Source organism: Roseateles sp. P5_D6 (assembly GCF_054049415.1).
Window position 1 is genome coordinate 55,097 of the sequence record NZ_JBFUMK010000003.1, and the last position, 111,741, is coordinate 166,837.

111 protein-coding genes (2 of these 111 only partly in view) are annotated in these 111,741 nt (G+C 68.2%); 42 read left to right on the plus strand and 69 right to left on the minus strand.

What is annotated here, in order from left to right; genetic code table 11:
* Positions 1 to 1,017, plus strand: the 3' portion of a protein-coding gene (locus tag ACXJKM_RS04315) for an ATP-binding protein (RefSeq protein ID WP_457350497.1). The gene continues 300 nt to the left of window position 1, outside the view; only the last 1,017 of its 1,317 coding nucleotides appear in the window; its start codon lies off the left edge, out of view; it ends in the stop codon at positions 1,015 to 1,017.
* Here the strand turns inward: ACXJKM_RS04315 and ACXJKM_RS04320 are convergent.
* A complete protein-coding gene (locus tag ACXJKM_RS04320; protein ID WP_457350499.1) occupies positions 1,012 to 2,007 on the minus strand; it encodes an SLAC1 anion channel family protein in 996 nt (331 codons plus the stop codon). The genes ACXJKM_RS04315 and ACXJKM_RS04320 overlap by 6 nt on opposite strands.
* A 117-nt stretch (positions 2,008 to 2,124) precedes the next feature.
* Between ACXJKM_RS04320 and ACXJKM_RS04325 the strand changes: the two genes are divergently transcribed.
* Positions 2,125 to 3,081, plus strand: a complete 957-nt coding sequence (locus ACXJKM_RS04325; RefSeq protein WP_457350501.1) for a GlxA family transcriptional regulator — start codon at positions 2,125 to 2,127, stop codon at positions 3,079 to 3,081.
* Positions 3,082 to 3,353: 272 nt separating this feature from the next.
* Here ACXJKM_RS04325 and ACXJKM_RS04330 read toward each other — a convergent pair whose 3' ends face one another.
* Positions 3,354 to 4,271 (minus strand): LysR family transcriptional regulator, encoded by a 918-nt coding sequence (locus tag ACXJKM_RS04330; RefSeq protein ID WP_057295916.1) that lies wholly within the window; start codon positions 4,269 to 4,271, stop codon positions 3,354 to 3,356.
* Between the two features lie 181 nt (positions 4,272 to 4,452).
* On the opposite strand from ACXJKM_RS04330, the gene ACXJKM_RS04335 reads away from it, so the two are divergent.
* From ACXJKM_RS04335 to ACXJKM_RS04350, 4 genes are read left to right on the plus strand one after another with little or no spacing between them, the layout of a single operon-like run.
* Positions 4,453 to 5,031, plus strand: a complete 579-nt coding sequence (locus ACXJKM_RS04335) for a YceI family protein (RefSeq protein WP_457350503.1) — start codon at positions 4,453 to 4,455, stop codon at positions 5,029 to 5,031.
* Between the two features lie 39 nt (positions 5,032 to 5,070).
* The gene (locus tag ACXJKM_RS04340; RefSeq protein ID WP_056205446.1) at positions 5,071 to 5,679 is read left to right on the plus strand and encodes an FMN-dependent NADH-azoreductase; all 609 of its coding nucleotides are present in this window, start codon (positions 5,071 to 5,073) and stop codon (positions 5,677 to 5,679) included.
* A gap of 46 nt (positions 5,680 to 5,725) precedes the next feature.
* Entirely contained in the window at positions 5,726 to 6,316 is a 591-nt protein-coding gene (locus tag ACXJKM_RS04345) for an NADPH-dependent F420 reductase (protein ID WP_056205448.1), read from the plus strand.
* Positions 6,317 to 6,361: 45 nt separating this feature from the next.
* Positions 6,362 to 7,336, plus strand: coding sequence for a pirin family protein (locus tag ACXJKM_RS04350; protein ID WP_457350505.1), 975 nt, complete (start codon positions 6,362 to 6,364; stop codon positions 7,334 to 7,336).
* A 451-nt stretch (positions 7,337 to 7,787) separates the two neighbouring features.
* On the opposite strand, the gene ACXJKM_RS04355 is transcribed toward ACXJKM_RS04350, so the two are convergent.
* The 8 genes from ACXJKM_RS04355 to ACXJKM_RS04390 all read right to left on the minus strand — a co-directional run bounded on the left by ACXJKM_RS04355 (position 7,788) and on the right by ACXJKM_RS04390 (position 14,103).
* A complete protein-coding gene (locus ACXJKM_RS04355) occupies positions 7,788 to 8,153 on the minus strand; it encodes a nuclear transport factor 2 family protein (protein ID WP_457350507.1) in 366 nt (121 codons plus the stop codon).
* A gap of 374 nt (positions 8,154 to 8,527) precedes the next feature.
* On the minus strand, positions 8,528 to 9,133 hold the full coding sequence (gene wrbA, locus ACXJKM_RS04360; protein WP_457350509.1) for an NAD(P)H:quinone oxidoreductase: 606 nt from the start codon (positions 9,131 to 9,133) through the stop codon (positions 8,528 to 8,530).
* Positions 9,134 to 9,424: 291 nt separating this feature from the next.
* Entirely contained in the window at positions 9,425 to 10,720 is a 1,296-nt protein-coding gene (locus ACXJKM_RS04365; protein ID WP_457350511.1) for an alpha/beta fold hydrolase, read from the minus strand.
* 9 nt (positions 10,721 to 10,729) lie between these two features.
* Positions 10,730 to 11,110, minus strand: coding sequence for a nuclear transport factor 2 family protein (locus ACXJKM_RS04370; RefSeq protein ID WP_457350512.1), 381 nt, complete (start codon positions 11,108 to 11,110; stop codon positions 10,730 to 10,732).
* A 72-nt stretch (positions 11,111 to 11,182) separates the two neighbouring features.
* Positions 11,183 to 12,220 (minus strand): SDR family oxidoreductase, encoded by a 1,038-nt coding sequence (locus ACXJKM_RS04375; RefSeq protein ID WP_457350514.1) that lies wholly within the window; start codon positions 12,218 to 12,220, stop codon positions 11,183 to 11,185.
* 14 nt (positions 12,221 to 12,234) lie between these two features.
* Positions 12,235 to 12,831 carry a TetR/AcrR family transcriptional regulator gene (locus ACXJKM_RS04380; protein ID WP_457350516.1) on the minus strand — a complete coding sequence of 199 codons (597 nt, stop codon included), beginning with the start codon at positions 12,829 to 12,831 and terminating at the stop codon, positions 12,235 to 12,237.
* Positions 12,832 to 12,916: 85 nt separating this feature from the next.
* Entirely contained in the window at positions 12,917 to 13,297 is a 381-nt protein-coding gene (locus ACXJKM_RS04385; RefSeq protein WP_457350518.1) for a nuclear transport factor 2 family protein, read from the minus strand.
* A 41-nt stretch (positions 13,298 to 13,338) separates the two neighbouring features.
* Entirely contained in the window at positions 13,339 to 14,103 is a 765-nt protein-coding gene (locus ACXJKM_RS04390) for an SDR family NAD(P)-dependent oxidoreductase (RefSeq protein ID WP_457350520.1), read from the minus strand.
* A 128-nt stretch (positions 14,104 to 14,231) separates the two neighbouring features.
* On the opposite strand from ACXJKM_RS04390, the gene ACXJKM_RS04395 reads away from it, so the two are divergent.
* The 4 genes from ACXJKM_RS04395 to ACXJKM_RS04410 all read left to right on the plus strand — a co-directional run bounded on the left by ACXJKM_RS04395 (position 14,232) and on the right by ACXJKM_RS04410 (position 18,685).
* Positions 14,232 to 15,173 (plus strand): LysR substrate-binding domain-containing protein, encoded by a 942-nt coding sequence (locus tag ACXJKM_RS04395; protein WP_457350522.1) that lies wholly within the window; start codon positions 14,232 to 14,234, stop codon positions 15,171 to 15,173.
* 555 nt (positions 15,174 to 15,728) lie between these two features.
* Positions 15,729 to 17,255, plus strand: coding sequence for a Do family serine endopeptidase (locus tag ACXJKM_RS04400; RefSeq protein ID WP_457350524.1), 1,527 nt, complete (start codon positions 15,729 to 15,731; stop codon positions 17,253 to 17,255).
* A 176-nt stretch (positions 17,256 to 17,431) separates the two neighbouring features.
* Entirely contained in the window at positions 17,432 to 17,800 is a 369-nt protein-coding gene (locus tag ACXJKM_RS04405; RefSeq protein ID WP_056205453.1) for a hypothetical protein, read from the plus strand.
* A 126-nt stretch (positions 17,801 to 17,926) separates the two neighbouring features.
* Positions 17,927 to 18,685, plus strand: coding sequence for a hypothetical protein (locus ACXJKM_RS04410; protein ID WP_457350526.1), 759 nt, complete (start codon positions 17,927 to 17,929; stop codon positions 18,683 to 18,685).
* Between the two features lie 6 nt (positions 18,686 to 18,691).
* Here the strand turns inward: ACXJKM_RS04410 and ACXJKM_RS04415 are convergent, their stop codons facing one another.
* The 6 genes from ACXJKM_RS04415 to ACXJKM_RS04440 form a co-directional block, all read right to left on the minus strand.
* Positions 18,692 to 19,315: a glutathione S-transferase family protein gene (locus ACXJKM_RS04415; RefSeq protein WP_056205458.1), complete on the minus strand. Its 624-nt coding sequence runs from the start codon at positions 19,313 to 19,315 to the stop codon at positions 18,692 to 18,694.
* 39 nt (positions 19,316 to 19,354) lie between these two features.
* Complete coding sequence (locus ACXJKM_RS04420) at positions 19,355 to 21,106, minus strand: methyl-accepting chemotaxis protein (RefSeq protein WP_457350528.1); 1,752 nt, start codon at positions 21,104 to 21,106, stop codon at positions 19,355 to 19,357.
* A complete protein-coding gene (locus ACXJKM_RS04425) occupies positions 21,103 to 21,261 on the minus strand; it encodes a hypothetical protein (protein ID WP_457320817.1) in 159 nt (52 codons plus the stop codon). The genes ACXJKM_RS04420 and ACXJKM_RS04425 overlap by 4 nt, the downstream gene beginning before the upstream one ends.
* 89 nt (positions 21,262 to 21,350) lie before the next feature.
* Positions 21,351 to 21,599 carry a hypothetical protein gene (locus ACXJKM_RS04430; RefSeq protein WP_457320816.1) on the minus strand — a complete coding sequence of 83 codons (249 nt, stop codon included), beginning with the start codon at positions 21,597 to 21,599 and terminating at the stop codon, positions 21,351 to 21,353.
* On the minus strand, positions 21,583 to 23,895 hold the full coding sequence (locus ACXJKM_RS04435) for an FdhF/YdeP family oxidoreductase (RefSeq protein ID WP_457350529.1): 2,313 nt from the start codon (positions 23,893 to 23,895) through the stop codon (positions 21,583 to 21,585). The genes ACXJKM_RS04430 and ACXJKM_RS04435 overlap by 17 nt, the downstream gene beginning before the upstream one ends.
* A gap of 149 nt (positions 23,896 to 24,044) precedes the next feature.
* Positions 24,045 to 25,715 carry an OFA family MFS transporter gene (locus ACXJKM_RS04440; protein ID WP_457350531.1) on the minus strand — a complete coding sequence of 557 codons (1,671 nt, stop codon included), beginning with the start codon at positions 25,713 to 25,715 and terminating at the stop codon, positions 24,045 to 24,047.
* A 187-nt stretch (positions 25,716 to 25,902) separates the two neighbouring features.
* Here ACXJKM_RS04440 and ACXJKM_RS04445 point away from each other — a divergent pair, with 187 nt between their 5' ends.
* The 3 genes from ACXJKM_RS04445 to ACXJKM_RS04455 all read left to right on the plus strand — a co-directional run bounded on the left by ACXJKM_RS04445 (position 25,903) and on the right by ACXJKM_RS04455 (position 29,728).
* The gene (locus ACXJKM_RS04445) at positions 25,903 to 27,246 is read left to right on the plus strand and encodes a sigma-54-dependent transcriptional regulator (RefSeq protein WP_457350533.1); all 1,344 of its coding nucleotides are present in this window, start codon (positions 25,903 to 25,905) and stop codon (positions 27,244 to 27,246) included.
* Positions 27,246 to 28,607, plus strand: coding sequence for a sensor histidine kinase (locus ACXJKM_RS04450; RefSeq protein ID WP_457350535.1), 1,362 nt, complete (start codon positions 27,246 to 27,248; stop codon positions 28,605 to 28,607). Before ACXJKM_RS04445 ends, ACXJKM_RS04450 begins: the two co-directional genes overlap by 1 nt.
* 62 nt (positions 28,608 to 28,669) lie before the next feature.
* A complete protein-coding gene (locus tag ACXJKM_RS04455) occupies positions 28,670 to 29,728 on the plus strand; it encodes a PEP-CTERM sorting domain-containing protein (RefSeq protein ID WP_457320808.1) in 1,059 nt (352 codons plus the stop codon).
* 210 nt (positions 29,729 to 29,938) lie between these two features.
* Here ACXJKM_RS04455 and ACXJKM_RS04460 read toward each other — a convergent pair whose 3' ends face one another.
* Positions 29,939 to 30,898, minus strand: coding sequence for an AEC family transporter (locus ACXJKM_RS04460; RefSeq protein WP_057298490.1), 960 nt, complete (start codon positions 30,896 to 30,898; stop codon positions 29,939 to 29,941).
* Between the two features lie 105 nt (positions 30,899 to 31,003).
* Between ACXJKM_RS04460 and ACXJKM_RS04465 the strand changes: the two genes are divergently transcribed.
* The 6 genes from ACXJKM_RS04465 (at position 31,004) to ACXJKM_RS04490 (ending at position 39,488) form a co-directional block, all read left to right on the plus strand.
* Positions 31,004 to 32,047 (plus strand): hypothetical protein, encoded by a 1,044-nt coding sequence (locus ACXJKM_RS04465; protein ID WP_457350538.1) that lies wholly within the window; start codon positions 31,004 to 31,006, stop codon positions 32,045 to 32,047.
* A gap of 81 nt (positions 32,048 to 32,128) precedes the next feature.
* A complete protein-coding gene (locus ACXJKM_RS04470; protein ID WP_457320802.1) occupies positions 32,129 to 32,716 on the plus strand; it encodes a PEP-CTERM sorting domain-containing protein in 588 nt (195 codons plus the stop codon).
* A gap of 153 nt (positions 32,717 to 32,869) precedes the next feature.
* Positions 32,870 to 35,515: a hypothetical protein gene (locus ACXJKM_RS04475; RefSeq protein ID WP_457350540.1), complete on the plus strand. Its 2,646-nt coding sequence runs from the start codon at positions 32,870 to 32,872 to the stop codon at positions 35,513 to 35,515.
* Positions 35,516 to 35,662: 147 nt separating this feature from the next.
* Positions 35,663 to 37,714 carry an ATP-dependent helicase gene (locus ACXJKM_RS04480; protein ID WP_457350541.1) on the plus strand — a complete coding sequence of 684 codons (2,052 nt, stop codon included), beginning with the start codon at positions 35,663 to 35,665 and terminating at the stop codon, positions 37,712 to 37,714.
* 267 nt (positions 37,715 to 37,981) lie between these two features.
* Complete coding sequence (locus tag ACXJKM_RS04485) at positions 37,982 to 38,347, plus strand: hypothetical protein (protein ID WP_056205481.1); 366 nt, start codon at positions 37,982 to 37,984, stop codon at positions 38,345 to 38,347.
* 451 nt (positions 38,348 to 38,798) lie between these two features.
* Positions 38,799 to 39,488 (plus strand): hypothetical protein, encoded by a 690-nt coding sequence (locus ACXJKM_RS04490; protein WP_457350543.1) that lies wholly within the window; start codon positions 38,799 to 38,801, stop codon positions 39,486 to 39,488.
* A 10-nt stretch (positions 39,489 to 39,498) separates the two neighbouring features.
* Here ACXJKM_RS04490 and ACXJKM_RS04495 read toward each other — a convergent pair whose 3' ends face one another.
* From ACXJKM_RS04495 to hemE, 3 genes are all read right to left on the minus strand, one after another.
* Positions 39,499 to 41,007: an alkaline phosphatase D family protein gene (locus ACXJKM_RS04495; RefSeq protein WP_457350545.1), complete on the minus strand. Its 1,509-nt coding sequence runs from the start codon at positions 41,005 to 41,007 to the stop codon at positions 39,499 to 39,501.
* Between the two features lie 17 nt (positions 41,008 to 41,024).
* Entirely contained in the window at positions 41,025 to 43,091 is a 2,067-nt protein-coding gene (locus ACXJKM_RS04500) for a primosomal protein N' (protein WP_457350547.1), read from the minus strand.
* Positions 43,092 to 43,410: 319 nt separating this feature from the next.
* Complete coding sequence (gene hemE / locus ACXJKM_RS04505; protein WP_457350549.1) at positions 43,411 to 44,490, minus strand: uroporphyrinogen decarboxylase; 1,080 nt, start codon at positions 44,488 to 44,490, stop codon at positions 43,411 to 43,413.
* Positions 44,491 to 44,585: 95 nt separating this feature from the next.
* Here hemE and ACXJKM_RS04510 point away from each other — a divergent pair, with 95 nt between their 5' ends.
* Genes ACXJKM_RS04510 through ACXJKM_RS04520 form a run of 3 tightly spaced genes read left to right on the plus strand, consistent with a single transcriptional unit; the run spans position 44,586 to position 46,637 of the window.
* A complete protein-coding gene (locus ACXJKM_RS04510; RefSeq protein ID WP_457350551.1) occupies positions 44,586 to 45,203 on the plus strand; it encodes a LemA family protein in 618 nt (205 codons plus the stop codon).
* A 7-nt stretch (positions 45,204 to 45,210) separates the two neighbouring features.
* Positions 45,211 to 46,119: a TPM domain-containing protein gene (locus tag ACXJKM_RS04515; RefSeq protein WP_457321161.1), complete on the plus strand. Its 909-nt coding sequence runs from the start codon at positions 45,211 to 45,213 to the stop codon at positions 46,117 to 46,119.
* Complete coding sequence (locus ACXJKM_RS04520; protein ID WP_457350553.1) at positions 46,119 to 46,637, plus strand: TPM domain-containing protein; 519 nt, start codon at positions 46,119 to 46,121, stop codon at positions 46,635 to 46,637. The genes ACXJKM_RS04515 and ACXJKM_RS04520 overlap by 1 nt, the downstream gene beginning before the upstream one ends.
* A gap of 15 nt (positions 46,638 to 46,652) precedes the next feature.
* Here ACXJKM_RS04520 and ACXJKM_RS04525 read toward each other — a convergent pair whose 3' ends face one another.
* Positions 46,653 to 47,489: a D-hexose-6-phosphate mutarotase gene (locus ACXJKM_RS04525; RefSeq protein WP_457350555.1), complete on the minus strand. Its 837-nt coding sequence runs from the start codon at positions 47,487 to 47,489 to the stop codon at positions 46,653 to 46,655.
* Positions 47,490 to 47,553: 64 nt separating this feature from the next.
* Between ACXJKM_RS04525 and ACXJKM_RS04530 the strand changes: the two genes are divergently transcribed.
* The gene (locus ACXJKM_RS04530) at positions 47,554 to 48,270 is read left to right on the plus strand and encodes a class I SAM-dependent methyltransferase (RefSeq protein WP_457321166.1); all 717 of its coding nucleotides are present in this window, start codon (positions 47,554 to 47,556) and stop codon (positions 48,268 to 48,270) included.
* Here ACXJKM_RS04530 and ACXJKM_RS04535 read toward each other — a convergent pair whose 3' ends face one another.
* The 41 genes from ACXJKM_RS04535 to ACXJKM_RS04735 form a co-directional block, all read right to left on the minus strand.
* Positions 48,271 to 49,176, minus strand: a complete 906-nt coding sequence (locus ACXJKM_RS04535) for a polysaccharide deacetylase family protein (protein WP_056205499.1) — start codon at positions 49,174 to 49,176, stop codon at positions 48,271 to 48,273.
* 34 nt (positions 49,177 to 49,210) lie between these two features.
* Positions 49,211 to 49,873 (minus strand): 4'-phosphopantetheinyl transferase family protein, encoded by a 663-nt coding sequence (locus tag ACXJKM_RS04540; RefSeq protein ID WP_457350557.1) that lies wholly within the window; start codon positions 49,871 to 49,873, stop codon positions 49,211 to 49,213.
* Between the two features lie 16 nt (positions 49,874 to 49,889).
* The gene (locus ACXJKM_RS04545; protein ID WP_056205503.1) at positions 49,890 to 50,324 is read right to left on the minus strand and encodes a hypothetical protein; all 435 of its coding nucleotides are present in this window, start codon (positions 50,322 to 50,324) and stop codon (positions 49,890 to 49,892) included.
* A gap of 94 nt (positions 50,325 to 50,418) precedes the next feature.
* Positions 50,419 to 50,931 (minus strand): hypothetical protein, encoded by a 513-nt coding sequence (locus ACXJKM_RS04550; RefSeq protein ID WP_056205505.1) that lies wholly within the window; start codon positions 50,929 to 50,931, stop codon positions 50,419 to 50,421.
* 27 nt (positions 50,932 to 50,958) lie between these two features.
* Entirely contained in the window at positions 50,959 to 52,194 is a 1,236-nt protein-coding gene (locus tag ACXJKM_RS04555; protein WP_056205506.1) for a beta-ketoacyl-ACP synthase, read from the minus strand.
* On the minus strand, positions 52,191 to 52,925 hold the full coding sequence (gene fabG / locus ACXJKM_RS04560) for a 3-oxoacyl-ACP reductase FabG (protein WP_457350560.1): 735 nt from the start codon (positions 52,923 to 52,925) through the stop codon (positions 52,191 to 52,193). The genes ACXJKM_RS04555 and fabG overlap by 4 nt, the downstream gene beginning before the upstream one ends.
* Positions 52,922 to 53,386, minus strand: a complete 465-nt coding sequence (locus tag ACXJKM_RS04565) for an ApeP family dehydratase (protein WP_457350562.1) — start codon at positions 53,384 to 53,386, stop codon at positions 52,922 to 52,924. The genes fabG and ACXJKM_RS04565 overlap by 4 nt, the downstream gene beginning before the upstream one ends.
* Positions 53,376 to 54,548, minus strand: coding sequence for a beta-ketoacyl-ACP synthase (locus ACXJKM_RS04570; RefSeq protein ID WP_457350564.1), 1,173 nt, complete (start codon positions 54,546 to 54,548; stop codon positions 53,376 to 53,378). The genes ACXJKM_RS04565 and ACXJKM_RS04570 overlap by 11 nt, the downstream gene beginning before the upstream one ends.
* Positions 54,548 to 55,111, minus strand: coding sequence for a DUF3261 domain-containing protein (locus ACXJKM_RS04575; RefSeq protein WP_457350566.1), 564 nt, complete (start codon positions 55,109 to 55,111; stop codon positions 54,548 to 54,550). Before ACXJKM_RS04575 ends, ACXJKM_RS04570 begins: the two co-directional genes overlap by 1 nt.
* Positions 55,099 to 56,331, minus strand: coding sequence for an NAD(P)/FAD-dependent oxidoreductase (locus ACXJKM_RS04580; RefSeq protein ID WP_457350568.1), 1,233 nt, complete (start codon positions 56,329 to 56,331; stop codon positions 55,099 to 55,101). Before ACXJKM_RS04580 ends, ACXJKM_RS04575 begins: the two co-directional genes overlap by 13 nt.
* Positions 56,312 to 58,609 (minus strand): MMPL family transporter, encoded by a 2,298-nt coding sequence (locus tag ACXJKM_RS04585; protein WP_457350570.1) that lies wholly within the window; start codon positions 58,607 to 58,609, stop codon positions 56,312 to 56,314. The genes ACXJKM_RS04580 and ACXJKM_RS04585 overlap by 20 nt, the downstream gene beginning before the upstream one ends.
* The gene (locus tag ACXJKM_RS04590) at positions 58,602 to 59,189 is read right to left on the minus strand and encodes an outer membrane lipoprotein carrier protein LolA (protein WP_457350572.1); all 588 of its coding nucleotides are present in this window, start codon (positions 59,187 to 59,189) and stop codon (positions 58,602 to 58,604) included. The genes ACXJKM_RS04585 and ACXJKM_RS04590 overlap by 8 nt, the downstream gene beginning before the upstream one ends.
* Positions 59,186 to 59,617 (minus strand): acyl-CoA thioesterase, encoded by a 432-nt coding sequence (locus ACXJKM_RS04595; RefSeq protein WP_457350574.1) that lies wholly within the window; start codon positions 59,615 to 59,617, stop codon positions 59,186 to 59,188. The genes ACXJKM_RS04590 and ACXJKM_RS04595 overlap by 4 nt, the downstream gene beginning before the upstream one ends.
* Positions 59,604 to 61,142: an HAL/PAL/TAL family ammonia-lyase gene (locus ACXJKM_RS04600; protein ID WP_457350576.1), complete on the minus strand. Its 1,539-nt coding sequence runs from the start codon at positions 61,140 to 61,142 to the stop codon at positions 59,604 to 59,606. Before ACXJKM_RS04600 ends, ACXJKM_RS04595 begins: the two co-directional genes overlap by 14 nt.
* Positions 61,129 to 62,070: an LpxL/LpxP family acyltransferase gene (locus ACXJKM_RS04605; protein WP_457350578.1), complete on the minus strand. Its 942-nt coding sequence runs from the start codon at positions 62,068 to 62,070 to the stop codon at positions 61,129 to 61,131. Before ACXJKM_RS04605 ends, ACXJKM_RS04600 begins: the two co-directional genes overlap by 14 nt.
* Complete coding sequence (locus tag ACXJKM_RS04610; RefSeq protein WP_457350580.1) at positions 62,067 to 62,804, minus strand: glycosyltransferase family 2 protein; 738 nt, start codon at positions 62,802 to 62,804, stop codon at positions 62,067 to 62,069. The genes ACXJKM_RS04605 and ACXJKM_RS04610 overlap by 4 nt, the downstream gene beginning before the upstream one ends.
* Entirely contained in the window at positions 62,801 to 64,492 is a 1,692-nt protein-coding gene (locus tag ACXJKM_RS04615; RefSeq protein ID WP_457350582.1) for an AMP-binding protein, read from the minus strand. The genes ACXJKM_RS04610 and ACXJKM_RS04615 overlap by 4 nt, the downstream gene beginning before the upstream one ends.
* A complete protein-coding gene (locus tag ACXJKM_RS04620; protein WP_157282223.1) occupies positions 64,482 to 65,024 on the minus strand; it encodes a COG4648 family protein in 543 nt (180 codons plus the stop codon). The genes ACXJKM_RS04615 and ACXJKM_RS04620 overlap by 11 nt, the downstream gene beginning before the upstream one ends.
* Positions 65,025 to 65,043: 19 nt before the next feature.
* Complete coding sequence (locus ACXJKM_RS04625; RefSeq protein ID WP_056205534.1) at positions 65,044 to 65,337, minus strand: acyl carrier protein; 294 nt, start codon at positions 65,335 to 65,337, stop codon at positions 65,044 to 65,046.
* Between the two features lie 20 nt (positions 65,338 to 65,357).
* Positions 65,358 to 65,621 (minus strand): phosphopantetheine-binding protein, encoded by a 264-nt coding sequence (locus tag ACXJKM_RS04630; protein WP_056205536.1) that lies wholly within the window; start codon positions 65,619 to 65,621, stop codon positions 65,358 to 65,360.
* Positions 65,599 to 66,417 carry a lysophospholipid acyltransferase family protein gene (locus ACXJKM_RS04635; protein WP_457350584.1) on the minus strand — a complete coding sequence of 273 codons (819 nt, stop codon included), beginning with the start codon at positions 66,415 to 66,417 and terminating at the stop codon, positions 65,599 to 65,601. Before ACXJKM_RS04635 ends, ACXJKM_RS04630 begins: the two co-directional genes overlap by 23 nt.
* Positions 66,401 to 67,201, minus strand: coding sequence for a beta-ketoacyl synthase chain length factor (locus ACXJKM_RS04640; RefSeq protein WP_457350586.1), 801 nt, complete (start codon positions 67,199 to 67,201; stop codon positions 66,401 to 66,403). Before ACXJKM_RS04640 ends, ACXJKM_RS04635 begins: the two co-directional genes overlap by 17 nt.
* A 63-nt stretch (positions 67,202 to 67,264) precedes the next feature.
* Positions 67,265 to 67,681 (minus strand): F0F1 ATP synthase subunit epsilon, encoded by a 417-nt coding sequence (locus ACXJKM_RS04645; protein ID WP_056205540.1) that lies wholly within the window; start codon positions 67,679 to 67,681, stop codon positions 67,265 to 67,267.
* 98 nt (positions 67,682 to 67,779) lie between these two features.
* Positions 67,780 to 69,195, minus strand: a complete 1,416-nt coding sequence (gene atpD, locus ACXJKM_RS04650) for a F0F1 ATP synthase subunit beta (protein ID WP_457350588.1) — start codon at positions 69,193 to 69,195, stop codon at positions 67,780 to 67,782.
* Between the two features lie 41 nt (positions 69,196 to 69,236).
* Positions 69,237 to 70,109 carry a F0F1 ATP synthase subunit gamma gene (atpG, locus tag ACXJKM_RS04655; protein WP_056205545.1) on the minus strand — a complete coding sequence of 291 codons (873 nt, stop codon included), beginning with the start codon at positions 70,107 to 70,109 and terminating at the stop codon, positions 69,237 to 69,239.
* A gap of 57 nt (positions 70,110 to 70,166) precedes the next feature.
* Positions 70,167 to 71,720 carry a F0F1 ATP synthase subunit alpha gene (gene atpA / locus ACXJKM_RS04660; protein ID WP_457322012.1) on the minus strand — a complete coding sequence of 518 codons (1,554 nt, stop codon included), beginning with the start codon at positions 71,718 to 71,720 and terminating at the stop codon, positions 70,167 to 70,169.
* Positions 71,721 to 71,814: 94 nt separating this feature from the next.
* Positions 71,815 to 72,348: a F0F1 ATP synthase subunit delta gene (locus ACXJKM_RS04665; RefSeq protein WP_056205549.1), complete on the minus strand. Its 534-nt coding sequence runs from the start codon at positions 72,346 to 72,348 to the stop codon at positions 71,815 to 71,817.
* Positions 72,349 to 72,819 (minus strand): F0F1 ATP synthase subunit B, encoded by a 471-nt coding sequence (locus ACXJKM_RS04670; protein WP_056205551.1) that lies wholly within the window; start codon positions 72,817 to 72,819, stop codon positions 72,349 to 72,351.
* 74 nt (positions 72,820 to 72,893) lie between these two features.
* Positions 72,894 to 73,169 carry a F0F1 ATP synthase subunit C gene (gene atpE, locus ACXJKM_RS04675; protein WP_056205553.1) on the minus strand — a complete coding sequence of 92 codons (276 nt, stop codon included), beginning with the start codon at positions 73,167 to 73,169 and terminating at the stop codon, positions 72,894 to 72,896.
* 80 nt (positions 73,170 to 73,249) lie between these two features.
* A complete protein-coding gene (atpB, locus tag ACXJKM_RS04680; RefSeq protein WP_056205556.1) occupies positions 73,250 to 74,104 on the minus strand; it encodes a F0F1 ATP synthase subunit A in 855 nt (284 codons plus the stop codon).
* A 16-nt stretch (positions 74,105 to 74,120) separates the two neighbouring features.
* Positions 74,121 to 74,618, minus strand: a complete 498-nt coding sequence (locus ACXJKM_RS04685; RefSeq protein ID WP_056205558.1) for an ATP synthase subunit I — start codon at positions 74,616 to 74,618, stop codon at positions 74,121 to 74,123.
* A 150-nt stretch (positions 74,619 to 74,768) separates the two neighbouring features.
* Entirely contained in the window at positions 74,769 to 75,662 is an 894-nt protein-coding gene (locus tag ACXJKM_RS04690; protein ID WP_457350591.1) for an SMP-30/gluconolactonase/LRE family protein, read from the minus strand.
* A gap of 17 nt (positions 75,663 to 75,679) precedes the next feature.
* Positions 75,680 to 76,195, minus strand: a complete 516-nt coding sequence (locus tag ACXJKM_RS04695; protein ID WP_056205562.1) for a GNAT family N-acetyltransferase — start codon at positions 76,193 to 76,195, stop codon at positions 75,680 to 75,682.
* A gap of 123 nt (positions 76,196 to 76,318) precedes the next feature.
* The gene (locus tag ACXJKM_RS04700) at positions 76,319 to 77,041 is read right to left on the minus strand and encodes an alanyl-tRNA editing protein (protein ID WP_457350593.1); all 723 of its coding nucleotides are present in this window, start codon (positions 77,039 to 77,041) and stop codon (positions 76,319 to 76,321) included.
* Positions 77,041 to 77,619 (minus strand): VOC family protein, encoded by a 579-nt coding sequence (locus ACXJKM_RS04705; protein WP_457350594.1) that lies wholly within the window; start codon positions 77,617 to 77,619, stop codon positions 77,041 to 77,043. Before ACXJKM_RS04705 ends, ACXJKM_RS04700 begins: the two co-directional genes overlap by 1 nt.
* Positions 77,620 to 77,621: 2 nt before the next feature.
* Positions 77,622 to 78,461 carry a PhzF family phenazine biosynthesis protein gene (locus tag ACXJKM_RS04710; protein ID WP_457350596.1) on the minus strand — a complete coding sequence of 280 codons (840 nt, stop codon included), beginning with the start codon at positions 78,459 to 78,461 and terminating at the stop codon, positions 77,622 to 77,624.
* Between the two features lie 7 nt (positions 78,462 to 78,468).
* Positions 78,469 to 78,903, minus strand: coding sequence for a GNAT family N-acetyltransferase (locus ACXJKM_RS04715; RefSeq protein ID WP_457350598.1), 435 nt, complete (start codon positions 78,901 to 78,903; stop codon positions 78,469 to 78,471).
* Positions 78,903 to 80,111, minus strand: a complete 1,209-nt coding sequence (locus ACXJKM_RS04720) for an aminotransferase-like domain-containing protein (protein WP_457350600.1) — start codon at positions 80,109 to 80,111, stop codon at positions 78,903 to 78,905. The genes ACXJKM_RS04715 and ACXJKM_RS04720 overlap by 1 nt, the downstream gene beginning before the upstream one ends.
* 138 nt (positions 80,112 to 80,249) lie before the next feature.
* On the minus strand, positions 80,250 to 80,945 hold the full coding sequence (locus ACXJKM_RS04725; RefSeq protein ID WP_457350602.1) for an aspartate/glutamate racemase family protein: 696 nt from the start codon (positions 80,943 to 80,945) through the stop codon (positions 80,250 to 80,252).
* Entirely contained in the window at positions 80,942 to 81,235 is a 294-nt protein-coding gene (locus tag ACXJKM_RS04730) for a DUF2917 domain-containing protein (protein WP_056205574.1), read from the minus strand. Before ACXJKM_RS04730 ends, ACXJKM_RS04725 begins: the two co-directional genes overlap by 4 nt.
* Before the next feature lie 12 nt (positions 81,236 to 81,247).
* Complete coding sequence (locus ACXJKM_RS04735; RefSeq protein ID WP_457350604.1) at positions 81,248 to 82,165, minus strand: DMT family transporter; 918 nt, start codon at positions 82,163 to 82,165, stop codon at positions 81,248 to 81,250.
* A gap of 73 nt (positions 82,166 to 82,238) precedes the next feature.
* On the opposite strand from ACXJKM_RS04735, the gene ACXJKM_RS04740 reads away from it, so the two are divergent.
* A complete protein-coding gene (locus ACXJKM_RS04740) occupies positions 82,239 to 83,681 on the plus strand; it encodes an aminotransferase-like domain-containing protein (RefSeq protein WP_056205578.1) in 1,443 nt (480 codons plus the stop codon).
* A gap of 279 nt (positions 83,682 to 83,960) precedes the next feature.
* Positions 83,961 to 84,581, plus strand: coding sequence for a response regulator (locus ACXJKM_RS04745; protein ID WP_457322890.1), 621 nt, complete (start codon positions 83,961 to 83,963; stop codon positions 84,579 to 84,581).
* 167 nt (positions 84,582 to 84,748) lie between these two features.
* Here the strand turns inward: ACXJKM_RS04745 and ACXJKM_RS04750 are convergent, their stop codons facing one another.
* The 6 genes from ACXJKM_RS04750 to fghA all read right to left on the minus strand — a co-directional run bounded on the left by ACXJKM_RS04750 (position 84,749) and on the right by fghA (position 90,909).
* Positions 84,749 to 85,129, minus strand: a complete 381-nt coding sequence (locus ACXJKM_RS04750) for a hypothetical protein (RefSeq protein WP_056205581.1) — start codon at positions 85,127 to 85,129, stop codon at positions 84,749 to 84,751.
* Positions 85,126 to 87,003, minus strand: a complete 1,878-nt coding sequence (locus tag ACXJKM_RS04755; protein ID WP_457350606.1) for an ATP-binding cassette domain-containing protein — start codon at positions 87,001 to 87,003, stop codon at positions 85,126 to 85,128. Before ACXJKM_RS04755 ends, ACXJKM_RS04750 begins: the two co-directional genes overlap by 4 nt.
* Positions 87,004 to 87,025: 22 nt before the next feature.
* Positions 87,026 to 87,928, minus strand: a complete 903-nt coding sequence (locus ACXJKM_RS04760) for an alpha/beta fold hydrolase (RefSeq protein ID WP_056205586.1) — start codon at positions 87,926 to 87,928, stop codon at positions 87,026 to 87,028.
* A 74-nt stretch (positions 87,929 to 88,002) separates the two neighbouring features.
* Entirely contained in the window at positions 88,003 to 88,605 is a 603-nt protein-coding gene (locus ACXJKM_RS04765; protein WP_457322887.1) for a TetR/AcrR family transcriptional regulator, read from the minus strand.
* A 33-nt stretch (positions 88,606 to 88,638) separates the two neighbouring features.
* Positions 88,639 to 89,970, minus strand: coding sequence for a dicarboxylate/amino acid:cation symporter (locus ACXJKM_RS04770; protein ID WP_457322886.1), 1,332 nt, complete (start codon positions 89,968 to 89,970; stop codon positions 88,639 to 88,641).
* Positions 89,971 to 90,084: 114 nt separating this feature from the next.
* The gene (gene fghA / locus ACXJKM_RS04775; protein ID WP_457350608.1) at positions 90,085 to 90,909 is read right to left on the minus strand and encodes an S-formylglutathione hydrolase; all 825 of its coding nucleotides are present in this window, start codon (positions 90,907 to 90,909) and stop codon (positions 90,085 to 90,087) included.
* Between the two features lie 106 nt (positions 90,910 to 91,015).
* Here fghA and ACXJKM_RS04780 point away from each other — a divergent pair, with 106 nt between their 5' ends.
* The 9 genes from ACXJKM_RS04780 to ACXJKM_RS04820 all read left to right on the plus strand — a co-directional run bounded on the left by ACXJKM_RS04780 (position 91,016) and on the right by ACXJKM_RS04820 (position 102,751).
* On the plus strand, positions 91,016 to 92,248 hold the full coding sequence (locus ACXJKM_RS04780) for a multifunctional CCA addition/repair protein (RefSeq protein ID WP_457350610.1): 1,233 nt from the start codon (positions 91,016 to 91,018) through the stop codon (positions 92,246 to 92,248).
* Between the two features lie 146 nt (positions 92,249 to 92,394).
* A complete protein-coding gene (locus ACXJKM_RS04785) occupies positions 92,395 to 93,597 on the plus strand; it encodes an efflux RND transporter periplasmic adaptor subunit (protein WP_457350612.1) in 1,203 nt (400 codons plus the stop codon).
* A 6-nt stretch (positions 93,598 to 93,603) separates the two neighbouring features.
* Positions 93,604 to 96,759, plus strand: a complete 3,156-nt coding sequence (locus ACXJKM_RS04790) for an efflux RND transporter permease subunit (RefSeq protein ID WP_457350614.1) — start codon at positions 93,604 to 93,606, stop codon at positions 96,757 to 96,759.
* Entirely contained in the window at positions 96,756 to 98,132 is a 1,377-nt protein-coding gene (locus tag ACXJKM_RS04795; RefSeq protein WP_457350616.1) for an efflux transporter outer membrane subunit, read from the plus strand. Before ACXJKM_RS04790 ends, ACXJKM_RS04795 begins: the two co-directional genes overlap by 4 nt.
* Positions 98,133 to 98,136: 4 nt before the next feature.
* On the plus strand, positions 98,137 to 99,099 hold the full coding sequence (locus tag ACXJKM_RS04800) for an extracellular catalytic domain type 1 short-chain-length polyhydroxyalkanoate depolymerase (RefSeq protein WP_457322515.1): 963 nt from the start codon (positions 98,137 to 98,139) through the stop codon (positions 99,097 to 99,099).
* Between the two features lie 70 nt (positions 99,100 to 99,169).
* Positions 99,170 to 99,631, plus strand: coding sequence for a thioredoxin family protein (locus ACXJKM_RS04805; protein WP_457350618.1), 462 nt, complete (start codon positions 99,170 to 99,172; stop codon positions 99,629 to 99,631).
* Positions 99,628 to 100,767 carry an MFS transporter gene (locus tag ACXJKM_RS04810; RefSeq protein WP_056205607.1) on the plus strand — a complete coding sequence of 380 codons (1,140 nt, stop codon included), beginning with the start codon at positions 99,628 to 99,630 and terminating at the stop codon, positions 100,765 to 100,767. Before ACXJKM_RS04805 ends, ACXJKM_RS04810 begins: the two co-directional genes overlap by 4 nt.
* 281 nt (positions 100,768 to 101,048) lie before the next feature.
* The gene (locus tag ACXJKM_RS04815; RefSeq protein ID WP_457350620.1) at positions 101,049 to 101,351 is read left to right on the plus strand and encodes a helix-turn-helix domain-containing protein; all 303 of its coding nucleotides are present in this window, start codon (positions 101,049 to 101,051) and stop codon (positions 101,349 to 101,351) included.
* Entirely contained in the window at positions 101,348 to 102,751 is a 1,404-nt protein-coding gene (locus tag ACXJKM_RS04820; RefSeq protein WP_457350622.1) for a HipA domain-containing protein, read from the plus strand. Before ACXJKM_RS04815 ends, ACXJKM_RS04820 begins: the two co-directional genes overlap by 4 nt.
* A 97-nt stretch (positions 102,752 to 102,848) precedes the next feature.
* On the opposite strand, the gene ACXJKM_RS04825 is transcribed toward ACXJKM_RS04820, so the two are convergent.
* Positions 102,849 to 103,613, minus strand: coding sequence for a DeoR/GlpR family DNA-binding transcription regulator (locus ACXJKM_RS04825; protein WP_457350624.1), 765 nt, complete (start codon positions 103,611 to 103,613; stop codon positions 102,849 to 102,851).
* 187 nt (positions 103,614 to 103,800) lie between these two features.
* Between ACXJKM_RS04825 and glpD the strand changes: the two genes are divergently transcribed.
* The 8 genes from glpD to ACXJKM_RS04865 all read left to right on the plus strand — a co-directional run.
* A complete protein-coding gene (gene glpD / locus ACXJKM_RS04830; RefSeq protein ID WP_457350626.1) occupies positions 103,801 to 105,429 on the plus strand; it encodes a glycerol-3-phosphate dehydrogenase in 1,629 nt (542 codons plus the stop codon).
* On the plus strand, positions 105,420 to 106,490 hold the full coding sequence (locus ACXJKM_RS04835; RefSeq protein ID WP_056205615.1) for an ABC transporter ATP-binding protein: 1,071 nt from the start codon (positions 105,420 to 105,422) through the stop codon (positions 106,488 to 106,490). The genes glpD and ACXJKM_RS04835 overlap by 10 nt, the downstream gene beginning before the upstream one ends.
* Positions 106,490 to 107,518 carry an ABC transporter ATP-binding protein gene (locus ACXJKM_RS04840; protein WP_457350628.1) on the plus strand — a complete coding sequence of 343 codons (1,029 nt, stop codon included), beginning with the start codon at positions 106,490 to 106,492 and terminating at the stop codon, positions 107,516 to 107,518. The genes ACXJKM_RS04835 and ACXJKM_RS04840 overlap by 1 nt, the downstream gene beginning before the upstream one ends.
* Entirely contained in the window at positions 107,515 to 108,396 is an 882-nt protein-coding gene (locus ACXJKM_RS04845) for a carbohydrate ABC transporter permease (RefSeq protein ID WP_457350630.1), read from the plus strand. The genes ACXJKM_RS04840 and ACXJKM_RS04845 overlap by 4 nt, the downstream gene beginning before the upstream one ends.
* The gene (locus ACXJKM_RS04850; protein ID WP_457322533.1) at positions 108,389 to 109,201 is read left to right on the plus strand and encodes a carbohydrate ABC transporter permease; all 813 of its coding nucleotides are present in this window, start codon (positions 108,389 to 108,391) and stop codon (positions 109,199 to 109,201) included. The genes ACXJKM_RS04845 and ACXJKM_RS04850 overlap by 8 nt, the downstream gene beginning before the upstream one ends.
* Positions 109,202 to 109,231: 30 nt before the next feature.
* Positions 109,232 to 109,540: a DUF2160 domain-containing protein gene (locus tag ACXJKM_RS04855; RefSeq protein ID WP_457322535.1), complete on the plus strand. Its 309-nt coding sequence runs from the start codon at positions 109,232 to 109,234 to the stop codon at positions 109,538 to 109,540.
* A gap of 90 nt (positions 109,541 to 109,630) precedes the next feature.
* Positions 109,631 to 111,364, plus strand: coding sequence for an ABC transporter substrate-binding protein (locus tag ACXJKM_RS04860; protein WP_457350632.1), 1,734 nt, complete (start codon positions 109,631 to 109,633; stop codon positions 111,362 to 111,364).
* 27 nt (positions 111,365 to 111,391) lie between these two features.
* Positions 111,392 to 111,741, plus strand: partial view of a tyrosine-type recombinase/integrase gene (locus ACXJKM_RS04865; RefSeq protein WP_457350634.1) — the 5' portion only. It continues 103 nt past the right edge of the window; 350 of the gene's 453 nt are visible here — the first part of the coding sequence; it begins with the start codon at positions 111,392 to 111,394; its stop codon lies beyond the right edge, outside the window.

Genomic DNA, 111,741 nt, shown 5'->3' on the forward strand with positions numbered 1-111,741 from the left:
CGCGCGGTGCTGGGCTTTTCAAACCTGCACCTCGCCGGGCAGGACTGGCGCGTGTTCAGCGCGGCCACGCCGCAGCGCGTCGTGCAGGTCGCCCAGCCGCTGGCCGTGCGCCAGAAGCTCGCCGCACTGGCGGCCCTGCGCAGTGTCGTACCGCTGGCCGTGGCCCTGCCGCTGGTGGCGGCGGCCGTCTGGTGGCTGCTCGGCGTGTCACTCGCGCCACTGGCGCGCGTCACCCGCGCGGCCCAGGCCGGCGGTGCCAACGCGTTGCACCCGCTGCCCACCGCCGGCCTGCCCGGTGAAGTGGCGCCGCTGGTCGACGCCTTCAACGACCTGCTCGGGCGGCTCTCGTCCGCCTTCGACGCCCAGCGCAGCTTTGTCGCCGATGCGGCTCACGAACTGCGCTCGCCGCTGACCGCGCTGAAGCTGCAACTCGGCCTGCTGCGCGATGCGGCACCGGGCGAAGAGCAGGACGCTTCGATTGCTCGCCTGCGCGGTGGCATCGACCGCGCGGTGCACCTCGTCGAGCAGCTGCTGGCCCTGGCCCGCGCCGAGCCCGGTGCCGCGGCGGCCGAGTTGCCGCTGGACCTCGCCGACCTGGCCCGCCAGGCCGTGGCCGATGTGCAGCCGCTGGCCGACAAGGCCGACGTGACGCTGGCCCTGACCGCCCCCGACCCGCTGCTGCTGACCGGCGACCCCCAGGCCCTGCGCGGCGCCCTGCGCAACCTCATCGACAACGCCGTGAAGTACGGCGCCCGAACGGTGCAGGTGAGCGCGCTGCGCGGCTCGCGTGGCGCACCGCTGCTGCGTGTGGACGACGACGGCCCCGGCATCCCGGCCGACCAGCGCGAGCGCGTCTTCGATCGCTTCCAGCGCGGCGAAGGCGCGACGGTTGAAGGCAGCGGGCTGGGTTTGGCCATCGTGCAGGCGGCGGCGCGGCAGCAGGGCGCCAGCATCAGCCTGGACGCATCACCACTCGGCGGGCTGCGTGCGGAGCTGGCCTGGCCGGCCACGTCATGACAACAGCCTGCCGCTGAGCGCCAGCCACACGGTGCGCACCGTGAGGACCGCGAGCGCCATGCTCAGCAGGCCCAGCAGCACGATGGCGATGACCCAGAGCGGCGCGCTGTCGCGGAACTGCGCGTACTTCAACGCTGCGTTGACCAGCGCGGCCAACGGGAAGCCGATCACCCACCAGCCCAGCGAGAAGCTGGCGCCGCGGCGGAACACCTTGGGCACGATGACAACGAACATGAACAGCGCGAAGTAGAAGAGCAGCGCGGCGAAACGGTCGACGCCGCCCACGAGGTTGACGTACGCCAGAAAGCCCACGGCAAAAGGCGCCATCAGGATCATCAGCGACGGCGTCATGGCGGGCGCCAGCGGGTCGCGGTGCACGAGGCGGCTGAAGATCAGCAGGTAGAGCAGCACCGCCAGCACGGCGCCCACGGCACCGGCCATCAGGTTGACCTCCGGCGCCCAGGCCATGGGCATGTGGCTGCCGGTCAGGGGGATGTCCAGCGTGGCCACGCCCGGCATCAGCGAGGCCGGCAGCGCGTGAGACGCGTCCACGCTGCCCTTGAGCAGGCGGGAGGTCGACACCCCTGCGAGGGCGAGCGTTGCCAGCACTCCGACCGTCCAGATAACGCTGGCGGCAGGCGTGCTGTACGGCTCGACAACCGCCGCCACCAGCAGCACCGCGATGACGACGGTGCCGAAGAAGTTGCCGGACACGGGGTGATGGAACTCCGCGTGCACGGCTTGGCGGTGCCAGGCCAGCTTGGCCAGATAGCCCAGCGACAACAACACGAACACGCCCACGGCAAAGGCCGCTATGGCCTCACCCACCCACGCCGGCACGCCCAGGCTGATGTGCGCCAGCCGCCATGCAAGTGCCAGCCCCGACAGGCCCATGACCGAACCGAACAGGCTGACGGGCAGGTCGCGCACGGAGCTTGCCGGGCGCGTTTCAAAAGTGGGTGAGGCTGGGCCGATGGGTTGGGTTTGCATGATGAGCCTTCTGGCGCAATTTGCCGGTGTCGACATTTTCTGCCAGACTCGTTTGGCCGCCTTCGCCAACGTGCGACGTTTTCTGCCAGTCATCGGACCTTCTCTGCCATCCCCGCCATGCGCGTCGCCATCCTTGCCTTCCCCCGCTTCCAGCTGCTCGACGTCGCCGGGCCTGCCGACGTCTTCGTCGAAGCCTCGCGCCAGCTCAAGGACCCCAGGGCCTACCAGGTACAGCTGATCTCCAGCGAGGCCGGCCTGCTCACCAGCAGCAGCGGCCTGCGCCTGGCCGTGGATGCGACGGTGGCGACGCATCGCGGGCGCATCGACACCCTGCTCGTGGCTGGCAGCCCCACCATCGAAGACATGGCGAGCGACGGGCCATTGCAGGACTGGCTGCGGCGCCAGTCGCGCACGGTGCGGCGCTACGGCTCAGTCTGCACCGGCGCCTTCGTGCTGGCGGCCACGGGTCTGCTCGACGGCAAGCGCGTCGCGACCCACTGGAACGCCGCGGCACGCCTGGCGGCCGCCTACCCCGAGGCCTGCGTCGAGGCGGACGCCATCTACGTGAAGGACGGCAAGCTGTTCACTTCCGCCGGCGTGACCGCGGGCATGGACCTCGCGCTCGCGATGGTGGAGGAAGACCACGGCCGCGACCTCGCGCTGCGCGTGGCGCGCGAGCTGGTGATGTTCCTCAAGCGGCCCGGCGGCCAGAGCCAGTTCAGCGCCCACCTGGCCGCGCAGACGTCCGAGCGATCCAGCGTGCGCGACGTGCAGGACTATGTGCTGGCCCACCTGAAGGCCGACCTTTCAGTGCCCGCGCTGGCCGCGCGCGCCGGCATGAGCGAGCGCAGCTTTGCACGCACCTTCCGCAGCGAGGCCGGCACCACACCCGCGGCCTTTGTCGACCATGCCCGCATCGACGCCGCCCGCCGCCTGGCCGAGGAGTCGGACCTGCCGGCCAAGCGGCTGGCGGATGCGGTGGGGTATGCGAATGCGGACGGCTTCAGGCGGGCGTTTGCGCGGCGGTTGGGGGTCAGCCTGGCGGAGTACCGCAGGCGGTTTGCGAAGTCCTGACCGACGCCAAGGGCGTGCGGCTCAGGACTAAGGAGCTGGCGCCCGCTTTGCAGCGAGTGCCGTCATCCGCGGCAGGTCGCCGGGTTCACGGTCTTGGACAGGAAGCAGTCGTCGAGTCACCTGTCGACATGGCAGCAACGACTGCTTTCGCAGCGGCGAGGGTGCGCCACACGCACCTCACCCCGACATCTCTGCAGCGGAAGCTGCAAGCAACCGTCCGATCGCTCAAGCGTCATCTGGGTATCCCTGAAAGAGCCTTCCTGCCGAAGGCATCAGGGCAGTTCCCGCAAGGACTCCCAGGACTGTTTCAAGTGGTCAATGAACCACCTGCCCGCGGGCCCGGGCGGTTCGGAAGCCGGGTGATACGCGGACATGGTCAACATGAAGCCCGTCCGCGGCATGTCGTCCACATCGAGGACAACCAGGGTGCCGTCAGCGATGTCCTTCTCGACCATGTGCAGTGGCATGCCGCCCCAGCCGACGCAGTCCTTCAGGAAGGCGTACTTGGTCGACAGATCGGCTAGGCGCCAGGTCGACGGCGACACCACGCCGTAGTCGCGTCCTGCCATCAGGTCTGATCGGTCGGTGAGCACCAGCTGGACGTGCTTCGCCAGCTCGCTTCGGGGAATCCGATCTGCCCATGCCGCGAGCGGATGGTTCGCCGCGGCGACCGATACCAGGGGCAATTCGCCCAAGCGCTCGCTCACCAGCGACGGGAACGTCACAGCCGGCAAGGTCGAGAGAATGCCCAAACTGCACCGCCCATCCAGCACGGGCTGGTAAGCCGCTCCCAGGCCCTCCACGAACAGGCGCAACGGCGTAAGAGGGAATTGGCTCGCAAATGCCTTTGCGGCAGCGCTGACGAGCGCAGTGGGGAAGAACACGTCAACCACCACCGAGAGCTCGGTCTCCTGGCCTGCCGCCATCAGCTTGGCTCGGGCCTTCAGCGTGTCCACACCAGACACGATGTTGCGGGCGTCGGCCAGCAGAAGCACACCCTCCGCGGTGAGCTTCGGAAACCGGCCTGAGCGGTCGAAGAGCACCACGCCGATTTGCTGCTCCAACCCGCTGACCCAGCCGCTCACCGCTGACTGCACGCGGTTGAGCTTGCGTGCGGCGGCGGAAAAGCTGCCCTCGTCCACCGCGGCGATGAACGTCCTGAGCTGGTCCAAGGAAACGCCGTCGAGCAATTGAGACTCCTTCCATCTCTTAAACAGATGGATCGAATCTCAATATACCGGCTTCTCAGAATGGAAGCCGGTCTCCATCATTCGTTCCCATGCAGCCATCGCTGCAAAGGATAGGAGGCAGCAGGGACCCATCTCTGTTTTAGCCCCAGTTTCTGCAAGCCACCCTCAAAGGACCCGTCCCATGCGCAAGACCCTCATCGCGGCCGCACTGGCCGCCGCCACCGCACTCGTCGGCACTGCTCACGCGGAAGTCGCCACCTACAGCATCGACCCCACGCACACCTTCGTGACCTTCGAGGTCACCCACTTCGGAACGTCGACCAACCGCGGTCGGTTCGACAAGAAGGAAGGAACCGTTCAACTCGACAAGTCAGCCAGGACCGGCAAAGTCGAACTGACGCTCGAGACCGGCTCCATCGACACCGGCACCGCCGCGTTCGACCAGCACCTGCAAAGCGACAACTTCCTCAACACCGCCGCGTTCCCGACGGCCAAGTTCGCCGCCAGCACGTTCAGCTTCAACGGCGACAAGGTCAGCGAAGTCGCGGGGCAACTCACGCTGCTGGGCAAGACCCTCCCCGTCGTGCTGAAGGCCTCCAACTTCAACTGCTACACGAACCCCATCCTCAAGCGCGAGGTGTGCGGCGGCGACTTCGAGACCACGATTCAGCGCAGCCAATGGGGCATGGGCTGGGGCATCAACTTCGGCATCCCCGACACCGTGAAGCTCGCCGTGCAGGTCGAAGCCGTCAAGCAGTAAGCCCGCTGCGAACCACCCCCACCCACTTCGAGACCCAACATGCAACTCCTTCATCTTGACTCCAGCGCCCTCGGCGCCGCGTCCGTCAGCCGCCAGCTGACTGCTGAAATCGTCGCCCGCCAAAAGGCGCTTCACCTGGACATCCGGGTGACCTATCGGGACCTTGCAGCCGACCCCGCCTTGCACCTCACCGGCGCTCATATGGCCGCGCGCATGGGTGCTACCAGCGACGACGCCACCATCAACGCCGACCTGGTCAAGGGCAACGCCTACATGGACGAACTGCTCGCCGCAGACGTCCTCGTCATCGGCGCACCCATGTACAACCTGTCGATTCCGACGCCGCTCAAGGCCTGGATCGACCGCGTCGCCGTGGCCGGCAAGACCTTCCAGTACACCGCGACCGGGCCGCAAGGGCTGCTCAAGGGCAAGAAGGCCTTCATCGCATCGGCGCGGGGCGGCGTCTACTCGGCCGGCAGCCCGGCTGCTGCGCTCGAGCACCAGGAAAGCTACCTCATTGGCCTGCTGGCCTTCCTCGGTGTGACCGACGTGAAGGTCGTGCGCGCCGAAGGCATCGCGTTCGGGCCGCAAGCCAAGGACGCCGCTATTGCCAAGGCCTTGCAAGACATCGAGGCGATTGCGGCCTAAAGGGCACGCGCTTCGCAAATCTCAAACCCCCATCGAAAGAATCATCATGACCTCCTACTCCATCATCGGTTCCGGCAACGTCGGCACCGCCCTGGCCCGTCACTTCGCCCGCAGCGGCATTTCCGTTCGGATCGCCAACACGCGCGGCCCCGAGTCCATTGCATCGCTTGCCGCTGAACTTGGCGACAAGGTGGTTCCCGTCGCGTTGCAGGACGCTCTTGCGGCCGACGTCGTCATCCTGGCTGTTCCATTCCGTGCTCACGCAGCGGTCGGCGGAGCCCTCTCGAACTGGTCTGGCAAGGTCGTTGTAGACGCGATGAACACCTACGGCATCTCGCCGGAAGAGTTGAAGGGGCAGGCTTCCACGGACGTGGTGGCTGCCGCTTTCCCAGGCGCGAAGGTGGTCAAGACGCTGAACCAGCTGCCGGCCAAGCTGCTCGCGCAAGACCCTGCGGTCAACGGTGGTCGGCGTGTCATGTTCGTGTCGAGCAACGACGCCGGCGCTGAGGCGGCGATGGCCAAGCTGGTCGCGGACCTGGGCTTCGCGCCGGTCCCTCTGGGCAAGGCGAACGAGGGCGGGCTGCTGATCGGTATGGGCGGGCCGCTGATCCTGCAGAACCTCATCAAGCTGAGCTGACTGCCGCCCACGAGTGGCTCACCCACTGCTCTCTTCGGATTGTTCATGCCCCGTTCCATCATCAGCGTCGCCCGGCTCGGCACCCCCTGGGAAACCATCGACCCGTTTCTCGTCTGCGCCTATCACCTCGACCACTATCCACCTGGGAACGCCGACTTGGGACCGGTTGAGCCACCACCTGCCGATACAGGTGCCGGAAAGCCCTGGCGCATGTACTTCGGGCAGACGGTGCCAGGCTTCCCTGCCCACCCGCATCGCGGCTTCGAGACCATCACCATCGTCCGCCAGGGCGTGGTCGACCACTCGGACTCACTGGGCGCCACAGCCCGGTATGGCGCGGGCGATGTGCAGTGGCTGACTGCGGGGCGTGGTGTCGTGCATGCGGAGATGTTCCCTTTGCTGGACCCCCTCGAGCCGAACACGCTGGAGCTGTTTCAGATATGGCTGAACCTGCCGGCGCGCGACAAGATGGCTGAGCCCAGCTTCAAGATGTTCTGGTCCGAGGACATCCCGAGGCATGTTGAAGCCGGCGTCGACGTCACATGCATCGTCGGCGCCTTGCACGGAGTGCACATGCAACAGCCGCCGTCACCGCCTTCAAGGTCATGGGCGTCAGACCCTAGTTCGGACTTGGCCGTGTGGACGTTGAAGATGGCGCCGGGTGCGAGGTGGCAGCTACCGCCTGCCTTGGGTAGTGGCACGCGCAGGCAGCTCCTCTTCTTCAAGGGCTCCACGCTGACCATCGACGGTGAGTGCGTCGACGCGCGTTCTGCTATCGAGGTCGACTGCTCCGCCGTGGTCGAGCTTGTAAATGGGTCCAAGGAGGCCGAGGTACTGCTGCTCCAAGGCCGCTCGATTGAAGAACCCGTCGTGCAGCACGGGCCGTTCGTGATGACCACGCTAGACGAAATCCGACGTGCCTACGAAGACTACCGAGACACCCGGTTTGGAGATTGGGCTTGGGGCGTCTACGACCCGAACCATGGCTCGAAGCGGGGAAGGTTCGCTTCAACCGATTGACTTTCGAGGGCCGTGGTCAAGCGACTGCTCCCATGGGCGAAGCTGCCGGTCGGTGCCAGCAGCGCTCAACGACCGGTCCGGACGGCTGCTGTCGCTGCTGCATTGGCATGTGAATGACTCAGCTCAGCCTGATGCCGAAGTTCGGCGGACTACTGCTTCGCAGCGATTGCCGACGCTCGCGGCCGGCGTGCGTAGGGCAGCAATGTGCCCAAAGCGGAAGCCCGCCGAACCTAAGCAACAGGCTGGCTGCAGTCGCTCGATTTCCGCAGTCCTGCGACCGCCGCCTGGAGCAGCTGTCATTCGACCAATTGATCGTGGAATGACCGCTGCACTTCCAGGACCAGCCTCTCAGCGGAACTGGCGACCGGGGCCACCAAGGCAAGGCCGGCGACGATGTTCGGGTCAGTGTCAGATTCGAAGGCCGTGAACTGGCGGTCGCGGAGGGCCGCTTTCAGGTAGGCATCGAATCCAGGAAGACGTAGAGCGCGGCAATCTTCCCATCGCGAACGATGATGACATCCAGGCCCGTGTAGTCCGGCTCCTCACCCTTCACGCCGGAACTCCAATCAATGCGGCCGGCGTTGTGGAGAGCCTGAGGTTCACCGACCGGCGTATAGGAAAAGTGCGGGTGCGTCGCGCGAAGGTCTCCGGCGAACTTGTCGAGGGCGTCGTGCCCGATGAATATTCCCGGGGGAACGTAGAGCGCACAGTCTTCGGTATAGAGGTCCTTGATCGCTGCGCGACGGCGCATCGCATCGCCTTCACCGAAGACCTCCTGAAGGTTGCGGTGCAGGAGTTCGTGGATACGATCTGACATGGCATTCTTCCTTGGTGATTGACTACCGATCGATCCCCGCCGCGGTCTTGTAGATGTCTGGGGATCGGGATGGATCGTTGCCGTACGCCACCCATATCGGCGTTGGCTTCAACGCGAAGTCCTTGAGAAGCACTTCTCTTTAACGGTTGTCCTCGGCGAGACCGGGTTGATTGCGGCGGCGATTCAAATCACACCCAAGCCAGGCAACCTGCAGAACGCCTGACGCGCAGAGTGTTACGAGCATGCGAAGGACCAGGCAACGCTCCGATTCGGGTCTGGCACAAATCTCGCTCCTTGCCAACGGGCAAGCGACGTTCGAGTCAACGTCGCCTACTCCAATGACCTCGCTGGTCCTTCCTTGATCGCTCGGCCGTTCAGGCGATCCGTGTCAGGCGCTGTGTGATCTCGGCGACGTGCCGACCCTGGAATTGCGCCAACTCCAACTCGTTCGCGCTGGGTTGTCTCGAGCCGTCACCGCCGGCGATGGTCGACGCGCCGTAAGGGCTGCCACCGGTGATCTCGTCCAGGCGCATCTGGCCTTTGGCGGTATATGGAAGGCCGACGATGATCATGCCGTGATGCAGCATGACGGTGTGTGTGGACAAGATCGTCGACTCTTGGCCGCCGTGCTGAGTGGCCGTAGATGCAAAGACCGAACCTACCTTGCCGATCAACTTGCCGGCGAACCAAAGTCCGCCGGTCTGATCGAGGAAGTTCTTCATCTGGGCTGCCATGTTGCCGAATCGGGTGGGAGTGCCCACGATGATCGCGTCATAGTCCGCGAGCTCGTTCGGACTCGCAATCGGAGCCGTTTGGTTCAGCTTGAAGTGGCTGGCCGTCGCGACTTCGTCCGGAACAAGTTCGGGAACGCGCTTGACAGTTGCGGTCGCGCCTGCGCTGCGGACGCCTTCAGCGACTGAGTGTGCCAGGGCCTCGACGTGGCCGTAGCTCGAGTAGTAGAGAACCAGTACTTTTGCCATTTCTTGTCCTCGTGATGAGTTGTGGATCAGTTGTGGTGGAACTGTCCCTCTCGGAGAGCCGTCCGCTTGACGGGCGACATCGAGAGGGTTGGGCGCTAGCGGAATTGGCGCAGTGCGCTTCGCGTCTCCGCGACGAACAGCGTGGGCTGCTACGTCGCGGGGAAGTGGCCTCCCTTGGGAACTTTGTTCCAGTAGGAGAGATTCGAATAGGTCTCAGCATTCACTGGCCAAGCGCGGCCTCCTCTTCGCGTGGATAGACGTCGGCGCGTGCCGCCCCCGCGACCGCCCGCATCACGCGCGAACCGTCCGGAACGCCTTGCGGAGCTCATCGGTGAAGATCGCCGGCTGCTCGAAGGCTGCAAAGTGACCGCCGCGGTCCACCTTGTTCCAGTAGATGAGGTGGGGCCAGTGCGCCTCCGCCCACGATTTCGGCGTCGTGAAGATCTCCTTGGGAAACATGGTGGCCGCCATCGGCAGGTCGATCACTCCGGCATTGAAATTGGCGGAGCCCTTGCGCGTGTTTTCCCAGTAAAAGCGTGCGGACGAGGCCGCCGTGTCGGTGAACCAGTAGACGGAGATGTCATCGAGCATCTCGTCCATCGTGAGCACCTTGTCGACGCTGCCGGGGTTGTCCGTCCACGCCTGAAACTTCTCGTAGATCCAGAGGGCCAAGCCGCCCGGCGAGTCTGCCAGCGGATAGCCGATGGTTTGCGGGCGGGTCGCCTGCTCCTTGAAGTAGCCGGCCCAGTCGCCCGTGAACTGCGCGGCGCGATCCATGGCGTATCGCTCTTCCGCTGTCGGGTCCACCGGCAGCTTGTCGGGGAAGACGAAGGCCCAGTTCACATGCGCGGCCACCAGGCCTTCGGGCTTGACATGGCCGAGCGCGTGGGTCACACCGGATCCCCAGTCGCCGCCTTGGGCAACCCAGCGGGCATAGCCCAGGCGCTTCATCAGGACACCCCAGGCCTTGGCCGTGCGGACGACGTCCCAGCCCGTATCGGTGGGCTTGCCCGACCATCCGAACCCCGGCAAGGAGGGAATGACGACGTCGAACGCCTCTTCAGCGCGGCCGCCGTACGCAGTCGGGTCCGTCAGCGGGCCAATCACCTTGAGGAATTCGACCACCGAGCCCGGCCAGCCGTGGCTCATGAGGACGGGCAGCGCGCCCGGATGCTTCGACTTCACATGGATGAAGTGGATGTCGAGGCCGTCAATGCGCGTCCTGAACTGCGGATAGCCATTGATCTGACGCTCGAACCTTCGCCAGTCGTACTTGTCGTGCCAGTATTTGATCACCTGCTTCGCGATGTCCAGGGGCACGCCTTGCGACCAATCGGAAACCGTTTCACGCTCGGGCCAACGCATCATCGCCAAGCGGCGCTTCAGGTCGTCAATCTCGGTTTGTGGCACGGCGACCCGAAAGGGCACGATCGCTTCTGGCGCACCGGCACCCTGGCCGGCGAACGCGGTCGCCTGGGTCAGCAGGCTCGTCGTGAACGCAGCAGCCGAGGCACCGCGCGCGATGCCGAGAACCGCATCGCGGCGTGAAATTCTTTCGGCGGACAGCCGTTTCAAGAGGTCGGACATGATTGGCCCTCAATCCTTCTTGAATGCGGCGGCAGCCGCTGCCGTGTCGAGTGCTTCGCGCAGCAGCTTGATCTTGCCGTTCTCTGCGATCAACACGCCGGCATAGGTCTGGCGGTACACCTTGCCGGTGTCGGGCACCAACGCTTCGACCGAATACTCGGCGAATGCCTTGTCAGGCGTGTCGATGAACGCCCTGAATTCCTTGAACCTGAAATCGGGCACACGCTTCAGCAGGCCGGTCAGGAGTCCTTCGACTCCCACAGGTCCGGTGACATGCACCTTGATCGTCGGAAGTTCCAGCACGCCATCGTCTGCGAAGAGCGCACCGGCGGCAGCGGGGTTCCGTGCGTTGTCGGTATAGGCCTTGAGGAGGTCGAGTGCAGTTTTCATGGTGAGGTCAGGTTCGGGTGGGTCGAAGGTCGTGGACGGAGTCCGGTGGTTGGGTTTGCAGAGCACGGAGGCTCAGGGCGGTGGGCTGCTGGCCACGAGCCCCCTGGACAGCAGGCTTTGCGCTGCAGAGGCCACGGCGTCTTCACTGCTGCGTGGCGCCCAGTCCAGCAGTTGGCGAGCCTTCCGGTTCGAGATGTGCTTGTCCTTGCCCAGCTCGGGCAGCACCTGCCTGAGCTCCGGCTTGAAGAGCGCGGCAACACGCACCAACCAGTCGGGAAGCTCCCTGGTCGGCGCCTTGGCCGCGACGTCGCCGAAGCGCTCGCGGAGCATGGCGGCGACCTGGAGCATCGACACGCAGTCGCCGGCCGAAGCGAGAAAGCGCTCGCCGGACGCCTTCGGGTGAGTCATGGCCCGGATGTGGAGGTCCGCGACGTCGCGCACGTCCACCACGCCGAAATACACCTTGGGACAAGCGCTGACCCGGCCCTCGAGCATGTGCTTGATCAAGGCGATCGACGACGAGCAGTCGGCGCCGAGAACGGGGCCGAAGATCCCCACTGGATTGATCACCGTCAACTCCATGCCTTGTCCTTCGGTGGCGACAAAGTTCCAGGCTGCCTTTTCGGCCAAGGTCTTGGACTTGACGTAGGCGCTGGAGCGTGCATCGAGGTGAGTCCAGGACGTCTCGTCGAGGACCTGGTCGGGACGCCTGTGGCCGTAGCCAATCGCGGCGAAGGACGACGTGAGGACGACGCGCTTCACTCCGGCGTTTCGTGCGGCGGTCAGCACGCGCAGAGTGCCCTCGCGGGCGGGGACGATAAGGTCGTCTTCATGCTTCGGCGCGGCGGGCGGGAAGGGGGACGCGACGTGGAGGACGATCTCGCAGTCCTTGACCGCATCGGCCCAGCCTTCGTCCCGTTGCAGGTCGGCCATCGCGAAGCCCAGTCGGTCATCAGCATGGGGCCTGCCTTGACCCACCATGGAGCGAACGTGTGCCTGCCGGCTTTCCGAGCGCACGGTCGTGCGCACTTCGTGCCCGCTTTGGAGGAGTTGCTCGATGCAGTGGCCACCGAGGAAGCCGGAGCCGCCAGTGACGAGAATCTTGCCCATGCCCATCAAATCCCTCACTCTTTTTTCACGTGACAGCAGACGCAAACACAGAGCCGAAGGCGCTCCGAGAATTCGCGCGGCGAGGGCGAACCCTCCTTCCAGGTGAGGCCGCAGAGGAACAGCACCTGCGCCACCTCCTTTGCTGAGCGGTTCGCACCGGACGCCATGAATTCAGGCGACGCGGCCAGCGCCCAGGCGATGCGCTTCATGAACTCGCCCTTGAACTCCTCGATGGCCGCAGGAAACAGCTGATCGCCCGTCACGATGACGTCGAACGATGCGGGACTGAACGTGGCCAGGTGCCTCCCGAACCAGGCATTCAGCGCCGCCGTCAGGCGGTCGACCAGAGACAGGTCGGCCCGGCCGAGCGCCTTGTCCACCAGCGCCATGCAGTCGACGAGGTACTTCTGCATCGAGGCCTGGAAGACCTCGTTTTTTCCCGCGAAGTGCAGGTAGAGACCCTGCTTGGAGATGCCGGCGGCAGCGGCCAGATCCTCGATCGAGGTCTTCCGGTATCCGTGCCGTCCGAACTCCTTGACGGCGGCGTCGAGGATCGAGTTCCTCCGCGCTTCCGCCGCCGATGGAGGCGCTTCACTTGATTTGCTTGCCATGTACCGAGTGTACTAATTTGGTCCATCTGGTCAACTGCCGGGTGTATCGCGGGCGCCAATCTTTGGCGCCGGCCTGGCAGCAAGTTCAACCCTTGCTGAACGCGCGCGCAGCGGCCGCGGTGTCAAGTGCCTCGCGCAGCAGCTTGATCTTGCCGTTCTCGGCGATCAACACGCCGGCATAGGTCTGGCGGTACATCTTGCCGGTGTCGACCACCATCGCCTCGACCGAGTATTCGCCGAAGACCTTGTCGGGCGTGTCGATCCAGACCTTGAAGTCTTTGAAGCGGAAATCGGGTACCTTGGCCAGCAGGCCGGAGAGCAGGGCCTCGACGGCCGAGGGGCCGCGGGCATGCGCCTGGACCGTCGGCAGCTCGAGGACGCCGTCGTCCGCGAAGAGCGCCGCGGCGGCGGCTGGAGTGCGAACATTGTCTTGATAGGCCTGAAGCAGTTCGAGTGCGGTTGTCATGAGACTTTCCTTGACAGGTGAGGGGCTCGTCGATGGGCAGTTCAGACCTGCGCCATGCCACCATCGGCGAACAGTTCGATGCCGGTGATGAACGACGAATCGTCGGAAGCGAGGAACAGCGCCGCTCTGGCGACGTCGTCGGGCTGTCCGATGCGGCCGATCGGCACCTGTGCGGTCAGGTAGTCGAGCAGTCCTTGCTGCTGCGCGGCCTCGGGCCCCGCGAGCTCGACCAAGCCGGGCGTGTGGATCGGCCCTGGCGACAGCGTGTTGATGCGAATTGCACGGCCCTTCAAGTCCAGAACCCAGCTGCGGGCGAGGTTGCGCACCGCGGCCTTGGTCGCGCTGTAAATGCTGAAGTTGGCAGTGCCCTTCACGCTGGTCGTCGAGCCCGCCAAGATGACGGAGGCGCCGCGTGTTGCCTTCTCCAGCAAAGGCAACGCCTTCTGCACCGTGAACACGACGCCCTTCACATTGCGTTCGAAGGTCTGGTCGAAATGCGCTTCGGTGATTGCGCCCAGCGGCAGCATCTCGCCCCCGCCTGCGTTCGCGTACAGCACGTCGACCCGGTCATGCTGTGTCCGCACCTGGTCGTAGAGCTTGTCCAGTTCGTCCAGCTTCGTCGAGTCGGCTCGCACACCTTGGGCGTTCTGCCCGATGGCGGCGACGGCCGCATCCAGCTCGGCCTGACGCCGTCCCGTGATGTAGACGAACGCGCCTTCGGACGCGAAGGTCTTGGCGGCTGCCAGACCGATGCCGGTGGTGCCGCCGGTGATGACGGCAACCTTGCCGGTGAGTTTGTTTCCCATGCCGTGCTCCTGTGTTGAGAGGGTGAGCGAAGCTTACGAATGTCATGGGCAGGAATAAAGATGAGGATTTGCACTTCTTATTTCATGTGCTTGAATAATGGGGACGAAACAACCCTACAGCCCACGCCATGGACCAACTGCTGGCGCTGCGCGTCTTCGTGCGGATCGCCGAATCCGGCGCCTTCTCGCGCGCCGCCGACACCATGAACATTCCACGACCCACGGTGACCAAGCTTGTCCAGGATCTGGAGCGCCACCTGGGAACAAAGCTTCTGCATCGCACCACGCGACGCGTTAGCGTGACGCCCGAGGGCGCGGCCTACTACGAGCGGGCCGCTCGACTGATCGGCGAACTCGAAGAGATGGACGAAAGCGCTTCGCGCTCGCGCGCCCAACCCCGTGGGCGCATCCGGGTCGACGTCGGCTCGGTCGTTGCCAACATGATCCTCATTCCCGCGCTGCCGGGTTTCCGCGCGCGCTACCCGGATCTGCATGTCGATCTCGGCGTCAGCGATCGTCCGATCGACCTCGTTGGCGAAGGCGTGGACTGCGCGATTCGGGGCGGGCCGTTGCCGGACACGTCGCTTGTGGCGCGACGCATCGCCGACATGGATTGGGTGACCTGTGCAAGCCCGGTCTACCTGAAGGCGCGCGGCGTTCCGAAGCACCCTTCCGAACTGATGCCCCGGCCCGCGCAGGACGCCGACAAGCGTCGCGTTCCCGGCCACGCCATCGCCGGATATTTCTCGTCGCTCACCGGGCGGGCGTTCCCGCTCGAATTCCACTGCGCGGGCGAGGAGATATTGGTGCACGGCCAAGTGGAGGTGGCCGTCAACGAGAGCACCGCGCATTTGAGCGCTCTACTGGCTGGCGTAGGAATCGGACAGGCATTCAAGTTCATGGCCGCGCCGCACCTCGAGAACGGACGGTTGACCCGCCTGCTCGACGACTGGATGCGCCCGCGCCAGCCCTTCCACGTGCTGTACGCGAGCAACCGGCACCTGAGTGCCAAGATCCGGCTGTTCGTGGACTGGGTGGCCGAAGTGTTCGCGCCATTCGACGATCGGTAGGCCTCGAAGGACAGGGCTCGAGGAAGCGGCGGCACCTGTTCGACCATCTGCGGCCCGGCTTGCCTGGGGTGTTCGCAGACCCGTGCCCGCCTTTCAGCGGCTTGTTCGAATCCGCGGCCAGCTGCCATGGGTCGAGAGCGCCTGTTCGCCGGCACGGACAGCCGACATTCGATCGACGCTGTGCCGGGGACTTCCTGAAGTACGGCTTGAATGGCCGCTGCGCGCTCCGCACCGGACGTTGGTGTCGCCGGCATGGGCTCAACTCAGTGGCTGGTTTGTGGCCGGCAGCGTGACCCCGATCCCTGGCAGCCAATGACAGCGCCCGCTGCGGAATTGACCCTTCCCCCTGGTCTCGAAGTTCGGCTTCGGGCACATTGCTGCCCCACGACTGATGAATCCGAGCGGCAGCAGCCAGCCTGAAGCCGCCACCGCAGACTCCACGTCCCACGTCGCCTTAACTTTCACCTCACCTTCCCCTCATCGAGCCCTCACCTCCCCTCCCTAGAGTCCACGGCAACGGCTGCGCCGCAGCCCGCCCCTAGAGGAGAGTTCTCGATGACCCAGACCGCCAAGATGACGGTGACTGCCGCGGCCGCTGCGCTGCTGGCTGCCGGTGTGACGCTGACCACCACGGCTTCGGGGTGGACCTTGCCCGGGTTTCACAAGGCGCCCGCCGCAGCGGCCGCCGACGCGACGCCCGGCGGCGGCGCCCCGACCACCGTGGCCCTCGCTGCGGCCACCACACCGGCACCCGCCGTGGCCCTTCCCCCCGCCCAGTTGCCCAACTACCGCGCCATCGTGCAGACCCAGGGCCCGGCCGTGGTCGGCATCACCGTGGCCGGCCTGCACAAGGTGGGCAATGACGACGGCGACGAAGGCCCCGTCGCGCGGGGTGACGATGACCCCTTCTTCCGCTTCTTCCGCGGCATCCCCGGGCTGCGCATGCCGCAGCAGGGGCCGCAGCCCTTCCGCGGCCAGGGCTCCGGTTTCATCATCAGCAGCGACGGTGTCGTGCTGACCAACGCCCACGTCGTGCGCGACGCCAAGCAGGTCACCGTCAAGCTCAGCGACCGCCGGGAGTTCTCGGCCAAGGTGCTGGGCAGCGACCCGGCCACCGACATCGCCGTGCTCAAGCTCGACGCCAAGGGCCTGCCCACCGTGCAGCTGGGCGACCCCAAGCAGGTGCAGGTCGGCGACTATGTGCTGGCCATCGGCGCGCCCTATGGCTTCGAGCAGACGGCCACGCAGGGCATCGTCAGCGCCAAGGGTCGCTCGCTGCCCGGCGACAGCGTCGTGCCCTTCATCCAGACCGACGCGGCCGTGAACCCGGGCAACTCGGGCGGCCCGCTGTTCGACGCGGCCGGCCGTGTCGTCGGCGTCAACGCGCAGATCTTCTCGCAGAGCGGCGGCTTCCAGGGCCTGGCCTTCTCCATCCCGGTGGACGTGGCGCTGAAGGTCAAGGACCAGATCGTTGCCCACGGCAAGGTCGAGCATGCGCGACTGGGCGTCACGCTGCAGGACCTGTCGGCGCCGCTGGCCTCGTCCTTCGGCCTGGGCGCACCCGATGGCGCCCTGGTGTCCAGCGTGCAGCCTGAAAGCGCCGCCGCCAAGGCCGGGCTGAAGGCGGGTGACGTCATCACGGCCATCGACGGCGAGCCGGTGCGCGTGGCGGGCGACGTTTCCAGCCGCGTCGGCCTGGCCCGCCCCGGCGACAAGCTCAAGCTGGAGCTGTGGCGCGACAAGTCCCGCGTCAGCGAGACCGTCAGCCTGGGCCGCGCCGACAAGGACACGCAGGAAGCCAATGCCACGCCCCAGGGCGGCTCGCTGGGCCTGGCGCTGCGTCCGCTGGAGCGCCAGGAGCTGCGCGGCTCGGGGCTGGACCATGGCCTGCTGATCGAAGGCGTGACCGGCCCGGCCCAGCTGGCAGGCGTGCAGCCCGGCGACGTGCTGCTGGCGCTGAACGGCAAGCCGGTGCAGAGCGTGGAGCAGGTGCGCGACGCGCTGAAGGGCAAGCCGGCCTCGGTGGCCTTGCTGGTGGCGCGTGACGGCCAGCAGATCTTTGTGCCGGTACGGCTCGGCTGACACATCTCGACGGCAGGGTGGCAGGCGCCACTCCGCACCTGGCCCGCGGCTCATCTGCCGCGGGCTTTTTTTCATCAGCGCTCCAGCCGGTGAAAACTCACGCGGCCGCCTGCCGGCCGGCCGGTTGCGCTAGGCTGCGTGTCATCTCACCGACTGCGGAGACCGCCCTGGAGATCTTGCTTGAACTGCTGCTCGAACTGATCTTCCAGGTCTTCGGCGAACTGCTCGTCGAACTCGGCCTGCATGCCGTGGCCGAGCCTTTTCGCAAGCAGCCCAGCGTCTGGGTGGCCGTGCTCGGCTATGTGCTGCTGGGCGGCATCGTCGGCGCGCTGAGCCTGTGGCTGATGCCCCAGCACCTGACGCGCGATGGCTGGCCCCGCCTGGCCAACCTCGTCGTCACGCCCGTGATCGCCGGTTTCGCAATGACGCTGATGGGCCTCTGGCGCGCGCGCCGCGGCGACCCGGTGCTGCGCATCGACCGCTTCGCCTACGGCTATCTGTTCGCACTGACGGTCGCCGTCGTGCGCTACAACTTCGCAAGCTGAGCCGCCATGGACGCCATTCGCTGGGTTCTCATCCTCATCGCGATTGGCGCTGCAGCTGCCGCCGCCCTGTGGCTGGGGCTGAGCGCGCCGCCCGCAGGCCCGGCCTTGCCCTCCCAGCCCACAACCGTGGCCGCCCTGCCCGCCACGCCGCCCCTGGCGGCTTCAGCAGCCTCGACAACCATCCGCGCGGTGGCGCGCGCCGCCTCCGCAACGGCTTCGCCGACACCCACCTCCGCAAGGCCGGCCGCACCGCGCATCGGCTCGGAAGGGTACGGCCCGCACATCGATCGTGCGATGGCCGGCGACGATGCGGCGGCCGCCTGGGAGGCGGTGCGCTGGCTGCGGCTTTGCGCGTCGAACGAGACGCGGCGCAACAGCTTCGAGACCGTCCGCAACCAGGGGATATCGCCGGAAATGATGACCCAGATGATGGTGGAGGCCGATGCCGAGTCGAGGCGCTGCCAGACCGTGACCGCCCAGCACCGCGTGATGCTGCCGGAACTGGCCTCACGGGCGGTGCGGGCCGGCGTGGCCGAGGCGGCCTCGGCCTTTGCCGCCGCGACCTTCCCCGGCGACCTGACCGCCGCGCAGTGCCAGCAGGTGGCCGAAGCGATGCGGCGTGACGCGCTCGCCGGTGACGGGCTCAGCCTCATCAATGCGGCGACGTCCAACCCCGCGTGGGGACTGAGCGACGCCGAGCGTTTGAGCTTTCTGATGGCCTACGCCGAACTGCCCGATCACCCTGAGGCCAAGGGCATGGCCAAGTCGCTGCTGGAGCGGGGTGCGCTTCACCTGGCCGCGCCGCCCACACCGCAGCAGATGGCCGCGGCCAGGGAGGCGGCGCAGCAGATCCTGGCGCGCCGGCCTGCTGGCGGCAAGCCCTGAGGTCGCTCAAGGCATGCCGTTGTCCACGTAGTCGGCAAACCCCGGCCGCGCGCTCAAGCGCTGCAGCCAGGCCTCCACCGCCGGCAGTTCCACGCGCTCGATCGGCGCGTTCTTCCAGCGCTGGGCCGACAGGCCGAGCACGACGTCGGCCAGCGTGAACTCAGGCCCGGTCACGAAGGCGCCCGTCTTGGCGAGCTGCACTTCCAGCATGCCCATGTGCTTGTTCCAGTTCGCCACGCCTGCAGTGATGGCCTCGGGCGTGGCCGGCTGGCCGCGCACCAGCGCCATGAAGGCGACGCGCCAGCTGTTGTTCAGCTCGCCGGCCTGCCAGTCCATCCATTGCTCGACCCTGGCGCGCGCCTGCGGCTCGGTCGGCAGCAGCGTGGTTGCGTAGAGCTTGGTGGCGAGATAGCGGCAGATGGCATTGCTCTCCCACAGCACGAAGTCACCATCGATGAGCACGGGTATCAGGCCGTTGGGGTTCATCGCCAGATAGCCCGGCTCCTGCGGCGAGCGAAAACCCGCCCCCCAGTCCTCGCGGTCGAGCTCGAGATCGAGCTGCGCGGCGGTCCACATGACCTTGCGGACGTTGATGGAGGTGAGGCGGCCGAGGAGACGGAGAGCAGGCATGGGAGATGCGGGCGAGTCAACGGAGCCTGCAGTGTCGGTTCAGAAGTCGGCCCATTCACCATCGGCCGCCGCCGGGGGCTTGACGACGGCCGGGCTGGCGGCAGGCCTGGAGGGCACGCGCGGCTCGACGGGTGCCGGTCTGCGCACGACGGCCTTGACCGCCGGTCGCGTCGACGGCCGGCTCACGGGTGGCGAGGGCTTGCGTGGCCGGGGCGCCGGCACGGCCGCATGAGCCTCGTGCGCGAGCCGGAAGACCGCCACCGCCGCCACGAGCTGGCGGGCCTGCTCCTTGAGGCTCTCGGCGGCGGCGGCGCCTTGCTCGACGAGTGCGGCGTTCTGCTGCGTGGTCTGGTCCATCTGCATGACCGCTTCGCCGACCTGCGCCACGCCGCTGCTCTGCTCGCCGCTGGCGCTGCTGATCTCGCCCATCAGGTCTGTGACGCGGCGGATCGCGTCGACCACTTCGGTCATGGTCGAGCCGGCCTGATCCACCAGCACGGTGCCGCGCTCGACACGCTCGACGCTGGCCATGATCAGCGACTTGATCTCCTTGGCCGCCTGGGCGCTGCGCTGGGCCAGCAGGCGCACCTCGCCGGCCACGACCGCGAAGCCGCGGCCCTGCTCGCCGGCTCGCGCGGCCTCCACCGCCGCATTCAGCGCAAGGATGTTGGTCTGGAAGGCGATGCCGTCGATGGTGCCGATGATGTCGGAGATGCGCTGCGAGCTCTGCTGGATGTCTCTCATCGTCGCCACCACTTCGTTGACGACGGCGCCACCCCGCACGGCCACCTCGCTGGCGCCTTGTGCCAGCTGGTTGGCCTGACGGGCGTTGTCGGCGTTCTGCTGCACGGCCGAGCCCAGCTGCTCCATCGACGCCGCCGTCTGCTCCAGGGCGCTGGCCTGCTCTTCGGTGCGGCTGGACAGGTCCTGGTTGCCCTGCGCGATCTGGGCGCTGGCGATGGCCACGCTGTCGGAGTTGGCGCGTACGGTGCTCACGATGAGGGCCAGCGCCTCCTGCATGCGCGCCACAGCAGCCACGGTACTCGTCGTGTCTCCTGACCGCACCGGTACCGGCTGGGCCAGGTCTCCATCGGCCACGCGCTGCACGGCCTCGCTGAGTTCGCCCGGCTCGGCACCAAGTGCGCGGCTCAGGCTGCGCGACAGTGCCCAGCCCACGAGACCGCCCAGCAAGGCCATCGCGACCGCGCCGCCGAGCATCTCCATGCCGCTGCTGGCGGCGACTTGGCCGGCATCCTTGGCGAGCTGGTTGGCGACTTGGCTCTGCAACTCGATGGAGTCATCGACGGCCTTGAAGATCGTGCTCTGCCGGGCACGCACCTCGCCGGTCAGCATCGCAGCGCCCTCGGCTGTCTTGCCCTCGCTCGCCAGCGCCAACACCTGGTCCAGCCCGTGCCGGTAGGCGGGCGTGTTGTCGGTGATGAGCTTGAGCAGCGCCCGGCTCTTGGGCTGTGCGAGCGCCTTGTCCAGCATGGCGATCGACTGGTCGGTGGCCGCACGCATCTCGCCGATGCGCTTCACCTCGGCAGCACGGACGGTCGCATCGGTCGTCAGTAGCACATTGCGCACCGCGCGAGCGCTCGTGTTGAGGTTGTCCTTGATGTCGGCGAACTTGTCCATCTTGGGCATGCGATCAAGGGCCAGCTCGTCGACCTTGGCGGCCAGCGAGCCCATCCGCAGCATGCCGAAGACGGCGATCACAAGGCCGAGCAGCACCGCCGAGCCGAAACCCAGGGCCAATCGGGTGGAAACCTTGAAAGCATTGAAGTTCATGGCTTGACCTCGTCGAAGGAGTCGAGCGGCTGGCGACATCGTCGACTCAGCCGGAAGTCGGTCGGCAGGACGCCGTTGTCCGCCTGCACCGCGCTGCGCCTGGGGCGGCGCTTGCTGAAGGGCGCCGCTACTGGGCTGCCCTGAAGAGCCAGCATGACAGGGAACTTGAGACGCCGCAAGCTGCCCTCCGTGCCTCGGCCGTGCCTCCGGACAGGCACGGGATCTGCCTGCGGCTACACGGCGGCTAGCCCTGTGTCGCCGACTGCTGCGCGCGGCCCGCCTCGGTCAGGGTCACCGTCCAGCGGCCCGTGTCGTCGCAATGCAGGCTGACCCAGCCCGGCCCGGCCACGCCACCGAGCCGGGCGTCACTCAGGGCCGTGAACTCGCGCAGCAACTCGCTGACGCGGGCGTCCAGGCGCTTGGCCAGGCGCGTCAGCGGCACGGCCCGGGCGCCATCGCCCAGCTCATGCAGCAGCTCAGCCGGCGTGCGCACTCAGCACGACCGGGATGGACTTGGACGTCGGCGTGCGCGCGGTGACGGAGAAGCTCTGCAGCGGCACCAGCGGGTTGGTCTCGGGGTAGTAGCTGGCCAGGCAGCCGCGCGGGATGTCGTAGGCGACGAGCAGGAAACGCTCGGCGTGGCGCTGCTCGACGTCGCCGCCGGCCTCGTCGATGTAGAGGCTGGTGATGTCCACCCAGTCGCCGGCCTTGAGCCCCAGGTCCTTGAGGTCCTCGGCATGGATGAAGACGACGCGGCGGTGACCATAGACGCCGCGGTAGCGGTCATCGTGGCCGTAGATGGTGGTGTTGTACTGGTCGTGGGAGCGCAGCGTCGTCAGCGTGAAGACGCGAACGTCGCGCTGGCGCTCGGCAATGCGCTGCACAGCCAGATCGGTGGGCATGGCGTGCGTGCTGAACTCGGCCTTGCCGCTTGCCGTGGCCCAGACGCGTTCGCTGGCGGTGTTGCGCAGGCGAAAGCCGCCGGGCGCCTTGATCTTCTCGTTGAAGCCGGCGAAGTCGGGCAGCACGGCCTCGATCTTGTCGCGGATGGTGGCGTAGTTGCTGGCCAGCGCCAGCCACGGCGTGCGGCTCTTCGTCAGCGTGGCAGCGGCCATGCGCGCGACCAGCATGGGCTCGGAGATCAGGTGCTCGGAAGCCGGCGCATTCATGCCGGCCGACAGGTGCACCATGCTCATCGAGTCTTCCACCGTGACGCCCTGCGGGCCGCTGGCCTGCACGTCGATCTCGGTGCGGCCGAGCACTGGCAGCACCAACGCCTTGCGGCCGTGCACGACATGGCTGCGGTTGAACTTGGTGGTGATGTGCACCGTCAGCTCGCATTGGCGCAGCGCGCGCCAGGTGGCGGCCGTGTCGGGCGTGGCAGCGGCGAAGTTGCCACCCATGGCGATGAAGACCTTGCCCTGGCCATCGAGCATGGCCTGGATGGCGCCCACGGTGTCATGACCGTGCTCGCGCGGCGGCTCGAAGCCGAACACCTGGCCCAGTTTGTCCAGGAAGGCCGGTGCGGGCTTCTCGTAGATGCCCATGGTGCGGTCGCCCTGCACATTGCTGTGGCCGCGCACCGGGCAGGCGCCCGCGCCCGGGCGGCCCAGGTTGCCGCGCAGCAGCAGCAGGTTGACGATCATCTGGATGGTCTTGACCGAGTGCCGGTGCTGGGTGATGCCCATGCCCCAGCAGGCGATGACGCGCTCGCTGGTCGCGTAGATGTCCGCGGCCTGCACGATCTGCTCGCGTGTCAGGCCCGAGGCCGCGACCAGCGGCTCCCAGGGCTGCTCGCGCAGCTCGGCGATGAAGGTCTCGAAGCCTTGGGTGTGCTCGGCGATGAAGGCGACGTCCAGCACGCGCGGCTTACCGGCCGCCAGCGCGGCATCGTCCAGTTCGACGACGCGCTTGCACATACCCTTGAGCAGCGCGAAGTCGCCGCCGACCTGGAGCTGGAAGTAGTGGCTGCTGATCGGCGAATCGCCCAGCGTCGCCATCTCGATGGCGTTCTGCGGGTCGGCAAAGCGCTCCAGGCCGCGCTCGCGCAGCGGGTTGAAGCTGACGATGCGCGCGCCGCGCTTGCGGGCCGCGCGCAGCTCGCCCAGCATGCGCGGGTGGTTGGTGCCCGGGTTCTGGCCGAACACGAAGATGGTGTCGGCCTGCTCGAAGTCGTGCAGCGTGACCGTGCCCTTGCCGACGCCGATGGTCGGCCGCATGCCGGAGCCGCTGGGCTCGTGGCACATATTGGAGCAGTCGGGGAAATTGTTGGTGCCGTACTCGCGCACGAACAGCTGGTAGAGGAAGGCGGCCTCGTTGCTGGTGCGGCCCGACGTGTAGAAGATGGCTTCGTTGGGATCAGGCAGCGCCTGCAGCTCGCGGGCGATCAGCGCGAAGGCCGCGTCCCAGCTGGTGCGCTGGTAGCGATCGGTCTGGGCGTCGTAGACCATGGGCTCGGTCAGGCGGCCGGTGGCTTCCAGGTCGTAGTCCGACGCCTCGGCCCATTCCTTCAGCGTCTTCGCGGCTATGACCTCGGGCGTTGCGCGCCGCGCAGTGGCTTCGGCGGCGACGGCCTTGGCGCCGTTCTCGCAGAACTCGAAGGTGGAGCGGTGGTCACGGTCGGGCCAGGCGCAGCCGGGGCAGTCGAAGCCGTCGGTCTGGTTGGCATGCAGCAGCGTCTTGGCGCCCTTCACGGCCACGCCCTGCTCGTTCAGGTGCTTGGCCACGCTCTTCAGCGCGCCCCAACCGCCGGCGGGGCCGTCGTACAGCTCGATCTTTTGTTCACTCATGTCAGTGGTGCCCGGCCGCCCGAAGCCGCTGACGCACCCCCTCGGGGGGCAGTGAGCAGCGCGAACGTGGGGGCTGTAAGGTCATACACCAAGAAAAAGGCCCCGCGCCTTGCACAGGCAGCGGGGCTTGTCAGCCTAGCAGGACCGGATCAGTTGAAGAACTTGCCCACGTTGATGAGGGTCTTGTACACACCCCAGGCCAGTGGGATGCCCACCGCGGCCCAGGCCAGCGCCACCACCGCGGGCGAAGTCGCGGCACTGGCGCCCGACCCCGAACCCACCTCGGCGGCCGCAGCGCGCTCGTGCGCCAGGCGCTTTTCCTCGGCCAGCTCGGCCTCGGTCATGAAGTGCTTGTCGGCCACCGGACGGATCATCAGATTGGCGATCAGGCCGACGACCAGCATGCCCACGAGGATGTACATGGTCTGGTTGTAGACCTGCTCGCGCGGCAGGCCCAGCTCCAGCTGGTAGTCGCGCATGTAGTTCACGACGACGGGGCCCAGGATGCCGGCCGTGGCCCAGGCCGTCAGCAGGCGGCCATGGATCGCACCCACCATCTGCGTGCCGAACAGGTCGGCGAGGAAGGCCGGCACGGTCGCAAAACCGCCGCCGTACATGCTCAGGATGACGCAGACCGCGCCGACGAAGGCGAGCTTGGAGCCGGCGGCCGCGCTGCTGGGGATGCTGGCATACATCAGCCCGCCAAGCAGGAAGAAGACGACATAGGTGACCTTGCGGCCGAGCTTGTCCGACAGGCTGGCCCAGAAGAAGCGGCCACCGATGTTGAACAGGCTCAGCAGCGCCGTGAAGCCGGCGGCCACAGCGGCGATCTTGGCCAGTTGCGCCTTGTCCAGCTCACCGAACTTGGCGGTCAGGCCGATCAGCGAACCGCCGAAGACTTCCTGCAGCATCGGGCTGGCCATGCCGATGACGCCGATGCCGGCCGACACGTTCATGCACAGCACGATCCAGACCAGCCAGAACTGCGGAATGCCCCAGACCTTTTTCACGTGCACGTGGCGCTGCGTGATCATGGCGTTGCTGCCCTGGGCGACCGGTGCGGTCCAACCGGCCGGCTTCCAGCCCGTCGGCGGCACGCGATAGCCGAATGCGCCGCCGATCATGAAGACAAAGTAGACGAGGGCCATGACGATGAAGGTCTGCGTCACACCGACGTCGGTGGCCGTGGCGAAGGTCTTCATCAGTTCGGCCGCCAGTGGCGAGCCGATCATGGCGCCGCCGCCAAAGCCCATGATGGCCATGCCGGTGGCCATGCCGCGCTTGTCCGGGAACCACTTGATCAGCGTACTGACCGGGCTGATGTAGCCCAGGCCCAGGCCGATGCCACCGATGACGCCGCTGCCCAGGATCATCAGCCAGAACTGGTGCAGATGAATGCCCAGCGCCGAGATCAACATGCCGCCGCACCAGCACAGGGCCGACACGACACCGGCCTTGCGCGGGCCGGCGCGTTCGAGCCAGCCACCCCAGATCGCCGCGGAGCAACCCAGGAAGACGAAGAACAGCGTGTACATCCAGCCCAGCGTCGAGACCTTCCAGTCGCAACCGCTGACGAAGAGTTCCTGGAAGAAGCCCACGTCGGCGCCGCACTTGATCGCCTCCTTGATGCCCAGGGCCTTGGACAGCGGCAGCCAGAACACCGAGAAGCCATAGGCCATGCCGATGCACAGATGGATGGCGAGGGCCGCCGGCGGCACCAGCCAGCGGTTGAAGCCGACGCCGGCAATGGTTCTTTCCTTGTCGAGCCAGCCCGCACTCCGACCCGGACCGGGTACGGCATCCAATCCCACTGAAGACATGGTGTTCCCTTCGACGTTGATGTGAATCTCGTGCGCAACCACCATCAGCCCGCCCGAGGCGGCGCAGGATACGGGTTGCTTTGTGACGAGTCCGCCGTTGAAGTGGCGATCTAGGGAAAAACCTAGCGCGTCGTGCGGAAAATCCGGGCAGATGGCACGGTTGGATGGGCGGCTATCCTGCTGCGCCATGCGACGCGTATTGATCATTGACGACCACCCCGGCGTGGGCCAGGCGCTGGAACTGCTGCTGTCCCTGCACGACATCGAGGCCAGCATGGCCACCAGCCCCGAGGAGGGCCTGGCCCTGCTGGACAAGCGCGCCTTCGGCCTCGTCATCCAGGACATGAACTTCACGGCCGACACGACCTCGGGTGAGGAAGGCGAGCAGCTCTTTCGTGCCATCCGCGCGCGCCGCCCCGACCTCCCCGTCATCCTGCTGACGGCCTGGACGCGGCTGGACGCGGCCGTGGCCCTCGTCAAGGCCGGCGCGGCCGACTATCTCGCCAAACCCTGGGACGACGCCAAGCTGATCGCGACCGTCGAGAACCTGCTGGAGCTGGGCGAGGCCAACCGCGAAATCGCGCAGCTGCGCGAGGCGCGGGCGGCCAGGCGCGCAGCGCTGGCACGGCGCTACGACCTCGCCGGCCTCGTGTTCGGCTCCGATGCGATAGCCAATTTGCTCGAACTGGCCGGCCAGATCGCCGCGGCACCGGTGCCGGTACTGATCACCGGGCCGAACGGCGCCGGCAAGGAACGCATTGCGGCCTTCGTGCACACCAATTCCAGCGCGCATGACGGCCCTTTCGTCGCGCTGAATTGCGGCGCCCTGCCGGCCGACCTCATCGAGGCCGAGCTGTTCGGCAGCGACAGCGGCGCCTACACCGGTGCGGCCAAGGCGCGCGTGGGCCGCTTCGAGGCGGCCGATGGCGGCACCCTCTTCCTCGACGAGATCGGCAACCTGCCGCTGGCCGGCCAGGTCAAGCTGCTGCGCGTGCTGGAGACGGGCCAGTTCGAGCGCCTGGGCTCGAGCAAGACGCGCCAGGTGCGGGTGCGCGTGCTGAGCGCGACGAATGCCGACCTGCGCGCCATGGTCAAGACCGGCGCCTTCCGCGAAGACCTGTTCTACCGCCTCAACCTCATCGAGCTGAAGCTGCCGCCCCTGGCCGAGCGCCGCGACGATGTGCTGCCGCTGGCCGAGCATTTCCTGGCCGGCCGGGCGCGTTTGAGCGAGGCCGCGCGCGAGGCCCTGCTCGCCCACCGTTGGCCAGGCAATGTGCGCGAACTGAAGAACGCCGTCGAACGCGCGGCCCTGCTGTGCCAGGGCGGTGAGATCACGCCGGCCCTGCTGGGGCTGGAGGAAGCCAATGGCAATGGCGGGGGCGCCTGGCGCAACCTCGACGAGCCCAGCCGCGAGGCCGTCGTCGCGGCGCTGAACGCGGCAGGCGGCGTGGTCAGCCGCGCGGCCAGCCAGCTGGGTCTGTCGCGCCAGGCGCTGTACCGGCGGCTGGAGCGTTATGGGATAGACCTTTGATGCCGCTGTCGCTGCGCGCACGCGCACTGCTGGCACTCGGCGCGGCGGCGGTCGTGCCGCCCCTGGTCATCCTCGGCGTGCGCCGAGCGGGCCTGGATGCAGGCATCGCGCTGGCCGTGGCGGTGATCGTCATGCTGCCGCTGATCGGCTGGTTGGCGGCGTTCTGGCTGACGCCGCTGCTGCGGCTCACGCGCGCACTCGAAGGGGCCGTGCTGAGTTACCGCGACGGCGACTTCAGCCTCAATCTCGCGCCAGACGGTCCGCGTGAGCTGATCGAGCTGACGCAACTGCACGCCGAGCTCGGCCTGGCCCTGCGCGAGCAGCGCCAGCACCTGGCCCAGCGCGAGTTGCTGCTGGACACCGTCGTGCAGAACACGCCCGTCGCGCTGGTGCTGACGGCGCCGAGCGAGCGCATCGCCATTGCCAACCTGGCCGCACGCCAGTTGCTGGGCGACGGCCGCAGCCTGACCGGGCTGGACTTCACCACCGTCATCGCCCACCTGCCGGAGGCGCTGCGCGAGGCCCTCGCCGGCGACGGCGACCGGCTTTTCGCGGTGACGCTGCCCGATGGGTCGGAGGAAACCTTCCACCACAGCACGCGCACGTTCAGGCTGCAGGGCCAGCCGCATCGGCTGCGGCTGCTGCGACGCATGACGCGGGAGCTGTCGCGGGCCGAAGTCGCGACGTGGAAGCGCGTCATCCGCGTGTTGAGCCACGAGCTGAACAACTCGCTGGCGCCGATCTCGTCGCTGGCCCACAGCGGCGCGGAGCTGGCGCGGCGCGGCAACACCGAGCGCCTGCTGCAGGTGCTGGCCAGCATCGGCGAGCGCGCGGCACATCTGCATGTCTTCCTGAGCGGCTACGCGGCCTTCGCTAAGCTGCCGGCGCCGCGCCGCGCCGCGGTGGACTGGTCGGCCTTTATCGCGCGGCTGGCGACGCTGGGCGAATTCCGCGTCGAGGGCGCGCCGCCCGATCAGCCCGGCTGGTTCGATGCGGCCCAGATCGAACAAGCCCTGCTCAACCTGATCAAGAACGCCCATGAGTCGGGCAGCGACCCCGACGAGATCCTGCTGCGCCTGGCCAGCCAGGGCGACGAGCTGCGCATCGAAGTGCTGGACCGCGGCCCCGGCATGAGCGAGGCGGTGCTGGCCCAGGCGTTGCTGCCCTTCTACTCCACCAAGCGCTCCGAACCCGGCTCCCAGGGCGGTACGGGCCTGGGGCTTGCGCTGGCACGGGAGATTGCCGAAGCCCACGACGGCCATATCGCGCTGGCCAACCGGGACGGTGGCGGGCTGCGCGTGACGATCCGGCTGCCAGGGCACGCCGTCCTGTCGAATGGGGATGCCAAGACAAGCAATTAGTGACAGAGTGCACAACTTGTTTCAGCGGGCCACCGCCGGCTCGCTGCCTTGGGAGCCGTGCCATGTCTCTTCGTGCCTTGACCCTGCTGGGTCTCGCTTCCCTCGCCTGCACCGCCCAGGCGCAGTCGCAATACCGCGTCTTTGCCGAGGCCTACAGCGGCTACTACAACAGCATCCAGACAACCAGCCCCGTCTTTGGCCTGGACGCCGGCGGCAACCCGAACACCGTCTACGGCAGCGTCTATTACGGCTCCGACTACCGCAGCGGCGCCGCCTACGATCAAGCCACGCCCCTGCCCAATGTGACGGCCGGTGGCGTCTGGGCAGGTGACGCCAGCCAGGGCATGACGCCCGTCACCGCCAATGCCTACGGCATGACGGACTGGGGCAGCAACCACGCCAGCGCCTCGCTGGCCGGCTTCACGCCGGTGAGCCAGAGCTACGACGGCCAGTTCGTCGTCGGCGCGACCAGCTGGCCCATGCACGTGGAGAGCAACAACCTGACCTATGCGGTCGGGCGCTCGGCCTGGGAAGAGCTCTACCAGATCGGCGGCGGCACCGGCACGGGCACCTTCACCGGCACCATCCACATCGACGGCAGTCTCGCCGGCATCACGACGGGCAATGGCGGCGCGTCCATCGACTGGTCGCTGCGCTCCTTCTCCAACCAGGTCGTCGCGTCGGTCTACGCCTCCTACGACGCCGGCTCGGACCACTGGAACAAAAGCGTCTACAGCGACGGCCTGTGGACCTACACGGATGGCAACGGCACGCTGACGATCAACGAGGATGTCATCGGCAGCTATAGCTTCACCTATGGCACGGCGCTGTACCTGAAGTCCGAGCTGAGCACGAGCATCAGCGGCAACGGTGCCGCGGACTTCTCCAACACCGTGCAGTTCACGGGCATGCAGTTGCCGCAGGGCTCGACGGTCTATGTGATGTCTGGCGCCGCTGCGGCGGACTACGGCATCAGCTTCGCCGGCAATGGCAGCGGCACGATCTGCCAGAACCTCGCCTGTGCGACCGGCGGCGGCTTGCCGATTCCCGAACCCGAGACCTATGCGCTGCTGCTGTCGGGCCTGAGCGTCATCGCCTGGGTGGCGCGTCGCCGCCGCTGAACTGAAGCCCCTCGCCCGCGGGTACGCGGTCGGTCCCCCGAGGGGACGGCGATGCTTGCCGGATCGACCGGCAAGCACATCGCCAACGGCGGGCCGGCTAGGTGAACTGGAGTCGGACACAAGCAGTCCCTGCGGACTGGTTGTGCCTACGGAAGGCCATGGGCCTCTGGCCCATGGCAGGCCCGGCGCTCGGCCCGCAAGCTTCATAGGTCAGATCAGCAGGGCCGCCAGGCCGCTGAAGCTGAAAAAGGCCAGGCCGGTCGACGCCAGGATGATGCGCGCGATGCGGCCGTTGTCTGCGCCGTAGCGCTCGGCCAGCAGCGACACATTGCTGGCGCTGGGCAGCGCGGCCGCCAGCGTCAGCGCAACCAGCTGCGGCCAGGCCAGCGGCGCCCCCAGCCAGCGCGCCGCGGCACCCAAGGCGAAGACCAGCGCCGGATGCAGCAGCAGCTTGATGGCGGCCACGGGCAGGTAAAGCGCCGCCGGCGTCACACGGCCGGCCTTGCGGTTGGCACGGCCCGAGCGGCTGAGCACCGCGCCAATGGAGAACAGCGCCACCGGCGAGGCCGCATCCCCCAGCATGGCAATGACCTTGGCCAGCGGCCCCGGCAACACCAGGCCGCTGACGCCCAAAGCCGCACCCAGGGCAATGGACCAGGGCAGCGGATTGGAAGCGGCCGCCTTCAGCGCCTGCACGAACGCCGCCCGGCCGGCATGCCCGCTGGCGCCAGCCTGGGCCAGGGCGATGCACAGCGAGCTCGTCACGAAGAGGTCGGCCAGGATGGTGCTGACGACAGCCCCGCCAGCGGCATTGCCCAACAACGCGACGATCAGCGGCACGCCCATGAAGCCGGTGTTGGGGAAGGCCGCCACCAGGGCGCCAAAGGCCGCGTCCTTCATGCCCACTCGCTCGGACAGCGTCGTTGCCACCGTGAAGAAGACGATCAGCAGCGCCGAGCTGAGATAGACGCCGAGCAGGGCCGGGTTCAGCAGCTCCAGCAGCGGCGTGTCGCGCCCGAAGCGGAACAGCAGGCAGGGCAGCGCAAAGAAAAGCACGAACCCATTCAGGCCGGGAATGGCGCTGTCCGGCAGCAGACCGCGCTCGGCGGCCAGCCAGCCGCACAGCACCAGCGCGAAGAACGGAAAGGTCGTGGCGAGAACGGCAAGCATTGTCCGGGGGCGAGTATCCAGGGCCGTGAGCGAATGCGCGGACCGGCCCGCTTTGTAACAAAGGGGGATGGCAGCCCCCTGGGGTCACCCCTAATATGCCGCGCCATGCGCATGCCCAATCTCTCCCTGCCACCGCCAGCCGCCGCCGCGCCCCTGGACGAAGGGCAGGCGCTGGGCGTGTGGCGGCTGGAGAAACCGCTGGCCGACGGCGAGCAGGCCCATGCCGGCCAGTGGTACAGCGCCCACCATGCAATGGCCACGGAGCAGAAGGCGGCCGTCCTCGTGCTGGACCGCAGCGACCAGGGCGCCGGCGTCATGCTGCGCTACGCCGACCAGGCCGGTGACCTCGCCAAGCTGCAGCACCTCCACATCGCCGTGCCCAGCGACAGCGGCGTGACACCCGATGCCCACCCCTATCTGATCGTCGAGGGAGAGCATGGCGAGCCGGTGCTGCCGCAGTTGCACCAGTTGGGGCTTCGCCAGCGCGTCGAGTTGCTGGTGCAGCTCTGCGAAGCCCTGCGCTCGGCCCACCAGCAGGGCTGGCTGCTGGCCGAGATCGACCCCGCCATGATCTGGCTCGGCCCCGAAGGCGGCGTGCGCCTGATGGGCCTGGGCCTGACCAAGATTCCCGACCCGACCGACCCTTTCGACCGCGGCCTGAGCCTCGGCGCTTCGCCGGCCTTCGTGGCGCCCGAGCGCCGCAACGGCGAACCACCCACTCTCGCCAGCGAGATCTATGGCCTGGGCGCCCTGGCCCGCGTCTTCATCTGCGGCTGGGAGGACACACCCCGGGGCTTGGCGCCGCTGCGTGGCAGCGTGGCCGAGGCCTGGCCGCTGATGAAGTCGGCGCAGCAGATCAAGCTCGATGCCCTGCTGCGCGGCACTATGGCCGAATCGCCTGAGCTGCGCACGCGCGGCGCCGAGGGCCTCGCCGACGAACTGCGCGAGTGGCTGGGCCTCGCCCCCCCACGCAGCGCCGGCGGCGCTGCCGAACCCGGCCCCGCCGTCGAAGCCAAGGCTCGAGCCGCCTGGTGGAAGCGCTGGCTGTGGCTCGGCGCCGCGGCCGGTGTGGGCCTGCTCGCCATGGCGGCCCACGTTTCGGAGCCGTCTGCCCCCACGGCCGGCACCCGCGGTCTGCCCCAGGGTTGAGCTTTCCGGACGTTGGCTAGGGATGTCGCCGCAGCGGCCCCTCGGCCAACATGCGCGCCCTACCAATGCTGGAGCACCGCCATGGCCCGTTCTCTCCTTGCGCCTTTCGTCGCCGTCGCGCTGTCGCTGGCCACCTCGGCTGCGATGGCCGCCGGTTTCAACACCGACGCCGAAGGCTGGACCACCAGCAACGGTGGCGCCCAGGTCTGGATGGCCAGCGGCGGCAACGGCGGTGGCTGGCTCCAGGTCACCGACATCACGGACGACGACTTCCTGCTGAACGCGCCCACTGCCTGGTTGGGCAACTGGTCGGCCTTTGCCGGCGGCACGCTGTCCTTCGACGCCAGGAACATCAACGGCGATGCGCCGGACTGGGCGCCTTTCGGTGAAGTGACCATCATCGGGGCCGGCGGCGGCGTGGTGTTCGACATGGTGGCCGCGAACAACCCGCCGGCCGATGGTCAGTGGCATCACTACAGTTTCGTGCTGCCGTCCTGGCAGGTGCTGGCCAACGTGACCAGCCTGACGATCAAGGGCGAATTCCATGCTGGCGTCACCGAAGTGGTCGGCATCGACAACATCCAGGTCACGGCCGTGCCCGAGCCCACCCACGCGGCACTGCTGCTGGGCGGCCTGGGGCTGCTGGCGGCGCTACGGCGCAGGCGCTGAACCCGTTCAGCCGGCCCGGGTTGCCCGCGATGCACGGCCTTCGGGGCTCGGCAACAATGCGCGCTTCTCCGGAGGTTTCATGGCCCGCCCGCTGCTTGCGCCGTCATACGCGACCCGTTTTGTCCCGATCCCTGCCGGCTTGAACCGGCGGGCGTGCTGATGGCCGCGGTCGGGGCCGCCCCCGCCACCCAGGGCCTGATGGGCCTGGGCGAACTGCAGCTCAAGCTGCCCGCCACCAAGACCCAGTGGCTGGCCCTCGCGGCCGGCGTCGGCTTTGGCCTCGTGGGCGCCGAGTTGGCCTGGCACCACCCGCTGTCGGGGCCGCTCGCACTGGCTGCCTGGGGCGCCGCTGTGCTGCTGGCGGCGCTGTTCTGGGTCAAGACGCCCGTTCTTGTGCTCGCGCCGCTGCCGCTGGTCGGCCTGGCCCCCTGGACCGGCTGGATCAGCTTCGAGGAGATGGACCTGCTCGTCACCGCCTGCGGCTGTGGCGGTTATCTGGCCTATGCGCTGCAGCTGAACGCGCGCGACCGCGCGCCGGCCTGGCGCCACGGCCTCGTCTATTCGCCGGTCGTCGTCGTGCTGATGATGGCCCTGGCGCTGTCGGCGGCCTGGAGCATCAGGCGCGGTTTCGCCGACGCCGGTGGCTTCACCTTCGGCTGGTTCCATGGCTATCACGAGGCGATGAACTCGGTGCGCAACGCCAAGGCCATCTTCCTGGCGCTGGCCCTGCTGCCGCTGTGGACGGCCGCAGCCACCGCGCGTCCAAGAGGTTTCTCGCGCGGCCTGCTGCTCGGCCTGGTGCTGGCCCTGGCCGGCGCCAGTGCCGCCGCGCTGTGGGAGCGCCTGGCCTACCCCGGCGTGCTGGACTTCTCGACCGACTACCGCACCACGGCCCTTTTCTGGGAGATGCATGTCGGCGGCGCGGCCCTGGACGGCTTCCTGGTGCTGACCCTGCCCTTCGCCCTGCTGGCCCTGCTGCGCACGCGCTCGCCCTGGCGCTTTGCCATCGGTCTTGTCATCGCGCTGCTGGCGGCCTATGCCTGCCTCACCACTTTCTCGCGCGGCGTCTACCTGGCGTTGCCGCTGGCTCTCATCCCCATGGTCATGCTGGCCGACGCCCAGCGCCGCCGCGCCGCAGCCTCGGGCCCGGAAAGCAGCCAGATCGACAGCACGCTGGGCGCTGTCGACGAGCCGCTGCCGCGCCTGGCCAAGGTCGGGGCGCTTGCCATGGCCGGCGCCTTCGCGCTGGCCGCCGCTCTGATATTCGGCAGCGGTGGCTACCGCGGCCTGCTGGCCCTGTTCTTTGTCATGGTCATCCTGCTGGCCATGCCGGCCAGCCTGTGGCTGCCCACCTTGAGCCAGCGGCTGACGGCGCTGATCATGGGCGGCCTGCTGGCCCTGTTGCTCGGTGGCGCGAGCTGGGCCTTGTCCATGGCCGTGCCGAAGGCGGCCTATGTGCTCAACGTCGTCGCGCTGCTGTGCTGCGCCGCGCTGCGCTGGCGCGACCAGCCGGGGCAGGCACGGCCCCTGTATGTGCTGCTGGTCGCGACGGCCTGGTTCTGGCTGCTGGCCACCATGGTCATCGTGGCCGACTACTGGAGCGGCACCACGGGCCGCTGGACGGCGCTGGCAGCAGGCCTGGCTCTGGCCGGCGTGTGGGCGGCCATGCTGGTGGAGCCGCGCCTGTGGCCCTTGCAGGGCAAGGACAGCCACGGCGCCGCGGGCTGGCGCAAGCGCGCCCTGCTGGTTGCCGGCCTGCTGATGGTGATGGCCATCGTCGCGGCCCTGGGCGGCGGCGCCTATCTGCGTGACCGGGTGGCCACCTGGAAGGAGGACGGCCAGACCCGCCTGACGCATTGGCGCGAGGGCCTGCACCTGCTGCACGGCGGCCGCCAGTGGCTGCTGGGCAAGGGCGCGGGGCGCTTTGTGCCGAGCAATTTCTACGAGGGCCCGGTCAGCAGCCAGGTGGGCGACTACCGGCTGCGCCACGACCCGACCGAGTCCTATCTGGCGCTGGCCGCCGGCAAGCATGCGCTGGGCCGCGGCGAACAGTTCCGCGTCAGCCAGCGCATCACCGCACCGGCGGCCGGGCCTGTTGCCATCACCCTGGTGCACCGCACGGCGGCCGACGCGAATCTGGTGCTGCAGATCTGCGAGAAGAACCTCATCTACCCGGACAACTGCCACAGCGTCGAGCCGATGCTCAAGCCGCTGCGGGCCGAGGCGCCGGCGGAAGGCGGCGCCGAAGCCACGGCGCCTGCCGCGGCAACAGCCGGCATGGGTGCCTGGCAGACCAGCGAATTCAAGCTCGGGCCGGTGCCAGCGCTGGGCGGCGACTGGTGGGCCCCGCGCTTCGTGACCTTCTCCATGGCGCTGGACACGCGCGCGGCGCGCGTCGACATCGCTCGCATCGCGATGCAGGACGCCCAGGGGCGCCAGCTGCTGGTCAATGGCGATTTCAACCGCGAGATGGCACGTTGGTTCTTCTCCAGCGACCGCCACCACCTGCCCTGGCATATCAAGAACGCGGCCCTGCACGTGCTGTTCGAGCAGGGCCTGGTGGGCCTGGCCCTGCTGGGTGGGGCCTACCTGCTGGTGCTGGTGCGCCTGAGCTTCGGCCGCGGTCGCGACCATCCGCTGGCGCCGGCTATCGTCGCCGCGCTGATCGGCTTAGGTACCGTGGGCGCTTTCGACAGCCTGCTGGACGTGCCCCGCGTCGGCTTCGTTTTCTTCACGCTGCTGCTACTGGGGCTGGGGCTGCGGGCCTTGCCAGGGGAAGGGGTAGCGCGAGTGGCATGATGTGCGCCCCTCGTCCAAGGTGTACCTTGGCCGGTCCCCCTACGGGACGGCGATGCTTGCGGCGTTGAACCGCAAGCACATCGCCAGCGCGGGCCGGCTTGGGAGCGGCCCGTCGCTCGGCCCGCAAGCAGAGCCGCCACCAAAGACATGTCATCCCCGCCCGCCGCTGGCCTCAACCCGGCCCAACTCGAAGCCGTCTACCACCTGAGCGGTCCCTGCCTCGTCATCGCTGGCGCGGGCTCGGGCAAGACGCGCGTCATCACGACCAAGATCGCGCAGCTGCTGGTGTCGGGCTATCGGCCCAGCCAGATCGCCGCCATCACCTTCACGAACAAGGCCGCGCAGGAAATGCGCGAGCGGGCCAAGGCACTCGTCGGCAACAAGGCGGCCAAGGACCTGGCGATCTCGACCTTCCACTCACTGGGCGTGCGCCTGCTGCGCGAGGAGGGCTCGCGGGTCGGGCTGAAAGAGCAGTTCTCCATCCTCGACAGCGACGATGTGCTCAACGTGCTGAAGGACGCCGGCGGCACGACGGATGTGAACCAGGCGCGGCGCTGGCAGTGGACCATCTCGCTGTGGAAGAACCAGGGGCTGGACGCGGCCCAGGCAGCGCAGGTGGCCAAGGACGAGGATGAACGCTCGGCCGCCGCCGTCATGGTGCGCTACCAGGAGCGCTTGGCCGCCTACCAGGCGGTGGACTTCGACGACCTCATCACGCTGCCGCTCAAGCTGCTGACGACGCACGCCGAAGCGCGCGCGAAATGGCAGGACAAGCTCCGCTATGTGCTGGTGGACGAATACCAGGACACCAACGCCGTGCAGTACGAGCTGCTGAAGGCGCTGGTGGGCGAGCGCGGCATGTTCACGGCCGTGGGCGACGATGACCAGTCCATCTACGGCTGGCGCGGTGCGACCATCGAGAACCTGAAGCGCCTGCCGACCGACTACCCCAAGCTGAAGGTCATCCCGCTGGAGCAGAACTACCGCTCCACCGGCAGCATCCTGCGCGCGGCCAACAACGTCATCGCCGGCAACCCCAAGATCTTCGAGAAGAAGCTCTGGAGCGAGTACGGCGATGGCGAGCCGGTTGTGCTGCTGGAGGCTGACGGCGAGGAGCACGAGGCCGAGCGCGCCGTGGCGCGCATCCAGCAGCTGCGTGCCGATGGCAAGGGACCTCAATACCGCGACTTTGCGATCCTGTACCGCGCCAACCACCAGGCGCGCATCTTCGAGCAGGCCCTGCGCCGCGCCCAGATCCCCTACAAGGTCTCGGGCGGCCAGAGCTTCTTCGACAAGGCCGAGATCAAGGACCTGTGTGCCTGGCTGCGCCTGCTGGTGAACCAGGACGACGACCCGGCCTTCCTGCGCGCCGTGACGACGCCCAAGCGCGGCATCGGCCACCAGACCTTAGGCGCCCTGGGCACCTTCTCGGCGCAGTGGAAGTGCAGCATGTTCGAGGCCCTCTTCTCCGAGAGCCTGGCCACTTCGCTGACCAAGCGCGCCCTGGACGGCCTGCACGAGTTCGGCCGCACTGTGAACGAGCTGCAATACAAGGCCAAACATACCGAAGGCCACACCGCGGCTCACGCCATGCTGACGGAGTGGCTCAAGGACATCGCCTACGAGGCCCATCTGCTCGACAACGAGGAGAACGAGAAGGTCGCCCAGGCGCGCTGGGGCAATGTGCTGGACTTCGTCGACTGGATCGCCAAGCGCTGCGGCGGCCAGCACAGCGAGGAAGGCGGCGTCAGCTTCACCGAGCCCAAGCAGAGCGTGCTGGACGTGGCCCAGACCATCAGCGTCATCCTGTCGCTGGCCGAGCGCGGCGAGGACCAGGACCAGGTCACGCTGACCACGCTCCACGCCTCCAAGGGCCTGGAATGGCCCCACGTGGTGCTGGCTGGCGTCAACGAGGGCCTGTTGCCCTTCAAGCGCGAGGAAGCCGAGCTGACGGCCGAGGCGCTGCAGGAGGAGAGGCGGCTGATGTACGTCGGCATCACGCGGGCGCGCACGACGCTGGCCGTGTCGACGTTGCGCCGGCGCAAAAAAGGCCGCGACACCGTCGTGGGCATTCCCAGCCGCTTCCTGGCCGAGATGAAGCTGCACGAGGGCAGCACCCGCGAGGATCCCCGGGAAAAGCTCAAGCGCATGCGCGAAGAACTGGCCGCCAAGGCAGCCGCGCGGGCGGCACCCCAATAGCCGCCGCCGTAGTGCCTTTCTGCGGGGCGAGCGCTGGGCCGCTCCCGAGCCGGCCCGCCCTGGCGATGTGCTTGCGGCTTGATGCCGCAAGCATCGCTGTCCCCTCGGGGGACCGGTCAAGGTACTCCTTGGACGAGGGGCTTCTCAATAGTCAAGACTGAAGCGCTCATTCGCGGGGGTACCCCCCGAGCGCGTGAAGTCTTCACAACCTCGCCACGGTAGGCTGCGAACAATGCGATCCAGCCCTTCTTTCCGGTGAGCCTGCACATGAAAGCCCTGGTCCTTGCTGCCGTCCTCGCTGCCCTGAGTTCCTCGACCCCGGCCGGCGCCACGCGTGAAGCGCGCCAACCCATCGTCGACACGACGACGGCCACCGTGATTGCCGATGCCGGCCGCCTCGGCTCGGCCAGCCTGACGTCGTTCAACGGCAACGCCCACTGGACGCCGGCCAACCGCCAGGCCGAAACCGAGTTCGACGCTCTGCCCGCCGAGGTCGACACGGGCTCGCTGCTGATCGTCCTGGGTGCTCTGGCCCTGGCAGTTGCGCGCCCCGTGAGCCGCGCCCTGCGTCGCCAGGAGCAACAGCGCCGTGCCGCGGCACTGGCCAGCACCCTCGCGCACACGCCGCGGTAAAACTGCCCCTCGCCCAGCCACGCCCTACTGAACGCAGGCGTGCCTGATCGGTCTTGCAGACCGCGCTGCGGCAGTGCCGCAGCTCTTCGGCAGGCACATCGCGCCCACCGGGCGCAATGTGTCCGGCCGAAGCCCCCGAGGGGACGGCGATGCTTGCGGCATCGAGCCGCAAGCACATCGCCCAAGCGGGCCGGCTCGGTGAACTGGAGTCGGACACAAGCAGTCCCTGCGGACTGCTTGTGCCTACGCAAGGCCATGGGCCTCTGGCCCATGGCAGGCCCAGCGCTCGGCCCGAAATACCTCAGTCCCCAACAACCGTTTTCAGTGAATTGCTTCACAGGCGGCACACCGGCCTGAGGGGGGTGGTTTCGCGAGTGTGAACTCTGCACCCGGCACGGGGCAGAGCTGGCTAAAGAATCGCGGCCAGTCATCACACCGCCTGCCCCCGCCCATGAAACGCGCCCTGTCCCTGCTCGCTCTGATTGCCTTCGGCAGTTCCGCACTGGCCGCCCCCGCGCCGGTGAACCTGCTCGTCAACGGCAGCTTCGAGAGCACGGCCGTGGCCAACGGCAACTGGGTCAACGTGGTCACCACGCCGGGCTGGACCTGGCTCGGCGGGCCCGGCAGCGGTTTCGAAGTCCGCAACAACGTCGCCGGCACGGCCCAGGACGGCCGCAACTACCTCGAGCTCGACACCAACGGCAACACGCTGATCGGTCAATACCTCGACAACCTCAGCGCTGGCGCACGCTATGAACTGAGCTTCTGGTATGCACCGCGCGAGCTCCAGGCCGCGTCGACCAACGGCATGCAGGCGTTCTGGAACGGCGTGCAGCTCGGCGCCACCCTGAGCGGCCTCGGCGGCAGCGGCAATCAATGGACCGAGGTCAAGTTCAGCCTGACGGCCCAGGCCGGCCGCAACCTGCTGAGCTTCGCATCCGTGGGCACCAGCGACGGCCTGGGCGGCAACCTCGACAACGTCAACCTGAACCGCATCCCCGAGCCCGGCAGCCTGGCGCTGACCTTCGCCGCACTGGCGGGCTGCCTGCTGCTGCCGCGCACGCTGCGCCGCCAGGCCGAGGCGCGCCGCGCCACGGCGCTGGCCGCCGCGCTGACGGCCCCCACGCCGCGCCCGCGCTGAGCCGCTGCCGTCAGGCGGGCTGCACGCCGGCTCGGCCGTCTTGCACGGCGAAACGTGCCACCGTCCGGATGGCGCTGTCAGGCTGCAGGGCATCGTCCAGCGACCGAACCGCCGCCCGCAGCCCCGCCTTGTCGACCACGAAGGCCATGTAGCCACGCTGGTCGCTGCGGCCGTAGTGCAGGTGCGGGTTGTGCGGCAACACCTCGTCCAACCGCTGCTGCTTGCCACCCCAACTGGTGATGGAACTGCCGCAGAACTCGCTGGCGACGACGGGCGAGTCGGGGTCGTCGAAGTCGGCCTTCAGGTCTGCCACGACGTGCGAATGCACGTCGCCGCCCAGCACGACGACGTTGGGCACCTGGCGTTCGCGCACGGTCGCCAGCAGCCGGTTGCGGGCCGGCGCGTAGCCATCCCAGCCGTCGGTCCAGTAAGTGGGCTCAGTCGCGTTCCAGTTCATGCGCGCCATCACCGTCTGCTGTGCGACGAGATTCCAGCGGCCCGGCGTGGTGTCCCAGCCCTCGGCCAGCCAGCGTTCCTGGGCCGCGCCCAGCAGCGTGCGTTTCGGGTCCAGCAGCTCCGGGCACTCACGCAGCGGCAGCGTGTTGCTGCCGTATCTGCCGGCCTTGGTGCACAGCTGCGGGTCGCGGTACTGGCGGTCGTCCAGCGCATGGATGACGGCCAGCCGCCCCCAGGTGTGGCGGCCATGCATGCGCATCTCCACACCGCGCGGGCGCCAGGCCTTGGGCAGGGGCTGGTGCTCCCAGCAGGCCTGGTAGGCGGCGGCCCGGCGCGCCGGGAAGTCCTGCGCGATCTTCTCGCCGCGCAGCCCGGCGTAATCGTTCTCGACCTCGTGGTCGTCCCACACGTACAGCCAGGGCACGGCGGCATGCATGGCCTGCAGCGCGGGGTCGGACTTGTACTGCGCGTAGCGGCCGCGGTACTGGTCCAGCGTCACGGCAGCACCGCCTTCCACGGCCCGCACGCGGCCAGGTGCGCCGCCGTATTCATAGATGTAGTCGCCCAAGAACATGACGAGGTCCAGCTCCTCGGCCAGCATGTGGCGCCAGGCGGCGAAGAAGCCGTGGTCCCAGCGCTGGCAGCTGGCGATGGCAAAGCGCAGCGGCTCCAGTGCGTCCGCGGCCGGCGTGGTGCGCGTGCGGCCCGCCGGGCTGCGCTGGCCCAGCGCCTCGAAGCGGTACCAGTACCAGCGGCCCGGCTTGAGCCCTGCGGGCTCGGCATGCACGCTGTGCGCCCAGGCGCCTTCAGCGATCTCGGTGCCCGAGGCGACGCGGCGCTGAAAGGCTTCATCCTCCGCAACCTCCCAGCGCACCTCGACGCGCGCCGGCAGGTCAGCGCCGGTCAGCCGGGTCCACAGCACCATGCCGTCAGGCGTCGGGTGGCCGGATGCGATGCCCAGCGCGAAGCGCGGCGCCACGTCCGCTCGCGCATGGCGCAATAAGCCGGGCGCGAGGCCGGCGGCCAGGGACAGCTGGAGCAGGTGGCGGCGATGGGTGTCCATCGCCGCATTCTGGCGTGTCAGATGGCCAGCGGATCCACGTCGACGGCCCAGCGCAGCACCGCCTTGTGCTCGCGCTTGAGCGCAATCAGCTCAGGCACCCAGCCGCGCAGGAAGGCCTGCAGCCGCGCGCGCTGCGTGGCCTCCACCAGCATCTGCATGCGCTCCACGTCCGCCACGCGGGCCACCGCGTGCGGCACCGGCGGGTAGACCAGCACGCCGTCGTCATGCATCAGCTCCGCGGCGGCCGTCAGGAAGGCCTTGGCCGCCTCCACCGTGCGCGCCTCGGCGCGCAGCAGTGCCAGGTGGGCAAACGGCGGCAGGCTGGCGGAGCGGCGCTCGGCCAGTTGGTCGCTGGCGAAGCGCACATAGTCGTGGCGTGCCAGCGCCTGGTAGAGGGCATGGTCGCGGTGCCAGGTCTGCACCCACATCTCGGCCGGCGTCTCACCTGAGGCATCGCGACCCGCACGGCCGCCCGCCTGCATCAGCAACGCGAACAGGCGCTCCGGCGCGCGGAAGTCGCTGCTGAAGAGAGCCCCATCCGGGTTCACCGCGGCGACGAAGCGGATGCGCCGGAAGTCGTGGCCCTTGGTGATCATCTGCGTGCCGACGAGGATGTCGACGTCGCCGTCGTGCACGGCCTGCAGTTGGGTCTCCAGTTCGCCCTTGCGCCGCGTCGAGTCGGCATCGATGCGCAGCACGCGCGCGCCGGGCAAGGCCTCGCCGAGCTGCTCCTCCAGCTTCTCAGTGCCGCGGCCGATGGGGGCGATGTCGTGGTTGCCGCAGTTGGGGCAGGCACTCGGCACGCGCTCGGTGAAGCCGCAGTGGTGGCAGCGCAGCGTGCGGTCGCGCTTGTGGAAGACGCGCCAGGCGCTGCAGTGGGGGCAGTCGCTCTTCCACTGGCATTCGCCGCAATGCAGCACCGGTGCATAGCCGCGGCGGTTCAGGAAGACGAGGCTTTGCTCGCCGCGCTCCAGTCGTGCCTTCAGTTCGGCCAGCAGCGGCGCGGTCAGCGCGGTCGTCACGCCAGCGGTGGGCGGCAAGGCCTTCATGTCGAAGAGCCTGACGCGGGGCAGCGCGCCGCCGCCGATGCGAGCCGCCAGCGTCAGGCGCTCATAACGGCCACTTTCGGCGTGCTGCCAGCTCTCCAACGACGGCGTGGCCGAGCCGAGCACGACGGGTACTTGAAGGTCATGCGCGCGCCAGATGGCCAGGTCGCGCGCCGAGTAGCGGGCGCCGTCCTGCTGCTTGTAGGAAGGGTCATGCTCCTCGTCGACGACGATCAGCCCCAGTTCGGGCATCGACGCGAATACCGCCAACCGCGTGCCCAGCACCAGCCGCGCGCGGCCGAGGTGGGCGGCCAGCCAGTTCTGCAGGCGCTGGGCCGGCGTCAGCGCGCTGTGCAGCGACACGATGGCCAGGGGCTGAGGCAGCAGCGCCGCGAAGCGTTCGGTAAAGCGGGCCTCCAGTTGCGGCGTCAGGTTGATCTCGGGCACCAGCACCAGCACCTGGCGGCCCGCCGCCAGCGCGGCTTCGGCGGCGCGCAGATAGACCTCGGTCTTGCCGCTGCCGGTCACGCCGAACAGCAGCAGCGGCTTGCGCTCGCCGCCGTCGATCTGGGCCGTGATGCGGGTGACGGCCTCGGCCTGCTCCGGCGCCAGCTCGGGCCGGACCGGTTCGGGCACGGCGACCGCCTTGGCGACCTTGCGGTCCAGCTTGCGCAAACGCGCAGCCAACTGATCAGGCGAAAGTTCACGCAACTGCGGCGGCAGCACCGCGCTGGCCAGTTCGCCGACGCTGCGCTGGTAATAGCCGGCGGCGAAATCCAGCAGCCGGCACCAGTCGGCGCCCAGCGGCGTCAACGCGTCAAAAACGGCGGCCACCGGCCGCAGGGTGACGTCTGGCGCCATGGTTTCGTCGCCCGGCCAGACGATGCCCAGCAGTTCACGCTTGCCCAGCGGCACCCGCACCAAAGTGCCTGATGCGAGCGCCTGCTCACTCGCGTAGTCAAGCGGGCCATTCAAGCCGCTGTGCTGAGGGGCGTCGACCGCCACGCGCACCGTTGCAGGGCCTTCAGCTTCAGCCATGCGCAGCTCCGCGCTTCTTGTGAAGCAGTGGCTCAGCAAGTGGCTGCAAGTACATGATTCTTAAAGGCTCTTGGGTTGCCCACAATTTCTGTGGATAAGTTTGTGAGCAAATCGCCCCGTGCGGGCCGATAGAGCGCCAGAGCGGGACGAACCGCCCCAAATCCGTTCGTCGGCGCCATTTGAGTGCTGCCTTGAAAATCAAGCACTTAGCACGAATTCGGGAAAACTCTTAGGTGCGCCGCACCAACGACAGTCCGCCGCCCTCGCCTCCCGAATTTTGGGGATAAGTCATCGCGGAACTGCAGATTTGACGGCCCTGTCAGGCTGCAGTTCGCAGGCGGCGCGAATGCTGGTGAACCTCGTCCACCAGGGCTTCGACGCTCTCGGGCGGGGTGAACTGGCTGATGCCATGGCCGAGGTTGAAGACATGGCCGTGGCCGGCGGCGGGCTTGCCGAAGCTGTCCAGCACGGCGCGAGCCTGAGCACGTACGGTTTCGGGTGGCGCGAACAGCACATTGGGGTCGAGGTTGCCCTGCAGCGCGACCCGATCGCCCACGCGGGCACGGGCGGCGCCAAGGTTCATCGTCCAGTCCAGGCCGACGACGTCGGCACCGGCATCGGCGATCTCGTCCAGCCACAGGCCGCCGCCCTTGGTGAACAGCAGCCGAGGAATGCGCACGCCACCGTGCTCGGTCTTCACCTGGCTCAGCACCTGGCGCGAATAGGCCAGGCTGAACTGCTGGAAGGCGCCGTCGGCCAGCACGCCGCCCCAGGAGTCGAACAGCATGACGGCCTGGGCGCCGGCTTCGATCTGGGCGTTCAGATAGGCGGCCACCGAGCGGGCGTTCACGTCCAGGATGCGGTGCATCAGGTCGGGGCGCGAATACATCAGGCTCTTGACGAGGCGGTAGTCGTCGGAGCCCCCGCCTTCCACCATGTAGCAGGCCAGGGTCCAGGGGCTTCCGGAGAAGCCGATCAGCGGCACGCGGCCGTTCAAGGCCTTGCGGATGGACGTGACGGCGTCGAAGACATAGCGCAGCTTGTCCATGTCGGGTACTTCCAGCGCTGCCACCGCGGCCTCGTCGCGCACCTGCCTTGCGAATTTCGGGCCCTCGCCCTGCTGGAAGGACAGGCCCAGGCCCATCGCGTCGGGCACCGTCAGGATGTCGCTGAACAGGATGGCGGCGTCCAGCGGGAAGCGCTCCAGCGGCTGCAGCGTCACCTCGGTGGCGTAGTCGGTGTTGGTCGCCAGGCCCATGAAGCTGCCGGCCTTCTCGCGCGTGGCGCGGTACTCGGGCAGGTAGCGGCCGGCCTGGCGCATCAGCCAGATGGGCGTGTGCTCGGTGGGCTGGCGCAGGCAGGCGCGCAGGAAGGTATCGTTTTGCAGGGGGGCGAACATGGCCAAATTATCCCTGCTGGCCCCGGCACGATCCGGCACGTCGCGGGAGCGTCGTTTGCCCTTGTCTGCCATCCTCCCAGCAGCGAGATGCGCCCATGATCCGAATCCTCGTCACCGTGGCCGCCGCCGCCAGCCTGTCGGGCTGCGGCTACAACCAGTTCCAGACCCTTGACGAGCAGGTCAGCGCCAGCTGGGCCGAGGTGCTGAGCCAGTACCAGCGCCGGGCCGACCTCATTCCCAACATCGTCAACACGGTCAAGGGTGAGGCCAACTTCGAGCAGGAAACGCTGACCCGCGTCGTCGAGGCGCGCGCCCGCGCGACCAGCGTGCAGGCCACGCCGGAGCTGGTCAACGACCCCGAGGCTTTGAAGAAGTTCCAGGCAGCCCAGGGTGAGCTGAGCAGCGCGCTGTCCCGGCTGCTGGTGGTCACCGAGAACTATCCCAACCTGAAGGCCAACCAGGGCTTCCAGGATCTGCGCGTGCAGCTCGAAGGCACCGAGAACCGCATCACCGTGGCGCGCAACCGCTACATCCAGACAGTGGCCAGCTACAACGTCCACACGCGCAGCTTCCCGAACAACCTGACGGCCATGCTGTTCGGCTACAAGGCCAAGCCCAACTTCACCGTGCAGAACGAGGCGGCCATCACGACGGCGCCGACGGTGGACTTCGGCACGACGGCCAGGCCGGTGGCACCGGCCGCGTCGAAGTAGCCGCGCGATGCGCTGGCTGACTGCCTTGCTGCTGCTGTTGGCGGCGCCGTGGGTCCAGGCCCAGGGCGTGCAGCCTGTGCCGGGACTGAATGCCCGCGTCATCGACCAGACCGCCACGCTCGACGCCACGCAGCGCCAGGCACTCGAAGACCGGCTGGCCGCCTACGAGCGCGCGTCGGGGCCGCAGATCGTGGTGCTGATGGTGCCGACGACCGCGCCCGAGGACATCGCCGCCTATGCCCAGCGCGTCGCCGACCAGTGGAAGATCGGCCGCCGCGAAGTGGGTGACGGGCTGCTGATCGTCGTCGCCAAGAACGACCGCAAGATGCGCATCGAGGTGGCCAAGGCCCTCGAAGGCGCGGTGCCCGACCTGGCCGCGCGGCAGATCATCGACACGGCCATGAAGCCGGCCTTCCGCAATGGCGACTACGCCGGTGGCCTGCAGGCGGCCATCGAGAAACTGCAGGCGCGCATCAACGGCGAAGGCCTGCCAACCCCCGCTTCCGCGCCGCACGCCGGTGACAACGAGGGCTTTGGTTTCCAGGACCTCGGCATGCTCTTCTTTATCGGCGTGCCGGTTGTCGGCATGCTGCTGACCGGCCTGTTCGGCCGCAAGCTGGGCAGCCTGGCCACGGCAGGCGCCGCCGGCGCGGCGGGTTGGGCCTTTGGCGGCGGCCTCGTCGTGGCCGGCATAGCCGCGGTCGCGGCCCTGGTGCTCGTGGGCCTGTTCGGCATCGGCGCCGCTCGACGAAGTTCCGGCCTTGCCGGACTCAGCGGCCGCCGCGGCGGCATGCTGATCCCGCCCATCATCTTCGGCGGGGGTGGTGGCGGGGGTGGTGGCTTCGGTGGGGGCGGCGGCTTCTCTTCCGGCGGGGGCGGCAACTTCGGCGGCGGTGGCGCCTCGGGAGACTGGTGATGGCGCGCCTGTCACTCCAGCGCTTCATCCGCCATCGCCTCTGGGACGAGGACGATGCCCGCCGCGTGCTGCCACCCGAGGCGCTGGTGCGGCTTCACAAGCGCGTGGCCGACAGCGAGCAGCGCCACAGCGGCGAGATCCGCGTCTGCGTCGAAGCCAGCCTGCCACTGAGCTACCTCTGGCGCGACGCGCCGGCGCGCGAACGGGCCGTCACGATGTTCGCCAAGCTGGGCGTGTGGGACACGGAGCACAACAACGGCGTGCTGATCTACCTGCTGCTGGCCGAGCACCGCATCGAGATCGTCGCCGACCGCGCGCTGGCGCGCCGCGTGGGTGCCGGTCACTGGCAGCAGCTGGTCCAGGCCATGAGCGAGGCCTTCCGCGCCGGCCGCTTCGAGCCGGGCCTGGTCGACGCCATCGCGGCCGTGGACGCGCTGCTGGTGGCGCACTTCCCGCGTGACGCGAGCGCCGCCACGCCGCGCCTGAACGAACTGCCGGACGAGCCGCTGCTGGGCTGAGCGGCCCGCGCCTGGCTACAGCAAGGCCAGGCTCTGCCGGCCGACCCAGGTATCGCCGGCTTGCAGCTCGATGGGGCGACCGATGCATGCCGCCTCCACGCACAGCATCTCCGACCAGCCTTCGGGGGGCATGTCGGCCAGCTTGGCGCAGCGCTCGGGGCCAGGGTTCCAGACCACGGCATCTTCGAAACCCTGCTGGCGGACGGCCACCTGGCGCCGGTCCTCGGTCACCAGCAGCGGACGGTCCTTGACACCGAAATAGATGCGGTCCAGGTCCAGCACGCCCTTTTCGCCGGTCAGCAGCAGATCCATGCGCTGCAACGCCTCGGCCTGCTTGATGCTGTCGAAATAGCGCAGGCCGGCCAGCCCTTCGACGCTGACCGCGTCCAGGTCGGCCACGCGCAAATAGGTATGCAGCGCCGCTGTGAACTGCAGCGGTGCGTCGCCGAGGTTCTCACAGGCGAGTTCGATGTCGAGGCTGCGGCCGCCCACGCGCACACTCAACTCCAGCTCGAAGGCATGCGGCCAGATCGCACGCGTCGCGTCGCTGTCGCGCAGGCGCATGACGGCTAGCGCATCGTCCTTGCCCTGCTGCTGCTGAACCAGCTCCCACGGCAGCGTGCGCGCAAAGCCATGCTTGGGCAGCGGCCCGCGCTCGGCAAACTGCGGGAAACACACCGGCACGCCGCCGCGGATGGCCTTGCCTGGCGTGAATTCGCTGCGCGGCGACAGATAGAGCTGCTCACCGGCACCGGGTGGGCGCCACGACAGCAGGTGGCCGCCGTGCAAGCTGAACTGGGCGCTCGCGCCATCGGGGCTTTGCAGGGTGAAACTGGACGGTTCGGAGCTCATGGCAGGCGGGCGCGAAGGGGCAAAGCCCTATCATCGCCGACTTGTTTTTTCGGGGCCGCCGCCCATGAACACAGCCAGCGCCCGCCCCTCCCAGAAACTGGCCTTCGTGCCCGAGACCCGCTTCGGCCTGTGGTTCCTGTCCACCGCGACCTGGCGCGTGCACGTGCTGGGCCGTGCGCTGAGCGACCTGCAGCGCATGGCGCCGGACGCGCCGCGCGGCGGCGTCATGCTGGACATCGGCACCGGCCAGGGCCACTCCCTGCCGGAGATGGCGGCACGCTTTGCGCCGGCCCAGATCCATGCACTCGACCCCGAGCCGGACTTCGAGGCCCGCTGCGCCGCGATGGTGAAAGCCTGCCCCGTGCCCGTCACCCTGCACGCGGCGCATGCCGAGCGCATTCCGCTGCCGGACGCGTCGGTGGACATCGTGCTGTGCCACCAGACCCTGCACCACATCGTCGACCAGAAAGCGGCCCTGGCCGAGGCGTTTCGCGTGCTTAAGCCCGGCGGCCTGCTGCTGCTGGCCGAGAGCACGCGCGCCTACATCCACAGCTGGATCATCCGGCTGCTGTTCCGCCACCCCATGCATGTGCAGCGCACGGCGGACGAGTTCATCGCCCTGGTGCGCGAGGCCGGCTTCCAGGTGGACGCGGACCGCATCAGCACGCCCTATCTGTGGTGGAGCCGCAGCGACCTGGGTGCGCGCGAATGGCTGGGCTTGGGCCAGCCGAAAAATCGCGAGGAAACGCTGCTGAACGCCGTCGCTCGCAAGCCCGGCTGATCAGTCCAGCGGAGGCTCGGGCAGGATCCAGGCCAGCAGCGAAGTCCAGAAGCCCGGGATGCGGATCTGCACGCTCGGGTCGGTCAGCGCCCGCGCCCGCGCAGCGGCTTCCAAGGATTCGGCCGAGTCGTAGAACGGCGGATCGGCCAACACCAGCCCGGCCTTGTTGGCGCCATCGACGAGGATCTGCAGATATTCGTCGACATGGCTGCCGGTGAAGGGGTTGGCATCGTGGAAGGTCACGACCACCGGCCGCACGCCGTCCACCAGCGGCAGCTCGGTGACCCGCCGGCGCAGCTCGCGCATCTGGTGCTCGAAATGCGAGCGCCGGCGCAGGCTGGCATTGGGCCAGGGGATCTTGCCGTCGTTGGCGGACAGGTCCGTCATCACGACGCTGAGTCCATGGCGCTGATAGGCCGCGAAGGTGCGCGCGTCGTAGGCCCAATGCGGCGGGCGCACCAGCACCGGGGGGCGGCCGGCCAATTCCATATGCGCCGCCAAGCCCTGGCTGAGGCTGCCTTCGAGCAGCTCATCACTCAGCTTGGTGTGGCTGGTGTGGCCGGGCGTCGCGGTGTGAAAACCCAGCACATGGCCCTCCGCCAGCGTGCGGCGCATCAGCGCCTGGCCGCGCGGTGTCGCACCGCCGTTCACGGCGCCCGTCTGCACGAAGAACAGCGCCTTGATGCCCGGCTGGATGGCATTGCGCGCGAGGCCGTCGAGGATCTGGACCGTCGGGTTGTCGGTCTCCCGCGCGCTCGGGCCGTCGTCGAAAGTCAGCAACAGGCGGATGGGCACCGGGGCGCTCACCGACACATGCTCGGCCAGCGGCGACGGGTCGGCCGCGGCATGGGTCGCGACGACCAACGCCAGGCTTGCAAATGCCGCTGCGAAGCGCCATCGCGCCATCCTGCCTCCGTACTGCTTTCGTGGGGCCAGCAGTTTATTCGCCGGCCCTGCGCGCCCGGCAGCGGCGCCACACTGCATTCATGGGGCCTTCGATGCGCACAGGCAACTTGGGATTGCAGGCCACAGCCAGCACCACAGCGCCGATGGTCGTGACGGCCACGTCGCCCTCGGGGTCGTCGCTGAAGTCCAGCGCCCGCATCAGCGCAAAGTCCAGACCCTGTTCGCGCGCCTTGAGCCAGGCCTCCTTGAGCGTCCAGGCCTGCAGAAAGACCTGCGCGCGCGCCTCGACCGGCAAGGCGGCCAGGTCGGCGCGCTGCGCGGGGCTGTGCACCGTCTCGGCCAGGGCCAGGTGGTCGCGCGGCCGAGCCAGGCTTTCCATATCGATGCCGATCGGCACCCCGGCCGCGGCGCAGGCGACTGTGCCGGCGCTGTGGCTGATGGACACGAACACATCGCCACGGCCAGCCACGCGGCAGGCACCGCTGCTGGCCACCTCCAGTGCGGGCGGCTCATCCGAGCCCAGCCAGCGCTGCACCGCGCGGCGCGCCAGCCAGCGGCCGGCCAGGAAGGTGTCGCGCCGGGCCTCGGTGCCCAGCGACTGCAGGCGAGCCTGCTCGGAGGGCGTCAGCCAGGCGCCCGGTGACGGCATGCCGACCCGCAGCTCAGGCTCGGCGGCCAGCAGGCAGAGCAGGGTCACCGCGAGCCGTGGTCCGTCACTCAACCTTGGCCAAAGTGCCGCGCAAAGCGACGCCAATGACGAAGGCACCGGCATGGCACTCGAAATCGGTCGCACTCTTGTACTCCACCTTCCGGTAGTAGCTGACGATGTCGACCACCGCATTGGCGCCGTGGCGCTTGGCGCCATCCTGCAGATCGATCAGCGCACTCAATGCGGCCCATTTGCAGCCATAGTCGTCCGCCTTGCCGAAGCCGTTGGTCTTCGGATTGGCCACGTAGGTCGCGAGGCGTCTGCTGACCTTCGGCGTCGCTTGACCGGCCAAATAGAACTTGAACGCCGGGTCCAGTTTTTCCTTGGCCTCGGGCAGTTCCAGCACATCGGCCAGCGGGATATGCAGCACGGTGTCGCGCGCGAAGGCTGGCGCCGACAGCAACGCAGCGGCGGCCAAGACCACAAGACGAAACTTCATGAGCACGCTCCTTGAACGGGGCTTTCGATGATGCCGTATCAAGGGCGCCGCACAGGTAGGCGGAAGCCGGCAAATGCGCTGCGCAGCCCTGCGATCACTGCGGCGCGGATGCCGCCTGATCGGCCGTGGCGGCGGCGGGCGCCTGAGGCGCGACGCCCTGCGCCAGCGCCTCGGGGCTCTTGTTGGTCGTCAGGATGACCTCCATGCGCACGCCACCCATGGCCTCGCAGGACTTGCGAGGCGCCTCGTTCCAGCGGATGGCGGTTGCCGTGACCACCGGGCGCACGACGCGCCAAGGCCAGAAGCCAAAACGCTGCGAACTGTTGTAGTCCACGAGGGCATCGGCCTTGTTCGCCAGGGCCTGCTGCACCAGGGCCGGCAGCAACTCCTTGACGCCGCCATAGGTGCCCTTGGCGACCTTGAGCTGTTGCAGTTTCTGGTGCGGCATGTCGGACGGCGCACCGTTGTCGAAGACGCAGAGGTCTCGACCTTCCTGCGACAAGCTGGCGGCGATCCGCTTGCCGTCAGCCAACTCCTGTTCCGGCGAACCGGCTTGCGCCGCAGCGCTCGCCAAGATCATTGCAACGGTCAGTACGCTCTGCTTCATCAGGCCCTCCCAGGCGGGTTGTCGAAATCAAAGGCGGCGCAGGATCAACGAAGTGTTGATGCCGCCGAAGGCGAAATTGTTCGTCATCGCGAACTCGGTCTGCAGCACGCGGCCGCCACTCAACACATAGTCGAGATCGCCGCAGCGCGGGTCGACGCGCTTGAGGTTGATGGTGGGCGCGAACCAGTCGGCGTTCATCATCTCCAGCGTCATCCAGGCCTCCAGTGCACCGCAGGCGCCCAGGGTGTGGCCCATATAGCTCTTCAGCGACGAGATCGCCACACCGGTGCCAAAGATGCTTTGCGTGCCCTGGCTCTCGGCCACGTCGCCCTGGTCGGTGCTGGTGCCGTGAGCGTTGACGTAGGGGATGGCAGTGGCGGGCAGGCCGGCGTCTTCCAGCGCGAGCCGCATGGCCTGGGCCATGGTCGAGGACTGTGGCTGCGTGACGTGGGTGCCGTCGCAGTTGGTGCCGTAGCCGACGATCTCGCCCAGCATCTTGGCGCCGCGCGCCTTGGCATGCTCGTACTCCTCCAGCACGAAGGTGCAGGCGCCCTCGCCCAACACCAGGCCGTCGCGGTCGGCGTCGAAGGGGCGCGGCGTCAGGCGTGGCTGGTCGTTGTACTTGGTGCTGGTCGCGAACAGCGTGTCGAACACGGCGGCCTGGGTCGGGTCCAGTTCCTCGGCGCCGCCGGCCAGCATGGCGACCTGGCGGCCGCTCTGGATGGCCTCGTAGGCATAGCCCAGGCCCTGGCTGCCCGAGGTGCAGGCGCTGCTCGTCGTGATGATGCGGCCGGTGATGCCGAAGAACACCGCGATGTTGACGGTCGCGGTGTGCGACATCATCTTCACGTAGGTGTTGGCGTTGATGCCCTCGATGCTCTTGACGGTCATCATGCGGCCGAAGTCGCCGATGGCGCTGGGCGTGCCGCTGGAGCTGCCGAAGCTCACGCCCATGCGGCCGCTGGTCAGCAGCGGGTCGCCGATGAGGCCGGCCTGTTCCAGCGCCAGTTCGGCCGAGCGCGTGGCCATCTGCGCCACGCGGCCCATGCTGCGCATGGTCTTGCGGTTGTAGCGGTCGGCCGGCAGCTCGAAGGGTGCGCAGGGCACGCCGACCTGCGTGTTCAGGCCCTCGTAGGCGGCCCAGTCGGCCATGCGCTGGACCTTGTTGGTCTCGGCGCGCAGGCTGTCCATGACGGTTTCTGCGTCATGCCCCAGCGGCGACAACGCGCCGATGCCGGTGATGACGACTCTCTTGTTGCTCACCCGACCATCCCCCCGTTTACCGATATCACTTGCCGCGTGATGTACGCGGCGTCTTCGCTCATCAAGAAGGCCACCAGCGCCGCCACCTCTTCGGGCTGGCCGACGCGCTGCGCCGGGATCAACTTCAGCGCGTGCTCCAGCACTTCGGCGTCGATCATGTCCGTCTCGATGAGGCCCGGCGCCACGCAGTTGACCGTGATCTTGCGGCTGGCCAGCTCGACGGCCAGCGCCTTGCTAGCGCCGATGATGCCGGCCTTGGCGGCACTGTAGTTGACCTGCCCGCGGTTGCCCATCAGGCCCGAGACCGAGGCCAGCGTGACGATGCGGCCCGGCTTGCGGCGGCGCACCAGCGGCATGGTCAGCGGCTGCAGCACGTTGTAGAAGGCGTCGAGGTTGGTGTGGATGACGGCGTCCCAGTCCTCACCGGTCAACGCCGGGAAGGCGCCGTCGCGGGCAATGCCGGCATTGCAGACGACGCCGTAATAGCAGCCATGGGCCTCCACATCAGCCTCCAACGCGGCAGCAGTGGCGGCGCGATCGGCCACGTCGAAGGCCAGCACGCGGGCCTGGCGGCCAAGGTCGCGCACGGCCTGGGCGACGGCCTCGGCCTCTTCTCGGCGGCTGCGGCAATGGATGACGACGTCGTAGCCGTCGCGCGCCAGCCGCAGGGCGATGGCGCGGCCGATGCCGCGGCTGGAGCCGGTCACCAGCACGGTATGGGGAGTACTCATGGGGTCTGTCCGTTCAGGAAAGCCTCCGGGTCGTCGGGCCCGAAGACATTGAGGCTGGCGCGCGCCACCTCGGCGCCATCGATGCTGATGACGCACTCAAACTGGCCCAGGCCGTTGTCGGCCTGGAAGAGGCGCTGCACCTGCACGCGCAGCACATCGCCGACGACGAAGGCCGCGCGGCTGCACTGGTAGCGGCGCGTGCCGAGCAGGAAGCCGATGCGGGCGGCCCCGCCTTCATCGGCATGGAGGTGGCGTTGATAGCCGGCCCATGCGGCGGCCGCCTGGGCCATGTATTCGACGCCGGCCGATGCGCTGAGCTGGCCACCCTGCACCAGCAGATGGTCGGCGCGCACGGTGGCCTCGGCCAGCAGCGACTCGGCATCGGCTTCAATGACGCGGTCGAGCCAGCTCATGGCGCCGCGGTGCGGCACGAGGTCGGCGATGGTGGGTTCAGTCTTCACGGGTCAACACCAGGGCGGCGTTGCTGCCGCCAAACGCAAAGGAATTGGACAACACGGCGCGCGGCGCGGCAGCCAGGCGCTCGCCCGGTGAAACCAGGCGGATGGCGGGCAGCGCGGCATCGCGCTCGCCGTCGAAATGGTGGGCCGGCAGGGCGCCGTCGCCCAGCAGGGTCAACCAGCCGATGGCGGCCTCCAGCGCACCGGCGGCGCCCAGCGTATGGCCGGTCAGCGGCTTGGTGGAACTGCAGGGCGTGTCCAGGCCGAAGACCCGCGCTACCGCTTCGCTCTCCATCGCATCGTTGTGCGGCGTGGCCGTGCCATGCAGGTTGAGGTAGCCGATGTCGGCAGGCGTGAGGCCCGCCATGTCCAGGGCCGCGCGCATCGCGGCCTCGGCACCGCGGCCGTTGGGCTCGGGCGCGGAGATGTGATGGGCGTCGCTGGTCTCGCCCCAGCCGGCCAGGCGGACGGCCGGGCCTTCGCCTCTTTCACGCGTCATCAGGAAAAGTGCGCCGGCCTCGCCGATGTTGATGCCGCAGCGCTGGGCGCTCATGGGATTGCAGCGCGCGTCGCTGACGGCCTCCAGTGCGGCAAAACCGGCGACGGTGAAGTCGCACAGGCTGTCGGCACCGCCGCAGATGACGGCATCCGCCAGGCCCGACTGCAGCAACCGCGCCGCACTGGCCAGGGCCTTGCTGCTGGACGAGCAGGCCGTGGAGATGACATAGGCCGGGCCCAGCGTGCCGAGCTCGGCGGCCAGCAGCGCGGCGCCGGAGCCGATCTCCTGCTGACGCACGTCATGCCAGGCCGGCAGTTCGCCGTGCTCGCGGTGGTGGCCCCAGGCGGCTTCGCTCTCGCCCACGCCGGAGGTGCTGGTGCCGAGCACGATGGCCACGCGCAGCGGGCCGAAGCGGGCTATGGCTGCATCCACCGCGGTGCGGATGGGTTGCAGCGCGGTCAGCAGCAGGGCGTTGTTGCGGCTGCGCTGGGCGGCGGCGGCGGGCAGGGGCAGCGGCTGGCGCACGCGGCCCAGGTGCAGGGTGCGGCCGCGCCAGGCTTCGGCTTCGACGCCGCTGGGCGTGGTGGCCCAAAGCGACTCGGCCAGCGTGTCGGCGTCATGGCCGGCGGCGCAGACGACGCCGAGGGCGTTCAGGTAGAAGTTCATCAGCCGCCCTCCAGCGAGCGGGATTCAATGCGCAGTTGATAGTGCTCGGCGCGATTGTCGATCTCGACACGCGCGCGGCCGTCCAGGTAGCGCACGGTCAGGCGCGTCTCGCCGGCCTGGCGCAGCGTGCGCTCGTTGCGCGACTCATCCAGCGTCCAACCGGCCGGCAGCGCGGCCTGCAGCGCGGGCAGCGGCGCAAAGACCAGGGCCACGTCGCGCAGCACGCGCGCCGGGTCGACGGCGGCGGGCAGCATGGGGTGGCGCTTGACGTTCAGCTCGCGGCCGTCCCATTGCATCGTCAGCACGCGCTGGCCAAAGGCCAGGCCGACGAGCTGCAATTGCTTGGCGTCGACCTGCAGCAGTGTGTCGAGCTGGCGCTCGGTGACGGCGCCGTTCGCATCGCTGGGCGCTTCGGGTGCGTCCGTCACCGTCAGCCGCTGCGCCAGCGACAGCTCGGCGCCAAAGGCGGCCGGCGCCAGTTGCAGCGGCGGCAGCGCGGCCGGTGGCGGCAGCGTCTGGCAGGCCGACAGCAACAGCGCAGCGAACAGGATCAGGGGGCGCACAACTGCTCCAGCGTGCGCATGCGCTCGGGGTGAGCGACGTAGGGGTTGGTCAAATCCCAGGCATAACCAGCGAGGATGGACGAGATCATGCGGCGGATGTCGGGGTTCTGGTCCTGGTGGAAGATGACGTCCTGGAAGCCGCCGCGGTACCAGCTCTCCACAAAGGCACGGAAGGCGTCCACGCCGGCGCGCAAGGGCTTGGCGTAATCCTTCTCCCAGTCCACCGCCTCGCCGGCGCGCTCGCGCAGCAGCGCCGTGACCGCCAGGTCGGCCGACTTGACGGCGATGGTCACGCCGCTGGAGAACACCGGGTCCAGGAACTCGCCCGCATTGCCCAGCAGCGCGAAGCCCGGGCCCCACAGCGACTTCACATTGGCGGCATAACCCTGCAGCTTGTTGGCCGGCGTGTCCCAGACGGCGTCCTTCAGCAGCGCGGCCAGCGAGGGTGTCTCGGCGACGACGGCCTTCAGTCGCTCCGTCGCGTCCTCGGGGAAGCGGTCGAAGTATTCGGCCCGCGCGACGACGCCCAGCGAGCAACGGCCGTTACTGAAGGGGATGGTCCAGAACCACACGTCCACGTCGTCCGGATGCACGGTGACGAGGATCTTGGTGCGGTCAAACGTCGGGTCGCTGATGCGGTCCTGCACATGCGTGAAGGTGGCGGCGCGCACGGGGAAGGCCGAGGGCGTCTCCAGGTCCAGCAGGCGCGGCAGCGTGCGGCCGAAGCCGCTGGCGTCCAGCAGATGGCCGGCTTCGACGGTGTAGGCCGCGCCGCCGTCCAGCGGCTGCACGTCGATCTGCGGGCGTTGACCTGCCGCGACGCGCACAGCCGTCACCTCGTGGCGGTAGCGCACATCGGCGCCGGCCTTGGCGGCGCCATTGGCCAGCACCTGGTCGAAATGGGCGCGCTGCACCTGGTAGGTCGTGCCCCAACCGGGCGTGAACTTGTCGCGGAAGTCGAAAGCGGTGCGCTTGGGGCCGCGGCAGAAGGCCGCGCCGTTCTTGAACTGGAAGCCGGCCTCGACGACGTCCTGCAGCAGCCCCGCCTTCTCGATATAGGCCATGGACTGTGGCAGCAGGCTCTCACCGATGGAGAAGCGTGGAAAGAGCTGGCGCTCCAGCACGGTCACGGCCAGGCCCTGGCGGCGCAGCAGGGCCGCAGCGACGGCGCCTGCAGGGCCTGCGCCGATGATGCAGACGTCAGTCGTTTCGAGGGTCATGGTCGTTGACGAAGAAAGGGGTGAGGAACCAGGCCAGGGCAATTCCCAGTCCCAGGGTCAGGCCGAAGGCCCGCAATGCCGGCGTGCCGGACAGGGCCAACAACCCGAAGGACAGCCAGGTGCTGGCGGCCGCGAGTGTGATGGAGACGAAGCCGCGCAGGTCGCGCCGACTGGGCTGGGCGAGCAGGAAGATGCCGTAGTCCACCCCCACGCCGAGCAGCAGCAGCAGGGCCAGCACGTGGAAGAGCTGCCAGGGCTGGCCGGCCAGGGCCGTCGCAGCCAGTGCCAGGCTGCCGGCCAGCAGGGTGGGCACCAGGGCCCGCCACCAGGCAGCGCCGAGGCGCCAGGCCAGCAAGGCGGCGACGGCCGCCACGGCGATGACCAGCACGCCGAGCATGCGGATGCGTTGGCGGGCCAGCAGCTCGGACACATCGGCCACCTTGTCGACCCAGCGCACCGTCGTGCCATCGGCGAGTGCCGCTAGTTGCGGCAGCACCTCGCGCGACACGCCGCGCAGCATCAGCACGCTGTGCCAGCGGCCGTCGGCATCGCGGCCCAGCCACTGGTGGCGCGCCGCCTCGCTGACAGGGGCGGTGCGCCAGGCCTCCACCGTCAGTACCGGCGCCGCGACGGCATCGCGCTGGGGCAGGGGCTGACCCAGTTGCTCGGCCACCAGCAGCGACACCTCGGCCCAGCGGCGCTGCACCAGGGCCGCATCGCCGGCCTGACGGGCCGGCGAAGGCACCCAGTCGGAAACGGCCTGCCAGCCGGCGATACCGGGCGTGCTGGCGAGCTTGGCCTTGAGAGCTTCCTCGCGCTCCAGAAGCACGGCCTCGCTGCCCGCAGTGAGCAGATAGAACTGCGCCGGGCTGGGCAGGTCCAGCCGCCGGCCGATGTCGATCTGCTCCTGCATCAGCGCGGGCGGCGTGTTCTGCAGCAGGCGGATGTCGTCGTTGGCCTGGCCGCGCCAGGCGGCAGCAGCCAACAGAGCGGCGATGACAACGCCGCCGATCAGGCCGCTGCGCCAGGTCAGCTGCGGCCAGCGCTGCCAGGCGCGGCCCAACGCGCGCGTCAGCGGCCGCACGGGCACGGGGCCGGCGTCCAGATGCGGGAACCACAGCCAGGTGCTGACGAAGGCCGCCGTCAGGCCGGCGGCCGAGAACAGCGCGACCTGCTGCAGGCCGGGGAAAGGTGTCGTTGCCAGCAGCGCATAGCCGGCCAGCGTCGTGCTGAGCGCCAGCACCATGGTGGGCAGTTGCTCGCGCATCAAGGCGAAGCGCTGCGCCGGCGGCTGGGCGATGCGGCTGCTGTAGTGGCTGCTGGCGTAGTTCTCGGCCACGCCGACAAGGCTGGCACCGAACACCAGCGTGATCAGGTGCAGCTCGCCAAACACCGCCAACGTCGCCGCCACGGCCACCAGCAGGCCGCTGCCCACCGACAGCAACACCAGCAGGCGCGGCCGGATGCGGGCGAAGGCGAACCAGCTCAGCGCAAACACGCCGACGAGCGAGCCCACGCCGATGAGATGCATCTCGCGCTGGGCCTGCGCGGCCGCGGCATGCGCATGCAGGGGCACGCCGGCAGCCAGCACCTGGGCCTCGGGCACGGCAGCGCGGGCCTTGGCGAGGGCTTCGGCGATGCGCTCGTTGTCGCCCAGCGCGAAGGCGCTGGCGCCGCTGTCGATGAGGGCCAGCATCCAGTCGCCCTGGGCATCGGCCAGGCGCAGGCGGCCGTCCAGAGCGCGCACCTTGCTGCCCTGGGCTCGCTCGGCGAGCCATGCCCCGAGGGTGTTGAAGGGGTCATCGATCCAGCGGCCCACGCGCGGCAGGCCCATGGGCTGCATCAGGCTGGTCAGCGCCTGTTGAGCCAGCGCTTCCGAAGGGGCGGTCTGCAGGGACTGGCGCTGGGCGTCGGTCAGCAGTGCGCCGCGTTGCGGGGCGAAGAAGCTCAGCCAGTCGGCCTGCTGGGCGTCGGACACACGGTGCCTGAGCTTGATGCCGGGCACCTCGACCTGCAGCTTGGCAATGAAGCGATCCATCGCCGCTTCACTGCCCTGGGGCGCGCGCAGCATGACGATGACGCGGCCCTCCCCTGCCTTGGCCAGGGCGGTCATCGCCTGCTCGACCTCGGGCCGGCGCTCGTCCTTGGGCAGCATGGCCAGCACATCGGTGTTGATGCGCACACGGCCCTTGCATGCAGCCAGGGCCAGGGCTGCGGCCATCAGCAGCAGCGCGAGCGCCCACAACCAGGGCGCTAGGCGGCTGGCGCGATCAACCAAGCTGTTTGGCCTCGTCAGCGCTGGGGGCAGCGGGCTCGCGCGCCTGCTCGTCGAAACGCAGCGTCGTCGTGTCGCCCTGGGCCTCGGTCATGACGATGCGGCGCAGCTGGCGATCGCCCTCCAGCTCGATGCGGCTGAAGAGCTGGGCCAGGGCCGCGGCCTTCGGCTTCAGTGCGGCGCGCCAGGCCTTGTCGCCCACCAGGCTGGCCTGCACCTCGAAGGCCTGCTGCAGCGCGCCGAGGTCGCCGTCCAGCAGCGACAGCATCAGCTGGGTCACGACGCGGATGCCGGGCTCCTTGCTGGCATCCAGCTGCAGGCCGCCACCACCGGCGATGCGGTCGCGCGTCAGCACCAGCTGGCTGGCGAACGGCGCCGTCGTGCGCCAGATCAGGCCCTTGCCGCGCACCAACAGGTAGTCACCCTGGCTCTTCAGCGGCTTGGCGAAGCCGGCAAGCTGCTTGTCCTGCTGGAAGCCACCGCGCTGCACCGGCGTGCTGACGAGGCGCTGCTGAACCTGGGCGATGGCATCGGCCAGGGCCGGCAGCGGCAAGGTGGCGAGAAGAAGGGTGCGGCGCTTCATGGCAGGGGGATGCCCAGACGTTCAAACAGGATAGGCGGGCTGGCGAACTGCATTTCCTTGCTGCGCATGTCCACGGCCACCATCAGCGTGTGGGCCCGGGTCAGGCGCGCGTTGGTGGCGATGTCGCGCACCGTGTAGTCGATGCGCAGGCGGTGCTCCCACTCGGTGATGCAGGCGCGCACGCCCAGGCGCATGCCGTATTCGGCGGGGCGCACGTACTTCAGCTGCAGATGGATGATGGGCCACGAGTAGCCGCTGGCGCGCATCTGCGGATAGTCGTAGTTGAAGCGCTGCAGCAGCGCACAGCGCGCCTGCTCCAGGTACTGCACATAGCGGCCGTGCCAGACGATCTCCATCGGATCGAGATCGTGGAAGGCCGGCGTGATCTCGATCTCGTGGGCCAGGCGCGGGTCTTCACGCAGGCGCATGCAGGGCTCCATGCGGATCGCGGATGTCGCGCAGCAACGCCTGCAGCTCGGCGTCCAGCGCGCGGTCTTCGTCGATCAGCGGCAGGCGGGCACACAGCTGCTCGTACCAGGCCGACAGCGACGGGCTCAGCTGCAGGCCGCCCAGGCGCTGGCGCAGCCCCAGGCCCTGGCGGGCGCTGATGAGCAGGCCGGCAACGACCTGCTCGCTGAGGTCCAGCACGCGCAGCGCATCACGGGCGGCGATGCTGCCCATGCTGACCTTGTCCTGGTTGTGGCATTCGGTGCTGCGGCTGAAGACCGAGGCCGGCATGGTCTGCTTCAGGGCCTCCGCCGTCCAGGCAGAGACACTGATCTGCAGCGCCTTCAGTCCGTGGTTGATGGCGGCGCGCTCGCCCAGGGCACCGCTCAGGTTCGACGGCAGCCCGTGGTTGAAGCGTGTGTCCACCAGCAGGGCGAGTTGGCGGTCGAGCAGGTCGGCGACGTTGGCGACGGCCGTCTTCAGCGTGTCCATGGCCATGGCGATATGGCCGCCGTAGAAATGGCCGCCGTGCAGCACGCGCTCCTCGACGGCGTCCACCAGCGGGTTGTCGTTGGCGCTGTTCAGCTCGTTCTCGATGAGCTGGCGCAGCCAGGGCAGCGCGTCTTCCAGCACGCCGATGACGTGGGGCGCGCAGCGCAGCGAGTAGCGGTCTTGCAGGCGCTGCTCGTTGCGCGAGGGCCTGTCGCTGGCGAGGTCGGTGCGCAGCCGCGCGGCGACGCGCTGCTGGCCGGCATGCGGCTTGACCGCGAACAAGCGCTCGTCGAAATGATGGGCGTTGCCGGCACTGGCGACGACATTGGCCGCCGTGATGCGCGTGGCCAAGCGCGACAGCCTCTCGGCGCGCTGGAAGGCCAGGCAGGCCAGCGCCGTCATGACGGCCGTGCCGTTCATGATGGCCAGGCCTTCCTTGGGGCGCAGCGTGTGCGGCTTCAGGCCGACGGCCGCAAGGGCCTCGGCCGCCGGCATCTGCCGGCCCTGGAACCACACCTCGCGCTCGCCGCACAGCACGGCGGCGACATAGCTCAGCGGCGTAAGGTCACCGCTCGCGCCGACCGAACCTTCGCTGGGGATCAAGGGCAGGATGTCGTGCTCGATCAGGGCGGCCAACTGTTGCAGCAAGGCGTAGCTCACGCCCGACACGCCCTGCGCCAGCGACTGCAGCCGCACGGCCAGCACGGCGCGCACCTGCTCGGGCGCCAGCATGGGGCCTGCGCCGATGCCGTGGTAGGTGTAGAGGTGGCGCGGCAGCTCGGCCACGAGCGCAGGCGGAATGCTGACGGTGCAGGAGTCGCCATAGCCGGTGGTGACACCGTAGACGACACCGTCCTCGGCCAGCAGGCGGGCGATGAACTCGGCGCCAGCGTCGATGTGGGGCACGAAATCAGGCGCGGTGCTCAGACGCGCGCGGGCCTCGCGGCGGGAGATGGCGGCGATGTCGTCCAGGCTCAGCGGGCGGCCATCGAAAACAATCTCAGGCAACGGCATGCGGGCTGTCCCAGAAAGCGTAGAAGTTGAACCAGTCATAGGGCGATTCGCGCAGGCGGCGCTGCAGGATCCGTGCGTAGCTCTGGGCGTATTGGGCCAGAGCCTCGCGGCGCCCGGCGCGCGGCAGGCTGATGTGCTCGGTCAGCACCTCGAAGCGGATCTCATAGCCGGCACCCCGGTGCAAACAGGTCAGCAGCACCAGCGGGCAGTGCAGCACACCGGCCAGCACATAGGCGCCGACGGGCAGCGGCGCCGGTGCACCGAGGAAGTCGACGCTGACGGTCTGCGCGGATTGGATGGGCACGCGGTCGCCGGCGATGGCGATCCAGCCGCCGGCGTCCACCAGCTCCTTGAGCTGCATGGCCATGGCCGGCCCGAAGTCGGTGACCTCCAGCAGGTTGACGGCGGAGCTCGGGTCCAGGCGCTTGAGGATGCGGTTGAAGGCCTGGGCGTGGCGGGTGTGCACCAGCACCGTCAGCTTCAGGTCCTGCTTGGTCCGGCCCACCATGCGGCACAGCTCCAGGCAGCCCATGTGGGCAGTGATGAAGATGCCGCCCTGGCCCCGGGCCACCATGGCGTCGACGAGAGAGAAGTCCTGCTCGCGCACGCACTCGGCCGGGTAGCGACCGGCCATGGCCAGCAGCTTGTCGAGCATGGTCTCGGCAAAGCAGGCGACGTGGCGCAGCCCTTCGCGCCAATCGGGTTCACGCTTGAACACGCCCGGTTCGGCACGGTGCAATTGGCGCAGATAGTCCAGCGATGAGCGGCGCAGCGCCGGGCGCGTCAGCCAATGCAACACCACCACGGGAAACATGGCCCAGCGAACCAGGCGCCGGCCGAAGAGCTTGTGCACGCCGTACAGCAGCCAGATACCGCTGACGAAGGTCGTTTCACCCAACGACGCCCAGTGCTGAGCGCGCACTGTCATGGATTGCTCCGCAGCTTGCGCGCCAGCAGCAACGGCGCGCGCCACAGCATGCCGAAGAAGAGCCGCGTGTGCATGGCCGAGATCAGCACGTTGTCGCGCCAGACGCGGAAGTGCGAGATGCCGCCGACCGGATAGTGCACGCGCGTGGGCTGGTTGACGACCGGCACGCCGGCCCAGACGAGGCGCACGGCGATCTCGGTGTCGAAGTCCATGCGCCGGCCCATGGACGCGTGCGCCAGCTGCGGCAGCGTGGTGGCCAGCGGGTAGATGCGAAAGCCGCACATCGAGTCGCGCACGGCGAAACTCAGCGTGTTGATCCAGACCCAGATGTGGGTGGCGTAGCGGCCGTACAGCCGCGCGCGCGGCACGGACGCGTCGTAGATGGGGCAGCCGCAGATCAGCGCCTCAGGGTGTGCCTGGGCGGCGGCCACGAAGCGCGAGGCATCGAAGGCGTCATGCTGGCCGTCGGCATCGATCTGCAGGCCATGGGTGTAGCCCTGCTCGACCGCCAGGCGCATGCCGGCGATGACGGCCACGCCCTTGCCCTGGTTGTGCGGCAGGCGCAGCAGCTGGATGCCGTCCTGCCGCGCCAAGGCGTCGAGCTGCGCTGCCGTGGCGGCTGCGCTGCCATCGTCCACCAGCAGCACCGGCAGGCCCTGCTCGCGCAGCTTGGCCGCAACGCCACCGACCGTACCGCCATGGTTGTAAACAGGAATGACGGCGCAAACCTTCACACGCCGGCTCCAAAGCGCAGCTTGCCACTGGCGTGCGCGCCGCGCTCGCTGGTCAGCGCGAAACGCAGCTCGCTGCCGTCGGCATTGATGGTCAGCTCGAGGTCCACGGTGCCGCCGGGGCGGATGACCTGCTGGAACTTGAGCTGGTCCAGCCCGGCAAAGGCCGGCTGCAGTGCGAACAGCTCGCGTGCAAAGCGTTCTGCCCAATCCAGCTGCACGACGCCCGGCAGCACAGGCTGGCCCTCAAAGTGCCCTTCGAAGCCGGGATGGCGGGCCTCGATGTCGACGCGCAGCCGCACCGTCAGCGCCTCACGCATCAGCACCCGGGCGGGCGGGCGCATGGGGTCGAACAAGGCCTGCAATGCGGCCTGAGTGGTCTTGCCCTGGGTGTTGGCGGGGAATTCGCTGACGAGGCGCCAGCGGCGCGGGCGCACGGTGGACTCCAGCTGGGCGGCCAGGCGTTCGCGCAGCGGCGCGAGCCATGCAGCGCGGCCGGCCTGGTCGATGGCGCCCCAGGCCTCGGGCGTGGGCACCAACACGACGCCCAGCTCCTGGCGCGAGCCCGGCAGCAGCAGCGCGCGGGCTTCCTGCACCTGGCCGCTGGCCAGCAGGGCCTGCTCGACGGCGGCCAGCGACACGCGCTTTTCTTCCACCTTGACGATGCGGTCCGCGCGGCCGAGCAGCACGAAGCCGGGGCCTTCGGCGCGCGCATGGTCGGCGGCCGTGTACCAGTCATCGCCACCGATATGGGCCGAACGCAGTTGCAGTTGGCCGTCGCTCAGCTGCCATTCGACGCCGGGCAGCGCGCGCCAGGGCTCGGCATCGCCCGCGCCGGGCGGGCGCTGGCGCCAGGCCACGCCGCCGGTCTCGCTGCTGCCGTAGACCTCGATGGGCGTCTGACCCAGGCGCTCGGCGCAGGGGGCCAGCGCATCGGCTGGCAGCGGGCCGCCGGAGCTGAACACCGCCGCCAAGCGCTCGGGCAGGTCGCCGGTGACGGCGAGCTGCAGGCGCTTCAGGTGGGCCGGGCTGGCGATCAGCGCGATGCGGCCGGGCACGGCATGCAGGTCTTCCAGATAGGCCACGCGGTTCGCCGCGGTGGGCCTGCCGGCCGCCAGCGGCCACAGCACGCGGAACAGCAGGCCATAGATGTGCTGGTGGCTGACGGTGGCGTGAACCGTGGCGCCGTCCAGGCGCGCACCGAACTCGGCTTCCAGCGCGCGCACCTCGTCGAACAACTGGTGCAGCTGCTTGGGGATGGCGCTGGGCTCGCCGCTACTGCCGGAGGTGAAGACGACGAGTTGGGGCGCCTGCGGGTCCAGCGACTGCCAATCCGGCACGGGCGCATTGGCCACGGTGGCAGTGGCATCGCTGCGGCCAGGCCAGTCGCCGGCAAACGCCCCCACCTGTTCGGACAGCCGCTGCGCCGTGGCCGGCAGCGCGTCACCGGGCCACCAGACGGTCTTGCGGGCATGCCAGGCGCCGAACAGCGCGGCGGTGGCGTGCAGGGTGTCTTCGAAATGCAGTGCGACGTCGCCCGTCGCCAGCGCCTGGAAATGCGCGAACCAGCCAGCGGCCTGGGCCAGGAACTCGGCCGACATGACAGCCCGGCCGGAACGCCAACCCACGGGCTGAGCGGCCCGCGCCGGGCTCAGGGCAYCGGCAAGGCCGAGGCGCAGTTCACGCCACATGCTTGCCGGCTCGTACGCGGCGGCGCACCAGCCACTCGCCGCCCATCAGGGTGCCCATCAGCCCGTAAGTGATGAAGCCGTTGTACAGCGCCCAGGTCTGCTCGCTGGCCCACAGGGCCGTCGCCAGGCTGATGCTGCCGTTGACGATGAAGAAGCCGCACCAGACGATGGTGACGCGGCGCGTGTAGGCCACCCCATGGGCGTCCAGCTCGGGGTCGTGCAGGCGCGCCAGGCGCTCGACGACGGTCTGGCCCTTGAACAGGCTGGCGCCGAAGAGCACCAGCATGGCCAGGTTCATCGCCACCGGGTAGATCTTCAGCGGCAGCAGCTGGTTGGACCAGGCCGTCAACGCGGCCAGCACCAGGCCGGCCAGCGCGATCGCGAGGGCCTGCTGGCTGCGCGACGCGAGGTAGCGCGCCAGCGCCAGAGCGAGAAGCAGCAGCGCCAGTACCCGGGGCTCGGCGTGTGCGAGACCCAGGTAGACGAGAACGGGATAGAGGGCGGTCAGCGCCACCCAGAGGATGTTGCGCACGCTGGGGCGAGAAACGGGATCAGGCGGCGCGCGGCAGCGCGGCCTCGTCTTCACCGGTGGTTTCTTCGGCCTGCTGCAGCAGCGCGGTCAGGGCGTTGACGACGTCCTGCAGCGTGCGCACCGATTTGAAGGCCTCGGGCTGCAGGCGCTTGCCCACCAGGGGCTTGAGCTTGACGATGAGGTCCACCGCGTCGATGGAGTCGATGTCCAGGTCGTCGTACAGCCGGGCTTCCGGGCGGATGCGCTCGGGCTCGATGTCGAAGGTCTCGACCAGGATGGCCGACAGGCGCGTGTAGATGTCGTGTTCGGTCATGGTGTGAACTCCCTGGCGATTCAGCCCTTGCGGCTCGTGGCCACGAAAGCTGCCAAAGCCCGGATGGAGCGGAAATGGCGGCGGGTTTCCTCCGAATCGGCCGACATGGTGACGCCATAGCGCTTTTGCAGCGCCAGGCCCAGCTCGAGCGCGTCGATGGAATCCAGGCCGAGGCCTTCGACGAAGAGCGGCTGCTCGGCGTCGATGTCGTCTGCGCTCATGTCCTCGAGATTCAAGGCGTCGATGAGCAAGGTCTTGATTTCAAGTTCCAGGCTCTGTTCCATCGCCTTTTCCCCCAGAAAAATAGTCCCGCAAGTATCCCGTGAGCCGTCTTGCAGCGAGCGGGAATTCTCCGTGAGCACCCTCTAGAAAGGGTGTCACGGCGATGTCCTCGCCCACATCCAGACTCAGGTGTAACGGCCGGTCGTGGGTTTTCCACCACGGCCAGCCTTTGCTCAATCCCAGCGGCTCGCAGCGAATGCGCACTGGCGTGATGGCCACGCCCGTGCGCAGGGCCAATTGGGCCGCACCGCGCTGCAACTGCAAAGCATGCCCGGGGCTGCTTCGGGTGCCTTCGGGAAAAATTACCAGATTGCTGCCCGCCTGGAGGCTGGCGTTGAAACCTTCCAACACCTCGCTGCCACGGTCGTTACGCAAATAGTTGCAGGCCCGCACCGGCCCCCAGGTGAAGGGGTTGTCGCCCAGCCCGGCACGCACGACGCAATCGGCATTGGGCGTGCGCGCGATCAGCGCCACCACGTCGATCAGCGTCGGGTGGTTGGCCAGCACCAGCAGGCCACGCCGCTGCAGGCGCTCGGCGCCCGACCACCGCACCCTCACCAGGCCAAGCAGCGTCATCAGGCCGATGAAGCCGCGAAAGCTGGCTCCCACCAGCGCACGCGACCAGCGGATGCGGCGCACCGGGTTCCACACCAGCAGGTTGATCAGCGGGAAGGCCAGCACGCCCATCAGCAGGCCGCCGATGCCGAAGCAGGCGAAGCTCAGACCCGTGGCCGGCACGCGCCAGGCGCGGGACCAGGCCCGGGACCAGTCGGGCAGCAGGCTATCGAGCGACGACATGGCGCCACTGCCAGTCCGCGGCGCCGTCCACCTGGCGCAGCTCGGCGGCGGGGTCGAGCAGCCACTGCAGCACCTGCAGATTGGGTGACAACGTGCTGGGCGACGCATGCGCGAGCGAGACCTGGCGCGTCAGTTGCACGGCCGGCTCGCCGGCGCGCGCCAAACGCAGGCGCAGGGCATAGGCATGCGGCGGCGCGATCAGAGCATCCAGCCCGGTGTGGGCGTACAGCGCCGGCAGCGGCGCGTCGAACACGGTCAGCAGCACGGCCGGCGCGACGGCGGCGAGCAGCGCCTGGGCCTCGATCCAGCCGGCGGCGGCGCTGACCTCGCCCGCGGCCACCGCGCTGACATTGGCGGTGATACCGCGCTGGATGGAGTACTGGGCGCCGATGGCGTTGTGCACCGAGTGGCTGAAGGCGGTCGGTGACAGCGCCTCGCCCTGAGCCAGGTCCCGCAGCATGGCGACCGAGCGCGCCAATTCTCCCCAGCGCGACGCGAACACCAGTGGCATGGCCGCCAGCGCCGCCGCGTCGACGCCCTGCTGGGCCCAATAGGCCACCTGCAGGGCAGCGCGCCCCAGCGGGTCGATGCGCCGCCGCGCCATCGCCGGCACTTCCGGCAGCGGTGGCGCGGCCGGTGCGTCGGCGGTAACCGGTTGCGGCTGACGCAGCCAGGCCCGCCAGTCGTCCTGGGATGCCAGACCCGGCGCCCACGCCGCCCACTGCTCGACGTGCAGGGCCAGGCCGTCCTGGGCGGCAACGGGGGCAGCGGTGGGCGTGGTCATGGGCGGGTCTGAAAGTAGAAAACCCGCCAAGAGGCGGGCTTGCGGTTGAGCCAGGGAATGCCCTTAGCTTTTCGCGCGGAACTTACGCAGCGCCGCGACCTGGGCCGCCAGCGTGAGCAGCTCGTTCTGGATCGCGGCCTGGTCGAGTTCGCTCTTGGCGTTCTTCAGCGCTTCCTCGGCTTGCTTCTTGGCCTCGATGGCCTTGGCTTCGTCGAGGTCCTTGCCGCGGATGGCGGTGTCGGCCAGCACGGTCACGCGGTTCGGCTGCACTTCGAGAATGCCGCCGGCGACGAAGACGAACTCTTCGGTGCCGTCCGGGCGCTCGATGCGCACGGCGCCTGGCTTGATGCGAGTGATCAGCGGCGTGTGCTTCGGCAGGATGCCGAGCTCGCCACTCTCGCCCGGCAGGGCGACGAACTTGGCCTCGCCGGAGAAGATCAGCTCTTCGGCGGAGACCACGTCGACGTGGAGGGTTGCCATGTCAATCTTCCTTGGCTGAGTTGCAGAGATTCAAAACTTGATCAGTTGGGGACAGAGCAGTCCGAGGGGTACCTCGGCCAGGTCTGTCCCGCAATGCCTTATTGAATCTTCTTGGCCTTCTCAAACGCCTCATCAATCGTGCCGACCATGTAGAACGCCTGCTCCGGCAGGTGGTCGCACTCGCCGGCCACGATCATCTTGAAGCCGCGGATGGTTTCCTTCAGCGGCACGTACTTGCCGGGCGAGCCGGTGAASACTTCGGCSACGTGGAAAGGCTGCGACAGGAARCGCTGGATCTTGCGGGCGCGGGCGACSGMCAGCTTGTCTTCCGGCGACAGTTCGTCCATGCCCAGGATGGCGATGATGTCGCGCAGTTCCTTGTAGCGCTGCAGCACCTGCTGCACGGCACGGGTCGTCGTGTAGTGCTCTTCGCCGACGACGTTGGGGTCGATCTGGCGGCTGGTCGAGTCCAGCGGGTCCACGGCGGGGTAGATGCCCAGCGAAGCGATGTCACGCGACAGCACGACGGTGGCGTCCAAGTGGGCGAAGGTCGTGGCGGGCGACGGGTCGGTCAAGTCATCGGCAGGGACGTAGACGGCCTGGATGGACGTGATCGAGCCGACCTTGGTCGACGTGATGCGCTCTTGCAGGCGGCCCATTTCCTCGGCCAGCGTCGGCTGGTAGCCCACGGCGGAAGGCATGCGGCCCAGCAGTGCGGACACTTCCGTGCCGGCCAGCGTGTAGCGGTAGATGTTGTCCACGAAGAACAGCACGTCCTTGCCTTCGTCGCGGAACGACTCGGCGATGGTCAGGCCGGTCAGTGCCACGCGCAGACGGTTGCCCGGGGGCTCGTTCATCTGGCCGTAGACCATGGCGACCTTGGAGTCTTCCAGCTTGTCCTGGACCACGACGCCGGAGTCCGACATCTCGTGATAGAAGTCGTTGCCCTCACGGGTGCGCTCACCCACGCCGGCAAACACGGACAAGCCGCTGTGCGCCTTGGCGATGTTGTTGATGAGTTCCATCATGTTGACGGTCTTGCCGACGCCGGCGCCACCGAACAGACCCACCTTGCCGCCCTTGGCGAACGGGCAGATCAGGTCAATCACCTTGATGCCGGTTTCCAGCAGGTCCTGCGACGGGCTCAGCTCGTCGTAGGCGGGTGCTGCGCGGTGGATGGAGGCGGTCAGCTCGGAAGAGACCGGGCCACGTTCGTCGATGGGGTTGCCCAGCACGTCCATGATGCGGCCGAGGGTTGCCTTGCCGACCGGCACCTTGATGGTGTCGCCGGTGTTGAAGACTTCGGTGCCGCGGCGCAGGCCGTCGGACGAACCCAGCGCAATGGTGCGGACGACGCCGTCGCCCAGCTGCTGCTGGACTTCCAGCGTCAGGGCCGAGCCTTCCATCTTCAGCGCGTCGTACACCTTGGGCATGCGGTCGCGCGGGAATTCCACGTCGACGACGGCGCCAATGCACTGAACGATCTTGCCGACTGCTGCTTGAGTGTTAGCCATTTTTGCGTTCCTTCAATTCAATTCTTTGCGTGCCGGGTGACTCAACCGACCGCGGCTGCGCCGCTGACGATCTCGGACAACTCTTTGGTGATCGCGGCCTGACGGGTCTTGTTGTAGACCAGCTTCAGCTCACCGATCAGCGTGCCGGCGTTGTCGGTCGCGGCCTTCATGGCCACCATGCGGGCGGACTGCTCGCTGGCCATGTTTTCGGCAACGGCCTGGAAGACCAGGGCTTCCGTGTAGCGCACCAGCAGTTCGTTGATGACGGTGGCGGCGTCCGGCTCGTAGATGTAGTCCCACGAGTGGCCGGCCTTGTCCGTCACCATGTCGTCGGCCTTCAACGGCAGCAGCTGGTGCACCTTCACCTCTTGCTTCATCGTGTTGATGAACTGCGTGTAGCAGAGGTAGACGGCGGACAGCTTGCCTTCGGCGTACTGGTCGAGCAGCACCTTGACCGGGCCGATGAGGGCCTCAATGTGGGGCTGGTCGCCGAGCTGCGTCGCGTGGGCAACGACCTTGGCGCCGATGCGGTTCATGAAGCCCAGGCCCTTGCCGCCGATGGCGACGACCTCGGCCTTCTGGCCCGCGGTTTCCAGTTCCTTGAGCTTGGCCGTGGCCGCGCGCAGCAGGTTGGTGTTGAGACCACCGCACAGGCCCTTGTCCGTCGTGACGACGACCATGCCGACCGCCTTCACGCCCTCGTTCTTGACGAGGAAGGGATGGCGGTACTCGGGATTGGCCTTGGCGAGGCTGGCCGCGATGTTGCCGATCTTCTCGGCGTAGGGGCGAGCCGACCGCATCCGCTCCTGCGCCTTGCGCATCTTGGASGCGGCSACCATYTCCATSGCCTTGGTGATCTTCTTGGTGTTYTCSACCGAYTTGATCTTGCCGCGKATTTCTTTGCTTGAAGCCATTCGAACTCCTAGTCAGTGCAGGGCTAAGTTGAAGCTCAGCCCCACGTGTTCCGTGGCTTAAGCGAAGGACTTCTTGAAAGCCGTGATGGCGGCGTTCAGTTCAGCTTCGGCATCCTTGTCCATCGCCTTGTCGGCTTCCAGCTTGGCAAGCAGGGCGGCGTGGCTGGTCTTCAGGTACTGGTGCAGGCCGTGTTCGAAGGCCAGGACCTTCTTCACTTCGATGCTGTCCATGAAGCCCTTGTTGGCGGCGTACAGCGAGGCGGCCATCAGCGAGATGGACAGCGGCGAGTACTGGGCCTGCTTGAGCAGTTCCGTCACGCGGGCACCGCGGTCCAGCTGCTTGCGGGTGGCTTCGTCCAGGTCGGAAGCGAACTGCGCGAACGCGGCCAGCTCACGGTACTGCGCCAGGTCGGTACGGATACCGCCGGACAGCGACTTGATCAGCTTGGTCTGTGCAGCACCACCGACGCGCGACACCGAGATACCGGCGTTGATGGCGGGGCGGATACCGGCGTTGAACAGGCTGGTTTCCAGGAAGATCTGACCGTCGGTGATCGAGATCACGTTGGTCGGCACGAAGGCGGACACGTCGCCGGCTTGCGTCTCGATGATCGGCAGGGCCGTCAGCGAACCGGTCTTGCCCTTGACTTCACCCTTGGTGAAGGCTTCGACGTAGTCGGCGTTCACGCGGGCGGCGCGCTCCAGCAGGCGGCTGTGCAGATAGAACACGTCGCCGGGGTAGGCTTCGCGGCCCGGCGGGCGGCGCAGCAGCAGCGAGACCTGGCGGTAGGCAACGGCCTGCTTGGACAGATCGTCGTAAATGATCAGCGCGTCCTGGCCGCGGTCGCGGAAGTACTCGCCCATCGTGCAGCCCGAGTAGGCCGACACGTATTGCATCGCGGCCGATTCGGAGGCCGAGGCAGCCACGACGATGGTGTATTCCATCGCGCCGGCTTGCTCCAGCGAGCGCACCACGTTCTTGATCGACGACGCCTTCTGGCCGATGGCGACGTAGACGCAGGTCATGTTCTGACCCTTCTGGTTGATGATCGCGTCGATGGCGACGGCAGTCTTGCCCGTCTGACGGTCACCAATGATCAGTTCGCGCTGGCCGCGGCCGACCGGAACCATCGAGTCGATCGACTTCAGGCCGGTCTGCACCGGCTGGTCCACGCTCTTGCGGGCGATCACGCCCGGGGCGACCTTCTCGATGACGTCGGTCATCTTGGCGTTGATCGGGCCCTTGCCGTCGATCGGCTCGCCCAGCGCGTTGACGACGCGGCCGATCAGCTCGGGGCCGACCGGGACTTCCAGGATGCGGCCCGTGCACTTCACGGTGTCGCCTTCGGAGATGTGCTCGTAGGCACCCAGAATCACGGCGCCGACGGAGTCGCGCTCGAGGTTCAGCGCGAGGCCGAAGGTCTGGCTGCCGTCCTTGGCGACCGGGAATTCGAGCATTTCGCCCTGCATCACGTCGGACAGGCCGTGGACGCGGACGATGCCGTCGGAAACGGACACGACGGTGCCCTGGTTGCGGATGTCCGTGCTGCCACCAAGACCCTCGATGCGGCTCTTGATCAGTTCGGAAATTTCAGCGGGATTCAGTTGCATGCTAGGTCTCCCAGGTGGCCGTTCCTTCGCCGGATCAAGGGCGGGGGTCAGACGCGGGGTAAATCGGAATGTCTTGCGGGTGTCCAGCTGCGGATCAGGCAGTCAGCGCAACTTTCATGCGCTCAAGGCGGGCCTTGACGGAGGTGTCCAGCACCTCGTCGCCGACGACGACGCGAACGCCGCCAATCAGGCCGGGCTCCAGCTGCACATGGGCTTCGAGCTTGCGGCCGAAGCGCTTYTCCAGCGACGCCTTGAGTTCGGCGAGCTGAGCGTCGCTGATCTCGTAGGCGCTGAAGATCTGCGCGTCGGACACGCCCGAAGCGGCGTTGGCCAGCACGTGGTACTGGGCCACGATCTCGGGCAGTGCAGCCAGGCGGCCGTTCTCGACGATGGCGCGCAGGAAGTTCTGCACACCGGCGGCGAGGTCTTGCTTGGCCGCGGCGGCGATGACCGCAACGACTTGCTCAACCTGGGCCTTAGGGTGATCGGCGAACTGGCGCAGATCGGCGTCCTGCGCCACCTGGGCCAGCGCGTCGAGCTGCCGGCCCCAAGAGCTCAGGTCTTGCGACTTGGCGACCTGGAACAGGGCTTCCGCGTAGGGGCGGGCGATGGTGGCGATCTCGGCCATTTACAGCTCCGTCTTCAGGCGAGCCAGCAGCTCGGCGTGAACGCCGGCGTTGACTTCCTTCTGCAGGATCTGCTCGGCGCCCTTGACGGCCAGTGCAGCGACTTGCTCGCGCAGGACTTCGCGAGCGCGGGAAACCTGCTGCTCGGCGTCGGCCTTGGCGGCGGCCAGGATCTTGGCGCCTTCTTCTTCGGCCTTGCCCTTGGCGGCGTCGACGATGGCAGCGGCGCGCTTCTCGGCGTCCGAGATCAGCTTGCCGGATTCAGCCTTGGTCTGAGCCAGTTCCTTGGCGATCTGCGCTTCGGCGCCGGCCAGTTCGGCCTTGGCCTTGTCGGCAGCGGACAGGCCAGCGGCGATCTTCGCGGCACGCTCGTCGAGCGCCTTGATGATCGGCGGCCACACATACTTCATCGTGAACCCGACCAGGATCAGGAACACGATCATCTGAACGATGAGCGATGCGTTAATAAACACCTTGGTGCCTCACAAAGTTTCGAGTGCGGAAACCGCCGGGGCAACCTTGGCCACGGCGGGTCGACAGCATCGAATTACTTGGCGCCAGCAGCCAGCGCAGTAGCGATCTGGCCCAGGAACGGGTTGGCGGTGGCGAACCACAGGGCGATACCCGTGCCGATGATGAAGGCCGCGTCGATCAGGCCGGCCAGCAGGAACATCTTGGTCTGCAGTTCGTTCATCAGCTCAGGCTGACGAGCGGCGGACTCAAGGTACTTGCTGCCCATGATGCCGATGCCGATACAAGCACCGAAGGCGCCCAGACCAATGATCAGACCAGCGGCGAGGGCAACAAAGCTAATGACTTCCACGATGACTCCTTGAGGGGAAAAAAGAGAGAAAGGGTTGAGGGAAAACTGCTTGGAAAAACTGGGGGACGGCTGCTGCGGGATCAGTGCGCGTCGTGGGCCTGGCCGATGTAGACCAGCGTCAGCATCATGAACACGAAGGCCTGCAACGTGATGATCAGGATGTGGAAGATCGCCCACACCGAGCCCGCGATGATGTGGCCGATGGCCAGGCCGATGCCGGTGGCCGACAGGCTCCAGGCGCCGCCCATCAGGGCGATCAGCATGAAGATCAGTTCGCCGGCATACATGTTGCCGAACAGTCGCATGCCGTGGGAGACCGTCTTGGCGACGAACTCGATCAGCTGCATGGCCAGGTTGACTGGGTACAGATAGACCTTGTCGCCGAACGGTGCCGCAACGAGCTCGTGAGCCCAGCCGCCGGCGCCCTTCATCTTGACGTTGTAGATGAGGCAGGTGATCAGCACGCCAAGGGACAGGCCCATGGTCATGGACAGGTCCGCAGTCGGCACGACGCGCAGGTAAGCGTGGTGGTCACCGGTGAGGTTCTGCCAGATCCAGGGGAACAGATCCACCGGGAACAAGTCCATCGCATTCATCAGGAAGATCCAGACGAACACGGTCAGGGCCAGCGGCGCGACGAGCTTGCGGCTGTTGGCGTTGTGGACGATGCCCTTGGCCTGATCGGCAACGATCTCGACCAGGATTTCGACGGCGGCTTGAAAACGGCCCGGGACGCCCGAAGTAGCAGCCTTCGCGGCGCGCCACAGCAAGAAGCTGCCCACCAGACCCAGCAGCACGCTGAAGAAAATGGAGTCGAGGTTGACGACGGAGAAGTCGACGATGCCTTGCTGCTTGCCACTCTGCGCGTGGTTCAAGTGGTGAATGATGTATTCACCAGCGCTCGGGGCTGCTGTTTCGTGGCCTTCTGCTGCCATGTTTCGTTCTGCCTCGTCAGGTCAATCTGCGGCCACGCCACGCGAGCGCCAGCCAGTTCACTTTGATGCACACCGCGAGGGTGACCAGCAGGGCTGGCCAGCTCAGGCCCGGCACCACCTTTGGCGCCAGCACCAGCATCGCGATCGATGCACCGATTTTCAAAAATTCCCAACCCATGAACCCGGCAGCCGCACCGACCGCTGAATCCACGCGCTTTGTCATGCCCCGCGCCAGCAGCATGTTTGGCAGCACCACCGCCGCGACGCCATAGAGCGCCGAAACCATGGCCACACCGGACGCCGTCCACAGCCGGATCACGGCCACGCACAGCAAGCCTGCCACCAGCTGCATCCCCAGCACACGCCAGGGCGACAACATCGGCAACGCCGACTTCAGCGCTGCCGCCTGCTCAGGGCTCAGGGCCTTGACGGGCAGCTCCTCTTTGTCGTCGTCCCAGCCGCCGGCCGTCGAAACGGCGGGGGGCCAGGTCTTTCGGGGGCCGTTCTCGGTCATGGCGCCAGGGTCCTGGGGTGGGCGGCTCAACCCCCAAAACTACCAGGAGCTGATTGCACCGGGATGACGCACGGGCGCCACCCAACAAAGCCAGCCATTATATGTGACGAGTTACACCGGGGTAAATACGCCCCCAGGCCGACACAGGATTCAGGCGCTTGTCAGGGTCGCGGGCAAGCCCGGCACGTCGACGCGCAGTTGCAGCACGGCGCCAGCGAGCGGCTCGCGTTCCAGTTCGTCGGCGGGGCGCTTCTCGCGCGCCGTCGTGATGAAGAGGGTGCGCAAGTCAGCGCCGCCGAAGGTGGGCATGGTCGGGCAGGTCACCGGCAACTCGACACGCTGCACAACTTCGCCGGTCGGCGCAATGCGCAGCAGGCAGCCACCTTCAAACATCGCGGCCCAGTAGTGGCCTTCAGCATCCATCGCTGCACCGTCAGGGCGGCCTCCGTAGGCCTCGCCCGGCGTGCGCGGCTTGAATTCGGCGAAGACGCGCGGGGAAGACAGCGCGCCGGTCGCCACGTCGAAGTCCGCGACGTAGATGCGATGGGCCTTGGTATCGGACCAGTGCATGCGGTGGCCGTCGGGACTCCAGGCCAGACCGTTGGAGGTCGTCAGGCCAGGCACCTGGGATTCAAAGACCTTGCCGTCGAAGCGATACAGCGCCGCCTCGGGCTCGCGCGCATCCGAGATGCTGCCGATCCACAAACGCCCGGCAGGGTCGACCTTGCCGTCGTTGAAGCGCAGCCTTGCAGGGTCGTAGGGTGGCGGGCTGACGAGTTGCTGCGCACCGGTAGTCGTGTCCAGCGCCCACAGGCCGTCGCGCCGCGCGACGAGCAGGCCGCCGCCGGCGCGAGCCGCGATGCAGCCGGGCTCCGCCGCCTGCGGCCACACGTCCGGCGCGTCGACGCCCGCGCGCCAGCGCAGCACCTGACGGCCCGGAATGTCGACCGCATAGAGCTGCAGTTCGGTGGGATGCCAGAGCGGCGATTCGCCAAGCAGGCAGCGGTGCTCGCCGAGGGGCTGGATGTCGTGTTCGAGTGCCATGCCGGCACTCTAGGCGGTTATCCGAAGTAACTCGGCCGGAAGGCGCCGAGCTCGGCCTTCAGATAGTGGGCGCCGGGGATGGGGTTGAAGTAGAACGGCGGCACCTCGGCAAAGCCCAGGCTTTCGTAGAGCCCACGGGCGGCTTCCATGTCATCCAGCGTGTCGAGCAGCATGGACGAGTAGCCGGCCTCGGTGGCGCGGTCCATCAGCGCCTGCGCCAGGATGCGGCCCAGGCCAAAGCGGCGGAAGGCCGGTCGCACGAACAGGCGCTTCATCTCGCAGGCATTCGGGTAGTCGGCGTCGGGCAGGGGCCGGAAGGCGCCGCTGCCGGCTATTGCGCCATCGACCGTTGCCAGCAGCATCAGCCCGCCGGGTGGTGCATAGGCGCCGGGCAACGCGGCGAGTTCCTCTTCGAAACCCTGGAAGTCCAGATCGATGTCGAGGCTGTTGGCGTAGTCGCGCAGGACGAATCGAGCCTCCTGCCAGTCCTCGGGCGATTCAGGCGTGATGAGCTGTATGTCGGGGCCGGCCATAGGCGTCGCAGTTTAGCCAGCGGGATCAGGCTGCAAATCCCAAGACCACGCGGCGGGTCTTGGCGCTCTTCTTTTGGTGATCACTCACGTTCGCTGCGCACACAAGAGTGATCCCCGAAGAAATCAGCTCCGGCCCGAGGCCGACTCGGCAAAGCCGAGAACGACCCTGCGGGTCTTGGCTGATTTCTTCTCGATTTTGGTGACGACGACTTTGCCGATCTCGGCGGTATTGCCGACATGCGTGCCGCCACAAGGCTGCAGATCCACGCCCTGCACCTCCAGCACTCGAATACGCCCCAGCCCGCGTGGCGGCTGCACGCTCATCGAGCGAACGAGCCCTGGGTTTGCGTCCAATTCGTCTTCCGTGATCCAGCGGTGACCCACTGGACGGGCCTCTGCGACCAGCCGATCGAGCCCGGCCTGGATGGCTTCCTTGTCGAAGGGCTCGTCGGTATGGAAGTCCAGCCGCGCATAGCCTTCGGTGATGGAGCAGCCGTCGACCGGATAAGGCAGCAGCGCGCACAGCAGATGCGTCGCTGTATGGAAACGCCGGTGAGCCTGGCGGCGCGCGGCGTCGACCTCGATGCGCACCGCCGTGCCGACGGTGGGCAGCTCACCGTCGATCAGGTGGACGATGGCCTCGGGGTGTTCCTTGCTCTTGCGCGTGTCGGTGACACGCCAGCGCTGCTCGCCCGCGATCAGCCAACCGGTGTCGCCGGCCTGGCCGCCGCCCACCGGATAGCAGACGGTGCGGTCCAGCAGCACGCCGCCTTCGCCGTGAGAGGTGACGACGGCCTCGCAGGCCAGCAGCGTTGCGTCCTCGCGGAACAGGTCTTCGGTCTTCATCAACCAATCACTCCCAGTTCGACCTCGCCGAGCGGGGTGGCAAGGCGAGCCTTCAGGCCATCACGTGTCTCGAAGCCGAGCAGATGCACGCCCTGATCGGGCAGCGTGTCGGTCGGGTGGGCTTCGTCCCATTGGATGAGCACCGGCAACGCCTCGCGGCGCAGGCGGCGACCGTCCTCGCGCAGCGCGATACGCCAGCGCAGTGCGCCGCGTGAGGCGTCGACCGCCTCGCCGGCGTCCACGCCCTCGCCGCGCCAATAGGCCAGCGCCGCGTCCAGGTTGGGGACGCGGGCGACCCAGTGGATGAGCCCCGGCCCCAGCGCCAACCGTTCGCGCAGTGCGGGCTGGTCAAGGTCGAACCAGCGTGGCCGACCTGGCGGTGGCGCCGCGGGGTCGATGGCGATGATTTCCAGATAGCAGCGCGGGTGATTGGGGCCGCTGATCGACACCAGGCGGTTGTGCGTGCCCATCAACGCATGCTTGCCGCCGGGTTGCGGCGTGACGCCGAGCACTCGATCGCACCAGGCGACTCCATCTTCCAGCGTCGCGGCACCTACGACGAGATGGTCGAGTTCCATGCTCACAGCCTCACCTGGCCGTGGATCAGCGGCGTCACGTCGCCGCCAATCCAGGTGCCCTCGCCGTCGCGCTTCACATGCACGCGGCCGGCCCGACCGAGAGCGGCGCCTTGGGCGGCCACATAGCTGTCGCCCGCCAGACCGGACTCCTGCAACCACAACGCCAGGCCGGCGTTGAGGCTGCCGGTGACCGGGTCTTCGGGGATGCCGAGGTCGGGCACAAAGGCGCGCACCTCGAACTGGCATTCACCGCCGGCCGGGTAGGCACCAACGACGCCGAGCTTGAGCCCCTGCATCGCGATGAAGTCCGGTTGCAGCGCCAGCACGCTGGCCGCGTCGCCCAGGCGAGCGGCCATCCAGCCGGGGCCGTTGTCGACCCAGACCAGGTCGAGCAAAGCCTCGGGCGCGATGCGCAGTGCCGCAATCGCCTGCGCGCGCTCTTGCGCACCGACGCCGCCGCTGCGCTTCAACGGCGGCGCGGCAAAGGCCAGGCGGGCGCCGTCGCGCTTCACCCGCACCAGGCCGATGGCGCATTGCTGCACGACCTCGCCGGCCTTCTTCGCATCGCCGCCGCTGGCCAGGAAGGCATGGGCGCTGCCCAGCGTCGGGTGGCCCGCAAAGGGCAGCTCGCCGCCGGGCGTGAAGATGCGCACGCGGTAGTCGGCGCCCGGGTCGGTGGGCGGCAGCAGGAAGGTCGTCTCGGACAGATTGGTCCAGCGCGCGAAGTCGCTCATCTCGTCGTCGGACAGCCCCGCACCGTCGATGACGACAGCCAAGGCATTGCCCTTCAGCGGGACGGCGGTGAACACATCGACCTGGGCAAAGCGGCGCAACTGAGTCATGGCTTGATCACGGCTTGAGATATAGACCGGGGCGGACGATTTCCATGCCGCGCTGCGGCTTGGCCAGTGGCGAGAAGCCGTGGCCGGCGTAGACCGCATGGGCGTCGCGGGTGAAGAGCATGAAGCGACGCAGGCCCTGCAGGTCGGCGTGGGCCAGCAGCGTCTCGATCATCCATTTCGCCAGGCCGTGGCCGCGGTGGGTATCGAGCACATAGACATCGCAGAGATAGGCGAAGGTCGTCCGGTCGGTCACGACGCGGGCAAAGCCGACCTGGCCGACCCCTTCGGCATGCAGCGCGATGCACAGTGAGTTGGCAATCGAGCGCTCGACCAAGGCCAGCGGAATGCCTTCGGACCAATAGGCCCCGACGAGGAAGGCGTGCGCCGCCCGGGCGTCAATGTCCTCGGGCGCAAAGCTGAGCCGGTAGCCATCGCGCTGCATCAGGGCGCGTGCTCCGCAACCGGCTCCAGCGCCTCGTGCAGCAGACGGCCGAGCTTCTCGACGCCATCCCGGATCAGGTCCGGTGTCAGCGTGACGAAGGACAGGCGCAGCGTGCGCGGGTCGGGCTGGTGGGCATAGAAGGCCGCGCCCGGCACATAGGCGATGCCGGCGTCCACGGCCCGGGGCAGCAGGGCCATCGCGTCCAGGCCTTCGGGCAGGCGGATCCAGAAGAACATGCCGCCCTGGGGCGACAGGTAGTCGCAGCCCGGCGGCAGATGCTCGCGCAGAGCCTCGGCCATCGCATCGCGGTTGGCCTTGTAGAGGGCGCGGATGGTGGGGATGTGGCCGTCCAGGAAGCCGTCGCGGATGACCTCGTGGACGACGCGCTGATTGAAGCCCGGCGTGTGCAGGTCGGCGGCCTGCTTGGCCTGCAGCAGCTTCGGGTACAGCTCGGGCGGGGCGATCAGATAGCCGAGGCGAAAGCCCGGCGTCAGCACCTTGGAGAAGGAGCCCAGGTAGAGCGACCCTTCCGGCCATAGGCTGGATAGCGCGGCCGGCGGCGGCTCGTCGAACCAGAGGTCGCCATAAGGATTGTCCTCGACGATGGGCACGCCGGCGCGGCGCGAGGCTTCGACGACTTCCACGCGGCGCTGGGCGCCCATGACGCGGCCGGTCGGGTTCTGGTAGTTGGGCAGCAGATAGCTGAAGCGCGTGCCGGGTGCGTCATGCGGCAGCGCCGCAATGGCCTCGGGGCGCGGGCCCTGGTCGTCGCTGGCGAGACTCGCAAAGATGGGCTCAAACGGCGTGAAGGCCTGCAGCGCACCGAGGTAGGTCGGCGTCTCGACGGCCACCGGCGCACCAGCGTCGCAGAGGATCTTGCCGACCAGGTCCAGCCCCTGCTGGGAGCCGCTGGTGACCAACACCTGGTCGGGCGTCACGGTCATGCCGAGTGTTGCCACCCGCGCCGCCACCCATTCGCGCAGCGGCGCAAAGCCCTCGCTGGCCGCGTATTGCAGGGCCTCGCGCGGGTTCTTGCTCAGCACGCGGTCACAGGCGGCCTTCAGCGCGTCGACCGGAAAGGTGTCCGCGCTCGGCAGGCCGCCGGCCATGGACAGGATGCCGGGCTTCTCGGTGACCTTGAGGATCTCGCGAATGATGGACGGGTTCATCCGCGCGGCGCGGCGCGCTTGGGTCCAGACGGTCGTCATGTCAGCCCCTCGTTCCATGAGTACATGGACCGATCCCCCGAGGGGATGGCGGTCCGGCTAGGGGCGGCCCGGCGCTCGGCCCGCCGGCCGGCAAAGACAGAATGGTGCATGGCAATCACTCGCGGGATTTCAAAGGAGTCAGCCTAGCATCCAGTCGACCGCGGCACGGGCCTGCAAATCGGTGGAGTCGAACAGCGGCAGGGCGGCAGCGCTGTCAGCGGGCAACAGCAGGCCCAGCTCGGTGCAGCCAAGAATGGCGGCCTGTGCGCCGCGGTCGGACAGGGCTGCGACCTGGGCGCGCAGGGCCTCGCGCGAGGCCGGTTCAAAGCGGCCGCGGCACAGTTCCTCGTAGATCAAGCGGTGCACTTCCGTGCGGCCGGCCTCGTCGGGCACGATGACCTCGATGCCGAAGCGTTCCTTCATGCGATCGCGGTAGAAGCCTTGCTCCATCGTGAAGCACGTGGCCAGCAGGCCGGCCCGCTTGACGCCGGCAGCGCGCAGCGCCTCGGCGGTCGCGTCGACGATGTGCAAGACCGGCAGGCCGGCCGCTTGCTCGATCTCGGTGGCGACCAGGTGCATGGTGTTCGTGGCAATCAGCAGCGCCTGCGCGCCGGCGCGCTTCAGGCCGGCGGCGGCTTCGCCCAGCACGCGAGCGGCTTCGGCCCACTGGCCGGCGGACTGCATGGCCGCGATGGGCGCGAAGTCGACGCTGTGCAGCACGAGCTGGGCGCTGTGCAGGCCACCCAGGCGCGCGGCGACGCCGTGGTTGATCAGCGCGTACAAATGCTGGGTCGACTCCCAGCTCATGCCGCCGAGGATGCCAAGTGTCTTCATGCAGCGCCTGCCAGGTTCATGCGCCAGCCCCGTGCCGGCTTTGCCTCGACTCTGCGCTTGGGCGCGGGCTGCAGCAATTGAAAGGCTGCTTCCGGCCAGGCCTCGACAACGACCTCCTGACCAGCAGCCAGCGTCAGGCCCTCACCGGCACGCAGCCAGTGGTCGTCGGTGCCTCCCGAAATGGTCAGCCACAGCCGACCACCCGTCACGACGAGGCGGCGCGGCGTGCGAGCGGCAGCCAGGGTCAGCGCCTGGCCGGGCGCAAGTGGGATGGTGAATCGATCATTCATCACAGGCCTCCTTCAGTGAACCGGTTGCCGTTTGCCCAGCCACACGACCGCGAGCACGGCGGCGGCGAAGACCACGGTCATCGCATCCAGCCGCTCGCCCAGCAAGGGCACTGCGAACAGCATGGACAAAAAGGGTTGCAGCACCTGCACCTGGCTGACGCGCATCGTGCCGCCCAGGGCCAGGCCGCGATACCAGGCAAAGAAGCCGATCCACATCGACACCAGCGATACATAGGCAAAGCCGCCCCAGGCCGAAGCCGCCACCGGCGCCGTCGGCCGCGTCAGCACGGCCAGTGGCACGGTGAAGGGCAAGCTGATGACCAGCACCCAGCAGATCACCTGCTCGGCCGTCAGGGCGCTGGTGAGCCGCGCGCCGCTGACATAACCCGCCGACGCGCAGACCACAGCCCCCAGCAGAAGGCCGTCCGCCATCTCCAGCCCGCCCGCCCCGCGCCAGGCCGCAAAGCCGATCACCAATGCCAGCCCAGCCAACGCACAGATCCAGAACCCCAGGCTCGGCCGCTGGCGCAGCACCAGCGCGGCGATGACGGCCGTGGCCAGTGGCAGCACACCGGACACGACCGAGGCATGCACCGCGTCCACATGGCGGACTGCAAAGCCCAGCAGCAGCGGCCAGCCGAACACGACGCCAGCGGCCGTGAAGGCCAGCAGCTGCCATTCGCCGCCGCGCGGCCGTCGCGCGCCGGTGATCCAGAGATAGGCGATCGACAACAGCCCCGCCGCCACCGCGCGCCCGAAGGCGACAAAGGCCGGGTCGAGCTGGGGCGCCGCAGCGCTGCCGCCGGCCAGCCGCGTCATCGGGATGCTGAGAGCGAACATCAGCACGCCGGCCGCGCCGAGCAGCAGGCCACGTGTCGCATCGGACGTGGTGGTCGTCGAGACCGTGGTGGACGTGGAAAACCCTGACATGAACTCAGTCTGAGGCATGACACCGATACAGAACCAGTACAGTCAGCCAACCTGACCAAGAATCTGTACTGCCATGCCCACCGGTACACACCCTCCCCTGCAGCGCGGCGCCAGCCTGCCGCTCGCCGGCCAGTTGGCTGAGCGCTATGCCCAGCGCATCCGGGAACGCCTGCTGCTGCCGGGCGCCCGCCTGCCGTCGGTGCGCGACTGTGCGCGCCAGCATGGCGTCAGCCCGCACACCGTCGTCGCCGCCTATGACCAGTTGCAGGCCGCGGGGTTGCTGGAGGCGCGCCGCCAGCGCGGCTTCTTCGTGCGCGAGAGCCGCCCGGCCACCACTCGCGCCGCGCCGCGCCCGCAGGCCATGGCCATGCCGCGCCAGGCGCCGATGGATGCGACGGCGCTGATCCGCGGCATGTTCGAGGCCGACGCCGCGCGCTCACCGGGCCTGGGCACGCTGCCGGCCGACTGGCTGGACCCGACGCTGCTGCAGTCCGCGCTGCGCCGCCTGCATGCCGCCGACTGCCTGGCCCTGCAGGTCGGCTATGGCGACCCGATGGGCGACGACCGCCTGCGCGCGGCGCTCTCCCAGCGCCTGGACGACCTCGGCATCCACGCTGTGCCGGCACAGATCCTGACGACCAACGGCGCCACGCACGCGCTGGACCTCATCATCCGCACCCAGTTGCAGCCCGGCGACGCCGTCCTCGTCGACGACCCGGGCTGGGCCGTCATGTTTGCCCGCCTGACCCAAGGCGGCATTCGCCTGCTGCCGGTTCCGCGTGGCGCCCAGGGACCCGACCTGGAGGTACTGAGCGCGCTCGCCGCCGCCCATTCGCCGCGCGCCTACCTGACCGTGTCGGTGCTGCACAACCCGACCGGCCACAGCCTCAACCTGGCCAGCGCCCACAAGCTGCTGCGCCTGGCCGACGAGCACGACTTCTTCATCGTCGAGGACGACAGCTACGGCTTCCTCGCGCCCGAGCACCTGCCGCGCCTGGCGGCTCTGGACGGGCTGCGCCGCGTCATCTACGTGTCGGGCTTCTCCAAGGTGCTGACGCCGGCCTGGCGAGTCGGCTACCTGGCGGCCGCGCCCGAGCGCCTGCACGCACTGACCGACACCAAGCTGCTCGATGGCCTGACCAGCTCGGCCGTGCTCGAGCGCGCCGTGGCGCTGTGCCTGGAGCAGGGGCGGCTGCGCCGCCATGCGCAGCGCCTGCGTGAGCGCCTGGCCACCGCGCGCCAGCGCATTTCGGCCCTGGCCACCAAGCAGGGCTTCGCCTGGGCTGCGCCGCCGGACGGCCTGTTCGGCTGGCTGGACGTCGGCGTCGACACCGAGCGCCTGGCCCAGCCCCTGCTGGACGCGGGCTGGCTGATCGCGCCCGGTGCCCTCTTCAGCGCCACGCGCGCCCCCGGCTCGCTGGTGCGCATCAACATGGCCACCTCGCAGGACCCGGCCTTCTGGCGCGAGCTGCGCGCCGGCGTTGACGCCTTGAAAGGCCGCGCCGCGCTCCCCTAGGTTCATCCCCCTTGTTCGCTGGAGCAACCCCTGGGCGCTTGAGCGGCGCTGCACCGCAGCCTGGACGGGCGGGTCGACTTGGCGAGCTGGCAGTCGCATGTCGGCCGGCAGTTCGAGGCGGATGGCCACGCGGTCACGCCGCAAGCGCTGAGAGCCGATTTCTGCCGCCTGCAGGGCTGACAAAAAGTTCTCACTCCACCCGGACTTTTTCAAGGAGCCGCGCTCGGGCCGCCGGCAGAATCCGCGTCGCCCGGCGCCGCTGCGGCGCCCGATGTGGACATGAGCAACTCCTTGAAATTCCTTGTTGTAGACCCCCTTACCGGGGTTCAGACCTTTGCACGCCAGCTGCTGCAAAGCCGCGGCTTTGCCGCCGACAGCATCCTGTGCTGCGCCGACACCGAGGCGGCCCTGGCCCAGGGCCTGCTCTTCAAGCCGCATTTCCTGATCACCGATTGGTTTGCCAAGGCGCCACTGAGCGGCATCCAGCTCTACCAGCGCCTGCGTGAGGTGCAGCCATCGCTGCATCTGTCGTTGCTGAGTTTCGAGGTGACGCCCGAACACCAGTTCGAGGCCGAGGCGCACGGCGCCGACTTCCTGCTGAAGAAGCCCTTCACCGCCGAGCAGCTCAAGGCGGAGATGACTCGCTCACTCGAGGCGCTGGCCAAGCGCTCGCCCGGCCTGCATGGCCAGGTGCGCGAGGCGATGCGCGCGGCCAAGCCGGCGCCGCGGCCGGCGTTGCCCGTCATTGCGCCCCAGCCCGTCATCAAGCCGGGCGACAAGGTGCGCTTCAACGGCGCCGTTCACGTGGCCCAGTACGTCGTGCACCGCCACGGCGAGACCGTGGTGCAGCTCAAAGGTCAGAACGGCTTTGTGTCGCTCGAGAAGCTGCAACCCGCCTGACATCAAGTCCCCTCGCCCAGTCCCGCCCCGCTGAACGCGGGCGCGCCTGGTCGGTCCCCTGGGGGGACGGCGATGCTCACGGCATCGAGCCGTGAGCACATCGCCCGACGGGCCGGCTAGGGAGCGGCCCGGCGCTCGGCCCGGGCAAGGCACGACTGCCGCAGCACTCAGATCACGACGATGAGGATCATCAGCAGCGGATAAGGCAGGGCCACCGTCGGGCGCAGCGCGCTCTTCAGGTATTGCGTCACCAGGCCCAAGCCGCGCGGCCGGCTGGCGAGCCAGTCGCTGTGCAACTGCATTGCCACCGCCCCCTCGCCCGACTTCAGCCCCGCCTCGACAACGAGCAGGCGATCGCCCAGCCGCCCCTGGAAGGTCTTCAGCACGCCCTCCTGCAGCCACAGCAGGGCCAGCAGCGCCAGGGCCAGGGTGTTGTCCGGCACCAGCACGGTGGCCGCAAACGCCACCAGCTTCACACCCAGGGCCAAGGCCTCGTAGCGCTCGTGCTGCGCCTGCAGGGCCAACCATTCCTGGTGCAAGGCGTTCACTTCGCCTCCAACAGTTCCCACCGCTCCATCAGCACCAGCAGCTCGGCATCGATGTCGGCGGCGCGGTCGGTCACCTCGGCGATGCGGGTCGCGCCCTGCGCGTACAGCTCGCTACCGGCGATCAACGCGTTCAGCTGCGTCTGCTCGGCCTCCAGCGCGGCGATCTGCTTGGGGATCTCGTCGAGCTCGCGCTGCTCCTTGTAGCTGAGCTTGCGCTTGGTCGCGACGACCAACGCGGGCTCGGGCGCGGGCGGCGGTGTCGGAGCAGCCGCGGCCTTGGGTGCGGCCTGCGCCTGCAAAGCCGCGGCGCGCCTGGATTGCAGCAGCCAATCCTGCACGCTGCCTTCGTACTCGCGCCAGCGCGCGTCGCCTTCATAGACGATGGTGGACGTGACGACGTTGTCCAGGAAGCGCCGGTCGTGGCTGACGAGGAAGACGGTGCCGTCGTACTCCGCCAGCAGCTCCTCCAGCAGCTCCAGCGTCTCGATGTCGAGGTCGTTGGTGGGCTCGTCCAGCACCAGCACATTGGCGGGCCGTGCGAACAGGCGTGCCAGCAGCAGGCGGTTGCGCTCGCCACCGCTCAGCGTTCGCACCGGCGAGTTGGCGCGTGCCGGCGAAAACAGGAAGTCGCCGAGGTAGCTCTTGACGTGCTTCTTCTGGTTGCCGATCTCGATCCACTCCGAGCCCGGGCTGATGGTGTCGGCCAGCGTCGCGTCGAGGTTCAGCGTGTCGCGCATCTGGTCGAAGTAGGCGACGCTCAGCCGAGAGCCCAGCCGCACCGTGCCGCTGTCCGGCGCCAGCTCGCCCAGGATCATCTTCAGCAGCGTCGTCTTGCCGGCGCCGTTGGGGCCGATCAGGCCGACCTTGTCGCCGCGCAGGATGGTGGACGTGAAGCCGCGCACGATGGCGCGATCGCCGTAGCTCTTGGACACATCCTCAAGCTCCGCGACGATCTTGCCGCTGGCGCCACCGGTGTCAATGTCCAGCCTCACCTTGCCCTGCACATCGCGCCGCGCCGCATGGGCCTGGCGCATCACTTCCAGGCGCTGGATGCGCGCGACGGAGCGCGTGCGGCGCGCCTCGACGCCCTTGCGGATCCAGACCTCCTCCTGAGCCAGCAGCTTGTCGAAGCGCGCGTTGAACAGCGCCTCGTTCTCCAGCTCATAGGCCTTGGCGGCCTGGAAGGCAGCGTAGTTGCCCGGGTAGCCGCGCAGCTGGCCGCGGTCCAGTTCGACGATGCGGTTGGCGACGTTGTCGAGGAAGGCGCGGTCGTGGGTGATCAGCAGCAGCGAGCCCTTGAAGTCGTTCAGCAGGCCTTCCAGCCAGGTGATGGCGTCCAGGTCCAGGTGGTTGGTGGGCTCGTCCAGCAACAGCACGTCCGGTTGGGCGACGAGGGCCCGGCCCAGCGCGACGCGCTTCTTCAGGCCACCGGACAGCGTGCTCACCAGGCGCGAACCGTCCAGGCCCAGGCGGTGCAGGGTCTCCTCCACGCGCTGCTCCCAGTTCCAGGCGCCGATGTGCTCGATGCGCTCCTGCACCCAGGCCAGGTCATCGTTCTCATCATGGATCTCGTAGCGCTCGCGCAGCGCCTTGTGCTCGGCCACGCCCTCGCTGATGACGTCGAAGATGGTCGCGTCGCCGCGCAGCTCGGGCTCCTGCGGCACATAGACGTTGGTCAGGCCTTGCTGCTGCTGCAGCAGGCCGTCGTCGAGCTTCTCGAGGCCAGCCAGGATCTTCAGCAGCGAGGACTTGCCGGTGCCGTTGCGGCCGATGAGGCCGACGCGTTCGCCGACTTCGAGAGAAAAGCCAGCACCGTCGAGCAGGGCGACGTGGCCGAAAGCGAGGTGGGCGTTGGAGAGGGAGAGGACTGCCATCCCTCGATTGTCCCTCGGCGGTTCAAACGGCCCTCAGCGACGGCGTTGCCGACAGATGGCCCAGCACCTGCTCCATGACCGCCGGGTCGTTGAGCAGGCGGCGGTGGCCGAGGTTCTCGGTCACGTGCAGGCGGCCCGCCGCCAAGCCGGCCAGCAGGGTCTCGCTGCCGGTCAGTGGCGCCGTCAGATCGCCCCGGTCATGCACCAGCAGCGTCGGCTGGTTCACGCGCACGCCCAGCCAGCCGGGCTCGAAATGCCCCAGCGATGCGCCCTCGCTTTGCTCGATACGGCCGCGCATGCGCGCCGCCAGACCCTCGCCCGTGCCCATGGCCTGGGCGAACCAGCGCAGGAACTGCCAGGGTGGGGGCGCCAGCGCGATCAGCGCCGCCCGCCGCACCGGCAGGCCACGCGCCAATGCGTGGGACAGCGCCATCGCCCCCAGGGAATGCGCGACGACCCCATCCCACGGCCCGAAGCGGGCCGTGACGGCGAACAGCGCCCTCACCCACTGCAGCAGGTTGCTGCGCCAGCCGCTGCTGCGGCCGTGCGCCGGCAGGTCCAGCAGCACGGGCTCGAAGCCGGCCACCGCCAGCGTGTCGGCCAGCGGCCGCAGCTGCTGGGCATCGCCGGCCCAGCCATGGGTCAGCAGCACCTTGGGCCGGCCCGGTTCGCCATGCTCGATATCGCTGCGCTGCCAGACGCTGATGTGGCCACCTTCGAAGGGCAGTTGCCGCTCCACCCAGGGCCGCGGCACGTCCCGCGAACGGGCCAGCCATTTGGTCGGCATGGGCGTGAAGAACAGGCGCAGCGCCACGCGCGCGCCGAGGTCGGGCGACAGGCGATGCAGGCCACGCAACAGCGCCGCGATGCCGCGGGCGGTGGGCGAGGCGTAGAAGGCAGCGGCGGGGTTGTGGGAGGTGGTCACAGGGGCTCCATATTTCGCACGACCGTGCGACGAAAAGGCAAACGAAGAAGATCAGCGGGCAAAGGCGTCATCGATCAGGGAAGGCAGTCGTTCAGCAGGCGCTGCCAGGCACGCTCGGCGCGCTCACCGGCACCGGGGTCGCGCAGGAAGCGGGCGTCGTGCAGCAGGATGATGAAGATGGCGTCCATTTCGAACACCATCTGCTCGGCGTCGAGGTCGGCACGCAGATGGCCCGCTTCAACCGCCTGCAGCACGGTGCGCCGCAGCGTCGCGCGCCAGCGCAGTACACCGTCCAGCAGGTGCTCGCGCACCGGGCCCTCGCGGTCGTCATACTCGAAGGCACCGGCCGTGTAGAGGCAGGTCTTGTGGCGGTCGACGTCGCTGGCCCAGGCCAGCCAGCGGCGCATGACGGCCTGCAGCCGCGGCAGGCCGCGGGCCTCGCTCATGGCGGGCACGAAGACGGTCTGCACAAATCGCCTGTCGAATTCCAGCAGCACAGCCAGTTGCAGTTGCTCGCGCGAGCCCACGCGCGAAAACACGCCGCTCTTGGACAGGTCCAGCCGCTTGGCCACCTCACCGATGCTGATGCTCTCCAGCCCCTCGGTCACGGCCATGTCGAGTGCCGCGCCGACGATGGCGGCCAGCGTGATCTCGGCGCGTTCGCTGCGGGTTTCCATGCCCGCAATTTAGCACGACCGTGCGGGCCTCCGCTAGGGTGCCATGTGCGGGGTCTTCGCGTCCAGCACGGCTTCCGGCTCCTCGGCCTCGGCCGGCGTCTCGTTGTCCAGCACAGCCTGCAGTCGAGGCATGTCCAGGTCACCCGTCCACTTGCCCACCACCACCGTGGCGACGCCGTTGCCCACCAGGTTGGTCAGCGCCCGCGCCTCGGACATGAAGCGGTCGATGCCCAGGATCAGCGCCAGCCCCTCGACCGGCACATGGCCGACGGCCGACAGCGTGGCTGCCAGCACGATGAAGCCGCTGCCCGTCACGCCGGCCGCGCCCTTGGAGGTCAGCAGCAGCACGCCCAGCAGCGTCAGTTGCTGCATCAGGGTCATCGGCGTGTCGGTCGCCTGGGCGATGAAGACGGCCGCCATCGTCAGATAGATGGAGGTGCCGTCGAGGTTGAAGGAATAGCCGGTCGGGATGACGAGGCCGACGGTGGACTTGCGCACGCCGAGGTTCTCGAGCTTGGCCATCATGCGCGGCAGCACCGATTCGCTGGACGACGTGCCCAGCACGATGAACAGCTCTTCCTTGATGTACTTGATGAACTTCCAGACCGAGAAGCCATGCAGCCTGGCGATGGTGCCCAGCACGATGAAGATGAAGATCAGGCAGGTGGCGTAGAAGGCACCCATCAGCTTGGCCAGCGAGACCAGCGAGCCCAGCCCGTACTTGCCGATGGTGAAGGCCATCGCACCGAAGGCGCCAATGGGCGCAAGCTTCATGATCATGCCGACGATGGCGAACAGCACGTGCGAGGTTTTCTCGATGACGTCGAACACCAGCGTGCCACGCCCGCCGAAGCGGTGCAGCGCAAAGCCGAACAGCAGCGCGAACAGCAGCACCTGCAGCATCTCGCCCTTGGCGAAGGCGTCCACCACCGTGGTCGGGATGATGGCGAGCAGGAAGTCCACCGTGCCTTGCAGCTTGCCCGGCCCGGTGTACGCGGCAATGCCCTTGGTGTCCAGCGTCTTGGGGTCCACATGCATGCCGTCGCCCGGCTGCAGCACGTTGACGATGATGAGGCCGACGATCAGCGCGATGGTGGACACGGCCTCGAAGTACAGCAGCGCATAGCCGCCGGTCTTGCCGACACGCTTCATGTCCTCCATGCCGGCGATGCCCACCACCACCGTGCAGAAGATGATGGGCGCGATGATCATCTTGATCAGCTTGATGAAGCCGTCGCCCAGCGGCTTGAGYGCCTCGCCCGTCTGTGGCCAGAAGTGGCCGATCAGCACGCCGATGAGGATGGCTGTGATGACCTGCAGGTACAGCGAGCGGTAGAAAGGCTGGCGGCCGGTGGCAGCTTGCATGCGTGTCTCCATCAGTTCTTCGAGCGGAACTGGCTTCGGCGGCAGCTTAGGTGCGAAGGCCGGCGGCGGCGACTGTGGCTTCCCACAAGAATTGCAAAGCCGGCGCCCAACCCCCTAGAACAATTGGCTCGCGTGGTGGCGCAGGTGGTCGCCCATGAAGCTGGCGATGAAGTAGTAGCCATGGTCGTAGCCGGCATGGCGGCGCAGGGTCAAGGGTTGACCCTTGGCGGCGCAGGCGGCCTCGAAGGCTTCGGGGTGCAGTTGCTCGGCCAGGAATTTGTCGGCCTGGCCCTGGTCGATGAGGATGCCCTCCGGGTAAGGGGCGCTGGCCTGTGACTGCATCAACGCGCTGGCGTCGTGGGCAGCCCAGGCGGCCCGGTCCTCGCCGAGATAGCCACTGAAGGCTTTCTGGCCCCAGGGGCATTGCATGGGTGCGGCGATGGGCGCAAAGGCCGACAGTGACGCGAAGCGGCCGGGATGGCGCAACGCCAGAGTCAGCGCGCCATGGCCTCCCATGGAGTGACCGAACAGGCCGACGCGCGCGAGCCCGGTTTCGCGCTGCACCAGCGGCAGCAGCTCTCGCATCAGCCAGCTCTCCATGCGCCAGTGTTTGGCCCACGGCTCGCGCGTCGCATCGAGATAGAAGCCCGCGCCGACGCCGAAATCCCAGGCCTCGCTCTCGCCTGCCACGCCGGCACCGCGCGGGCTGGTGTCGGGCGTCAGCAGGGCCAGGCCCAGCTCGGCCGCCAGCGCCTGCGCGCCGGCCTTGATCGCGAAGGTCTCCTCGTTGCAGGTCAGGCCCGCAAGAAACACCAGCAGCGCCTTGGGCTGCGGCGGCAGGAAGAGCCCGAAGCGCATGGGCAGGCCAATCTCGGCCGAGTCGTGCTGGTGGAAGCGCTGGATGCCGCCAAAGCAGCGGTGTTCGCTCAGGATCTGCATCAGTGCCCGCCCGGCCGCCCGAAGGGCACTGACGCCCCCTCGGGGGGCAGGAAACGAAGTTGACGTGGGGGCTTCATGCCCACAGTGTGGCCGCAGAATTCGCAGGATGTCCCAATTCCAGACCTATCTCGTCGGCGGCGCCATCCGCGACCGCCTGCTCGGCCTGCCCGTCAAGGACCATGACTGGGTCGTCGTCGGCGCGTCGCCGCAGGACTTGGCTGCAGCCGGCTAYCTGCCCGTSGGCAAGGACTTCCCCGTCTTCCTGCACCCCGACACGCGCGAGGAAGTGGCCCTGGCCCGCACCGAGCGCAAGACAGCCGCCGGCTATCACGGCTTCGCCTTCCATGCCGCGCCCGACGTGACGCTGGAGCAGGACCTGGCGCGCCGCGACCTGACGATCAACGCAATGGCCCAGGACGAGCAGGGGCGCCTCGTCGACCCCCACGACGGCCAGCGTGACATCCGCGACAAAGTGCTGCGCCATGTGTCGCCCGCCTTTGCCGAGGACCCGGTGCGCATCCTGCGCCTGGCCCGCTTTGCGGCGCGCTTTGCGGACTTCACGGTCGCGCCCGAGACCGTCGAGCTGATGCGCGCCATGGTCGCGGCCGGCGAGGTGGATGCGCTGGTGGCCGAACGCGTCTGGCAGGAGCTGTCGCGCGGCCTGATGGAGAACAAGCCGTCGCGCATGTTCGAGGTGCTGCGCCAGGCTGGCGCGTTAGCGCGGCTGCTGCCCGAAGTGGAGGCCCTGTTCGGCGTGCCGCAGCCCGAGGCCCACCATCCCGAGGTCGACACCGGCATCCATCTGCTGATGGTGCTGGACCAATGCGCCCGGCTGAAGGCGCCGCTGACCGTGCGCTACGCCTGCCTGTGCCACGACCTCGGCAAGGGCACGACGCGCAAGGAAGAGCTGCCGCGCCACATCGCCCATGAGAAGCGCAGCGAAGACTTGGCCCGCAAGGTCAGCGCGCGCTGGAAGGTGCCCACCGACTGCCGCGAGCTGGCCGAGCTGGTCGCCCGCGAGCACACCCATGTGCACCAGAGCCAGGGGTTCAGCGCCGAAGCGCGGTTGCGCCTGCTGGAGCGCTGCGACGCCTGGCGCCGGCCCGAGCGTTTTGCCGAGATGCTGTGGGCCTGCGAATGCGACGCCCGCGGCCGCCTCGGGCTGGAGGACCGCGACTACCCGCAGCGCGAGCGCCTCGCTGCCGACCTGGCGGCGACGCTGAAGGTCGACCTCGCCGCCGCGAGCGCCGAGGCCATTGCGCGCGGCGCCAAGGGGCCGGACATCGGCCGCGCCGTGCAGCGCGCGCGGCTGGCGGCGCTCAATGCCAGCGTTAGTTAGGGCCCTGTGACGCCCAAGCCCGCCTCAGGGCTTTGCGTTGCTTCACCGGCGTGAAAGCGATCGCATGGCTAAAGTCAGTGGTTTTGCTCCCGGCGCCAGAGTCGGCGCCGGAGCGGGCCGTCGAGAAGCAAGTCGAACAGGACGCAATGATGAAGTTGGCATGGGGTAGCAGCGCTCGGCTGGGCATCTTGGTGGCACTGGGCATGGCACTGGGCGGTTGCGGCCAGTCCAACAGCCAGACTGCGGTGGCCACGCCGCCGCCGCCCGAAGTGGGCGTCGTCACCGTCACGCCGGGCCGTGCCGACCTCGCCGCCGAACTGCCCGGTCGGCTGGAGGCCTTCCGCGTCGCCCAGGTGCGCGCCCGCGCCGCCGGCATCCTGAACAAGCGCCTCTTCACTGAGGGCAGCGACGTCAAGGCCGGCCAGGCGCTGTTCGAGATCGACGCCGCGCCCTACCGCGCCTCCCTCGCCAGCGCTCAGGCCACGCTCGCACGCGCCGAAGCCAATCTGCTGCAGGCCCAGTCGCTGGCGGACCGCTATGCACCGCTGGCCAAGACCCAGGCCGTCAGCCARCAGGAGGCGCTGAGCGCCCAGGCCGCGGCCGGCCAGGCCAAGGCCGACGTGGCTGCCGGCAAGGCCGCCGTRCAGACGGCGCAGATCAACCTCGGCTATGCCGCCGTCACCTCGCCCATCTCGGGCCGCATCGGCCGCGCCCTGGTCACTGAAGGCGCATTGGTGGGCCAGGGCGAGGCCACGCCGCTGGCCATCGTGCAGCAGATCGACAAGCTCTATGTCAACTTCACGCAGTCGGCCGCCGAGGTGATGCGGCTGCGCCAGGCGCTGGCCGATGGCAAGCTGCAACGTGCGGGCGGCAAGGACGCCGCACGCGTGCAGGTGCTGCTCGAGGACGGCAGCGTCTACGCCGAGACCGGCAAGCTGCTGTTCTCGGACTTGAGCGTGGACGCCGCCACCGGCCAGATCACGCTGCGCGCCGAGCTGCCCAACCCCAAGGGCCTGCTGCTGCCTGGCCTGTATGTGCGCGTGCGCCTGGCCCAGGCCGAGGTCAGTGACGCCGTCTGGCTGCCGGCACAAGCGGTGGCGCGCGGCGCGACCGGCGAGACCGTGCTGGTGGTGGCCGACGACGGCGGCGTCAGCGCGCGGCCCGTCAAGCTGGGCCCGGCCCAGGGCGGCAACGCGCTGGTGCTGAGTGGCCTGAAGGCCGGCGAGAAGGTCATCGTGGACGGCCTGCAGAAGGCCAAGGCCGGCGGCAAGGCCCGCCCGGTGCCATGGGCGCCAGCAGCAGCATCGGCACCGGCCGCAGCGCCTGCATCGGCCGCCTCGAAGGCCTGACCCCACATGGCGCAGTTCTTCATCAACCGGCCCATCTTCGCGTGGGTCATCGCCCTGTTCATCACGGTCATCGGCATCGTCGCGGTCACGCAGCTGCCGATCGCGCAGTACCCGCCGGTGGCGCCGCCGTCCATCGTGCTGTCGGTCAGCTACCCCGGCGCCTCGGCACAGACGCTGGAGGACTCGGTAATCAGCGTCATCGAGCGCGAGATGAACGGCTCGCCCGGCCTGATCTACATGGAAGCCGTCGCCCAAGCCGACGGCACCGGCTCCATCACGATGAGCTTCGACCCGGCCACCAGCCCCGACCTGGCCCAGGTGGACGTGCAGAACCGCTACGCACGTGCCCAGCCGCGCCTGCCGCAGGCCGTCATCCAGCAGGGCGTGCGCGTCGACAAGGCCAACCCCAACTTCCTGCTCTTCATCATCCTGTCGAGCAGCAACCCGGCCTTCGACCCCATCGCGCTGGGCGACTACGCCTCGCGCACCGTACTGCCCGAGATCCAGCGCGTGCCCGGCGTGGGCCAGGGCCTGCTGTTCGGCACCGAGCGCGCCATGCGCATCTGGCTGGACCCGGCCAAGCTCGTGGGCTTCCGACTCGCGCCGGCCGACGTCAACGCGGCCATCCAGGCACAGAACGCCCAGGTCAGCTCCGGCTCCATCGGCGACCTGCCCAATGTGCCCGGCCAACCGGTCGCGGCCACGGTCGTCGTGCGCGGCCAGCTCACGAACGTGGAGCAGTTCGGCAACATCATCCTGCGCGCCAACGCCGACGGCTCCACCGTGCGGCTCAAGGACGTGGCCCGCATCGAGCTGGGCGCCGACAGCTACACCGGCCGCTCCACGCGACTGAACGGCAATCCCTCGGCCGGCGTGGGCGTGCAGCTCGCCCCTGCAGCCAATGCGCTGCAGACGGCCAAGCTCATCAAGCAGCGGCTCAAGCAGCTGGAGCCCTATTTCCCGGCGGGCGTGAAGGCCACCATCCCCTACGACAGCTCGCTGTTCATCGACATCTCCATCTCGCAGGTCGTCGAGACGCTGGTGGAGGCCGTGGCGCTGGTGTTCCTCGTGATGTTCCTGTTCCTGCAGAACATCCGCTACACCATCATCCCCACGCTGGTCGTGCCCATCGCGCTGCTGGGCAGCTTTGCCACGCTGCTGGCCCTGGGCTTCTCCATCAACGTGTTGACGATGTTCGGCATGGTGCTGGTGATCGGTATCGTGGTGGACGACGCCATCGTCGTGGTGGAGAACGTCGAGCGAGTCATGAGCGAAGAGGGGCTGTCCCCCCTCAAGGCCACGCGCAAGGCCATGGGGCAGATCTCCGGCGCCATCGTCGGCGTGACGGTGGTGCTGATCTCGGTGTTCGTGCCGCTGGCCTTCTTCTCGGGCTCTATCGGCAACATCTACCGCCAGTTCTCGGCGGTGATGGTCASSTCCATCGCCTTCTCGGCCTTCCTTGCGCTGTCGCTGACGCCGGCGCTGTGCGCCACGCTGCTCAAGCCCGTGGAGGCCGGCCACCACCTGGAGAAGCGCGGCTTCTTCGGCTGGTTCAACCGCGGCTTCACGCGCACGGCCAAGGGCTACGAGGGCTGGGTGTCCAAGTTCATCTACCGCGGCGCGCGCATGGCTGTGGTCTACGCGGCCGTCATCGCGGCGGCCGTGCTGGTGTTCCAGAAGCTGCCCACCTCCTTCGTGCCCAACGAGGACCAGGGCAACATCCTCGTCAACATCCAGCTGCCGCCGGGCGCCACCCAAGCCCGCACGCTGAATGTCGTGAAGCAGGTCGAGGACTACATGCTCAAGCAGCCCGAGGTGGAGAGCATGGTCGGCGTCGTCGGCTTCAGCTTCTCGGGCGCGGGGCAGAACGCAGGCCTGGCCTTCGTCACGCTCAAGCCCTGGGACGAGCGCCACGGCCCCGAGCACTCCGCGCAAGGCCTGGCCGCCCGCGCCTTCGGGGCGCTGAGCAAGGTGCGCGACGCCATCATCTTCCCGACCAGCCCGCCGCCCATTCGCGATCTGGGCCGCGCCAACGGCTTCGCCTTCCGCCTGCAGGACCGCAGCGGCCACACGCGCGCCGAACTGCTGGCCGCGCGCAACCAACTGCTGGGCGCCGCGGCCAAGAACCCGCTGCTGAACGCCGTGCGCCCCGACGGCCTGGAGGACGCCGCGCAGCTGGAGCTCAGCATCGACCGCGACCGTGCGCAGGCGCTGGGCGTGAACATTGGCGCCGTCAACGCGGTGCTGGGCACGTCGCTGGGGTCCACCTACGTGAACGACTTCCCCAACACCGGCCGCCTGCAGCGCGTCATCGTGCAGGCCGATGCGCCCGCGCGCATGCAGCCCGAGGACCTCGCCCGGCTCAACGTGCTCAACAACGCCGGCCAGCCGGTGCCTCTGAGCGCCTTCTCGACCAGCAAGTGGGTCACCGGCGCCATGCAGACCGTGCGCTACAACGGCTACTCGGCCATGCGCATCCTGGGCGAGCCGGCCAAGGGCGTGTCCACGGGCGTGGCCATCGCCGAGATGGAGAAGATCGCGGCCACCCTGCCCGACGGTTTCGGCTACGAATGGACCGGCCAGTCGCGCGAGGAAAAGCTCTCCGGCTCCACCGCCTTCATCCTGTTCGGCTTCTCGCTGCTGGCCGTGTTCCTGTGCCTGGCGGCGCTGTACGAGAGCTGGAGCATCCCGCTCGCCGTCGTCCTCGTGGTGCCGCTGGGCGTGCTGGGCGTCGTGCTGGGCGCGACCTTCCGAGGCCTTGAGAACGACGTCTATTTCAAGGTCGGCATGATCACCATCATCGGCCTGTCGGCCAAGAACGCCGTGCTGATCATCGAGTTCGCCAAGGACCTGCAGGCCCACGGCAAGAGCGTGTTCGACGCGGTGCGCGAAGCCGCCCACCTGCGCTTTCGCCCCATCATCATGACCTCGCTGGCCTTCATGCTGGGCGTGCTGCCGCTGGTGCTCGCCAGCGGCGCGGGCTCGGCCAGCCAGCGTGCCATCGGCACCGGCGTGTTGGGCGGCATGTTGACGGCCACGGCACTGGCCGTGTTCTTCGTGCCGGTGTTCTTCGTCGTCGTGCGCCGTTTCTTCCCGGGCAGCGAGCGGCAGCGCAAGCGCGATGCCCACGAGGCCGAGGACGACACGGGAGGCCAGGCATGAAGACGTCTCTCTCGCTGATCGCCCTCGCGGCGCTGCTGGCCGCCTGCGCCGGCCCCGAGCCCAAGCGCCCGGTTGCCTCGGAAGCCGCGGCCGCAGCCGTGCCGCAAGCCTTTCCGCAAGCCGGTGGCCCTGGCGCGACGGCCGCCACCGAGTTGCCCTGGGCCCAGGCCTTCAAGGGCGCGCGGCTGCAAAAGCTGATCCCGCTGGCCCTGGCCAACAACCGCGACCTGCGCGTCGCGGTGCTCAACATCGAGAGCGCCCGCGCCACCGCTTCGGCGCGCGATGCCGACCTCTGGCCCACCGTCAACGCCGGCATCAGCGGCTCGCGCACGCCGACGGCGGCTGGCGGCATCAACAGCGTCTACCAGGCCGGCCTGCAGGTCTCGGCCTATGAGCTGGACCTGTTCGGCCGCCTGCGTGGCCTGAGCGCCGCGGCCGCCGCACAGGTGCTGGCGGCGCAGTCCAACCAGCAGGCGGTGCGCACGGCGCTGGTGGCGAGCGTCGCCAATACCGAGATCGCGCTGCAGGCCGACGAGGCCCTGCTCAAGATCACGCGCGACGCCCTCGCCACACGCGAGCAGTCGCTGTCGCTGACCCGCCAGCGCTTCGAAGGCGGCGTCTCAGGCGAGCTGGACCTGCGCTCGGCCGAGTCCTCCTGGCAGGCAGCCCGCGCCGTGCTGGCCCAGGCTCAGCGCCAGCGCGCGCTGGACGAGAACGCGCTGGCCCTGCTGATCGGCGGCCCGCTGCCGGCCGACCTGCCCGCGCCCACCGGCGACCTGGCGGACTTCGAGCCCCTGGCCGAGTTGCCCGCCGGGGTGCCCAGCGAGGTGCTGACACGCCGGCCCGACATCCGCCAGGCCGAGTTCCAGCTCGGCGCAACGGACGCCAACATCGATGCCGCCCGCGCCGCCTTCTGGCCGCGCATCACGCTGACCGGCAGCGTCGGCACGGCCAGCGGCCATCTGTCCGACCTGTTCAAGAACTCGGCCTGGAGCTTTGCGCCGCAGCTGATCCAGCCCCTCTTCGACGCCGGCCGCAACCGCGCCAACCTGGCCGGAGCACGTGCGTCGCGGGACATTGCGCTGGCCCAGTACGAGAAGGCCATCCAGACCGCCTTCCGCGAGGTCGCCGACAGCCTCGCGGGCCGCGCCACGCTGGCCGAACAGCGCGCCGCACTGGCTGCCCAGGTGGAAGCCGAGACTCGCCGCCTGAACGCGGCCGAGCAGCGCTACACGGCCGGTGTCTCCAGCGCCCTGGACCGGTTGGACGCACAGCGCTCGCTGTTCGCGGCCCAGCAGACCCTGGTGCAGGTGCAAAGCCAGCGCGCGCAGAACCTGGTGGCGCTGTACCGTGCCTTGGGCGGCGGAGGCTGACCCCATGCGCGGGCTGGCGCTTGCCCTTGTCCTGCTGGCGCTGCTGCCAACGGCGCAGGCCCAAGGGACGCTGCGAGAACGCATCAAGGCCCGCATCGAGGAGCGCCGCGCCGACAAGGGCGGCGGCCTGCAGGAGCTGCAGGTGCAGGGCCGCAAGGTGCTGGTCCATCTGCCGACGGGTTATGACGCCAGCCGCCCCGCGCCGCTGGTGCTGGCCTTCCACGGCGGCGGCGGCCATGCCGGGTACATGGCCGACGACGAGAAATACGGCTTGCAGAAGAAGGCCGACCAGGCCGGCTTCGTCGTCGCCTTCCCCAATGGCTACAGCAAGCTGCCGGGTGGGAAGTTCGCCACCTGGAACGCCGGCGGCTGCTGCGGCGACGCGCGCGACCGCAATGTGGACGACGTCGCCTTCGTCCGCGCCACCGTCATGGCGATCAAGGAAAAATACAGCATCGACGCCAGCCGCGTCTTCGCCACCGGCATGTCCAACGGTGGCATGCTCAGCCACCGCCTGGCCTGCGAGGCTGCCGACGTGTTCCGCGCCGTCGCTTCGGTCGCCGGCACCGATGCCACCGCCAGCTGCGCGCCGAGCAAGCCCATCGCCGTGCTGCACATCCACGCCAAGGATGATGACCATGTGCTCTTCAACGGCGGCGCCGGCCAAGGCGCCTTCCGCGACGAGAGCAAGGTCATGAGCTTCATCTCCGTGCCCGAGACGATCTCGCGCTGGGTGCAGCGCGACCACTGCGCGGTGCCGCCGCAGCGCGTGCTCGACAAGCCCGGCGCCACCTGCGAGACCTACAGCGGCTGCAGCGGCGGCGTCAGCGTGCAGCTCTGCGTCACCGAGACCGGCGGCCATTCCTGGCCCGGCGCGCAAAGCGTGCGCCGCGGCAAGGAGGCGGCCTCACAGGCGCTGGACGCCAATGACGTGATCTGGCGCTTCTTCGAGCAGGCCTCACGCTAGACCCTGCTGGAATCGCTTCCAATTTTCTGACCCATACTGCGCTGCACGAACCAATGCCGCTCCCACCGCCATGCGTTTCCTGACCACCGCCCTCCTCGTTGCCACCAGCCTTTGCGCCACCGCCGGCGGCCCGCCGGCCATCTACGACGAAGGCGTCGACGCCAAGGCTGCCATCAAGGCCACGCTGGCCGAGGCCGAGAAGGCCAAGCTGCCCGTGCTGGTCGTCTTCGGCGCCAACTGGTGCGGTGACTGCCGCATGCTGGACAACAGCTTCAAGCACGGCCCGAGCGCGCCGCTGATCGCCAAGAGCTTCAAGGTGGTCAAGGTCGACGTCGGCCGCTTTGACCGCAATGTCGACATTGCCGAGGGCTATCGCGTGCCGCTGAAGAAGGGCATCCCCGCCGTCGCCGTGCTGTCGCCTCAGGGCAAGCTGATCTACGCCACAGAAGGCGGCGAGCTGGCCGACGCCCGCAAGATGGGCGACCAGGGCGTCTACGACTTCTTCAGCCGCGTGACTGCCTCGGCCAAGTGACGGTCTCCCTGACCGGCGCCTCGTGGGCCCTGCGCACGCAGTTCTTCGTGCTGGGCGTGATGTTCGCCACCTGGGGCGTGCATGTGCCCACCGTCAAGGCCCATTACGGGCTGGGCGAGCAAACCCTGGCATTGGCCATGCTGGCCGGCGGCGTCGGCGCGCTGCTGGCCCTGGCCCAGGCGGGCCGCATCGTCGGCCGCTTCGGCCCCAGCGCCGTGGCCGCCACCATGGGCGTGCTGTGTTGCGCCAGCGTCGCCTGCCTGCTGGCGTTCTCGTCCTATGCGGCGCTGCTCGTCGTCATGCTCGGCTTCGGCATCACGGGCAGCCTGCTCGATGTGTCGGTCAACGTCGAGGCGACCGAGATCGAGCGCCTGTCCAAGCGGCCGCTGATGAGCGGCTTCCACGGCATGTTCAGCCTCGGCGGCATGGCAGGCGCGGGCCTGGGCAGCGTCGCGCCGGCGCTGGGCCTCACGCCGCAGGGCCATCTCTTCGTGGCCACCGGCCTGGGTGCCGTCTGCGCGTTGGTGGCCAGCCGCGCGATGCTGCCCGTCGAGCCCGGTGCGGCCGACGAAAAGCGACCGCTGAGCATTCCGCGTGGCCCGCTGCTGCTGCTGGGCGTGCTGGCGTCCATGGGCTTGATCGCCGAGGGCGCGATGTACGACTGGAGCGTGCTCTTCATGAAGCAGGAGCGCGGCAGCGAGCCCAGCACCGCGGCCCTCGCCTACGCCAGCTTCAGCGGCGCGATGGCCGTGGGCCGGTTCGGCGGTGACTGGGTGCGAGCGCGCATGTCGGGCACGAAGCTGATGCGGGCCAGCGGCGTACTCGGCGCCGCCGGCATGGCGCTGGCGTTGGCCCTGCCCTCACCCGTCGTGGCGCTGATCGGTTTCGCGCTGGTGGGGCTGGGCCTGTCCAACGTCGTGCCGGTGATCTTCAGCGCGGCGTCACAAGTGCCCGGCGTGTCTTCGGCCCACGGCATCGCGGCCGTGTCGGGCGTCGGCTACCTGGGCATGATGGCCGGCCCGCCGCTGATCGGGCTGATCGCCGAGCATTCGTCGCTGACCGCCGGCCTGGTCGTCGTCGTCGTGTTCGCCGTCTTCATGGCGCTGTCGGCGAAGCGGGCAATGCGCGGGGCCTGACGCCGGGCGCAGCAGGACGAAACCGGGGCGGGGTCATCTACCCACGACCGGCCGGCTTGGGCCACTTGATGCGCGCGGTGAGCTCGCCCTTATGCTGTCGCATGGCGGGCAAACTCGTTTCGGAATTTAAGGCATCAAGCTGGTATGACCGAAGATAGCGAGACAGTTTCGGAATTTAATGAATTTGAAGTTGTAAAAGCCACAGCTGTGGCATGATTTCGGAATTCAAGAAATTCGGCCCTCCGACATCGTCCGGAGCGCCTCATCCCGGGAATTCCGAAATGACTTCCAACCCTACCGCCCCGCCACCCGAACTCCTGCGCGTCGTGGATGCCGGCGCCCTCGGCCCGGCCATCCGAGCCCGTCGTCGGGCACAGTCGCTGCGCATCGACGATGCGGCCTCTTTGAGCGGCGTCTCCGTCGACCTGCTCTCCCGCCTCGAGAACGGCAAGGGCTCCGTGCGACTGGACAAGCTGCTGGCGGTGTTGGACAGCCTGGGGCTCGCCCTCGTGCTCGGCCCCAAGGACCACCCAACGATGCAGTCCGTCTCGCGTCCCGGAGTCGAGCCTCCGGAGCAGCCATGAACTCGGCCGCCGACGTCCCAGTTGCCCCGCATGCGCTCAACCTCTGGGCCGACGGCCAGAAGGTCGCGACGCTGGGCTATGAGGCCCTGAACGACCGGTGGTCGCTGGACTACGAAGCGAACTGGGTCGCGGCGCCGGGAGCGTTTCCGCTGTCGCCTGCGCTGCCCTTGCAACCCCCGGCCGACGGCTATGCCGTCGGTGCCGTGAAGCGCTTCGTGGAGAACCTGCTGCCCGAAGGCCGCGCGCTCGACATCGCGGCCACGACCTACCGCGTCTCCAAGTCGAACATCTACGCCCTCATCAGCGCACTTGGGACCGAGACCACCGGGGCGTTCCGATTCTGGCGCTCGGATGACGTGCCACCGGCCGTCGCCGCCGCGCCGCCGCGTGAGGTGCCCCGCGAAGAACTGGACCAACGAATTGCCGAGCGCGACCAGATTCCGCTGGCCGTCTGGGATGGCAAGGTCCGCATGTCCATCGCGGGCGTGCAAGACAAGTTGATGGTCTACCTGGACCGCCCGCTGAGCGACGCAGGACGTCTGTTCCTGGTCGAGCCGCCCCTGGCATCGACTCACATCCTCAAGCCCGACCCCGCGCGTGGTGTGACACCGCATCTCGTCGTCAACGAACACTTCTGCATGTCATTGGCGCGGCGCATGAAGCTGCCCGTCGCGGAGGTCGGCATCTATCGGACACCACGGCCGGTACTCGTCGTCCGCCGCTTCGACCGGGTTGTCGTGCAAGGCGCCGGAGACGGTGCCGCGCATGGCGCCAACGAGCCCACCGTGCGGCGCCTGCACATCATCGACGCCTGTCAGGCCTCGGACCTGCCCGAGAGCTTCAAGTACGAGCGGAACCTGGGGAGTGGCGCGCACGTCCGCAACATCCGGGAGGGCGTGAGTTTCCAAATGCTGTTCGAACGCGTGGAGCAGACCGTCAACAAGGCCGTGGCACGCATGACCCTGCTGAGGTGGGCCCTGTTCCAATTCCTGATCGGCAACTGCGACGCGCACGGCAAGAACTTCTCGTTCTTCGTGCGACGCGAGGGACTGGACCCGGCGCCCTGGTATGACCTGGTCAGTGTGGTTCAGTACGCAGGCATCGACCACCAGTTGGCCATGGCCTGGGGCGATGCCTTCTCGCTGGAAGAGGTAGGAGCGTTTCAGCTGGCCGACTTTGCGCAGCGATGCGGGGTCGACAGGAAGCTAATGAAACGCGAGGCCGCACGGCTGGCCAAACTGGTGGTGGAACACACGCTGGCACAGGCCTTGGCGGACGACTACATCGACGACAGTGAGCGCGCCTTTGCAGGCCAACTCCGTGATTTCGTCGTGGGACAGGCCACCCGGTTGACCAAGCTCGCGGACGAGGCGTCCAAGATGAAACCTGAGTTTCTGTGACGCCTTGGAGTTCGCGGCGCTGACCACAGGGGCACAGAGGCACCGCGAAGCAGCCTTCATGCCTTGCCTCTGTGCCTCTTTGCCTTTGAGCTCCATCTCAAGGCGCCACCTCGCACTGCACCCCCGCTTCCGCTAGCAGGGCTGGAAACGGCGCTGGCGGCACCTGGTCGGTGAACAGCATGTCGACCTCGTCGAGCCTGGCCAGCTTGACCATGGCCGGCCGGTTGAACTTCGAATGATCGGCCGCCAGCCACACCTGCCGCGAGTGCTCGATGATCGCCCGCGCCACCTTGACCTCGCGATAGTCGAAGTCGCGCAAGGTGCCGTCGTCCTCGATGCCGGAAATGCCGATCAGCCCGATGTCCACCTTGAACTGGCTGATGAAGTCCACCGTGGCTTCGCCGACGATGCCCCGGTCGCGGGACCGCACCACGCCACCCGCCACGATGACCTCGCAGGCGGGGTTGTCGCTCAGGATGGCGGCGACATTGAGGTTGTTSGTGATSACGCGCAGGCCCTTGTGGTTCATCAGCTCGCGCGCAACCGCCTCGGCCGTCGTGCCGATGTTGATGATCAGCGAGCAGTCTTGCGGCACGACCGCCGCGATGGCCCGCGCGATGCGCTGCTTGCTGTGCTCGTTGAGCTGCTGGCGCTGCCGGTACGCGATGTTCTCGGTCGTCGAGGTGGGCATGCGCACGCCGCCGTGAAAGCGCGCGAGCAGGCCTGAAGCGGCGAGCTGCTTCACGTCGCGACGCACCGTTTGCAGCGTCACGCCGAACTGTTCCGCCAAGGCCTCCACCGAGACCGCGCCGCGATTGCGCACCTCCTGGATCAGCAGGGCTTGTCGAGGGTTGGGGATCATGCGCGCAAGGCTGGGTTCAAGTTTGGAGGTTCAGCGTAAAGGCGCGCCGAGATGTTCCATAGGGGTGGATTTGCTCTTGCGCAGCGTTCGCTTGTGGCTTAAAAAGAAAAACTTCGAACGCATACGAACAAAATCGAACATCCATGGCGCGACTGCGCGGCGACCACTCACGAAGATCGGAGACAGCTTGAACGACTCCCCGACGGGCGTGACTCAACCGGCCGCATCTCCCGTCCACCCGAGTGCAGCGCAAGCTTGCGACGTGCTCATCGTGGGCGGTGGCATCAATGGTGCCGGCATCGCGCGTGACCTGGCCGGGCGCGGCCTGTCGGTGGTGCTTTGCGAGAAGAACGACCTGGCCGCCCATACGTCGTCGGCATCCACCAAGATGATCCACGGCGGCATCCGGTACCTGGAGTACTACGACTTCCTGCTGGTGCGCAAGGCGCTGGCCGAGCGTGAGGTGCTGCTGCGCAGCGCCCCGCACATCATGCGTCCGCTGCGGCTGGTGGTGCCCCACGACCCGAGCATGCGCCCGGTGTGGATGATGCGCATCGGCCTGTTCCTCTACGACCACCTCGCGCGACGCGAGTTCCTGCCCGGCTCACGCACCATCAGCCTGCGCGGGCACGCATTGGGCGCCCCGTTGAACCCGCGCTATTCCCGTGCCTTCCTGTACTCCGACGGTTGGACCGACGACGCCCGGCTGGTGGTGCTCAACGCACTGGACGCCGCCGAGCGGGGGGCCCAGGTGTTGCCGGGTTGGCGCTGCATCGACGCCCAGCGCGACAGCACCCATTGGCAGGTCACCCTCCAGGGCGCCACGGGCACCGTCCGCCTCGTGCGCGCCCGCGCCCTCGTCAACGCGGCGGGGCCTTGGGCGGCGCAGTTCCTGAAGGAGCACGCTCACGCGCAGGCATCGAAGATCAAGCCCCTGCGGCTGGTCAAGGGCAGCCACATCGTCGTGCCCAAGCTGTTCGACCACGACCACGCCTACGCGCTGCAGGGCGCCGACAAGCGCGTCATCTTCATCATTCCCTACGAGGGCGACTACACGCTCATCGGCACCACCGACGTCGAGCACAAGGGCCCGGCCGGCGACGCGAAGATCGACGACGACGAGACCCGCTACCTCTGCGAACAGGCGAGCCGCTACATGGTCAAGCCGGTGGCGCCGGGCGATGTGGTGTGGAGCTACTCCGGCGTGCGTCCGCTGATCGAGGACGACGCCGAAGATCCCTCGGCCGTGACCCGTGACTACCTGCTCGAGCTGGACACCGACGGCCCGCCCTTGCTGACCGTGTGGGGCGGCAAGATCACAACCTTCCGCAAGCTGGCCGAAGACGCGGCGGACGGGCTTTGCAAAGGCCTGGGCTTGAAGACGGCCGCGTGGACCGCAGGCACCTGGCTGCCCGGTGGCGACCTGAGTGCCTGGATCGGCCCGGCCACGCGGCCGGATGTCGACTTCGCCCGTTTCGAACAGAAGCTAGGGGAGCGGCACCCGGCGCTGCCGGTCAAACTGCGCCATCGGCTGGCTCGTTGCTATGGCGCTCGTATCGACCGGGTTCTTGGGGCCGAAGGCCTGGGTGAAGAGATCGCACCGGGCCTGCACGAGGGCGAGCTCGTCTACCTGCACGACCACGAATGGGCACGCACGCCCGACGACGTGCTGTGGCGCCGCACCAAGCTCGGGTTGCACATGAGCGAAGCACAACGCCGGGACGTCGCCCGCTGGTGGGCGACGCGCTGGCCGGGTGAAACGACGACGACAACGACAAGCATTGGAGACAGCGTGAGGACGACGACATGGAGTTGACGCTGGAGCGGGTCGGCAAGGTGGTGGGCCCCGAGACCCATCTCTATCCACTGGACCTGAAGCTCGCGCCGGGCGCAGTCACGGTGCTGCTGGGAGCCACCCAAGCGGGCAAGACGACCCTGATGCGCTTGATGGCGGGGCTGGACAAGCCCACGCACGGCCAGGTCCACGTGGACCGCAGGGACGTGACCGGCATGCCGGTGCGAGAGCGCAACGTCGCCATGGTGTACCAGCAGTTCATCAACTACCCGTCGATGAGCGTGTATGACAACATCGCCTCGCCGCTCAAGCTGCGCCGCGAGAAGAACATCGCCGGCCGCGTGCAGGAACTGGCCGCCAAGTTGCACATCGAGCCCTTTCTCTCGCGCCTGCCCGCAGAGCTTTCGGGCGGCCAGCAACAGCGCGTGGCGCTGGCCCGCGCCCTTGCCAAGGCCGCGCCCTTGATGCTGCTCGACGAGCCCCTGGTGAACCTGGACTACAAGCTGCGCGAGGAACTGCGCGACGAGCTCACGCAGCTCTTCGCCGTGGGCGACTCCACCGTGGTCTACGCCACCACCGAGCCCACCGAAGCCTTGCTGCTCGGCGGCTACACCGCCGTGATGGAGGCCGGCGAAGTGCTCCAGTACGGGCCCACGGCCGAGGTGTTCCACAGGCCGCGGTCGATCCGCGTCGCGCGCGCCTTCAGCGACCCGCCGATGAATCTCATCGCCGGCAACGCCACCCCGTCGGGGGTGAGCCTGCCGGCGGGTGTGCAGGTCACGACTCCCCTGCCCGCCACCCGCAGCGCCGCGCTGACCCTCGGCGTGCGCGCAAGCGCGCTGCACCTGCAAAGCCGCCCGGGCGACGTGGCCCTCCCCGGCACGGTGGAGCTGGCGGAAATCTCGGGCTCCGACACCTTCGTGCACGTGGAGACCCCGGTGGGAGAACTGGTTGCCCAACTGACCGGCGTGCACTTCTTCGATTTGGGCGCCAGCCTCACGCTGTACCTGAGCCCTGGCCAGGTGTACGTGTTCGACGCCAGCGGCGAGCTGCTGGTGGCGCCGAGCAAGGAGCTGACCTGATGGCCCGCATCGAACTCGACCTGGCTCACGCCTACCGCCCCAACCCCCAGCAGGACGAAGACTACGCGCTGCTGCCGCTGAAGATGGTCTTCCGCGATGGCGGCGCGTATGCGCTGCTCGGCCCCTCGGGCTGCGGCAAGACGACGCTGCTCAACATCATCTCCGGCCTCGTCACGCCGTCGCAGGGCACGGTGCAGTTCGACGGCATCAACGTGACGCGGCAGACGCCGCAGCAGCGCAACATCGCCCAGGTGTTCCAGTTCCCCGTCATCTACGACACGATGACGGTGGCCGAGAACCTGGCATTCCCGCTGAAGAACCGCGGCGTGCCACGCGACAGGATCAAGCAGCGCGTGGGCGTCATCGCCGAGATGCTGGAGCTGAGCGGCCAGCTCGACACCCGCGCCGCGGGCCTCGCGGCCGACGCCAAGCAGAAGATCTCGCTTGGCCGCGGCCTGGTGCGCGAGGACGTGAGCGCCGTGCTCTTCGACGAGCCTCTCACCGTCATCGACCCGCACCTCAAGTGGCAGCTGCGCCGCAAGCTCAAGCAGATCCACAAGGAGCTGAAGCTGACGCTGATCTACGTGACCCACGACCAGGTCGAAGCCCTGACCTTTGCAGAGGAAGTGGTGGTGATGACGCGCGGCCGCGCGGTGCAGATCGGCACGGCCGGCCAGCTCTTCGAGCGCCCGCAGCACACCTTCGTCGGGCATTTCATCGGCTCGCCAGGCATGAACTTCCTGCCCGCCGACGTCCTGCCCGGTGCCCCCGCCGGCGCGACGACGCTGGGCGTGCGGCCCGAGTACGTGACGCTGGCAGCACCTGATGCGACCGGCGCATTGCAGGCCGTCGTCACGCAGCGGCAGGACGTGGGCACCTACTGGCTCGTCACCGCCAAGGCCGGCGACAGCGTGATCCGCGCGCGCCTGAGCCCTGACACCACGCCGGCCGCCGTCGGCGAAACCGCATGGTTCAGCGTGAAGGGCGGCCACACCTGCTACTACAAGAACGAGGAGCTGATGGCATGAAGCCGGTCAATCAGAAGGCATGGTTGCTGATCCTGCCGGTCATCCTGTGCGTGGCGTTCTCCGCCATCCTGCCGCTGATGACGGTCGTGAACTACTCGGTGCAAGACATCATCTCCCCCGAGCGCCGCGTGTTCGTCGGCACCGAGTGGTTCAAGGCAGTGATGCGCGACGAGGACTTGCAAGGCGCACTGCTGCGCCAAGTGGGGTTCTCGCTTTCGGTGCTGCTGGTCGAGATTCCGCTGGGCATCTGCCTCGCGCTCTCGATGCCGGCCCAGGGGTGGAAGTCCTCCGCGGTACTGGTGCTCGTGGCCATCTCGCTGCTCATCCCGTGGAACGTGGTCGGCACCATCTGGCAGATCTACGGCCGCACCGATATCGGCCTGATGGGCGCCGCGCTCGCCAAGCTCGGCATCGACTACAGCTACACCGGGCATGCGACCGACGCTTGGCTGACGGTGCTCGTGATGGATGTGTGGCACTGGACACCCCTCGTCGCCTTGCTTTGCTTCGCCGGCCTGCGCGCCATCCCAGACGCCTACTACCAGGCCGCGCGCATCGACGGCGCCAGCAAGCTGTCCGTCTTCCGCTTCATCCAGCTGCCCAAGCTGCGCGGCGTGCTGATGATCGCCGTGCTGCTGCGCTTCATGGACAGCTTCATGATCTACACCGAGCCCTTCGTGCTGACCGGCGGGGGCCCGGGCAACGCGACGACCTTCCTGTCGCAGTACCTGACGCAGAAGGCCGTGGGCCAGTTCGACCTCGGCCCTGCCGCGGCCTTCTCGTTGATCTACTTCCTCATCATCCTGCTGCTGTGCTTCATCCTCTACAACTGGATGCAGCGCGTGGGCACGCAGTCGAAGGAGGTGGCCCATGGATGAGCGGCGTTTCAAGAAGCGCACGATCTTCCTGGTCGCCTACCTGCTGTTTGCCATCCTTCCGGTGTACTGGATGGTCAACATGTCGTTCAAGACGAACACGGAGATCCTGTCCAGCTTCAGCCTTTGGCCGCAGCACTTCACCTGGGAACACTACAAGACCATCTTCACCGACGAGAGCTGGTACTCCGGCTACATCAACTCGCTGATCTACGTGGCCATCAACACGGTGATCTCGCTGCTGGTGGCGCTGCCGGCGGCCTATGCGTTCAGCCGCTACAGCTTCCTCGGTGACAAGCACGTCTTCTTCTGGCTGTTGACCAACCGGATGACGCCGCCGGCCGTCTTCCTGCTGCCCTTCTTCCAGCTCTACACCACGCTGGGGATGATGGACACGCACATCGCCGTGGCGCTCGCGCACCTGCTGTTCAACGTGCCGCTGGCGGTCTGGATCCTGGAAGGCTTCATGAGCGGCATCCCGCGCGAGATCGACGAGACGGCCTACATCGACGGCTATTCCTTCCCGCGCTTCTTCCTGACCATCTTCGTGCCGCTCATCAAGGCCGGCGTGGGCGTGGCGGCGTTCTTCTGCTTCATGTTCAGCTGGGTGGAACTGCTGATGGCGCGCACGCTCACCAGCGTGAACGCCAAGCCCATCGTGGCGACGATGACGCGCACGGTCAGTGCCTCCGGCATGGACTGGGGCGTGCTCGCCGCCGCCGGCGTGCTGACCATCGTGCCCGGCGCGATCGTCATCTGGTTCGTGCGGCACTACATCGCCAAGGGTTTCGCGATGGGCCGCGTCTAGCGCCCCGTGATCGACCGAAAGGAAACAAGCATGTTCGAGTGGATGGCCTGGACGCTGCCGGTGGCGGTGTTCTTCTGCAGCATCGTGCTGATGCTGATCGGCATGACGGTCTGGGAGCTGAAGTCGCCCACCACCAGCCGCCGCGGCTGGCTGCCGCTGGAGACGACCCGCGGGGACCGCCTGTTCATCGGCCTGCTGGCGGCGGCCTGGGTCAACCTGGCCTTCGTGGCCTTGAGCGAGAAGATGGTCACGTGGTTCGGCCTCGTGGACGAGCCGTCCATCTGGATCAGCTTCGTCATCTCCATGGCGCTGCTCATGCTGATCATGCGCAAGGGCTGAAGCCACGCAGTTTTTCAAGAAGGCGGCCGGCCATCTCTTCCCGACCGGCGTGCCAGTGCAAGCAATGGGAAGCCATCTCAGGAGACAGACATGAAATTGCGCTTGAATGCCGTGGCCTTTGCCGCTGCTGCTCTGGCTGTGGGTCAGGGCGCATGGGCCGGCGAGGCCGAAGCCAAGAAGTGGATCGACAGCGAGTTCCAGCCCTCCACGCTGAGCAAGCAGCAGCAGGCGGATGAGATGAAGTGGTTCATCGACGCTGCCAAGAAGCTGCAGGCCAAAGGCGTGAAGGAGATCTCAGTGGTGTCCGAAACCATCACCACGCACGAGTACGAATCCAAGACGCTCGCGAAGGCCTTTGAAGAGATCACCGGCATCAAGGTCAAGCACGACCTGATCCAGGAGGGCGACGTCGTCGAGAAGCTGCAGACCTCCATGCAGTCGGGCAAGTCCATCTACGACGGCTGGATCTCCGACTCCGACCTGATCGGCACCCACTACCGGTACGGCAAGATCATGAGCCTGACCGACTACATGGCCGGCAAGGGCAAGGAGTGGACGAACCCGGGGCTCGACCTGGCCGACTTCATCGGCACCAGCTTCACCACCGGCCCCGACAAGAAGCTCTACCAGCTGCCCGACCAGCAGTTCGCCAACCTGTATTGGTTCCGCGCCGACCTGTTCGCCCGGCCGGACCTGAAGCAGAAGTTCAAGGCCAAGTACGGCTACGAGCTGGGTGTGCCGCTGAACTGGAGCGCCTACGAGGACATCGCCGACTTCTTCTCCAACGACGTGAAGACCATCGACGGCAAGCCCATCTACGGCCACATGGACTACGGCAAGAAGGACCCGTCGCTCGGCTGGCGCTTCACCGACGCCTGGCTTTCAATGGCCGGCACGGCCGACATCGGCATCCCCAACGGCAAGCCGGTCGACGAGTGGGGCATCCGCGCCTCACCCGACGGCTGCACGCCGCTCGGCGCCAGCGTGTCGCGCGGCGGCGCCACCAATTCGCCCGCGGCCGTCTACGCACTCACCAAGTACGTCGACTGGATGAAGAAATACGCCCCGAAGGAAGCCACCGGCATGACCTTCGGCGAGGCCGGCCCCGTGCCGGCCCAGGGCCAGATCGCCCAGCAGATCTTCTGGTACACCGCCTTCACCGCCGACATGACCAAGCCCGGGCTGCCGGTGGTCAACGCCGACGGCACGCCGAAGTGGCGCATGGCTCCGGGCCCGAACGGCCCGTACTGGAAGCAGGGCATGCAGAACGGCTACCAGGACGTGGGCTCATGGACCTTCTTCGAGGCGCACGACGCCAACAAGACCGCCGCCGCCTGGCTGTACGCGCAGTTCGTGACTGCCAAGACCGTGTCGCTGAAGAAGACCATCGTGGGCCTGACGCCCATTCGCGAGTCCGACATCCGCAGCAGCGCGATGACCGACCTGGCCCCGAAGCTCGGCGGCCTGGTGGAGTTCTATCGCAGCCCGGCCCGCGTCGCATGGACGCCGACCGGCACCAACGTGCCCGACTACCCCAAGCTCGCGCAGCTCTGGTGGAAGAACGTCGCCGTCGCCGTGACGGGTGAGAAGACCCCGCAGGCCGCCATGGACAACCTGGCCGAGGAGATGGACCAGGTCATGAGCCGCCTGGAGCGCGCCGGCATGGCCCGCTGCGCGCCCAAGCTCAACAAGAAGGAAGACCCGAGCAAGTGGCTGTCCGACAAGAGCGCACCGTGGAAGAAGCTCGCCAATGAGAAACCCAAGGGCGAAACGATTGCCTACGACACGCTGCTGAATGCGTGGAAGTCGGGGAAGGTTCGCTGAGCAAGCCACTGTCTGTCGCCGATGGCGATGGCGCGTCTGGCCCGGCGAAGCGCCGGGTCTTTTTCTTGCGTATTGCGGTTGCATGCGAGCGCGGCAACACGCTCGCTGCTCATGCCCAGGGCGCGTCACTACGGCGCACTGTGGATCGTCCAGAACAAGACCAAGCGGGCCATCGAGATCACCGGCGAGTTGGCTCAGTTGATCGACCGGATCAACGCCAGGCCGCGCGAGCGCCTGAGCGCCTGGCTGATTCAGGATGACGACGGCAAGCCGCTCGGCACCTTCGGGCTACGGTCGCGGTTCGACAAGGCGCGAACGCTGGCTGGCGTGGACTTTCAGTTCCGGGACATCCGGGCTAAGGCTGCGACAGACACGGG

Bases quoted from the DNA above. Each gene is read 5' to 3' on its own strand.
- ACXJKM_RS04320 (WP_457350499.1), bottom strand. From the start codon at position 2,007: ATGCAAACCCAACCCATCGGCCCAGCCTCACCCACTTTTGAAACGCGC.
- ACXJKM_RS04325 (WP_457350501.1), top strand. From the start codon at position 2,125: ATGCGCGTCGCCATCCTTGCCTTCCCCCGCTTCCAGCTGCTCGACGTC.
- ACXJKM_RS04335 (WP_457350503.1), top strand. From the start codon at position 4,453: ATGCGCAAGACCCTCATCGCGGCCGCACTGGCCGCCGCCACCGCACTC.
- ACXJKM_RS04340 (WP_056205446.1), top strand. From the start codon at position 5,071: ATGCAACTCCTTCATCTTGACTCCAGCGCCCTCGGCGCCGCGTCCGTC.
- ACXJKM_RS04345 (WP_056205448.1), top strand. From the start codon at position 5,726: ATGACCTCCTACTCCATCATCGGTTCCGGCAACGTCGGCACCGCCCTG.
- ACXJKM_RS04350 (WP_457350505.1), top strand. From the start codon at position 6,362: ATGCCCCGTTCCATCATCAGCGTCGCCCGGCTCGGCACCCCCTGGGAA.
- ACXJKM_RS04355 (WP_457350507.1), bottom strand. From the start codon at position 8,153: ATGTCAGATCGTATCCACGAACTCCTGCACCGCAACCTTCAGGAGGTC.
- wrbA (WP_457350509.1), bottom strand. From the start codon at position 9,133: ATGGCAAAAGTACTGGTTCTCTACTACTCGAGCTACGGCCACGTCGAG.
- ACXJKM_RS04365 (WP_457350511.1), bottom strand. From the start codon at position 10,720: ATGTCCGACCTCTTGAAACGGCTGTCCGCCGAAAGAATTTCACGCCGC.
- ACXJKM_RS04370 (WP_457350512.1), bottom strand. From the start codon at position 11,110: ATGAAAACTGCACTCGACCTCCTCAAGGCCTATACCGACAACGCACGG.
- ACXJKM_RS04375 (WP_457350514.1), bottom strand. From the start codon at position 12,220: ATGGGCAAGATTCTCGTCACTGGCGGCTCCGGCTTCCTCGGTGGCCAC.
- ACXJKM_RS04380 (WP_457350516.1), bottom strand. From the start codon at position 12,831: ATGGCAAGCAAATCAAGTGAAGCGCCTCCATCGGCGGCGGAAGCGCGG.
- ACXJKM_RS04385 (WP_457350518.1), bottom strand. From the start codon at position 13,297: ATGACAACCGCACTCGAACTGCTTCAGGCCTATCAAGACAATGTTCGC.
- ACXJKM_RS04390 (WP_457350520.1), bottom strand. From the start codon at position 14,103: ATGGGAAACAAACTCACCGGCAAGGTTGCCGTCATCACCGGCGGCACC.
- ACXJKM_RS04395 (WP_457350522.1), top strand. From the start codon at position 14,232: ATGGACCAACTGCTGGCGCTGCGCGTCTTCGTGCGGATCGCCGAATCC.
- ACXJKM_RS04400 (WP_457350524.1), top strand. From the start codon at position 15,729: ATGACCCAGACCGCCAAGATGACGGTGACTGCCGCGGCCGCTGCGCTG.
- ACXJKM_RS04415 (WP_056205458.1), bottom strand. From the start codon at position 19,315: ATGCCTGCTCTCCGTCTCCTCGGCCGCCTCACCTCCATCAACGTCCGC.
- ACXJKM_RS04420 (WP_457350528.1), bottom strand. From the start codon at position 21,106: ATGAACTTCAATGCTTTCAAGGTTTCCACCCGATTGGCCCTGGGTTTC.
- ACXJKM_RS04425 (WP_457320817.1), bottom strand. From the start codon at position 21,261: ATGCTGGCTCTTCAGGGCAGCCCAGTAGCGGCGCCCTTCAGCAAGCGC.
- ACXJKM_RS04435 (WP_457350529.1), bottom strand. From the start codon at position 23,895: ATGAGTGAACAAAAGATCGAGCTGTACGACGGCCCCGCCGGCGGTTGG.
- ACXJKM_RS04440 (WP_457350531.1), bottom strand. From the start codon at position 25,715: ATGTCTTCAGTGGGATTGGATGCCGTACCCGGTCCGGGTCGGAGTGCG.
- ACXJKM_RS04445 (WP_457350533.1), top strand. From the start codon at position 25,903: ATGCGACGCGTATTGATCATTGACGACCACCCCGGCGTGGGCCAGGCG.
- ACXJKM_RS04450 (WP_457350535.1), top strand. From the start codon at position 27,246: ATGCCGCTGTCGCTGCGCGCACGCGCACTGCTGGCACTCGGCGCGGCG.
- ACXJKM_RS04455 (WP_457320808.1), top strand. From the start codon at position 28,670: ATGTCTCTTCGTGCCTTGACCCTGCTGGGTCTCGCTTCCCTCGCCTGC.
- ACXJKM_RS04460 (WP_057298490.1), bottom strand. From the start codon at position 30,898: ATGCTTGCCGTTCTCGCCACGACCTTTCCGTTCTTCGCGCTGGTGCTG.
- ACXJKM_RS04465 (WP_457350538.1), top strand. From the start codon at position 31,004: ATGCGCATGCCCAATCTCTCCCTGCCACCGCCAGCCGCCGCCGCGCCC.
- ACXJKM_RS04470 (WP_457320802.1), top strand. From the start codon at position 32,129: ATGGCCCGTTCTCTCCTTGCGCCTTTCGTCGCCGTCGCGCTGTCGCTG.
- ACXJKM_RS04480 (WP_457350541.1), top strand. From the start codon at position 35,663: ATGTCATCCCCGCCCGCCGCTGGCCTCAACCCGGCCCAACTCGAAGCC.
- ACXJKM_RS04485 (WP_056205481.1), top strand. From the start codon at position 37,982: ATGAAAGCCCTGGTCCTTGCTGCCGTCCTCGCTGCCCTGAGTTCCTCG.
- ACXJKM_RS04490 (WP_457350543.1), top strand. From the start codon at position 38,799: ATGAAACGCGCCCTGTCCCTGCTCGCTCTGATTGCCTTCGGCAGTTCC.
- ACXJKM_RS04495 (WP_457350545.1), bottom strand. From the start codon at position 41,007: ATGGACACCCATCGCCGCCACCTGCTCCAGCTGTCCCTGGCCGCCGGC.
- ACXJKM_RS04500 (WP_457350547.1), bottom strand. From the start codon at position 43,091: ATGGCTGAAGCTGAAGGCCCTGCAACGGTGCGCGTGGCGGTCGACGCC.
- hemE (WP_457350549.1), bottom strand. From the start codon at position 44,490: ATGTTCGCCCCCCTGCAAAACGATACCTTCCTGCGCGCCTGCCTGCGC.
- ACXJKM_RS04510 (WP_457350551.1), top strand. From the start codon at position 44,586: ATGATCCGAATCCTCGTCACCGTGGCCGCCGCCGCCAGCCTGTCGGGC.
- ACXJKM_RS04515 (WP_457321161.1), top strand. From the start codon at position 45,211: ATGCGCTGGCTGACTGCCTTGCTGCTGCTGTTGGCGGCGCCGTGGGTC.
- ACXJKM_RS04520 (WP_457350553.1), top strand. From the start codon at position 46,119: ATGGCGCGCCTGTCACTCCAGCGCTTCATCCGCCATCGCCTCTGGGAC.
- ACXJKM_RS04525 (WP_457350555.1), bottom strand. From the start codon at position 47,489: ATGAGCTCCGAACCGTCCAGTTTCACCCTGCAAAGCCCCGATGGCGCG.
- ACXJKM_RS04530 (WP_457321166.1), top strand. From the start codon at position 47,554: ATGAACACAGCCAGCGCCCGCCCCTCCCAGAAACTGGCCTTCGTGCCC.
- ACXJKM_RS04535 (WP_056205499.1), bottom strand. From the start codon at position 49,176: ATGGCGCGATGGCGCTTCGCAGCGGCATTTGCAAGCCTGGCGTTGGTC.
- ACXJKM_RS04545 (WP_056205503.1), bottom strand. From the start codon at position 50,324: ATGAAGTTTCGTCTTGTGGTCTTGGCCGCCGCTGCGTTGCTGTCGGCG.
- ACXJKM_RS04550 (WP_056205505.1), bottom strand. From the start codon at position 50,931: ATGAAGCAGAGCGTACTGACCGTTGCAATGATCTTGGCGAGCGCTGCG.
- fabG (WP_457350560.1), bottom strand. From the start codon at position 52,925: ATGAGTACTCCCCATACCGTGCTGGTGACCGGCTCCAGCCGCGGCATC.
- ACXJKM_RS04570 (WP_457350564.1), bottom strand. From the start codon at position 54,548: ATGAACTTCTACCTGAACGCCCTCGGCGTCGTCTGCGCCGCCGGCCAT.
- ACXJKM_RS04580 (WP_457350568.1), bottom strand. From the start codon at position 56,331: ATGACCCTCGAAACGACTGACGTCTGCATCATCGGCGCAGGCCCTGCA.
- ACXJKM_RS04590 (WP_457350572.1), bottom strand. From the start codon at position 59,189: ATGAAGCGCCGCACCCTTCTTCTCGCCACCTTGCCGCTGCCGGCCCTG.
- ACXJKM_RS04595 (WP_457350574.1), bottom strand. From the start codon at position 59,617: ATGCGCCTGCGTGAAGACCCGCGCCTGGCCCACGAGATCGAGATCACG.
- ACXJKM_RS04600 (WP_457350576.1), bottom strand. From the start codon at position 61,142: ATGCCGTTGCCTGAGATTGTTTTCGATGGCCGCCCGCTGAGCCTGGAC.
- ACXJKM_RS04605 (WP_457350578.1), bottom strand. From the start codon at position 62,070: ATGACAGTGCGCGCTCAGCACTGGGCGTCGTTGGGTGAAACGACCTTC.
- ACXJKM_RS04625 (WP_056205534.1), bottom strand. From the start codon at position 65,337: ATGACCGAACACGACATCTACACGCGCCTGTCGGCCATCCTGGTCGAG.
- ACXJKM_RS04630 (WP_056205536.1), bottom strand. From the start codon at position 65,621: ATGGAACAGAGCCTGGAACTTGAAATCAAGACCTTGCTCATCGACGCC.
- ACXJKM_RS04635 (WP_457350584.1), bottom strand. From the start codon at position 66,417: ATGTCGTCGCTCGATAGCCTGCTGCCCGACTGGTCCCGGGCCTGGTCC.
- ACXJKM_RS04640 (WP_457350586.1), bottom strand. From the start codon at position 67,201: ATGACCACGCCCACCGCTGCCCCCGTTGCCGCCCAGGACGGCCTGGCC.
- ACXJKM_RS04645 (WP_056205540.1), bottom strand. From the start codon at position 67,681: ATGGCAACCCTCCACGTCGACGTGGTCTCCGCCGAAGAGCTGATCTTC.
- atpA (WP_457322012.1), bottom strand. From the start codon at position 71,720: ATGCAACTGAATCCCGCTGAAATTTCCGAACTGATCAAGAGCCGCATC.
- atpB (WP_056205556.1), bottom strand. From the start codon at position 74,104: ATGGCAGCAGAAGGCCACGAAACAGCAGCCCCGAGCGCTGGTGAATAC.
- ACXJKM_RS04685 (WP_056205558.1), bottom strand. From the start codon at position 74,618: ATGACCGAGAACGGCCCCCGAAAGACCTGGCCCCCCGCCGTTTCGACG.
- ACXJKM_RS04690 (WP_457350591.1), bottom strand. From the start codon at position 75,662: ATGGCACTCGAACACGACATCCAGCCCCTCGGCGAGCACCGCTGCCTG.
- ACXJKM_RS04695 (WP_056205562.1), bottom strand. From the start codon at position 76,195: ATGGCCGGCCCCGACATACAGCTCATCACGCCTGAATCGCCCGAGGAC.
- ACXJKM_RS04700 (WP_457350593.1), bottom strand. From the start codon at position 77,041: ATGAAGACCGAAGACCTGTTCCGCGAGGACGCAACGCTGCTGGCCTGC.
- ACXJKM_RS04705 (WP_457350594.1), bottom strand. From the start codon at position 77,619: ATGGAACTCGACCATCTCGTCGTAGGTGCCGCGACGCTGGAAGATGGA.
- ACXJKM_RS04710 (WP_457350596.1), bottom strand. From the start codon at position 78,461: ATGACTCAGTTGCGCCGCTTTGCCCAGGTCGATGTGTTCACCGCCGTC.
- ACXJKM_RS04715 (WP_457350598.1), bottom strand. From the start codon at position 78,903: ATGCAGCGCGATGGCTACCGGCTCAGCTTTGCGCCCGAGGACATTGAC.
- ACXJKM_RS04720 (WP_457350600.1), bottom strand. From the start codon at position 80,111: ATGACGACCGTCTGGACCCAAGCGCGCCGCGCCGCGCGGATGAACCCG.
- ACXJKM_RS04725 (WP_457350602.1), bottom strand. From the start codon at position 80,945: ATGAAGACACTTGGCATCCTCGGCGGCATGAGCTGGGAGTCGACCCAG.
- ACXJKM_RS04730 (WP_056205574.1), bottom strand. From the start codon at position 81,235: ATGAATGATCGATTCACCATCCCACTTGCGCCCGGCCAGGCGCTGACC.
- ACXJKM_RS04735 (WP_457350604.1), bottom strand. From the start codon at position 82,165: ATGTCAGGGTTTTCCACGTCCACCACGGTCTCGACGACCACCACGTCC.
- ACXJKM_RS04740 (WP_056205578.1), top strand. From the start codon at position 82,239: ATGCCCACCGGTACACACCCTCCCCTGCAGCGCGGCGCCAGCCTGCCG.
- ACXJKM_RS04745 (WP_457322890.1), top strand. From the start codon at position 83,961: ATGAGCAACTCCTTGAAATTCCTTGTTGTAGACCCCCTTACCGGGGTT.
- ACXJKM_RS04755 (WP_457350606.1), bottom strand. From the start codon at position 87,003: ATGGCAGTCCTCTCCCTCTCCAACGCCCACCTCGCTTTCGGCCACGTC.
- ACXJKM_RS04765 (WP_457322887.1), bottom strand. From the start codon at position 88,605: ATGGAAACCCGCAGCGAACGCGCCGAGATCACGCTGGCCGCCATCGTC.
- fghA (WP_457350608.1), bottom strand. From the start codon at position 90,909: ATGCAGATCCTGAGCGAACACCGCTGCTTTGGCGGCATCCAGCGCTTC.
- ACXJKM_RS04795 (WP_457350616.1), top strand. From the start codon at position 96,756: ATGAAGACGTCTCTCTCGCTGATCGCCCTCGCGGCGCTGCTGGCCGCC.
- ACXJKM_RS04800 (WP_457322515.1), top strand. From the start codon at position 98,137: ATGCGCGGGCTGGCGCTTGCCCTTGTCCTGCTGGCGCTGCTGCCAACG.
- ACXJKM_RS04805 (WP_457350618.1), top strand. From the start codon at position 99,170: ATGCGTTTCCTGACCACCGCCCTCCTCGTTGCCACCAGCCTTTGCGCC.
- ACXJKM_RS04815 (WP_457350620.1), top strand. From the start codon at position 101,049: ATGACTTCCAACCCTACCGCCCCGCCACCCGAACTCCTGCGCGTCGTG.
- ACXJKM_RS04820 (WP_457350622.1), top strand. From the start codon at position 101,348: ATGAACTCGGCCGCCGACGTCCCAGTTGCCCCGCATGCGCTCAACCTC.
- ACXJKM_RS04835 (WP_056205615.1), top strand. From the start codon at position 105,420: ATGGAGTTGACGCTGGAGCGGGTCGGCAAGGTGGTGGGCCCCGAGACC.
- ACXJKM_RS04840 (WP_457350628.1), top strand. From the start codon at position 106,490: ATGGCCCGCATCGAACTCGACCTGGCTCACGCCTACCGCCCCAACCCC.
- ACXJKM_RS04845 (WP_457350630.1), top strand. From the start codon at position 107,515: ATGAAGCCGGTCAATCAGAAGGCATGGTTGCTGATCCTGCCGGTCATC.
- ACXJKM_RS04850 (WP_457322533.1), top strand. From the start codon at position 108,389: ATGGATGAGCGGCGTTTCAAGAAGCGCACGATCTTCCTGGTCGCCTAC.
- ACXJKM_RS04855 (WP_457322535.1), top strand. From the start codon at position 109,232: ATGTTCGAGTGGATGGCCTGGACGCTGCCGGTGGCGGTGTTCTTCTGC.
- ACXJKM_RS04860 (WP_457350632.1), top strand. From the start codon at position 109,631: ATGAAATTGCGCTTGAATGCCGTGGCCTTTGCCGCTGCTGCTCTGGCT.